General features: G+C 61.8%; 109 protein-coding genes, 1 tRNA gene and 1 other RNA gene. 60 read left to right on the top strand and 51 right to left on the bottom strand.

All coding sequences use genetic code 11. From position 1 onward, the window contains the following. Positions 1 to 64: 64 nt before the first annotated feature. On the bottom strand, positions 65 to 649 hold the full coding sequence (locus HFC70_RS12700) for a cytochrome c family protein (RefSeq protein ID WP_168473629.1): 585 nt from the start codon (positions 647 to 649) through the stop codon (positions 65 to 67). Between the two features lie 152 nt (positions 650 to 801). On the opposite strand from HFC70_RS12700, the gene HFC70_RS12695 reads away from it, so the two are divergent. Together HFC70_RS12695 and HFC70_RS12690 are read left to right on the top strand one after the other, a co-directional pair. Continuing rightward, positions 802 to 1,557: a 3-deoxy-manno-octulosonate cytidylyltransferase gene (locus tag HFC70_RS12695; protein ID WP_168473628.1), complete on the top strand. Its 756-nt coding sequence runs from the start codon at positions 802 to 804 to the stop codon at positions 1,555 to 1,557. 12 nt (positions 1,558 to 1,569) lie between these two features. Further along, positions 1,570 to 2,424 carry a prephenate dehydratase gene (locus tag HFC70_RS12690; protein WP_168473627.1) on the top strand — a complete coding sequence of 285 codons (855 nt, stop codon included), beginning with the start codon at positions 1,570 to 1,572 and terminating at the stop codon, positions 2,422 to 2,424. A gap of 10 nt (positions 2,425 to 2,434) precedes the next feature. On the opposite strand, the gene nudC is transcribed toward HFC70_RS12690, so the two are convergent. Continuing rightward, positions 2,435 to 3,397, bottom strand: a complete 963-nt coding sequence (nudC, locus tag HFC70_RS12685) for an NAD(+) diphosphatase (RefSeq protein ID WP_168473626.1) — start codon at positions 3,395 to 3,397, stop codon at positions 2,435 to 2,437. After that, a complete protein-coding gene (locus tag HFC70_RS12680) occupies positions 3,394 to 3,750 on the bottom strand; it encodes an HIT family protein (RefSeq protein WP_246735769.1) in 357 nt (118 codons plus the stop codon). The genes nudC and HFC70_RS12680 overlap by 4 nt, the downstream gene beginning before the upstream one ends. Before the next feature lie 139 nt (positions 3,751 to 3,889). On the opposite strand from HFC70_RS12680, the gene ffs reads away from it, so the two are divergent. The 3 genes from ffs to HFC70_RS12665 all read left to right on the top strand — a co-directional run bounded on the left by ffs (position 3,890) and on the right by HFC70_RS12665 (position 6,309). Next, positions 3,890 to 3,986, top strand: an RNA gene (gene ffs, locus HFC70_RS12675) — signal recognition particle sRNA small type. An 80-nt stretch (positions 3,987 to 4,066) separates the two neighbouring features. Continuing rightward, positions 4,067 to 5,941: a DNA polymerase III subunit gamma/tau gene (locus tag HFC70_RS12670; RefSeq protein ID WP_168473624.1), complete on the top strand. Its 1,875-nt coding sequence runs from the start codon at positions 4,067 to 4,069 to the stop codon at positions 5,939 to 5,941. 44 nt (positions 5,942 to 5,985) lie between these two features. Then, positions 5,986 to 6,309 carry a YbaB/EbfC family nucleoid-associated protein gene (locus tag HFC70_RS12665; RefSeq protein WP_168473623.1) on the top strand — a complete coding sequence of 108 codons (324 nt, stop codon included), beginning with the start codon at positions 5,986 to 5,988 and terminating at the stop codon, positions 6,307 to 6,309. A 6-nt stretch (positions 6,310 to 6,315) separates the two neighbouring features. On the opposite strand, the gene HFC70_RS12660 is transcribed toward HFC70_RS12665, so the two are convergent. After that, complete coding sequence (locus HFC70_RS12660; protein WP_168473622.1) at positions 6,316 to 7,203, bottom strand: alpha/beta fold hydrolase; 888 nt, start codon at positions 7,201 to 7,203, stop codon at positions 6,316 to 6,318. 82 nt (positions 7,204 to 7,285) lie between these two features. Between HFC70_RS12660 and HFC70_RS12655 the strand changes: the two genes are divergently transcribed. Continuing rightward, on the top strand, positions 7,286 to 7,879 hold the full coding sequence (locus tag HFC70_RS12655) for a TetR/AcrR family transcriptional regulator (RefSeq protein ID WP_168473621.1): 594 nt from the start codon (positions 7,286 to 7,288) through the stop codon (positions 7,877 to 7,879). Here HFC70_RS12655 and HFC70_RS12650 read toward each other — a convergent pair. Continuing rightward, positions 7,863 to 8,480 (bottom strand): MOSC domain-containing protein, encoded by a 618-nt coding sequence (locus HFC70_RS12650; RefSeq protein WP_168473779.1) that lies wholly within the window; start codon positions 8,478 to 8,480, stop codon positions 7,863 to 7,865. The genes HFC70_RS12655 and HFC70_RS12650 overlap by 17 nt on opposite strands. 56 nt (positions 8,481 to 8,536) lie before the next feature. Between HFC70_RS12650 and recR the strand changes: the two genes are divergently transcribed. From recR to HFC70_RS12635, 3 genes are all read left to right on the top strand, one after another. Then, positions 8,537 to 9,142 carry a recombination mediator RecR gene (recR, locus tag HFC70_RS12645; protein WP_168473620.1) on the top strand — a complete coding sequence of 202 codons (606 nt, stop codon included), beginning with the start codon at positions 8,537 to 8,539 and terminating at the stop codon, positions 9,140 to 9,142. A gap of 80 nt (positions 9,143 to 9,222) precedes the next feature. Next, positions 9,223 to 10,422, top strand: a complete 1,200-nt coding sequence (locus HFC70_RS12640) for a lytic murein transglycosylase (protein WP_246735768.1) — start codon at positions 9,223 to 9,225, stop codon at positions 10,420 to 10,422. A 174-nt stretch (positions 10,423 to 10,596) separates the two neighbouring features. Then, positions 10,597 to 11,781: an acyltransferase gene (locus HFC70_RS12635; RefSeq protein WP_168473618.1), complete on the top strand. Its 1,185-nt coding sequence runs from the start codon at positions 10,597 to 10,599 to the stop codon at positions 11,779 to 11,781. Between the two features lie 46 nt (positions 11,782 to 11,827). On the opposite strand, the gene HFC70_RS12630 is transcribed toward HFC70_RS12635, so the two are convergent. Continuing rightward, positions 11,828 to 13,456 carry an MFS transporter gene (locus tag HFC70_RS12630; protein WP_168473617.1) on the bottom strand — a complete coding sequence of 543 codons (1,629 nt, stop codon included), beginning with the start codon at positions 13,454 to 13,456 and terminating at the stop codon, positions 11,828 to 11,830. A gap of 251 nt (positions 13,457 to 13,707) precedes the next feature. Between HFC70_RS12630 and rimP the strand changes: the two genes are divergently transcribed. From rimP to HFC70_RS12575, 11 genes are all read left to right on the top strand, one after another. Continuing rightward, positions 13,708 to 14,313, top strand: a complete 606-nt coding sequence (gene rimP, locus HFC70_RS12625) for a ribosome maturation factor RimP (RefSeq protein ID WP_168473616.1) — start codon at positions 13,708 to 13,710, stop codon at positions 14,311 to 14,313. A gap of 60 nt (positions 14,314 to 14,373) precedes the next feature. Then, positions 14,374 to 15,981 (top strand): transcription termination factor NusA, encoded by a 1,608-nt coding sequence (nusA, locus tag HFC70_RS12620; protein WP_168473615.1) that lies wholly within the window; start codon positions 14,374 to 14,376, stop codon positions 15,979 to 15,981. Continuing rightward, entirely contained in the window at positions 15,978 to 16,667 is a 690-nt protein-coding gene (locus HFC70_RS12615; protein WP_168473614.1) for an RNA-binding protein, read from the top strand. The genes nusA and HFC70_RS12615 overlap by 4 nt, the downstream gene beginning before the upstream one ends. Positions 16,668 to 16,768: 101 nt before the next feature. Then, a complete protein-coding gene (gene infB / locus HFC70_RS12610) occupies positions 16,769 to 19,480 on the top strand; it encodes a translation initiation factor IF-2 (RefSeq protein ID WP_168473613.1) in 2,712 nt (903 codons plus the stop codon). A gap of 77 nt (positions 19,481 to 19,557) precedes the next feature. Further along, the gene (gene rbfA / locus HFC70_RS12605) at positions 19,558 to 19,968 is read left to right on the top strand and encodes a 30S ribosome-binding factor RbfA (RefSeq protein ID WP_168473612.1); all 411 of its coding nucleotides are present in this window, start codon (positions 19,558 to 19,560) and stop codon (positions 19,966 to 19,968) included. 6 nt (positions 19,969 to 19,974) lie between these two features. Beyond that, positions 19,975 to 20,907, top strand: a complete 933-nt coding sequence (gene truB, locus HFC70_RS12600) for a tRNA pseudouridine(55) synthase TruB (protein ID WP_168473611.1) — start codon at positions 19,975 to 19,977, stop codon at positions 20,905 to 20,907. A 152-nt stretch (positions 20,908 to 21,059) separates the two neighbouring features. Then, a complete protein-coding gene (rpsO, locus tag HFC70_RS12595; protein WP_168473610.1) occupies positions 21,060 to 21,329 on the top strand; it encodes a 30S ribosomal protein S15 in 270 nt (89 codons plus the stop codon). A gap of 391 nt (positions 21,330 to 21,720) precedes the next feature. Then, positions 21,721 to 23,862 (top strand): polyribonucleotide nucleotidyltransferase, encoded by a 2,142-nt coding sequence (gene pnp / locus HFC70_RS12590; RefSeq protein ID WP_168473609.1) that lies wholly within the window; start codon positions 21,721 to 21,723, stop codon positions 23,860 to 23,862. Between the two features lie 75 nt (positions 23,863 to 23,937). Continuing rightward, on the top strand, positions 23,938 to 24,954 hold the full coding sequence (locus HFC70_RS12585; RefSeq protein WP_168473608.1) for a class I SAM-dependent methyltransferase: 1,017 nt from the start codon (positions 23,938 to 23,940) through the stop codon (positions 24,952 to 24,954). A 196-nt stretch (positions 24,955 to 25,150) separates the two neighbouring features. Next, complete coding sequence (locus tag HFC70_RS12580; RefSeq protein ID WP_168473607.1) at positions 25,151 to 26,179, top strand: AraC family transcriptional regulator; 1,029 nt, start codon at positions 25,151 to 25,153, stop codon at positions 26,177 to 26,179. Between the two features lie 286 nt (positions 26,180 to 26,465). Next, positions 26,466 to 26,726 (top strand): LuxR family transcriptional regulator, encoded by a 261-nt coding sequence (locus HFC70_RS12575; protein ID WP_168473606.1) that lies wholly within the window; start codon positions 26,466 to 26,468, stop codon positions 26,724 to 26,726. A 78-nt stretch (positions 26,727 to 26,804) separates the two neighbouring features. On the opposite strand, the gene fabI is transcribed toward HFC70_RS12575, so the two are convergent. From fabI to fabA, 3 genes are read right to left on the bottom strand one after another with little or no spacing between them, the layout of a single operon-like run. Beyond that, positions 26,805 to 27,611, bottom strand: coding sequence for an enoyl-ACP reductase FabI (gene fabI / locus HFC70_RS12570; protein ID WP_168473778.1), 807 nt, complete (start codon positions 27,609 to 27,611; stop codon positions 26,805 to 26,807). Positions 27,612 to 27,630: 19 nt separating this feature from the next. Further along, entirely contained in the window at positions 27,631 to 28,854 is a 1,224-nt protein-coding gene (gene fabB / locus HFC70_RS12565; protein ID WP_168473605.1) for a beta-ketoacyl-ACP synthase I, read from the bottom strand. 42 nt (positions 28,855 to 28,896) lie between these two features. Next, positions 28,897 to 29,412, bottom strand: coding sequence for a 3-hydroxyacyl-[acyl-carrier-protein] dehydratase FabA (fabA, locus tag HFC70_RS12560; RefSeq protein WP_168473604.1), 516 nt, complete (start codon positions 29,410 to 29,412; stop codon positions 28,897 to 28,899). A 310-nt stretch (positions 29,413 to 29,722) separates the two neighbouring features. On the opposite strand from fabA, the gene irrA reads away from it, so the two are divergent. Both irrA and HFC70_RS12550 read left to right on the top strand, forming a co-directional pair. Next, positions 29,723 to 30,142 carry an iron response transcriptional regulator IrrA gene (gene irrA / locus HFC70_RS12555; RefSeq protein WP_168473777.1) on the top strand — a complete coding sequence of 140 codons (420 nt, stop codon included), beginning with the start codon at positions 29,723 to 29,725 and terminating at the stop codon, positions 30,140 to 30,142. Between the two features lie 107 nt (positions 30,143 to 30,249). After that, a complete protein-coding gene (locus HFC70_RS12550) occupies positions 30,250 to 30,720 on the top strand; it encodes a hypothetical protein (protein ID WP_168473603.1) in 471 nt (156 codons plus the stop codon). Positions 30,721 to 30,738: 18 nt separating this feature from the next. Here the strand turns inward: HFC70_RS12550 and HFC70_RS12545 are convergent, their stop codons facing one another. The 3 genes from HFC70_RS12545 to HFC70_RS12535 form a co-directional block, all read right to left on the bottom strand. Next, a complete protein-coding gene (locus HFC70_RS12545) occupies positions 30,739 to 31,530 on the bottom strand; it encodes a YdcF family protein (RefSeq protein WP_168473602.1) in 792 nt (263 codons plus the stop codon). A gap of 129 nt (positions 31,531 to 31,659) precedes the next feature. Continuing rightward, positions 31,660 to 31,735: transfer RNA gene (locus HFC70_RS12540), tRNA-Ala, on the bottom strand. 149 nt (positions 31,736 to 31,884) lie between these two features. Then, positions 31,885 to 32,271 (bottom strand): TIGR02300 family protein, encoded by a 387-nt coding sequence (locus HFC70_RS12535; RefSeq protein WP_168473601.1) that lies wholly within the window; start codon positions 32,269 to 32,271, stop codon positions 31,885 to 31,887. Between the two features lie 316 nt (positions 32,272 to 32,587). Between HFC70_RS12535 and cmk the strand changes: the two genes are divergently transcribed. Continuing rightward, entirely contained in the window at positions 32,588 to 33,217 is a 630-nt protein-coding gene (gene cmk / locus HFC70_RS12530) for a (d)CMP kinase (RefSeq protein ID WP_168473600.1), read from the top strand. 164 nt (positions 33,218 to 33,381) lie between these two features. Then, on the top strand, positions 33,382 to 35,085 hold the full coding sequence (rpsA, locus tag HFC70_RS12525; RefSeq protein WP_168473599.1) for a 30S ribosomal protein S1: 1,704 nt from the start codon (positions 33,382 to 33,384) through the stop codon (positions 35,083 to 35,085). Between the two features lie 103 nt (positions 35,086 to 35,188). Here the strand turns inward: rpsA and HFC70_RS12520 are convergent, their stop codons facing one another. From HFC70_RS12520 to HFC70_RS12510, 3 genes are all read right to left on the bottom strand, one after another. Next, the gene (locus HFC70_RS12520; RefSeq protein WP_168473598.1) at positions 35,189 to 36,616 is read right to left on the bottom strand and encodes a phosphomannomutase; all 1,428 of its coding nucleotides are present in this window, start codon (positions 36,614 to 36,616) and stop codon (positions 35,189 to 35,191) included. A gap of 122 nt (positions 36,617 to 36,738) precedes the next feature. After that, positions 36,739 to 37,239 (bottom strand): GNAT family N-acetyltransferase, encoded by a 501-nt coding sequence (locus HFC70_RS12515; protein ID WP_168473597.1) that lies wholly within the window; start codon positions 37,237 to 37,239, stop codon positions 36,739 to 36,741. A 156-nt stretch (positions 37,240 to 37,395) separates the two neighbouring features. After that, positions 37,396 to 38,304, bottom strand: coding sequence for a sterol desaturase family protein (locus HFC70_RS12510; protein ID WP_168473596.1), 909 nt, complete (start codon positions 38,302 to 38,304; stop codon positions 37,396 to 37,398). A gap of 187 nt (positions 38,305 to 38,491) precedes the next feature. On the opposite strand from HFC70_RS12510, the gene HFC70_RS12505 reads away from it, so the two are divergent. The 5 genes from HFC70_RS12505 (at position 38,492) to HFC70_RS12485 (ending at position 43,941) form a co-directional block, all read left to right on the top strand. After that, a complete protein-coding gene (locus tag HFC70_RS12505; protein WP_168473595.1) occupies positions 38,492 to 39,217 on the top strand; it encodes a response regulator in 726 nt (241 codons plus the stop codon). Then, positions 39,217 to 40,614, top strand: a complete 1,398-nt coding sequence (locus HFC70_RS12500) for a sensor histidine kinase KdpD (RefSeq protein ID WP_168473594.1) — start codon at positions 39,217 to 39,219, stop codon at positions 40,612 to 40,614. The genes HFC70_RS12505 and HFC70_RS12500 overlap by 1 nt, the downstream gene beginning before the upstream one ends. 506 nt (positions 40,615 to 41,120) lie before the next feature. Continuing rightward, positions 41,121 to 42,659: an alkaline phosphatase family protein gene (locus HFC70_RS12495; RefSeq protein ID WP_168473593.1), complete on the top strand. Its 1,539-nt coding sequence runs from the start codon at positions 41,121 to 41,123 to the stop codon at positions 42,657 to 42,659. A 107-nt stretch (positions 42,660 to 42,766) separates the two neighbouring features. After that, entirely contained in the window at positions 42,767 to 43,393 is a 627-nt protein-coding gene (locus tag HFC70_RS12490; protein WP_168473592.1) for a ribonuclease D, read from the top strand. Between the two features lie 176 nt (positions 43,394 to 43,569). Further along, complete coding sequence (locus HFC70_RS12485; protein WP_168473591.1) at positions 43,570 to 43,941, top strand: hypothetical protein; 372 nt, start codon at positions 43,570 to 43,572, stop codon at positions 43,939 to 43,941. A 12-nt stretch (positions 43,942 to 43,953) separates the two neighbouring features. Here HFC70_RS12485 and HFC70_RS12480 read toward each other — a convergent pair whose 3' ends face one another. After that, entirely contained in the window at positions 43,954 to 45,339 is a 1,386-nt protein-coding gene (locus HFC70_RS12480) for a nicotinate phosphoribosyltransferase (protein ID WP_168473590.1), read from the bottom strand. Between the two features lie 281 nt (positions 45,340 to 45,620). Here HFC70_RS12480 and HFC70_RS12475 point away from each other — a divergent pair, with 281 nt between their 5' ends. Further along, on the top strand, positions 45,621 to 47,525 hold the full coding sequence (locus tag HFC70_RS12475; protein WP_168473589.1) for a hypothetical protein: 1,905 nt from the start codon (positions 45,621 to 45,623) through the stop codon (positions 47,523 to 47,525). Between the two features lie 27 nt (positions 47,526 to 47,552). Here the strand turns inward: HFC70_RS12475 and HFC70_RS12470 are convergent, their stop codons facing one another. Beyond that, the gene (locus tag HFC70_RS12470) at positions 47,553 to 48,497 is read right to left on the bottom strand and encodes an AEC family transporter (protein WP_168473588.1); all 945 of its coding nucleotides are present in this window, start codon (positions 48,495 to 48,497) and stop codon (positions 47,553 to 47,555) included. A gap of 489 nt (positions 48,498 to 48,986) precedes the next feature. On the opposite strand from HFC70_RS12470, the gene HFC70_RS12465 reads away from it, so the two are divergent. Then, complete coding sequence (locus HFC70_RS12465) at positions 48,987 to 49,979, top strand: adenosine kinase (protein ID WP_168473587.1); 993 nt, start codon at positions 48,987 to 48,989, stop codon at positions 49,977 to 49,979. Here the strand turns inward: HFC70_RS12465 and HFC70_RS12460 are convergent. Next, entirely contained in the window at positions 49,972 to 50,511 is a 540-nt protein-coding gene (locus HFC70_RS12460; RefSeq protein WP_168473586.1) for an SH3 domain-containing protein, read from the bottom strand. The two genes, HFC70_RS12465 and HFC70_RS12460, sit on opposite strands and share 8 nt — an antisense overlap. Before the next feature lie 197 nt (positions 50,512 to 50,708). Between HFC70_RS12460 and HFC70_RS12455 the strand changes: the two genes are divergently transcribed. Beyond that, a complete protein-coding gene (locus tag HFC70_RS12455; protein ID WP_168473585.1) occupies positions 50,709 to 51,713 on the top strand; it encodes a D-glycerate dehydrogenase in 1,005 nt (334 codons plus the stop codon). A 6-nt stretch (positions 51,714 to 51,719) separates the two neighbouring features. On the opposite strand, the gene HFC70_RS12450 is transcribed toward HFC70_RS12455, so the two are convergent. Genes HFC70_RS12450 through recF form a run of 3 tightly spaced genes read right to left on the bottom strand, consistent with a single transcriptional unit; the run spans position 51,720 to position 54,112 of the window. Further along, entirely contained in the window at positions 51,720 to 52,196 is a 477-nt protein-coding gene (locus tag HFC70_RS12450; RefSeq protein WP_168473584.1) for an N-acetyltransferase, read from the bottom strand. Further along, positions 52,196 to 52,963, bottom strand: coding sequence for a molybdopterin-synthase adenylyltransferase MoeB (locus tag HFC70_RS12445; protein ID WP_168473776.1), 768 nt, complete (start codon positions 52,961 to 52,963; stop codon positions 52,196 to 52,198). The genes HFC70_RS12450 and HFC70_RS12445 overlap by 1 nt, the downstream gene beginning before the upstream one ends. 24 nt (positions 52,964 to 52,987) lie before the next feature. Continuing rightward, positions 52,988 to 54,112 (bottom strand): DNA replication/repair protein RecF, encoded by a 1,125-nt coding sequence (recF, locus tag HFC70_RS12440; protein WP_168473583.1) that lies wholly within the window; start codon positions 54,110 to 54,112, stop codon positions 52,988 to 52,990. A gap of 233 nt (positions 54,113 to 54,345) precedes the next feature. Here recF and HFC70_RS12435 point away from each other — a divergent pair, with 233 nt between their 5' ends. Together HFC70_RS12435 and HFC70_RS12430 are read left to right on the top strand one after the other, a co-directional pair. Then, positions 54,346 to 54,633: a hypothetical protein gene (locus tag HFC70_RS12435; protein WP_210259245.1), complete on the top strand. Its 288-nt coding sequence runs from the start codon at positions 54,346 to 54,348 to the stop codon at positions 54,631 to 54,633. Positions 54,634 to 54,744: 111 nt separating this feature from the next. After that, positions 54,745 to 54,954 carry a SlyX family protein gene (locus HFC70_RS12430; RefSeq protein WP_168473582.1) on the top strand — a complete coding sequence of 70 codons (210 nt, stop codon included), beginning with the start codon at positions 54,745 to 54,747 and terminating at the stop codon, positions 54,952 to 54,954. 3 nt (positions 54,955 to 54,957) lie between these two features. Here the strand turns inward: HFC70_RS12430 and HFC70_RS12425 are convergent, their stop codons facing one another. Continuing rightward, positions 54,958 to 55,572: a TetR/AcrR family transcriptional regulator gene (locus tag HFC70_RS12425; RefSeq protein ID WP_168473581.1), complete on the bottom strand. Its 615-nt coding sequence runs from the start codon at positions 55,570 to 55,572 to the stop codon at positions 54,958 to 54,960. 104 nt (positions 55,573 to 55,676) lie between these two features. Between HFC70_RS12425 and HFC70_RS12420 the strand changes: the two genes are divergently transcribed. Further along, positions 55,677 to 55,940, top strand: coding sequence for a hypothetical protein (locus tag HFC70_RS12420; RefSeq protein ID WP_168473580.1), 264 nt, complete (start codon positions 55,677 to 55,679; stop codon positions 55,938 to 55,940). Between the two features lie 108 nt (positions 55,941 to 56,048). Here HFC70_RS12420 and dnaJ read toward each other — a convergent pair whose 3' ends face one another. The 4 genes from dnaJ to HFC70_RS12400 all read right to left on the bottom strand — a co-directional run bounded on the left by dnaJ (position 56,049) and on the right by HFC70_RS12400 (position 62,080). Then, positions 56,049 to 57,179 carry a molecular chaperone DnaJ gene (gene dnaJ / locus HFC70_RS12415; protein WP_168473579.1) on the bottom strand — a complete coding sequence of 377 codons (1,131 nt, stop codon included), beginning with the start codon at positions 57,177 to 57,179 and terminating at the stop codon, positions 56,049 to 56,051. A 4-nt stretch (positions 57,180 to 57,183) separates the two neighbouring features. Next, a complete protein-coding gene (locus tag HFC70_RS12410) occupies positions 57,184 to 57,645 on the bottom strand; it encodes a hypothetical protein (protein WP_168473578.1) in 462 nt (153 codons plus the stop codon). Continuing rightward, entirely contained in the window at positions 57,645 to 59,561 is a 1,917-nt protein-coding gene (dnaK, locus tag HFC70_RS12405; RefSeq protein WP_168473577.1) for a molecular chaperone DnaK, read from the bottom strand. Before dnaK ends, HFC70_RS12410 begins: the two co-directional genes overlap by 1 nt. 326 nt (positions 59,562 to 59,887) lie before the next feature. Continuing rightward, the gene (locus tag HFC70_RS12400) at positions 59,888 to 62,080 is read right to left on the bottom strand and encodes a transglycosylase domain-containing protein (RefSeq protein ID WP_168473576.1); all 2,193 of its coding nucleotides are present in this window, start codon (positions 62,078 to 62,080) and stop codon (positions 59,888 to 59,890) included. 495 nt (positions 62,081 to 62,575) lie between these two features. Between HFC70_RS12400 and HFC70_RS12395 the strand changes: the two genes are divergently transcribed. From HFC70_RS12395 to HFC70_RS12385, 3 genes are all read left to right on the top strand, one after another. Further along, a complete protein-coding gene (locus HFC70_RS12395; RefSeq protein WP_168473575.1) occupies positions 62,576 to 62,728 on the top strand; it encodes a hypothetical protein in 153 nt (50 codons plus the stop codon). A 407-nt stretch (positions 62,729 to 63,135) separates the two neighbouring features. Next, complete coding sequence (locus tag HFC70_RS12390; protein ID WP_168473574.1) at positions 63,136 to 63,321, top strand: hypothetical protein; 186 nt, start codon at positions 63,136 to 63,138, stop codon at positions 63,319 to 63,321. 79 nt (positions 63,322 to 63,400) lie between these two features. Continuing rightward, on the top strand, positions 63,401 to 63,724 hold the full coding sequence (locus HFC70_RS12385; RefSeq protein WP_168473573.1) for a hypothetical protein: 324 nt from the start codon (positions 63,401 to 63,403) through the stop codon (positions 63,722 to 63,724). A gap of 86 nt (positions 63,725 to 63,810) precedes the next feature. On the opposite strand, the gene HFC70_RS12380 is transcribed toward HFC70_RS12385, so the two are convergent. The 3 genes from HFC70_RS12380 to HFC70_RS12370 form a co-directional block, all read right to left on the bottom strand. Next, positions 63,811 to 64,269, bottom strand: a complete 459-nt coding sequence (locus HFC70_RS12380; RefSeq protein WP_168473572.1) for a YbaK/EbsC family protein — start codon at positions 64,267 to 64,269, stop codon at positions 63,811 to 63,813. Between the two features lie 413 nt (positions 64,270 to 64,682). After that, positions 64,683 to 66,074, bottom strand: a complete 1,392-nt coding sequence (locus HFC70_RS12375) for a dipeptidase (protein WP_168473571.1) — start codon at positions 66,072 to 66,074, stop codon at positions 64,683 to 64,685. Positions 66,075 to 66,177: 103 nt separating this feature from the next. Further along, positions 66,178 to 66,609, bottom strand: coding sequence for a MarR family winged helix-turn-helix transcriptional regulator (locus HFC70_RS12370; RefSeq protein WP_168473570.1), 432 nt, complete (start codon positions 66,607 to 66,609; stop codon positions 66,178 to 66,180). 387 nt (positions 66,610 to 66,996) lie between these two features. On the opposite strand from HFC70_RS12370, the gene polA reads away from it, so the two are divergent. After that, positions 66,997 to 69,981 carry a DNA polymerase I gene (gene polA / locus HFC70_RS12365; protein WP_168473569.1) on the top strand — a complete coding sequence of 995 codons (2,985 nt, stop codon included), beginning with the start codon at positions 66,997 to 66,999 and terminating at the stop codon, positions 69,979 to 69,981. A gap of 12 nt (positions 69,982 to 69,993) precedes the next feature. On the opposite strand, the gene pcaQ is transcribed toward polA, so the two are convergent. Further along, positions 69,994 to 70,920: a pca operon transcription factor PcaQ gene (pcaQ, locus tag HFC70_RS12360; protein WP_168473774.1), complete on the bottom strand. Its 927-nt coding sequence runs from the start codon at positions 70,918 to 70,920 to the stop codon at positions 69,994 to 69,996. A gap of 91 nt (positions 70,921 to 71,011) precedes the next feature. On the opposite strand from pcaQ, the gene pcaD reads away from it, so the two are divergent. Genes pcaD through pcaG form a run of 4 tightly spaced genes read left to right on the top strand, consistent with a single transcriptional unit; the run spans position 71,012 to position 73,580 of the window. Continuing rightward, positions 71,012 to 71,800 carry a 3-oxoadipate enol-lactonase gene (gene pcaD / locus HFC70_RS12355; protein ID WP_168473568.1) on the top strand — a complete coding sequence of 263 codons (789 nt, stop codon included), beginning with the start codon at positions 71,012 to 71,014 and terminating at the stop codon, positions 71,798 to 71,800. 10 nt (positions 71,801 to 71,810) lie between these two features. Next, positions 71,811 to 72,224, top strand: a complete 414-nt coding sequence (pcaC, locus tag HFC70_RS12350) for a 4-carboxymuconolactone decarboxylase (protein WP_168473567.1) — start codon at positions 71,811 to 71,813, stop codon at positions 72,222 to 72,224. Beyond that, entirely contained in the window at positions 72,221 to 72,961 is a 741-nt protein-coding gene (pcaH, locus tag HFC70_RS12345) for a protocatechuate 3,4-dioxygenase subunit beta (protein ID WP_168473566.1), read from the top strand. Before pcaC ends, pcaH begins: the two co-directional genes overlap by 4 nt. 1 nt (position 72,962) lies before the next feature. Then, complete coding sequence (pcaG, locus tag HFC70_RS12340; protein WP_168473565.1) at positions 72,963 to 73,580, top strand: protocatechuate 3,4-dioxygenase subunit alpha; 618 nt, start codon at positions 72,963 to 72,965, stop codon at positions 73,578 to 73,580. A gap of 76 nt (positions 73,581 to 73,656) precedes the next feature. Here pcaG and HFC70_RS12335 read toward each other — a convergent pair whose 3' ends face one another. Next, positions 73,657 to 74,415 carry an IclR family transcriptional regulator C-terminal domain-containing protein gene (locus HFC70_RS12335; protein ID WP_168473564.1) on the bottom strand — a complete coding sequence of 253 codons (759 nt, stop codon included), beginning with the start codon at positions 74,413 to 74,415 and terminating at the stop codon, positions 73,657 to 73,659. A gap of 145 nt (positions 74,416 to 74,560) precedes the next feature. Between HFC70_RS12335 and HFC70_RS12330 the strand changes: the two genes are divergently transcribed. From HFC70_RS12330 to HFC70_RS12315, 4 genes are read left to right on the top strand one after another with little or no spacing between them, the layout of a single operon-like run. After that, a complete protein-coding gene (locus tag HFC70_RS12330; protein ID WP_168473563.1) occupies positions 74,561 to 75,283 on the top strand; it encodes a 3-oxoacid CoA-transferase subunit A in 723 nt (240 codons plus the stop codon). Beyond that, the gene (locus HFC70_RS12325; protein WP_168473562.1) at positions 75,280 to 75,969 is read left to right on the top strand and encodes a CoA transferase subunit B; all 690 of its coding nucleotides are present in this window, start codon (positions 75,280 to 75,282) and stop codon (positions 75,967 to 75,969) included. Before HFC70_RS12330 ends, HFC70_RS12325 begins: the two co-directional genes overlap by 4 nt. A gap of 9 nt (positions 75,970 to 75,978) precedes the next feature. Next, complete coding sequence (gene pcaF / locus HFC70_RS12320) at positions 75,979 to 77,184, top strand: 3-oxoadipyl-CoA thiolase (protein ID WP_168473561.1); 1,206 nt, start codon at positions 75,979 to 75,981, stop codon at positions 77,182 to 77,184. A gap of 3 nt (positions 77,185 to 77,187) precedes the next feature. Further along, positions 77,188 to 78,246, top strand: a complete 1,059-nt coding sequence (locus tag HFC70_RS12315; protein ID WP_168473560.1) for a 3-carboxy-cis,cis-muconate cycloisomerase — start codon at positions 77,188 to 77,190, stop codon at positions 78,244 to 78,246. Here HFC70_RS12315 and phnN read toward each other — a convergent pair. The 14 genes from phnN to phnG form a co-directional block, all read right to left on the bottom strand. Further along, the gene (phnN, locus tag HFC70_RS12310; protein ID WP_168473559.1) at positions 78,243 to 78,842 is read right to left on the bottom strand and encodes a phosphonate metabolism protein/1,5-bisphosphokinase (PRPP-forming) PhnN; all 600 of its coding nucleotides are present in this window, start codon (positions 78,840 to 78,842) and stop codon (positions 78,243 to 78,245) included. The two genes, HFC70_RS12315 and phnN, sit on opposite strands and share 4 nt — an antisense overlap. After that, positions 78,842 to 79,981 carry an alpha-D-ribose 1-methylphosphonate 5-triphosphate diphosphatase gene (locus HFC70_RS12305; protein ID WP_168473558.1) on the bottom strand — a complete coding sequence of 380 codons (1,140 nt, stop codon included), beginning with the start codon at positions 79,979 to 79,981 and terminating at the stop codon, positions 78,842 to 78,844. Before HFC70_RS12305 ends, phnN begins: the two co-directional genes overlap by 1 nt. A 24-nt stretch (positions 79,982 to 80,005) precedes the next feature. Continuing rightward, positions 80,006 to 80,746 (bottom strand): DUF1045 domain-containing protein, encoded by a 741-nt coding sequence (locus HFC70_RS12300; RefSeq protein ID WP_168473557.1) that lies wholly within the window; start codon positions 80,744 to 80,746, stop codon positions 80,006 to 80,008. Positions 80,747 to 80,824: 78 nt separating this feature from the next. Beyond that, a complete protein-coding gene (gene phnE / locus HFC70_RS12295; RefSeq protein WP_168473556.1) occupies positions 80,825 to 82,315 on the bottom strand; it encodes a phosphonate ABC transporter, permease protein PhnE in 1,491 nt (496 codons plus the stop codon). Between the two features lie 10 nt (positions 82,316 to 82,325). Continuing rightward, a complete protein-coding gene (gene phnE, locus HFC70_RS12290) occupies positions 82,326 to 83,288 on the bottom strand; it encodes a phosphonate ABC transporter, permease protein PhnE (protein WP_168473555.1) in 963 nt (320 codons plus the stop codon). 108 nt (positions 83,289 to 83,396) lie between these two features. Beyond that, a complete protein-coding gene (gene phnD, locus HFC70_RS12285; protein WP_168473554.1) occupies positions 83,397 to 84,302 on the bottom strand; it encodes a phosphonate ABC transporter substrate-binding protein in 906 nt (301 codons plus the stop codon). A gap of 86 nt (positions 84,303 to 84,388) precedes the next feature. Further along, on the bottom strand, positions 84,389 to 85,246 hold the full coding sequence (gene phnC / locus HFC70_RS12280) for a phosphonate ABC transporter ATP-binding protein (RefSeq protein ID WP_168473553.1): 858 nt from the start codon (positions 85,244 to 85,246) through the stop codon (positions 84,389 to 84,391). A gap of 121 nt (positions 85,247 to 85,367) precedes the next feature. Then, on the bottom strand, positions 85,368 to 85,982 hold the full coding sequence (locus HFC70_RS12275; RefSeq protein ID WP_168473552.1) for a DapH/DapD/GlmU-related protein: 615 nt from the start codon (positions 85,980 to 85,982) through the stop codon (positions 85,368 to 85,370). Continuing rightward, positions 85,979 to 86,686 carry a phosphonate C-P lyase system protein PhnL gene (phnL, locus tag HFC70_RS12270; RefSeq protein WP_168473551.1) on the bottom strand — a complete coding sequence of 236 codons (708 nt, stop codon included), beginning with the start codon at positions 86,684 to 86,686 and terminating at the stop codon, positions 85,979 to 85,981. Before phnL ends, HFC70_RS12275 begins: the two co-directional genes overlap by 4 nt. 31 nt (positions 86,687 to 86,717) lie before the next feature. Beyond that, a complete protein-coding gene (gene phnK / locus HFC70_RS12265) occupies positions 86,718 to 87,494 on the bottom strand; it encodes a phosphonate C-P lyase system protein PhnK (RefSeq protein WP_168473550.1) in 777 nt (258 codons plus the stop codon). After that, positions 87,491 to 88,393: an alpha-D-ribose 1-methylphosphonate 5-phosphate C-P-lyase PhnJ gene (locus HFC70_RS12260; protein ID WP_168473549.1), complete on the bottom strand. Its 903-nt coding sequence runs from the start codon at positions 88,391 to 88,393 to the stop codon at positions 87,491 to 87,493. Before HFC70_RS12260 ends, phnK begins: the two co-directional genes overlap by 4 nt. Before the next feature lie 142 nt (positions 88,394 to 88,535). Next, entirely contained in the window at positions 88,536 to 89,642 is a 1,107-nt protein-coding gene (locus HFC70_RS12255; RefSeq protein ID WP_168473548.1) for a carbon-phosphorus lyase complex subunit PhnI, read from the bottom strand. Positions 89,643 to 89,646: 4 nt separating this feature from the next. Then, on the bottom strand, positions 89,647 to 90,255 hold the full coding sequence (gene phnH / locus HFC70_RS12250) for a phosphonate C-P lyase system protein PhnH (protein ID WP_168473547.1): 609 nt from the start codon (positions 90,253 to 90,255) through the stop codon (positions 89,647 to 89,649). After that, positions 90,255 to 90,725: a phosphonate C-P lyase system protein PhnG gene (phnG, locus tag HFC70_RS12245; protein WP_168473546.1), complete on the bottom strand. Its 471-nt coding sequence runs from the start codon at positions 90,723 to 90,725 to the stop codon at positions 90,255 to 90,257. Before phnG ends, phnH begins: the two co-directional genes overlap by 1 nt. 108 nt (positions 90,726 to 90,833) lie before the next feature. Here phnG and phnF point away from each other — a divergent pair, with 108 nt between their 5' ends. Continuing rightward, the gene (gene phnF, locus HFC70_RS12240; protein WP_168473545.1) at positions 90,834 to 91,583 is read left to right on the top strand and encodes a phosphonate metabolism transcriptional regulator PhnF; all 750 of its coding nucleotides are present in this window, start codon (positions 90,834 to 90,836) and stop codon (positions 91,581 to 91,583) included. A 26-nt stretch (positions 91,584 to 91,609) separates the two neighbouring features. Here the strand turns inward: phnF and HFC70_RS12235 are convergent, their stop codons facing one another. The 6 genes from HFC70_RS12235 to mepA all read right to left on the bottom strand — a co-directional run bounded on the left by HFC70_RS12235 (position 91,610) and on the right by mepA (position 97,591). After that, positions 91,610 to 92,245, bottom strand: a complete 636-nt coding sequence (locus HFC70_RS12235) for a 2,3-bisphosphoglycerate-dependent phosphoglycerate mutase (protein ID WP_168473544.1) — start codon at positions 92,243 to 92,245, stop codon at positions 91,610 to 91,612. Between the two features lie 21 nt (positions 92,246 to 92,266). After that, positions 92,267 to 93,091 (bottom strand): 4-hydroxy-tetrahydrodipicolinate reductase, encoded by an 825-nt coding sequence (gene dapB / locus HFC70_RS12230; RefSeq protein ID WP_210259243.1) that lies wholly within the window; start codon positions 93,089 to 93,091, stop codon positions 92,267 to 92,269. 23 nt (positions 93,092 to 93,114) lie between these two features. Next, complete coding sequence (locus tag HFC70_RS12225; RefSeq protein ID WP_168473542.1) at positions 93,115 to 94,899, bottom strand: ABC transporter ATP-binding protein; 1,785 nt, start codon at positions 94,897 to 94,899, stop codon at positions 93,115 to 93,117. A gap of 118 nt (positions 94,900 to 95,017) precedes the next feature. Beyond that, complete coding sequence (locus HFC70_RS12220; RefSeq protein ID WP_168473541.1) at positions 95,018 to 96,040, bottom strand: glucokinase; 1,023 nt, start codon at positions 96,038 to 96,040, stop codon at positions 95,018 to 95,020. Positions 96,041 to 96,081: 41 nt separating this feature from the next. After that, a complete protein-coding gene (locus HFC70_RS12215) occupies positions 96,082 to 96,462 on the bottom strand; it encodes a methylglyoxal synthase (protein WP_168473540.1) in 381 nt (126 codons plus the stop codon). 94 nt (positions 96,463 to 96,556) lie between these two features. Continuing rightward, positions 96,557 to 97,591 (bottom strand): penicillin-insensitive murein endopeptidase, encoded by a 1,035-nt coding sequence (gene mepA / locus HFC70_RS12210; RefSeq protein ID WP_168473773.1) that lies wholly within the window; start codon positions 97,589 to 97,591, stop codon positions 96,557 to 96,559. 231 nt (positions 97,592 to 97,822) lie between these two features. Between mepA and HFC70_RS12205 the strand changes: the two genes are divergently transcribed. From HFC70_RS12205 to HFC70_RS12150, 12 genes are all read left to right on the top strand, one after another. Continuing rightward, positions 97,823 to 99,658, top strand: a complete 1,836-nt coding sequence (locus HFC70_RS12205) for an extracellular solute-binding protein (RefSeq protein WP_168473539.1) — start codon at positions 97,823 to 97,825, stop codon at positions 99,656 to 99,658. Positions 99,659 to 99,809: 151 nt separating this feature from the next. After that, positions 99,810 to 100,904, top strand: a complete 1,095-nt coding sequence (locus tag HFC70_RS12200; protein ID WP_168473538.1) for a microcin C ABC transporter permease YejB — start codon at positions 99,810 to 99,812, stop codon at positions 100,902 to 100,904. A 16-nt stretch (positions 100,905 to 100,920) separates the two neighbouring features. Beyond that, positions 100,921 to 102,054 (top strand): ABC transporter permease, encoded by a 1,134-nt coding sequence (locus tag HFC70_RS12195; protein ID WP_168473772.1) that lies wholly within the window; start codon positions 100,921 to 100,923, stop codon positions 102,052 to 102,054. Positions 102,055 to 102,121: 67 nt separating this feature from the next. Beyond that, a complete protein-coding gene (locus tag HFC70_RS12190) occupies positions 102,122 to 102,370 on the top strand; it encodes a hypothetical protein (RefSeq protein ID WP_168473537.1) in 249 nt (82 codons plus the stop codon). A gap of 3 nt (positions 102,371 to 102,373) precedes the next feature. Beyond that, positions 102,374 to 102,838, top strand: a complete 465-nt coding sequence (locus HFC70_RS12185; protein ID WP_168473536.1) for a PIN domain-containing protein — start codon at positions 102,374 to 102,376, stop codon at positions 102,836 to 102,838. Then, positions 102,835 to 104,463, top strand: coding sequence for an ABC transporter ATP-binding protein (locus HFC70_RS12180; RefSeq protein WP_168473535.1), 1,629 nt, complete (start codon positions 102,835 to 102,837; stop codon positions 104,461 to 104,463). Before HFC70_RS12185 ends, HFC70_RS12180 begins: the two co-directional genes overlap by 4 nt. Before the next feature lie 175 nt (positions 104,464 to 104,638). Then, on the top strand, positions 104,639 to 104,926 hold the full coding sequence (locus tag HFC70_RS12175) for a hypothetical protein (RefSeq protein ID WP_210259242.1): 288 nt from the start codon (positions 104,639 to 104,641) through the stop codon (positions 104,924 to 104,926). 137 nt (positions 104,927 to 105,063) lie between these two features. Continuing rightward, positions 105,064 to 106,368, top strand: coding sequence for a nicotinate phosphoribosyltransferase (gene pncB, locus HFC70_RS12170; RefSeq protein WP_168473534.1), 1,305 nt, complete (start codon positions 105,064 to 105,066; stop codon positions 106,366 to 106,368). A 90-nt stretch (positions 106,369 to 106,458) separates the two neighbouring features. Further along, the gene (locus tag HFC70_RS12165; protein WP_168473770.1) at positions 106,459 to 107,676 is read left to right on the top strand and encodes an MHYT domain-containing protein; all 1,218 of its coding nucleotides are present in this window, start codon (positions 106,459 to 106,461) and stop codon (positions 107,674 to 107,676) included. A gap of 163 nt (positions 107,677 to 107,839) precedes the next feature. Beyond that, a complete protein-coding gene (locus tag HFC70_RS12160) occupies positions 107,840 to 108,706 on the top strand; it encodes a xanthine dehydrogenase family protein subunit M (protein ID WP_168473533.1) in 867 nt (288 codons plus the stop codon). Between the two features lie 11 nt (positions 108,707 to 108,717). Beyond that, positions 108,718 to 109,218 carry a (2Fe-2S)-binding protein gene (locus HFC70_RS12155; RefSeq protein WP_168473532.1) on the top strand — a complete coding sequence of 167 codons (501 nt, stop codon included), beginning with the start codon at positions 108,718 to 108,720 and terminating at the stop codon, positions 109,216 to 109,218. Next, on the top strand, positions 109,215 to 111,635 hold the full coding sequence (locus HFC70_RS12150) for an aerobic carbon-monoxide dehydrogenase large subunit (RefSeq protein ID WP_168473531.1): 2,421 nt from the start codon (positions 109,215 to 109,217) through the stop codon (positions 111,633 to 111,635). The genes HFC70_RS12155 and HFC70_RS12150 overlap by 4 nt, the downstream gene beginning before the upstream one ends. The last annotated feature ends 53 nt before the right edge of the window (positions 111,636 to 111,688 follow it).

Below are 111,688 nucleotides of genomic sequence, written 5' to 3'. Positions count from 1 at the left end.
GCACAAACACAAATGCCCGGCTTTTGGCCGGGCATTATCGAATCTGAAAAGGCGTAGCCTGAACTCAGTTCGTGGCTGGTGCCGGTGCCGGGGCTGCGGCCGGATCGGGCAGGGCGACCGGCGTATCGGCCAAGGTGCGCAGATAGGCGATCAGGTTGGCGCGCTCGTCGTCCTTCTTGAGGCCGGCAAAGCCCATAGCCGTACCAGGGATGAACTTCTTCGGGGCCGTCAGGAAGTGGTTGAGGTTGTCAAAGGTCCAAGTGACCGTGCCGCCCTTGGAGAAATCCTTGATGGCAGCCGAATAGCCGAAACCTTCGTGAGTGGCGATCGGGCGCTCGACCAGGCCGAAAAGGTTGGGGCCGACCTTGTTGGCTCCACCCTTTTCGCCGGTGTGACAGCTCACACATTTCTTGAATATGGCTTCACCGGCGGTCGCATCGGCGCTGGCCAGCAGCACGGCGATCGGGGTTGCGGCAGCGGCCGTCTCAGCGCCGGCCTCGGCTTCGCCGGAGGCTTCGGCCACGATGGCAAAGCCTTCCTTTTCGGGAACTTCCGAATGGAAAATCCCTTCGGAGGCTATGGACACGGACATCAGGACGAAAACTGTGCCGAGCAAAGCACCGACGCCCATGTTCACATATGAATTCATCTACAGACGCTCCCTTGCAACCGGCGGATCACGGACCGGCAGACCTTGAAATCGCGCGGAACCTATGACTTTTGCTTGACAGTTGCAACACGATTGTGATCCCCAGACTGAGACTTTTTGACACTTTTCGTGTGGGAATAGAAGGGCCGTCGATGAATAATAGCCAATTTGACAAAGTGCTGGTGCTGATCCCGGCCAGAATGTCGTCCACTCGCCTGCCGGGCAAGCCGCTGGCGGAAATCGGCGGCCTGCCGATGATCGTTCAGGTGGCCCTGCGTGCCCGTGAAGCCGATGTCGGCCGAATCATTGTGGCCGTCGATGATCAGAGGATTGTCGATGCCGTGTCGGCCGCCGGCTTCGAGGTGGTCATGACCCGGTCGGACCACCAGTCCGGTTCCGATCGCATCTACGAGGCCCTGACAAAGGCCGACCCGCATGGTCGGTTCGAGACGATCATCAATGTGCAGGGCGACCTGCCGACGGTCGAGCCGGAGACCATTCGCGCCGCCTTGCGGCCGCTCGACAACCCGACGACCGACATTGCCACGCTCACGGTCGAGATCACCGACGAGCACGAAAAGACCAATCCCAATGTGGTCAAGGTGGTCGGCTCGCCGCTGTCCGACAGCCGCTTGCGGGCGCTCTATTTCACCCGCGCCACCGCGCCCCATGGCGCCGGCCCGCTCTATCACCACATCGGCCTCTATGCCTATCGCCGTGCAGCGCTCGAGCGATTCGTCGGCCTCTCGCCGTCCGTTCTGGAACGGCGCGAATCGCTGGAGCAGTTGCGGGCGCTGGAGGCGGGAATGCGAATCGACGTGGAAATCGTCAACTCCGTGCCGCTCGGTGTCGATACTCCGGACGATCTTGAGAAGGCTCGCCAGATCCTTGGCCGGAAATCCCAGTAACGGATGAAAATCATGACGAGCGTAACCAATAACATCGCCTTCCAGGGTGATTATGGCGCCAATTCGGACATGGCCTGCCGCGACATGTTCCCGGATATGGCGCCGCTTCCGTGTCCAACGTTTGAAGATGCCTTCGTTGCGGTTGAAAACGGCGATGCGGATCTGGCAATGATCCCGATCGAAAACACGATCGCCGGCCGCGTGGCGGATATCCATTATCTCCTGCCCGAATCGCATCTGCACATCATCGGCGAATATTTCATGCCGATCCGCTTTCAGCTGATGGTGCTGCCGGGCGTCAGGCGCGACGAGATCAAGACCGTGCACAGCCATATCCATGCGCTCGGCCAGTGCCGCAAGATCATCCGTGCCAGCGGTTGGAAGCCGGTGGTGGCCGGTGACACGGCAGGAGCCGCCAAGCTGGTGTCGGAAACCGGCGACCGGTCGATGGCAGCCCTGGCGCCGCGTCTGGCCGCTGATCTCTACGGCCTTGAGATCATTGCGGAGAATGTCGAGGATACGGAAAACAACGTGACCCGTTTCGTCGTGCTGTCACGTGAAGAAAAGCTGGCGGAGCGCGTGAGCCCCGACGAACTGTTCGTGACCACTTTCGTGTTCAATGTCCGCAACATTCCTGCCGCCCTCTACAAGGCCATGGGCGGCTTTGCCACCAACGGCATCAACATGACGAAGCTGGAGAGCTACCAGATCGGCGGCACTTTCGTGGCCACGCAGTTCTACGCGGACATCGAAGGTCATCCCGACGATGCGCCGGTCAGACAAGCTCTGGAAGAGCTGCGGTTCTTCTCCGAAAAGGTCCGCATCCTCGGCGTCTACAAGGGCCATCCCATGCGCGCCCAGCTCTGATCTGGAATCGTCAGGCCGGCCATTCCAGCCAGTCGGCCATCAGCCGGTTGGCGATCGTACCATCGATGGGAGCAGTGCGGCCGTCGGTCGAGCGCTGCTCCAGCATGGCGGCAACCTCGTTCCGGGTGAACCAGCGGCAATCCTCAAGCTCGGCTTCGTCGCGGATGACCTCGGTATTGAGGGCTTCCGCATAGCAGCCGATCATCAGCTGATGCGGCATCGGCCATGGTTGCGAGGCGTGATAGCGAACCCGGCCGATACTGATGCCGGATTCCTCCTGGGTCTCGCGGCGCACGGCATTTTCAATGGTTTCCCCAGGCTCGACGAAGCCGGCAAGGCAGGAATACATGCCTGCCGGAAAGCGGTGATTGCGGCCGAGCAGGCAGAGGTCACGCGCCGCGTCGATCGCCATCATGATAACCACCGGATCGGTGCGGGGAAAACTGGTGTGTTCGCAGGCGCTGCAGACGCGCTTGTAGCCGCCGACGCGGGCCTCGGTCCGGCTTCCACATTTGCCGCAGAAGCGATTGTCGGCATTCCAGTGCAGGAGACTGAGGCCTTGGGCGACTTCGCCCAGCAGTTCCTCGCCGATCAATCCGTCGCGAAACAGCGCCCGCCCGTCAGCGATCTTGTAGTCGTTGGCAAGCGTCTCTGCACTGGTTCTGACCGGTAGCGCGATCCGCGGCTCGCCGCTTGGTTGATAGCCGAGAAGAACCGCATTCTCGAGATCGGGATCAAGGCCCGGCAGTTCGTAAGGCGCAAAAAGCGGATCGAGCACCTGGCCGTCATGCTTGAGCACAAGCGCATTGCCGGTGAAGGCGAGAATATGCGCTCCTTCGACCGAAAAGGCCTTTTCCAGGCAGGTTTCGTCGCGATGCTCGGCATCCCGATCGAGACCGTTCTGGGAAAAGGCCGTCAGTGCGCTGGGTTCGGGATGCGGGGCGGAATTGTCGAAAATGGATGTTTTGATCATTGCAGGGCTTCGAGAAGTCTCGTTTTGAACGCTTGTTTTTCGCCGTCGTCGTAAGGAATGGTTGTGCCGTGGCCCCAGACCGGACCGGGCCAGTTGGCATCCCCTTCGTTGCGGGCGATCACATGAACATGGAGCTGGCGAACGATATTGCCAAGAGCGCCGACATTGATCTTTGTCGCACCCGTGGCGGTTTTGAGGGCAGCGGCGACGGTGATCTGTTCGAAGGTCAGCATGGCCTGATCGAGCGGCGTCAGCTCGAACAGTTCGGTGATATCGGGCCGCTGCGGCACCAGCAACAGCCAGGGCCAGCGCTTGTCCCCCATAAGACGCAGTTCACAAAGACCCATGCGCATCAACAGCTCGCTATCGCGCGCCAATCTTTCATCCAGCCTGAATGCTCCCACGGCAGTCCTCCCTGATTTTTCTCTTTCATAACAGTTTTTTGGAGGCTTGGCTTGCATTTGCTGTCGTTATTGCCGATATGTGCGCTTGGGAGGTTGGTGGTGGACGAGCCACTCGCCAACCGGGTCAGGTCCGGAAGGAAGCAGCCCTAACGAGCACGGCGCGGGTCATCGCGCCAGCCTCCCACCTTTCGTTCTTTCCGGCCGGCATTCAAAGCGGGGCCGGACCATGCCCACCCACCGGGCGGAGTAGAAGGCTGGCAGGGCGATGAGCGATTTGGAGCCGACAGCAGCAGGTGAGAAAAACGCCGGCGCCGGCTACCGGGTTCTCGCCCGCAAATACCGGCCGAAAGATTTCACGGACCTCATGGTCGGCCAGGAGCCGATGGTCCGAACCCTCACCAACGCCTTCGAGACGGGTCGCATTGCGCAGGCCTATATGCTGACCGGCGTGCGCGGCGTGGGCAAGACCACGACGGCGCGTATCCTGGCGCGGGCGCTGAACTACAAGACCCCCGAAATCGATCGGCCCACCATTGACTTGCGCGTGCCCGGCGAACACTGCCAGGCGATCATGGAAGGCCGGCATGTCGACGTCATCGAGATGGACGCCGCCTCGCATACCGGCATCGACGATATCCGCGAGATCATTGAGCAGGTGCGCTACCGGCCTGTCTCGGCACGCTACAAGGTCTATATCATCGACGAAGTGCACATGCTTTCGACCCAGGCCTTCAACGGCCTGCTGAAGACGCTCGAAGAGCCGCCGGAACATGTGAAATTCATCTTTGCCACCACGGAAATCCGCAAGGTTCCGATCACCGTCCTGTCGCGCTGCCAGCGTTTCGATCTCAGACGCATCAGCGCCGGCGACCTGGTCGGCCTGTTTTCGACCATTGCCTCGAAAGAGGGTATAGTGGCCGAAGAGGATGCCCTGGCGATGATCGCCCGCGCCGCCGAAGGCTCGGCCCGTGACGGTCTGTCGCTGCTCGATCAGGCCATCGCCCACGGCGTCGGCGAAGTGAAGGCGGATGCCGTGCGCGCCATGCTCGGCCTTGCCGATCGCGCCCGGATCGTCGATCTCTTTGCCCATATCGTCAACGGCGATGTCGCCGCGGCGCTGGAAGAGTTTGGCAGCCAGTACGAGGCGGGCGCCAACCCGACCGTGGTGCTCACCGATCTGGCCGATTTCACCCATCTGGTGACCCGCCTGAAATATATCCCCGGTGCGCTCAACGATCCGTCGCTCAGCGAGGTCGAACGGTTGCGCGGCGGCGAGTTCGCCGAGAGCGTGGCTGTGACGGCCCTGTCGCGTATCTGGCAGATGCTGCTGAAGGGCATTCCCGAGGCCGAGAATTCGTCGCGTCCGGCAGGGGCTGCCGAAATGGTGCTGATCCGCCTGACCCATGCCGCGCATCTCCCGTCGCCCGAAGACGCGGCCCGCCGGCTTCTCGAGATGAGCCAGGACGGTGGTGCCGTCGATCGCGCGCCATCGCCGCCGCGCGGCGGCGGCGGGGCTGCACCCCAGGCGTCCTATCGCACCCAGGCCGTTGCCCAGGCCGCGCCCGACCCGGCGCTGCGGCCTGCAAGTCCCGCGCCTGTCGCCCATCTGCAGGCCGTGCCGACCAGCCAGAATGCTCCGCAGCCTGCCGAAAGGCGCGACGTCCAGCCGGCCGAAGCCCCTGTTCCGAAGGTGCGGATCAATTCTCTCGACGATATCGCCGAGCTTTGCTCGAAAAACCGCGATCCGCGCCTGCGCGCCCTGCTCAGGAGTTTCGTGCGACTGGTCAAGCTAGAGCCCGGCCGGCTTGAGATCAACCTGCCGGCAGACGCGCCGCGCACCATTGTCAGCGATCTGCAGAAGCGGCTCGAGGAATGGACCGAGATCCGCTGGATGGTCATCCTCAGCCGTGAAGATGGCGATGCGACCCTTGCTGAAACCGAAACCTCGCAGCGCCAGGCGCGCCTGACCGATGCCATGCAGGATCCTGACGTGGCCGCCATCCTCGCCCGTTTTCCGGGCGCCAAGGTGACCGACGTTAGAATCCGTGCCGCGGCCGTCGAGGATGAGATGCCAAGCGTGCCGGCCGCCGCCGAATCGGACGAGGGCGACATTCTTCCGGGCGACGATATCGAGTTCTAAGCTCAGAAATCCTTTTCGACGATAAAACCCAAGGAGATATGACGATGCGCGACATCATGGGCATGATGGGCAAGGTCAAGGAAATGCAGGCCAAGATGGAGCAGATGCAGGCGGAGATCGCCGCGCTTGAAGTCCAGGGCCAGTCGGGCGGCGGCCTCGTCGTGGTCACCATGACCGGCAAGGGCGATCTGAAGGGTCTGAAGATCGACCCGTCATTGTTCAAGGAAGACGACGTCGAGATCCTCGAGGACCTGATCGTCGCTGCCCACAAGGATGCCAAGGACAAGGCCGAAGCCGTGATGGCGGAAAAGACCAAGGAAATGACCGCGGGCCTGCCGATCCCGCCCGGCATGAAGCTGCCGTTTTAGGGCCGGTCACTCATAAACCTTCAGCGGCCAGGGATTGATGCCGTCGCGCAGCCACAAAAGCGTATCGAGCCAGAAGCCGCCGGCATGACGATCGTGGAACAGGTCGAAATGGCCGACCTGTTCTTGCCCGAGATCCTGCGGCTCAAGCATGACCTTTTGCGGCTCCGCACCGCTGTAATAGTCGAGGCCGCGGGACACGGCTTCAGCTGTGGCGAAGGGATCATCCGACGTGCTGATCGCCAGGATCGGCGCCGTGACGGCGGCAAAGCTGGATAGCAGCCGCTCTCTTCTTGCCGGATCGAGATGCGCTTCGAGGCGCTTCCCGCGAAAGCCCCACTCGTAGGCGACCCCTGCCGGCAGATCTTCCAGCCAACCCAGCCGACGGCCCGGAAAATAGCCGAACAGCACGGTGAGCAACGGCATGGCCAGATGCCATTTCAAAAACAGCCCAAGACGATAGCCGGCTTTATAATCAGGCCAATAGGCATATTGAGCGCCGACCGTCAGCATCCGGTCTATGGCGGAGGCGCTCGCGGCATAGCCGGGCAGCACGCCGCCGATACTGTGGCCGACGACCGTGACACTCTCTCGCCCGGAGCGGTGCGTGGCAAATGCCAGCGCGGCCTCCACGTCCCGCTCGCCCCACTGGGTCCAGTCGAAGCCGCAGCCCGACAATCTTTCCGGCCGTGACAGCCCTATGCCGCGGTAGTCATAGGTCAGGACCTCGAAGCCGTGGTCGGCGAGAAATGCGGCGTACCGGTGGTAGTAGCGAGCGGCGACCCCGGTCGCCGGATTGATGACGACAATCTCACCGGCCTTCGACCGAGGCGACCACCAATGGCCGCGCAACGGGATGGCGTCGCCGCAGATGATCCGAACCGCTTCCTGCTCCATCGCCGTCCCTCCAGACCAGACGATCGGAGCATTCACCATTGCGGTGCTTGTGTATACTCACTGGTCAGTATACCTTTCCTCTATGGAAGAAACATCAACCCGAGAGCGGATCATTTCCGCCGCCAACCGGCTGTTCTACCGCGAAGGCATCAAGGCGGTCAGCGTTGATGCCGTGGCAGAGGCTGCCGGCATCACCAAGAAGTCTCTGTACTACCACTTCAGGAGCAAGGACGAACTGATCGCGGCCTATCTGTCCTATCGCGATCAGCCGAACCTGGAAGCCTATCGCCGCTGGTTCGACGCGGCCGAAGGCGATGTTGGCGATCGGGTCTCGGCGATCTTCGACCATCTCGCGATTGCGGCGGCGCGTGCGGACTGGAAGGGTTGCGGTTTCCTCAGAACCTCGGCCGAGCTTGCCAACCTGCCAGGCCATCCGGCGTTGCAGGTCGGACGAGCGCACAAGAAGGCCTTCGAAAGCTGGCTGACGCAGAAGCTTGAAGCGGCAGGAATTGCCGGTTCCGGCGATCTTGCCCGACAAATCATGCTGCTGCTGGACGGCTGCTTTTCGGTGGCGATGCTGCATCGCGACCCGAGTTATATGCGGTCCGCCGGCCTTGCCGCCAAATCGCTCATCCGCCATGCGCAGTCGTTGGCAGGAGCTACAGCTTCTCCGTAAAGAAAGTTCGGATTCGGATCGCAAGCGGCGCCGCCAGAAAACGGGCGATGTCGGTTTTTTCCAGCTTTCTGCCATAGGCCGCCAAGAGTTCGGGCATCGTCACACGGTCGCCGGCATAAAGTTCATGCCGTACTGCCTGCCCGGCCTCCACGAAGCCCGGTGCCAGGACCCGGCAATAGATGCCCGGCCGGCCCGACGCCGTATAGCGTTTGACGAACATCGAATCGTTCATGCGGCTGGCAAACGTTGCGCAGGGCGTGCGGGGTGCGGTCGCCTCCAGGATTAAAGGGCCGATCACGAACCGGTCGCCGACGGCAACATCGCGATTATCGAGATCGGACATCACCAGGTTTTCACCAAACATACCCGGCGCAAGCGGCTGGCCGAGTTCCACCGCCCACCAGTCGAGCGTCGCGCCACCCTCGATATAGACGGCCTGATCCGGCCCGCCATGGTGCTTGCGATTGCAGATCCTGTCGCCGAGCAGGCCTTCCCCATCGACCTGGACCGGCCCTGAAACCGGTATTTTAAGAATGCCTGTCTTGTACGACTTGCCCGTCAGGGTCTCTGCCGAACCCATGCAGACGGCGAGGATTTTCATCGAAGGCACTCCATTAGACGATTCCGCTTTGCCAAGATATGCGCTAGAAGCGGCCAATGGCAAAGCGAGTCACCGGCCCCGAAATCGAAAAACTGATCCAGCTTCTGGCAAAGGTGCCGGGCCTCGGGCCGCGCTCGGCGCGCCGCGCCGCGCTGCATCTGATCAAGAAGAAGGACCAGTTGCTGGGGCCTCTCGGTCACGCCATGGGCGAGGCCTATGACAAGGTCAAGATCTGTTCTCATTGCGGCAATGTTGATACGGTCGATCCCTGCACGGTCTGCACCGACGACCGTCGTGACCAGTCGGTGATCATCGTCGTCGAAGACGTTTCCGATCTCTGGGCGCTGGAGCGGGCAGGGGTGTTGAACGCTGCCTATCACGTTCTGGGCGGCACCCTGTCGCCGCTCGACGGTGTCGGGCCGGACGACCTCAACATCAAGGGGTTGATCGACCGCGTCGCCAAGGGCGGCATTCGCGAGATCATCATTGCGGTCAATGCCACCGTCGAAGGGCAAACCACAGCCCACTATATAACCGACCATCTGACCGGGCTGGACGTGCGCATCACGCGGCTCGCCCATGGCGTGCCGGTTGGCGGCGAACTCGATTATCTGGACGAGGGCACGCTGTCGGCTGCGATCCGCGCCCGGACGGTGATCTGATCTCTGGCCAAACTGAGGGGCACCGCATGAAGAGCTTTATCCACGGAGCGGTTTTCTCGGTCTTAAGCCTGTTGCTGTCCATGCCGTCTGCCTCAGTCCATGCCGCCTCCAAGGCAGAAGTCGAAGGGCAGTTCCGGTCCTGGCTGAACGCCGACCTCTGGCCGCAGGCGGAAAAATCCGGTGTCTCGCGCAAGGTGTTCGATGCGGCAACGGCCGACTTGTCGCTCAACTGGGACTTGCCGGATCTGGTGTCGCCTGGGTCGGCTCCCCCGAAGGATCGCAGCCAGAGCCAGGCCGAATTTTCGTCGCCCGGCGCCTATTTCAGTGAGAAGCGTCTGCAGGGCCTGGCCGGCACCGGCCGCAGCCTGGCCGCCAAACATGCAGGCACCCTGCGCCGCATCGAAGCGACCTATGGCGTACCGGGATCGGTGATCGTCGCCATCTGGGGCCGCGAATCCGGCTTCGGCCAGGCAAAACTGCCTCACCCGGCCATCGAGGTGCTGGCCACCAAGGCCTTCATGTCGACCCGCAAGGATCTTTTCACCCGTGAACTGATCTCCGCTTTGCATATCGTCGAAGGCGGCGATATTGCAGCCTCCAAGATGATGGGTTCCTGGGCCGGCGCGCTTGGCCAGCCGCAGTTCCTGCCGACCAGCTATCTGAAATATGCCGTCGACTTCGATGGCGACGGCCATCGCGACATCTGGAATTCCGTGCCCGATAGCCTTGCCTCGATCGCCAATTATCTGGCCAAGAGCGGCTGGCAGAGGGGCCGCGACTGGGGTTTCGAGGTAAGCATTCCCGCCGGCGTCAGCTGCACGCAGGAAGGGCCGGACAAGGCCCAGCCCCTATCGAAATGGGCCGCGACCGGCATCAAGCGCATTTCCGGCAAGGCCTTCCCGAAAGCGGAACTCGGCGAACGCACCATGATGCTCATGCCGGCCGGCACCCATGGTCCGGAATTCCTCGTCAGCCCGAATTTCTACGTCATCAAGGAATATAACAATTCCGACCTCTATGCCCTGTTCATCGGCAATCTGGCCGACCGTATCGCCCATGGCGGGGGCGCCTTTGCCGGCCCCTGGGGCGATGTCGGCAAGATGCTGCGCTCAGACGTGTTGGCCATGCAGAAGGCGCTGGTCGCCAAGGGCTACGATGTCGGCACCGTCGACGGCCTGCCTGGCTTCAAGACACGGCGCTCGCTGGGTGACTGGCAGCAGAAAAGCGGCATGGCACCGACCTGTTATCCCGATGCTTCCCTGAAGGCAAAGCTGCGATAGCAGCCGGAGCCATGCCGGCGGAGACGGGGTCGCGCCGAACGGTTCGTCTTGGCTCCAGCATTAACGTTACTTGGAACTTGTCCGCAAACAGGCGGTACTTTCATGGTAATGGCATTCCCCAACGTTTGGCGCGCGGGATTTTTCCGCTCTGCAAGGTGATTGAGGGGTCTTTCCATGAACAGGTCAGAGCTTGTGGGTGCACGAATACAGGCCGCCGGCGGATTTACCAGCGGTTTCGACTATATCCGCCTTGGCCTTTCCATGCTCGTCATGTTCTCCCACAGTTTCGCGGTCAGCGGAGATCTGGTGTCGGCCAGCGTCATGCCATGGGGCATCGACCGCATCGTCGGATATTCGATCCTGCCGGTGTTCTTTTGCCTGAGCGGCTTTCTCGTTGCTGCCAGCCTGATCCGCACCAGCAACCTGCTGACCTTCCTGACCCTGCGCGGCCTGCGCATCGTGCCGGCCCTGATGGTGGAAATCGTCCTGTCGGCCATGGTGCTTGGCCCCATGCTGACGACGGTCAGCTACAGGGAATATTTCACCGATCCCGATTTCTTCCGCTATTTCCTGAACATCATCGGATACATCCACTATCACCTGCCGGGTGTTTTCCTGGACAATCCGATCGAGCGTATGGTCAACGGTTCGCTGTGGACCGTTCCTTACGAAGCGGAGTGCTATCTGGTTCTGGCGGCAGTCTCCCTGATCGGGCTCGTCAAGCGGCCAAGCCTACTGATCGTCGGCTTCGTCGCGGTCTCGATCGCCCTGTTCGTCTGGACATTCGTGTCGGGCGATACCGGACCGGCAAGGGGTACGGCCACCGGCCGCCAGCTCATCCTTTTCTTCCTGGCAGGGGTCATCGTCTATCTCTGGCGCGATCGGATCCCCTATTCCGGCTGGATTGCCCTTGCCTCCGCCGTCCTGTCCGTGGCGCTGGTGTCGTCCCACGTCTACATCTATCTTCTGCCGCTGCCGGTTGCCTATCTGACCATGTATCTCGGATTGCAGACCCCGAAAAAACTGCCCCTGATCTTCAAGGGTGATTATTCCTATGGGATCTATCTCTATGCCTTCCCGATCCAGCAGGCGGTCGTCTATCTGCTGCCGAAAGGTCAGGCCTGGTACGTGAATTTTCTGGTGGCGCTGGTATTTGTCGGCCTGTTCGCCGCGTTTTCCTGGCACTGCATCGAAAAGCCGATGCTGCGGCTGAAGCGGTTCATCTTGAACCGATCGCAGAAGGGAACTGTCGGCACCCACGGCCTCATCAGCCCGGACAAGACAAAGACGGATATTGCCGAGGGCGGCGATGGCGAGCCCCGCTCCATTGCACCGGCAGGCACGCCGGCCCTGGGCTGAGGCTTGACCCAAGCCGTTTGAAACAAACGGCTTCACCGAATCGGTCTCAATGCGGATCGATATGCGCCTTGTGAAACACATCGTCGGCCGGCGGGATCGCCTGCCGTTCGATCATTCTGTGCACGCGCGGCGTGGAGTGCCCGCGATGCAGCGCCAGCAGCCGGTCGGTCGTCTCCGCGTCGGCCTTGGTGCGGCGGTGGTTGTGGCGGACATATTCCACCCAGGTCGGCGTATGATAGGTCTCGGTCCAGATATCGGGGTTTTCAAGGTCCCGCATCAGCGCCCAGTTGCGCGCGCCGTCGCGAATGCGGATGCGCCGCCGTTCGACCATCACGGCCAGAAACTCGGCCAGATCCTCATCGGCGATCTCGTAGTCGATCTGTATGACGATCGGACCGCTGCGCGGCCGGATATCCAGCCCGAGTGCCGGTTCGTTGAAGCGGTTGAGCGGGTCGAGATCGAGGGTGGCGAAAGCCGGCATGGCGAGCCAGAAGCCGATAGCAACGCCGAAGATCATCAATACGCTTGAAGCGAGCAGCGCATTGCCGACCCCGTAGTTTTCGGCAACCAGGCCCCAGAGCCAGCTTCCTGTCGCCATGCCGCCGAAGGTGGCGGTCTGGTAGAGCGACAGTGCCCGCCCGAGCACCCAGCGCGGCGTCGAAAGCTGGACCACGGTGTTGAACAGCGACAGCGCCAGCACCCAGCAGGCGCCGGCGACAAACAGCGCGGCGCTGGTGAGCAAGGCCGACGAACTGACCCCGGTGAGCGCCGATCCGACCGCAAAGCCGGCAAAGGCACAGCGCACGATATCCTCGCTCGACAGCCGCTCGCGAAGCCGCGCGCTCATCAGTGCCCCGGCGATGGCGCCGGCGCCGAACGCGCCGAGCAGCACGCCATAGGTCAACGGGCCGCCGCCGATCAGATCGCGGGCCACGATGGGCAGAAGCGCCAGCACCGCCGTTGCAGTCAAGCCGAAGATGAAACCCCGAAACAGCACCTTGCCGATATTCGGCGACATGGCGACATAGCGCAATCCCGCCGAAATGGCCTGGCCAAGCCCCTCGCGCGGCAGGGCGGTCTTGGGATAGTCTGGCTTCCAGCGCAGCAGCGCGTATATCAGGGCGAAATAGCTGAATGTGTTGACCGCAAAGGCGGCTGCAGCGCCCGCTGCCGCCACGATCGCGCCGCCGATGGCCGGGCCGACGCTGCGGGTGATGTTGAAGCCCATGCTGTTGAGCGACACGGCAGCCGGCAGATCGGCGCGCGGCACCATGTCGCCCACGGATGCCTGCCAGGAGGGATTGTTGAGCGCTGTGCCGCAGCCGATCAGAAAGGTGAAGGTCAGCAACAACCAGGGCGTCATCAGGCCGAGATAGGCCGAGATCGCCAGGGATGCCGAAACGGCGAGCATGAAGAACTGCGACGTCAGCATGACCCGGCGTCGGTCGAAGCCGTCGGCGATGGCGCCCGAAAGCAGGGAAAACAGCATGATCGGCAGGGTATTGGAGGCCTGTACCAGTGCCACCATATTCTCCGAGGTCGAAATGGAGGCCATCATCCACGCCGCGCCGACCCCCTGGATCAACCCTCCAAGATTGGAGGAGATGCTGGCAAACCATATGGTCCGGTAGAATTCATTTTTCAGCGGCGCCAAAGGCGATCTGCGATCCGGCACGTCCTGACACCCATTCCGCGATTCTCAACGGGTGGAGTATAGGCGGAAGGAACGTACATTGCCTACGGCCAAACACTCAAACCGCAAAAATGCCGGCGGATTGTCTACGGATCGCGAAAAGCTTGCAATTTCGGTAGGGCAAGCGTATATGACCCGTAAATTCTTGATCGGCAGATGAAGAGTGGGCCCGCAAGGACCCGCTCTTTTTTGTTGGATCGAGACCAGCACTGGATGTTCCAGGAGGAACACGATTGTCCGAAAATATCCCGACGCAGCCGGAATTAGAGCCGCGCCTTATCGTCGAAACCGGCCTTGATCGCCGCCTTGCCGACATCATCGAGCCGATTCTGGTCACGATGGGTTTCAAGCTCGTTCGCGTCCGGCTGATGAACCAGAATGGTCTGACCCTGCAGGTCATGGCCGAGCGCCTGGACGGCACCATGACCGTCGTCGACTGCGAAGAAGTGTCGATGGCGATTTCACCCGCTCTTGACGTTGAGGATCCGGTCGACAAGGCGTATCATCTGGAAGTGTCGTCGCCCGGCATCGACCGGCCGATGGTTCGCGTATCGGATTTTGTCCGCTGGCAGGGCCATATCGTCAAGTGCGAGACGTCCATTCTGGTCGACAATCGCAAGCGGTTCCGCGGCAAGATCGTGCACGTCGACGCCGAGGGTTTCACGCTTGAGCGTGACCAGGTCGCCTATGGCGAGGAACCGGTGACGGTCATTCCGTTCACTGCCCTGGCCGAAGCCAAGCTCATTCTGACGGACGATCTGATCCGCGACGCTTTGAAGGCCGACAAGCTGGCAAGAGCGGAAGCCGCCAATCAGAACGGCGAAGAAGACGAAGAATAATCGATAGACTAATCGCCTCGCGGGCACGGCGCCCCGGCAGGAAGACGGAGACTTAAGACAATGGCAGTCAGTGCTAACCGGCTTGAGCTTTTGCAGATCGCGGATGCGGTCGCACGCGAAAAGGTCATCGACCGCGAAATCGTGCTTGCCGCAATGGCCGACGCGATCCAGAAGGCGGCTCGGTCGCGGTATGGTACCGAAACCAACATTCGCGCCGACATCAACTCCAAGACCGGCGAAATCCGTCTCCAGCGTCTTCTTGAGGTCGTCGAGAAGGTTGAGGATTACTCCACCCAGATCGCCCTGGAACTGGCCCGCGACCGCAATGTCGACGCCAAGCTCGGCGACTTCATCGCCGATCCGCTGCCGCCGATGGATTTCGGCCGTATCGCTGCCCAGTCGGCCAAGCAGGTTATCGTGCAGAAAGTGCGCGAAGCCGAGCGTGACCGCCAGTTCGACGAGTTCAAGGATCGCGTCGGCGAAATCGTCAACGGCACCGTCAAGCGCGTCGAATACGGCAACGTCATCGTCGATCTCGGCCGCGGCGAAGGCATTATCCGTCGTGACGAGATGATCCCGCGCGAAGCCTTCCGCTACGGCGACCGCGTCCGTGCCTATGTCTACGACGTGCGCCGCGAACAGCGTGGCCCGCAGATCTTCCTATCGCGCACCCATCCGCAGTTCATGGTCAAGCTCTTCACCATGGAAGTGCCTGAGATCTACGACGGCATCATTCAGATCAAGTCGGTCGCCCGTGACCCGGGTTCGCGCGCCAAGATCGCCGTCATTTCGAACGATAGCTCGATCGATCCGGTCGGTGCATGCGTCGGTATGCGCGGCAGCCGCGTTCAGGCCGTCGTCGGCGAGCTTCAGGGCGAGAAGATCGACATCATTCCGTGGAGCCAGGATCCGGCCTCCTTCATCGTCAACGCCCTGCAGCCGGCCGAAGTGGCCAAGGTCGTTCTCGACGAAGATGCAGAGCGTATCGAGGTCGTGGTTCCGGACGAACAGCTGTCGCTGGCCATCGGCCGTCGCGGCCAGAACGTGCGGCTCGCCTCGCAGCTGACCGGCTGGGACATCGACATCATGACGGAAGCCGAGGAATCGGAGCGCCGCCAGAAGGAATTCAACGAGCGCACCAACCTGTTCATGGATGCTCTCGACGTCGACGAAATGGTCGGCCAGGTTCTGGCCTCCGAAGGCTTTGCGGCCGTCGAAGAGCTGGCTTATGTCGAGCTTGACGAAATTGCCTCGATCGACGGTTTCGACGAGGATACGGCGGAAGAAATCCAGACCCGTGCCCGCGAATATCTCGAGAAGATCGAGGCGGAAATGGATGCCAAGCGCAAGGAACTCGGTGTTGCCGATGAATTGCGGTCGATCGACGGCATGACCTCGCAGATGATGGTCGCGCTCGGCCAGGACGGCATCAAGACGATCGAGGACTTCGCCGGCTGCGCCGCTGACGATCTCGTCGGCTGGAGCGAACGCAAGGACGGCGAGACCAAGAAGTTCGAAGGTCTGTTCGGCAAGTTTGACGTATCGCGCACCGAGGCCGAGAACATGATCGTTCAGGCCCGTCTGGCGGCCGGCTGGATCACGCAGGAAGACCTGGCGGTTGAAGAACCGGTCGCGGCCGAAGGCGAAGAAGTCGAACGGAGCGAATGATGACCGCCGGTGCGGCTGACGAGATCTCGGACGACGCCGATATCAGCGGTGACGACGTGAACGGTCGGATGTGTATTGTGACGCGGCAGAGCGGCACGCCGGAGACCTTGATCCGCTTCGTGGCGGCGCCTGACGGAAGTATCGTGCCGGATATCAAGCGGCAGCTTCCGGGCAGGGGGTGCTGGGTGTCGGTCAGCCGCGACGCGGTCGACAAGGCAGTGGCAAAGAAGCTCTTTGCCCGCGCCCTGAAGGCGGATGTCAAGGCGGATCCGGACCTCGGCGCTGCCGTGGATCGGCTGCTGGTCGCGCAGCTGGCCGGAATGATGAACCTGGCGCGCAAGGCGGGCCAGTTGGTAACGGGATCGGCCAAGGTCGATCTCGCCATCCGCAGCGGCGACGCGATCGCCGTCTTCCATTCGAAGGAAGCGGCGGCGGACGGGGTGCGAAAAATCGACCAGGCTCGCAAGGCCTGGCACCTTGGAATGGAAACGGCGGCGGAGATTCCAGCCTTCCATCTGTTCTCGGGGAGCGAAATGGACGAGCTGATGGGGCAGAATGCGTTTATCCATGCCGCAGCGCTTGCAGGGCAGGCGGGTGAAGGTGTAGTGAAACGCGCAAACCTGCTCGAGACGTATCGTGGCGGTGAGCTGCGGCCGAAGGCCGGCTCTGGCCCGAAAACACTATGACGCGGTCACCGGCATCTGCCGGCTGCTGCGGTTTGGAACAGGAATTGAACGGCGTGGTCTGATGGATGTCATCCGGCCCCGCTCGAAGGAACGGGAACGGAATGACCGACAACAAAGACGACAAGACCATCGGCGTGAAGAAGACGCTCACCCTGAAGCCATCGGGGATGAGCCAGGGCACCGTACGCCAGGACATGGGGCGCGGCCGCACGAAGTCGGTCGTCGTCGAGACAGTGAAGCGGCGCCCGACGCGTCCGCAGGACGAAAAGCCGCCGATCACCCCCGTTCGCGCGCCTGAGCCAGTCGCTCCGGTCGCCGCTGCACCGGCACCGCGTCCGGCAGCATCTGCGCCCACGCCTGCTCCGCGCGCGCAGCAGCCCGCTCCGGCGCCGCGCGTCCAGCAGATGAATCACAATCAGCATCATCAGCCGCGTCCCCCGCAGCCGCAGCAGCCCGTTCGCCAGGAGCGTCCGCGTGGTGCCGTGCTGCACGATCTGTCGGCCGGTGAAATGGAAGCCCGCCGCCGGGCGCTCCAGGAAGCCCAGGCTCGCGACATCGAGGAAGCCAAGCAGCGCGTCATCGACGATGCGCGGCGCAAGGTCGAAGAGGCCGAGCGTCAGCGGCTTGCCGAGGAAGAAGCGATCCGCAAGGCGGCCGAGCCGGCCCCGGTAGAACCGGTTGCAGCACCCGAGCCGGCGCCTGCCGAAATCGTTAGCGCGCCGGCCCTCGGCGTTGCGCCTGCTGCGACGCTCAAGCCAGGTGTTCCTGCCGCGGCTCCCGGCTTCGCGCGCGGTCGCAAGACGGCTGCCGAGGAAGAGGGAGAACGCACTGCACCCCGTGGCGGTGTGCCTGTCCGTGGCAAGGTCGTTCGTCCCGAACCCGCCAAGGCTCCGGCCCGTCCGAAGACCGAGGAAGAGCGCCGTCGCGGCAAGCTGACCATCACTACGGCCAATGTCGACGACGACGGCAATGCCCGCGGACGGTCGCTGTCGGCCATGCGTCGCCGGCAGGAGAAGTTCCGCCGCAGCCAGATGCAGGAAACCCGCGAAAAGGTCATGCGCGAGGTTATCCTTCCGGAAACCATCACCATCCAGGAATTGTCGCAGCGTATGTCCGAACGGGCTGTCGATGTCATCAAATACCTGATGAAGGAAGGCCAGATGATGAAGCCGGGCGACGTCATCGACGCCGATCTGGCGGAACTCATCGCTGGCGAATTCGGCCATACCGTCAAGCGCGTCTCGGAATCCGACGTTGAAGAAGGGATCTTCAACGTGGCTGACGATGCGGGCGAAATGGTGTCGCGTCCGCCTGTTGTCACCATCATGGGTCACGTCGACCACGGCAAGACCTCCCTGCTCGATGCCATCCGCAAGACCAGCGTCGTCTCGGGCGAAGCCGGCGGCATCACCCAGCATATCGGTGCCTACCAGGTCGAGCAGAACGGTCACAAGATCACCTTCATCGATACCCCCGGCCACGCCGCCTTCACGGCCATGCGTGCCCGTGGTGCCCAGGCTACCGACATCGCCATCCTGGTGGTTGCCGCCGACGACGCCGTCATGCCGCAGACGATCGAATCGATCAATCATGCCAAGGCGGCCGGCGTGCCGATCATCGTGGCGATCAACAAGATCGACAAGCATGAAGCCAATCCGGACAAGGTGCGCCAGCAACTGCTGCAGCATGAAGTCTTCGTGGAATCCATGGGCGGTGAAGTGCTCGACGTCGAAGTGTCGGCCAAGAACAAGCTGAACCTCGACAAGCTCCTGGAAGCCGTCCTTCTGCAGGCCGAAATCCTCGACCTGAAGGCAGATCCGAGCCGGACGGCCGAAGGCATCGTCATCGAAGCCCAGCTCGACCGCGGTCGCGGTTCAGTGGCAACGGTTCTGGTCCAGAAGGGCACGCTTCGCCCGGGCCAGATCATCGTGGCCGGCGACCAGTGGGGCCGCGTTCGTGCGTTGGTCAACGACCAGGGCGCCCATGTCAAGGAAGCAGGGCCTGCAATGCCGGTCGAGATTCTCGGCCTGTCGGGCACGCCCGCTGCCGGGGACCGGTTCGCCGTCGTCGAAAACGAAGCCCGCGCTCGCGAGATTTCCGAATATCGTCAGCGTCTAGCCCGCGACAAGGCCGCTGCCCGTCAGTCCGGTCAGCGCGGTTCGCTCGAACAAATGATGACCCAGCTGCAGAATACCGGCTTCAAGGAATTCCCGCTGGTCATCAAGGGCGACGTGCAGGGCTCGATCGAAGCCATCATCGGCGCCCTCGACAAGCTTGGAACGGACGAGGTCCGGGCCCGCATCGTGCATTCGGGCGCCGGTGGTATCACCGAGTCCGATATCGCGCTTGCCGAAGCATCCGACGCCGCCATCATCGGCTTCAACGTTCGTGCCAATGCCCAGGCGCGCACCGCGGCCGAACGGGCCGGCACCGAGATCCGCTACTACAACATCATCTACGATCTGGTGGATGACGTGAAGGCGGCCATGTCGGGCCTGCTCTCTCCGGAACGTCGCGAAACCTTCCTCGGCAATGCCGAAATCCTGGAAGTGTTCAACATTACCAAGACCGGCAAGGTCGCGGGTTGCCGCGTTATCGAAGGCAAGGTCGAACGGGGTGCCGGCGTCCGCCTGGTGCGCGACAATGTCGTCATCCACGAAGGCAAGCTCAAGACGCTCAAGCGCTTCAAGGACGAAGTGGCCGAAGTGCCGATGGGTCAGGAATGCGGTATGGCCTTCGAGAATTACGAAGACATCCGCGCCGGCGACACGATCGAGTGCTTCCGCGTCGAACACATCACGCGTACGCTCTAAGGTTGGCGTTTCATCGCATCGAAATTGTTGCGGGCGCCGGAAAATCCGGCGCTCGCTTTTTTTAAGGCTGAACGACCATGACCAAACCATCATCCTCTGCGCCCAACCAGCGCATGCTGCGTGTCGGCGAACAGGTGCGTGCTGCGATCACCCAGGTCCTGCAGCGCGGCGAAGTGCGTGACGAGTTGATCGAGAAGACCGTGATCTCGATTTCCGAAGTGCGCATGTCGACCGATCTGAAGGTCGCCACGGCCTATGTGGCGCCGCTTGGCGTCAGCGACCATACGAGCATCATCGAGGCGCTGAACCGCAACGCCCGCTACATCCGCGGTCGCATCGGCCCGCAGCTGCGCCAGATGAAATACATGCCGGAAGTCCGCTTCCGCGACGACACCAGTTTCGACAACTACCAGAAAATCGATGCGCTTCTGCGGTCTCCCGAAGTGGCCCGCGATCTCGGGCAGGTTGAAGACGACAAGCAAGAATAGAACATTATGTCCAAACCGAGAAAACCAAAGGGCCGTGCCATCTCCGGCTGGCTGATCCTCGACAAGCCGGTGGATTTCGGCTCGACCGAGGCCGTCTCCAAGATCAAATGGCTGTTCAATGCCCAGAAGGCCGGTCATGCCGGCACACTCGATCCGCTGGCATCGGGCATGCTGCCGATCGCGCTCGGCGATGCCACCAAGACGGTTCCCTATGTCATGGACGGCCGCAAGATCTACGAATTCACCGTGACCTGGGGCGAAGAGCGCTCGACCGATGACCTGGAAGGCGAAGCGACGCAAACCTCGCAGGCCCGTCCGAGCGAAGAGGCGATCCGGGCATTGCTGCCGAATTATAGCGGCGTCATCAACCAGGTGCCGCCGCAGTTTTCCGCCATCAAGATTGCCGGCGAGCGTGCCTATGACCTGGCGCGCGAAGGCGAGATCGTCGAGATTCCGTCCCGCGAGGTCGAGATTTTCCGGCTGACGCTGCTCGGCTGCCCGGACGCCAACACCGCCTGTTTCGAGGTCGAATGTGGCAAGGGTACTTATGTGCGCTCGCTGGCCCGGGATTTTGGACGCGACCTCGGCTGCTTCGGCCATGTGTCGTCGCTCCGGCGCACCTATGTGGCGCCGTTCCCGGAAGACGCCATGGTGCCGCTGGCCGACTTGGTGGCATTGGAGGCCATCGAAGACCGCGATGAACGCCTGGCGGCCCTGGATGCGTTCCTGGTCGATACCGGCGAGGCCCTGTCGGCTTTGCCGCAGATCAAGATCAGCGATGACCAGGCCCATCGCCTGCGCATGGGCAACCCGATCTTGCTGCGTGGCCGCGATGCGCCGGTTGCGGAAGAAGATGCCTTCGCCACGGCGGGCGGCAAGCTGGTGGCGATCGGCGAGATTGCGGCTGGCGAGTTCCGCCCCAAACGCGTTTTCAACTGATCCGGAGCGGATTCCATTCGGCTCTTCCAATTCAAGGCGGGATAAGCTATAGGCACGCCAGCATGGCGGTCTTCCGTTTGCTTTCACGGCCGATGCTGGACGACATCCCGGCATATGGCGACTTGTTTTTCCTGTTACAGAAAGGTTACCCGATGTCGATTACTGCAGAGCGCAAGGCTGCGCTGATCAAGGAATACGCAACGGTTGAAGGCGACACCGGTTCGCCGGAAGTTCAGGTCGCAATCCTGACCGAACGGATCAACAACCTGACCGAACATTTCAAGGGCCACAAGAAGGACAACCACTCCCGCCGTGGTCTCCTGACGATGGTTTCGACCCGTCGTTCGCTTCTCGATTACGTCAAGAAGAAGAATGTCGATCGTTACACCAAGCTGATCACCAGCCTCGGCATCCGCCGCTAATAGAATTCGGCGGGCTTTTCGTTTCGGAAAGCCCGCCGGTTTGCTTTCGGGGTCGATGATCCCGGATAGACTGCCAGGGCATAAGAGCCCTTGAGAATTTAAGGAAAGGCAGACCGGATGGGCCGGAGCTGCCAAAGACAACCGATGACCTGTCATGGGGCAGGATTGCCGGATGCTTTAGCCGAAGAAATTCGGCGCGCAGACATAAGGATGGCCGGATGGCCGCCTGATTTGCGAAAGATCGTTGCCGCGGCGCCAGAACGGATGCCGAGAGCCACCTCAACAAAGCCTCCCGCTGTCTTGCCCGTGATGCGTCAGCAATGTCGCAGCCGATGGGAAGCTCCTTGCACAAAGGATAGCGCCTGCAGGCCGCCGACGAAGGACAAGATATATGTTTGATACCCATAGCGTTGAAATCGAGTGGGCAGGCCGCCCGCTCAAGCTTGAAACCGGCAAGATTGCCCGTCAGGCTGACGGCGCCGTTCTCGCCACCTACGGCGAGACCGTCGTTCTGGCCACCGTCGTTTCGGCCAAATCGCCGAAGCCGGGCCAGGATTTCTTCCCGCTGACCGTCAACTACCAGGAAAAGACCTATGCCGCTGGCAAGATCCCGGGCGGCTATTTCAAGCGCGAAGGTCGCCCAAGCGAAAAGGAAACGCTGGTTTCCCGTCTGATCGACCGTCCGATCCGCCCGCTCTTCCCGGAAGGCTACAAGAACGACACCCAGGTCGTCGTCACTGTCGTTCAGCACGACCTTGAAAACGATCCGGACGTCCTGTCGATGGTTGCCGCTTCGGCAGCATTGACGCTCTCCGGCGTTCCCTTCATGGGACCGGTCGGCGGCGCGCGCGTCGGCTATATCAACGGCGAATACGTTCTAAACCCCCATCTCGACGAGATGGACGAGTCGGTTCTCGACCTCGTCGTTGCCGGTACCCAGGACGCCGTCCTGATGGTGGAATCCGAAGCCAAGGAACTCAACGAAGAGATCATGCTCGGCGCCGTCATGTTCGGCCACAAGGGCTTCCAGCCGGTTATCGACGCGATCATCAAGCTCGCTGAAGTGGCCGCCAAGGAACCGCGCGATTTCACGCCGGAAGATCATTCCGAGCTCGAAGCCGAAATGCTGCAGCATTTCGAAGCCGAACTTCGCGAAGGCTACAAGATCACCCAGAAGGCTGAACGCTATGCGGCCGTCGACGCCGTGAAGGCGAAGGTAAAGGCCCACTTCTTCCCCGAAGGTGCCGAGCCGAAGTACAGTGCCGAAGTGATCGGCGCTGTCTTCAAGCACCTGCAGGCCAAGATCGTTCGTTGGAACATCCTCGACACCAAGAGCCGTATCGACGGTCGCGACCTGTCGACCGTTCGCCCGATCGTCTCGGAAGTCGGCATCCTGCCGCGCACCCACGGTTCGGCCCTCTTCACCCGCGGCGAGACCCAGGCGATCGTTGTCGCCACGCTCGGCACCGGCGAAGACGAGCAGTATGTTGACAGCCTGACCGGCATGTACAAGGAGCGCTTCCTGCTCCATTACAACTTCCCTCCCTACTCGGTTGGCGAAACCGGCCGTATGGGCTCCCCGGGCCGCCGCGAAATCGGCCATGGCAAGCTCGCATGGCGCGCCATTCGTCCGATGCTGCCGACACCTGAGCAGTTCCCCTACACGCTGCGCGTCGTCTCCGAGATCACCGAGTCGAACGGCTCGTCCTCGATGGCAACGGTTTGCGGCACCTCGCTGGCTCTGATGGACGCCGGCGTTCCTCTGGCAAAGCCGGTCGCCGGTATCGCCATGGGCCTGATCCTCGAAGGTGAACGTTTCGCCGTTCTCTCCGACATTCTCGGCGACGAAGACCATCTCGGCGACATGGACTTCAAGGTGGCTGGTACTGCCGACGGCATCACCTCGCTGCAGATGGACATCAAGATCGCCGGCATCACCGAAGAGATCATGAAGGTCGCGCTCGGCCAGGCTCAGGGCGGCCGCAAACACATCCTCAGTGAAATGGCCAATGCCATCACCGAGAGCCGTGGCCAGCTTGGCGAATTCGCACCGCGCATCGAAGTCATGAACATCCCGGTCGACAAGATCCGTGAAGTCATCGGTTCGGGCGGCAAGGTCATCCGCGAAATCGTTGAAAAGACCGGTGCCAAGATCAACATCGAAGACGACGGCACCGTCAAGATCGCCTCGTCCTCCGGCAAGGAGATCGAAGCGGCCCGCAAGTGGATCCATTCGATCGTTGCCGAGCCGGAAATCGGCGTCGTCTACGAAGGCACCGTTGTGAAGACCGCCGATTTCGGCGCCTTCGTCAACTTCTTCGGCTCGCGTGACGGCCTGGTGCACATCTCGCAGCTCGCCTCCGAGCGCGTTGCCAAGACCTCGGACGTCGTCAAGGAAGGCGACAAGGTCTGGGTCAAGCTGATGGGCTTCGACGAACGCGGCAAGGTTCGCCTCTCCATGAAGGCCGTCGACCAGACGACCGGCAAGGAAATCGTCGAGAAGAAGAACGAAGGTGGCGAAGCCGCTGAATAAGCGCTTCCCCTTCTGCTACAGAGGCGCGGATGGTTTTCCGCGCCTTTTTTGTTCCCCTTGGAAAGGCTGAGGCCCATGAGCCGCGACACCCTGAAGACTCTCTTTCATCCCTTCGCTTCCGCAACGGTGCCCGCCACCGAAGCCGGAGAGCGTTATCTGTTCCTGGGGGCTGAAGCGGGATCGGCGCGTCCGGAGGAATTTGCGGCCACGCTTGTGCCGGTCCAGGGGTTTCGCCCGGAGTACCGCCGCCTGCAGGCGGCGGGTCTCGAGCCGCAATCGGTGGTCGAAGGCGATGATTTCGATGGTGCCCTGATCCTCTGCGGCAAGCATCGCGGCGTCAACGAGAACCGGGTCGCCGAAGCCCTGAAGCGGGTGAAGGCCGGTGGCTTGGTGGTGATCGCCGGCGGCAAGGAAGACGGTATCCAGTCGCTGCGCAAGGCGCTCGGAAAGCTCGGTCTGGAGACCGAATCCATGCCGAAATATCACGGCGTCGCCTTGTGGTTCCACCGCCCCGACGATATCGAGGCTCTGGTCGCCAAGCTGGAGGCCCAGCGCGTGGTAATCGATGCCCGCTTCGAGACTGCGCCGGGTCAGTTTTCCCACAATCATGTCGATCCCGGTTCGGAACTGCTGGCCTCGCGCCTGCCGGCGGAGTTCAACGGCAATGCCGCCGATTTCGGCGCGGGCTGGGGCTATCTCTCGGTCATGCTGGCCGAGAAGGCACCGCGCGTGAATCGTATCGATCTGTTCGAAGCCGATTTCGAGGCGCTGGAATCCGCCAGGAAGAACCTTGCCCGCAATTGCCCCGATCTGACGGCACGCTTCTTCTGGCAGGATCTCGCCCAGGAACCGGCCAAGGAAAAATACGACCTGGTGATCATGAACCCGCCCTTCCATGAAGGCCATGCGACAGAACCGGGCCTTGGCGAAGCGATGATCAAGGCGGCAGCCGATGCTATTCGCAGCGGCGGCGAACTGTTGATGGTGGCCAATCGCGGCCTGTCCTACGAGCCGGTGCTTGCCACCCTCTTCAAGAGCCACGGCGAGACGTGCCGCAACTCGCGCTTCAAGGTCCTTTGGGCCAAGAAGTAACGCCTCGCCACGTCCATATACAGACTCTAGGAACGCCTGGCCGGCATGCGAGCAGGTGCACATCGTGCCTGGCCGCCGGCCCCTGGGGAAGTCTTTGCGCGTCATGAGGGCGCATGTGACGCAACGCACTCGACATTGGCTCTGCTCGAGCTTATCTTCTGGCGACAGTTAATTTACATTAGGCGCCACATGATCAATGTCTAATAAAAGTGTAACTGACGAACTCACCACGGTCGCGGGAATTGCATCGGCTGTTGCCCAGCACGCGATGACCTACGGTATCGACATCCAGCCGATCTGCAAGGCGCTGGAGATCGATCCCGAGATTTTCCAGACGCTCACCGGTCGCATCAGCATCGACCGCCTGTGCAGGCTGCTGGAAGCCTGCGCGCTGCTGTCCAATGACGATGCCTTCGGTCTGAAATGTGCCGGGCGGTTCGTCGCCGGTTCGACGGGCCCGTTCGGCTACGGTCTGATGGCGGCCCCTACCGTGCGCCATTTCCTGCAATTCCTGGAGGAGCACGTCCAGTACGCCACCTTCACCAGTTACTTTCACCACGAGGTCGATGCCCGCGGTGCCAAGCTCACCTGGACCTTTGCGCCGATCATCGTCAAGCGGGACCAGTATGTGGATATGTCTGTGGCGCTCGTGCTGCAGCGCCTCCGGGATATCGTCGGTCTGCTGGCGGACCAGATCGAGATCGAGCTGGAACGGCCGAAACCGCGCCAGCCGACGGTCTTCCGCGACTTGCTGTCGAGAAGGGTCACGTTCGGGTGCAGGATGAATTCGATCCGCGTTCCGTTGTCGATGCTGGATATGCCCAATCCCAAGGGGGATATCAGGCTGTTTGATCTGATGGACATGCAGTGCCGGACGATGCGGCCCGCCACTGCGTCACCCGACGCGGATTTCGTTGATCAGGTCCGTAGATATCTCACCCTGCGAATTGCCGAGCCGAATTTTGCATTGGCCGAGATCGCACCGTATTTCGGTGTCTCGGAGCGCACCTTCCAGCGGCGTCTGGCCGAACACGATACCAGCCTGAACGCACTTCGCGACGATGTCCGGCGTGATTTGAGTCTCAATCTCCTGACCGAAAGTGATCTCTCCATATCGGAGATCTGCTACCGCCTGGGCTATTCCGCGCCGAGTGCATTCACCCGTTCCGTGACGCGCTGGTTCGGCGAAACGCCACGCAATCTTCGCGATCGCAAGAGCGCCTGATTTCGGGCAGCACCCGGCGTCCGGACCCGCTGGCCAATATCCACGTCTTGACAAGGCAGGCCGAATTGCCAATGAATGGGGACCATCAACCCCTTCGCACGGATGGCGCCGCGGCGGATACCAGTTGCCGGTAAACTTATTGGCGCGCCTCGTGAACTACCTCTGCTCAAATACGTCGTATACGGCCATCACCTGTTGACGGAAGCGGTCCGGCATTGTTGGCGTGCGACCGGCGGAAGCCCCTGCGTTCAGCGGCTTGTGCTTCCGGAACGATTTGAGAGTTTACATGCAGAGCAGATTTAGACCCGCGGCGGCAGGCGTCTGTCCGCCAACGCTTGATGAGTCCGAGACGATATGCCTGCGCCTGACGGCCAATGGCAAAGGTTTGTTGGATATCGCCGCAGCGCTTGACGTGCCTGTGCCCCATGCCGAGGTGATCCTGCTGCGCGCCGAAGAGAAGCTCGGGGCGAACAATAGGCTGCACGCGGTCAGTCTCGCGATGCGCTACGGAATCCTCGACAGCGGAGCAACCCTTAAACCGGAGTAAGCGGGGTCTTGACCCCCGGTTGGCGGACCACTCCGAGTTTATGCCTGGTGCGACATGATCGTCGCGCCAGGCTTTTATTTATTCCGAATCGGCTTTGGCCAGAACATCGAGCACGGGCATCGATGTGATATTGTAGCCGGAGTCCACATAATGGATCTCGCCGGTCACGCCGCGCGACATGTCGGAGAGAAGATAGAGGGCAGAATTGCCCACATCCTCGATCGACACGGTGCGCCGCAGCGGCGAATTCTTCTGCTGCCATGACAGCATCGCCCGGGCATCAGAGATGCCAGCGCCGGCCAGCGTGCGGATCGGGCCGGCAGAGATGGCATTTACGCGAATGCCGCGCGGGCCGTAATCGGAGGCCAGATAGCGCACCGATGCTTCCAGCGCCGCCTTGGCCACGCCCATGACATTGTAGTTCGGCATGATGCGCACCGAGCCGCCATAGGTCAGCGTCAGCATGGCGCCGCCGTCGTTCATCAGCGATGCTGCCCGCTTGGCAATCTCGGTGAAGGAGAAACAGGAGATCACCATGGTGCGGGTGAAATTGTCCCGTGTCGTGTCGGCGTAGAGGCCCTTCAGCTCGTTCTTGTCGGAAAAGCCGATAGCGTGGACGATAAAGTCCAATCCGCCCCAGCGCGCCTTCAGGGCCTCGACCACGGCGTCGACCGAGGCAATGTCCTCGACATCGCAGGGCAGGAGGAAGTCCGAGCCGACTTCTGCGGCCAGCGGCTTGACGCGCTTGCCCAGTGCCTCGCCCTGGTAGGTGAAGGCAAGCTCAGCGCCGGCGCCGGCCAGCGCCTTGGCAATGCCCCAGGCGATCGAGTGATTGTTGGCCACGCCCATGATGAGGCCGCGCTTGCCCTGCATGATGCCGCCCACGATGTTTGCCCCCGCGATCTCAACCATTGTGGCGCTGGAACACCAGGGTTGCGTTCGTTCCGCCGAAGCCGAAGGAATTGGAGAGCACAGTATCCATCTTGGCGTTGTCGATGCGGCTGCGCACGATCGGTACGCCGTCGAATTCGGGGTCGAGTTCCGTGATATGCGCGCTCTCGCCGATAAAGCGTTCCTGCATCATCAGCAGCCCGTAGATCGATTCCTGGACACCGGCAGCGCCGAGCGAATGGCCGGTCAACGACTTCGTCGATTGGATCGGCGGGATATTGGCGCCGAACACTTCGCGGATGGCGCCGATTTCCTTGCTGTCGCCAACCGGCGTCGAGGTGCCGTGCGTGTTGATGTAGTCCACCTCGCCCCTGACGGTCGACAGGGCCTGCCGCATGCAGCGGATGGCGCCTTCGCCCGACGGAGCGACCATGTCGTAGCCATCCGAGGTCGCGCCGTAGCCGACGATTTCGGCGTAGATCTTGGCGCCGCGTGCCTTGGCGTGCTCAAGCTCTTCCAGAACCAGGACGCCGGCACCCCCGGCAATGACGAAACCGTCCCGGTTTGCATCATAGGCGCGCGAAGCGGTTTCCGGCGTGTCGTTGAATTTCGAGGACATGGCGCCCATCGCGTCGAACAGGTTCGACATGGTCCAGTCGAGATCTTCATGGCCGCCGGCAAACATCACGTCCTGCTTGCCCCACTGGATCATTTCCGCCGCGTTGCCGATGCAATGGGCCGAGGTCGAGCAGGCCGACGAGATCGAATAGTTGACGCCGTGGATCTTGAACCAGGTCGCAAGCGTCGCCGATGCCGTCGACGACATCGCCTTCGGGACGGCAAACGGACCGATGCGCTTCGGGCTCATGTTCTTGCGCGTGATATCGGCGGCTTCGATCAGCGTGCGGGTCGAAGGTCCGCCGGAGCCCATGATGATGCCGGTGCGCTCGTTCTCGCCGATATCCTTGTCTTCAAGGCCCGAATCGGCAATCGCCTGCTTCATCGCGACATGGTTCCACGCACCGCCCTGCGACAGGAAGCGCATGGCGCGGCGATCGACCAGATCGGTTGGATCAAGCGCCGGCTTGCCCCACACCTGGCAGCGGAAGCCGTATTCGGCGAAATCGGGGGAGAAGGAAATTCCGGACTTCGCATCGCGCAGCGAGGAGGTGACTTCGGCCGCATCGCTTCCGATGGAGGACACGATGCCCAGACCCGTAACAACTACCCGTCTCATATGATCAGACCTTTTTTAGCTTTGAATAGGGAGCACGGCCTCTCAGGCCGCCTTTTGCTGGAAAAGGCCGACCTTCAGATCCGTCGCCTTGTAGATGACTTCGCCATCGGCCTTCATCCATCCATCGGCGATCCCCAGCACGAGACGGCCGCGCATTACCCGTTTGAAATCGATCCCGTATTCCACGAGTTTCGTCTCGGGTGTCACCATGCCGGTGAATTTGACTTCGCCGGTCGAGATCGCACGGCCCTTGCCGGGCTCGCCCAGCCAGCCGAGGAAAAATCCGGTCAACTGCCACATCGCATCCAGACCGAGGCAGCCGGGCATGACGGGGTCGCCCTGAAAATGACAGGGAAAGAACCAGAGATCAGGCGTGATATCGAATTCGGCGCGCACGAAACCCTTGTCGTTCGGGCCGCCGGTCTCGGAAATCTCCGTGATGCGGTTGAACATCAGCATGGGGGGCAGGGGCAATTGCGCATTGCCGGGCCCGAACATCTCGCCGCGGCCGCAGGTAAGGATTTCGTCGTAGTTGTAACTGGACTGTCGTGTTTCCATTGTAATTCTTCTTCCCCCCTTCAGGCTTTTTCAGTCGTCGGAGATTTAGAGCAAGATAGGGATAAAATGAAGCCCATGTAAGACCCCTAACTCGCGGGCGCACTTTTCCCGGCCAGCTTTCGTCTGCTGTTGGTTGCCGTCGCATACAGGAACCGATCCGCAACGGCCAGAGGCAAATGCACGAAAATCAGCATCTTCTGGCCCTTTGTGACCGATGGTTCTGTGGATACTATTGAAAGCCAAGCGCTTAAAAGATATATGGCTCAACAATGATATGGAATTTCCAGAAGGCGAACCGGAGGTCGTCACGATGATGGCTGAAGCCAACAGGGATACGGAAGCGAAATTGCGCCGGTCTGGCCTGCGCCCGACGCGACAACGTATCGCGCTTGCAGCCCTGCTTTTCGCCAAGGGTGATCGCCATCTGACGGTCGAGGAACTGCACGAGGAAGCTGTGGCGGCCCGTGTGCCGGTATCGCTTGCCACTGTCTACAACACGCTGCACCAGTTCACCGAGGCCGGCCTGATCCGGGTTCTTGCCGTCGAAAGCGCCAAGACCTATTTCGACACCAATGTCTCCGACCACCATCATTTCTTCGTCGAGGGCCGCAACGAGGTGCTCGACATTCCGGTCAGCAATATCGAGATCGGCAATCTGCCGGAACCACCCGAAGGCATGGTCATCTCCCATGTCGACGTGGTCATCCGTCTGAGGCCCGCTGTCGAATAAGCGGCGATAGGCTCCGAACGTCCGGACTTCGTTAAGGGACGCGCAACACGGTTGCGCTATGCTCCGAAAACAGGTGTTTCAGACACCGGGTGATGGAGAGCCGTGCCTTGAAAACCGTGATCGTCCTGTTGTGCAATATCCTGCTTTTGCTCGCAGCGCCCATGGCGCTCGCCCAGCAGCAATTGCTGAGCGACCCGGAGATCTACGAGAAGGATCATTTTCGTGAGCGCTGCAAGGCCGTCGAATTTGACGCCGAATTCGTCAACCGCCTCGACATCAATAATGATGGCATCATCGACGCGGTGGTCAACGAAGGTGCCATGGCCTGTGACGGCAAGCGTGGGCCCGATTGTGGCGAGGACGGTTGCCCGCACAATTTTTACCTGCAGGTCAAGGAGGGCGGCTATTTCATGATCGCCACCGCGCAGATCTACAGCTACGATTTCATCCAGCGTTTCGGCAACATGGTATTCGTCCTGAAGATGCACCCGCGTTTCTGTGATCGCACGGATGAGGCTCCCTGCGAAATGACCGTGCGGGTGCGCGGCGCCAAATTTACGACGATCTCGAGAAAATAGACCGGATGTGACCCGCCATTACGGCGCTGGAAACAATGCGGTCGTGCGTCCGCTTGCAAAATAGGATGCCAGGCCGATCCATTCGCGCACTGCTGTTGCCGTCTGCTGGGCGTTGAGCGTCGGTTGGGTGAAATCAAGCCCGAGGCGAACCTTGCCGCTGGTGCGGTAATCCGTCGGCCAGGGTATGACGGCAATGCCGGCCTTGCGCATCAGCCCCACGGAGCGCGGCATATGGAAAGCCGAGGTGATCAGCAGGCAATTGTCGAGGCCGGCGGTCTCCAGCAGGTTCTTGCTGTTCTGCACATTCTCGAACGTCGTGCGCGAAGTCGTCTCGCGCACCAGACGCTCGATCGGAATGCCGAAGGCTGAAAAGAACCGCTGCGCCGCCGCGGCATCGCCCTCATAGGTGCCGCTTAACGAGCCATCGCCGCCCGATACCAGGATCGGCGCGTCGGGAAATGCCCGCGCCAGCCTCAGAGCCTCGACGAACCGGTCGGCGGACTGGTTGAGCTCGATGCCGCCGCGCGCGGTCGTCACCTCGGTCTCGAACGCGCCACCCAGAACGATCATGCAGGACACTGACGCCGGATCGGTCTGGGCCCGGGGAAACCGGTCTTCAAGCGGCTGCAGAAAAAACGAACCCGCCGTTGTGAAAAGCGTGACGAACAGCACGGTGGCGCCGAGGCTAGAGAAGACCAACCCGACCCGGCGCCAGCTGAGCAGGGCGGCGCCGAGGCTGATCAAGATGGCAAAGAAGGCCAGCGACAGCGGCTGTGCGACGATCCAGAACAGTTTGGACAGGGTGAACATGGGCTGGTCGATCTCCAGGTCGCGACAGCGAATCGCCGCATCGCTGTAGATCGCCCGACATCACCAAGGATACAAGGCACAACAGCCAAACAGCTTGCAATTCGTCTCAATGTTTCAAAGGAAGAAATTTGGTGGAGCTAAGCGGGATCGAACCGCTGACCTCTTGCATGCCATGCAAGCGCTCTCCCAGCTGAGCTATAGCCCCAAACCATGGGTCCGGCAGTGCCGGTTCCGGGAAGCCGTCGGAGCGTTTCAGCTCGTCGGGTGGCGGCTTATTACTTCCCTGTTTGGAAGATTACAAGCCGAAAAGTGCAGGCCCGGAAAACTTTTCGCTCTCCGGACCGCAATGTTCGCTTAAACGTCGTCGTCGTCACCGGTCACGCCGATGATGCCCGACATGTCGTCGTCCTCATCGTCTTCGTCGGCTTCGAGGAAGGTGTCGTCTTCATCATCGTCGATCTCGACATCGTCGTCGCCGATATCCGGAATATCGTCAGCACCGCCGTTGTCATCCGCGTCTTCGAGCGACACGAGTTCGACTTCCGTGTTTTCGGTATCGACTTCCGCTACATCCTCTTCCTCAGCCTTTTCCATGATCGCGGCCACGGAGGTCTCCTCGAAATAAGAGAGCGGCCAGGATTTGTTGGTATAGGGAGAGACGATCGGATCCTTGTTCAGATCGTAGAATTTCTTGCCCGTATCGGGGCAGGTACGTTTGGTTCCAAGTCCTGCTTTTGCCACAGTCAAAGCCTCTTGAAGTGCCGAGTAATATCGGGATTTGCCGTTGATCCGGCACTGGCCGGTTGAATGGATAGCCGGTCCCCTTAATCGTTGCCATGTCTCCTGTCAAAGGCAAACTTGCGAAGAGGCCCTGCCACCTGCCCGATTGGAGGGGGGTCCAGCGGGTCTGGCGGACCATATCGCCGCTCCTGCCAGCGCATCGCTGACGGAATGGGCCCGTCTGCCTAGGGATGCCGGCCTGGCGGCACTTTGCAGCCCGTACCGTTTTCCGCTAACAGTGCCGCAGCATGAAGTTGAAGAGACGGCAGGACAATTGATGATCATCGCCATTGACGGGCCCGCAGCGGCCGGCAAGGGAACCCTTTCTCGGTTGATCGCCGAGCATTACGGATTTCACCACCTGGATACCGGACTGACCTATCGCGCCGCGGCCAAGGCGCTGATCGACGCCGGTCTGCCGTTGAACGATGAGGACGTTGCGCAGAAGGTGGCAGGCGAGGTCGAACTGGCCGATCTGGACCGCACTGTCCTGTCGAAACACGAGATCGGCGAGGCAGCCTCGAAGATCGCCGTGATGCCGGCGGTTCGCCGCGCGCTGGTCGAGGCGCAGCGGTCCTTTTCGAAGCGGTCGCCTGGAACGGTTCTGGACGGGCGCGATATCGGCACCGTGGTCTGCCCGGATGCCCCGGTAAAATTCTATGTGACGGCTTCCACCGAGGTCCGCGCCAGGCGGCGCTACGACGAGATCGTCGCAGGCGGCGCGCCGGCCGAGTATGATGCGATCTTTGCCGACGTGAAAAAGCGCGACGAGCGCGATATGGGCCGCGACGACAGCCCTTTGAAACCTGCGGACGATGCGCACTTGCTTGACACGTCGGAAATGAGTATAGAGGCGGCGTTTCGGGCAGCGCGCGATATCATCGATGCTGCCTTGAAAAAAGAATAAAGGACAGGAACTCGGTTCGCCGGTTTTCCGTTCTGATGAAATCGCCGACACAATCATCCCCGCGCCGGATAGCCTCTTTGTGAAGAGGCGGATGAGTGTATGGCCTGTGCAACTCGAACCACCGGCGCAGACCCGCGTTTCAAGAAACGCGATTAGGAGTCTTAATGTCAGTAGCTACCCCAACCCGGGAGGACTTTGCGGCCCTCCTCGAAGAATCCTTCGCAACCAACGACTTGGCCGAAGGCTATGTTGCCAAGGGCATCATCACGGCCATCGAGAAGGACGTCGCAATCGTTGACGTCGGCCTCAAGGTCGAAGGCCGCATCGCGCTGAAGGAATTCGGTGCCCGTGCCAAGGACGGCACGCTGAAGGTCGGCGACGAAGTCGAAGTCTATGTCGAACGCATCGAAAATGCCCTCGGCGAAGCTGTTCTGTCGCGCGAAAAGGCCCGCCGCGAAGAAAGCTGGATCAAGCTTGAAGCCAAGTTCGAAGCCGGCGAGCGCGTCGAAGGCGTCATCTTCAACCAGGTCAAGGGTGGTTTCACCGTCGATCTGGATGGTGCCGTTGCCTTCCTGCCGCGCAGCCAGGTCGACATCCGCCCGATCCGCGACGTTACCCCGCTGATGCACAACCCGCAGCCCTTCGAAATCCTCAAGATGGACAAGCGTCGCGGCAACATCGTCGTTTCGCGTCGTACCGTTCTTGAAGAATCCCGCGCTGAACAGCGTTCGGAAATCGTCCAGAACCTCGAAGAAGGTCAGGTTGTCGACGGCGTCGTCAAGAACATCACCGATTACGGTGCGTTCGTCGACCTCGGCGGCATCGACGGCCTGCTGCATGTCACCGACATGGCATGGCGTCGCGTCAACCATCCGTCCGAGATCCTGACGATCGGTCAGCAGGTCAAGGTTCAGATCATCCGCATCAACCAGGAAACCCACCGCATCTCGCTCGGCATGAAGCAGCTCGAGTCGGATCCGTGGGATGGCATCGCTGCCAAGTACCCGGTTGGCAAGAAGATCTCCGGTACCGTTACCAACATCACCGACTACGGTGCATTCGTCGAGCTGGAGCCGGGCATCGAAGGCCTCATCCACATCTCGGAAATGTCCTGGACCAAGAAGAACGTGCATCCCGGCAAGATCCTGTCCACTACGCAGGATGTTGACGTCGTCGTTCTCGAAGTCGATCCGTCCAAGCGTCGTATTTCGCTCGGCCTCAAGCAGACGCTCGAAAATCCGTGGCAGGCATTTGCCTACGGTCATCCGGCCGGCACTGAAGTCGAAGGCGAAGTTAAGAACAAGACCGAATTCGGCCTGTTCATCGGCCTCGACGGCGACGTTGACGGCATGGTTCACCTCTCCGACCTCGACTGGAACCGTCCGGGCGAGCAGGTCATCGAGGAATACAACAAGGGCGACATGGTCAAGGCCGTCGTTCTCGATGTAGACGTCGACAAGGAACGCATCTCGCTCGGCATCAAGCAGCTTGGCAAGGACGCCGTCGGCGAAGCCGCTTCGTCCGGCGATCTGCGCAAGAACGCTGTCGTTTCCTGCGAAGTTCTGGCCGTCAACGAAGGTGGCATCGAAGTGAAGCTCGTCAACCACGAGGACATCACGTCGTTCATCCGTCGCAACGACCTGTCGCGCGACCGTGACGAGCAGCGCCCTGAGCGTTTCTCGGTCGGTCAGATCGTCGATGCCCGCGTGATCAACTTCTCCAAGAAGGATCGCAAGGTCATGCTGTCGATCAAGGCGCTGGAAATCGCCGAAGAGAAGGAAGCCGTTGCTCAGTTCGGTTCGTCCGACAGTGGCGCTTCGCTCGGCGACATCCTGGGTGCTGCGCTCAAGAACCGCAACAACGACTAAGTCACCGCTGCAAGGCATGAATGGAGAACCCGCCGGACAGATCGTCCGGCGGGTTCTTTCGTTTCAGGAGTGCTTGTTCCGGTCGAAGAGGATGTGACTGTGATCAGGCCGGCTGCCAGCCGTCCAGCAGCGCCAGTCCCTTGCCCATCAGGGTATCGGCGGCCTCGGAAGAGCTGGCCTCGACATAGCAGCGCATCTCCGGCGCATTGCCAGAGGGACGGAAATGGATGACGCTGTCGTCGTCGAGCGTGACGCGCAGGCCGTCGATATCGGTGGTCGACTTGACAGTGCCGATCGGCGCCAGGAAGGTGGCGAGGTTGGCAGGTATCGCCCTCAGGAAGGCCATCAGCGCGCCGCTCTTGTCCAGCGGATAGTTCTCGATCCGGTCGCTGAGCGCGATCGGCAGGGAAAAGCCCGCGGCAACCCCTGACAGCGGCGCCTTGGCGCTGGCGGAAGCATAAAGCGTCGCCAGCAGCGGCAGGATGCAGTCGCGGGTTGGCAGCGCGGAAAGTGTTCGGCCCTCGACCGTAAAGTCCGAGCCGAGCATCAACCCGCCATTGGCCTCGAAGCCCATCACGCCGGTTTTGCCCTGGACAAGCGCTTCGTTCATCGCGGCGATCACATAGGGAGAGCCGACCCGTGTCCGCTTCACAATGCCGCCGCAGGCCACCTCGATCCCGGAATTGGAGGTAACAGGCGTCACCAGAACTCCGGCCTTCAGGAAGCGTGCGGTAATGAGGCCGAGCAGGTCGCCGCGCAAGGGTGCCCCATGCTCGTCCGCCACCAGCGGCCGGTCGGCATCGCCATCGGTCGAGACGATGGCATCCAGTCGGTGTTCGGCCGACCAGGCTGCAAGCTTCTGCAATGTCTCCTCGGAGACGGCTTCGGTATCGACCGGTATGAAGATGTCGGAACGGCCGAGCGGCACCACATCGGCGCCATAGCCCTCAAGCAGCGTCACCATCATGTCGCGCGCCACGCTGCTGTGCTGGTAGACGCCGATCTTGAGGCCCGTGAGGCTGCCGGCCGGCAGGATCTGCTGGTTGCGCTCCATGAACAGCTGCGCCGCGCGCTCAGCGTGGTCCGGGCCGCTGCCGACCTCCACCAGATTGGCTGAGGGGTCACCAGCAAGCTCTCCGGCCTTGCCGGTGATCGCGGTCTCGTCATCCTTGTCGATTTCCCCGTCGGGCCGATAGAACTTGATGCCGTTGCGGTCGGCTGGAATATGCGAGCCGGTAATCATCAGCGACCCGGCCTGGAGCTTCATGCCGTAAAGGGCAAGCGCCGGTGTCGGCAACTCGCCGCAATCGATGGGTTCAAGCCCGGCCCGGCGCAAAGCGGCCATCGCGGTGGCCGAAATCTCCGGGCTGGACGGGCGAAAATCCCGGCCGACCAGAACCGGGCTTCCAGGCTTTGCCATCCCTTTCGACAGCAGAACATGGGCGAAGGCCGTTGCATAGAGGGCGGAGACGCTGCCCACCAGTTCCGTGGACAATCCACGCAAACCGCTCGTTCCGAACTTGGGTGCCATGGTCGCGTTTCTCCTTGAAGCGATTGAAAACTCGGGCTTGCGGAGACTTATATAGCCAAATCGACAGTGGCCTCAAGAATTCGGCCGGGCATGACCAATTTGCCGGCGGGGGCAGCCGCCTTTCAGGAACGCTTCTGTAGGGTATCGGCGAATGCGTGGAAAGCGCTGCCGCTGATCATGTGGATCTGTTCATCCAGGCACTGGGCGAGGCCCAGCCGGTTGTAGAAGGCCTGGGCGCCGCTGTTTGCGACATCGACCGACAGGCGCATATGCGTCGCACCCCTGGAAGAGCCGCGGGCGGCGGCCGCCCTGAGAAGGGCTTCGCCGGTCCTCTGCCCACGGAAAGCCTTTTCGACATAAAGATCCTGGACATAGATGCCGATCTCGCCGCGCCAGGTGGAAAAGCTCTGAAAGGTGATGCACATGCCGGCAAATTGTCCGGAAATTTCCGCGATCAGCGCTTCGAAGGCCGGATTGTCCCTGAAACCGTGCATCAGCAGGTCGTCCGGCGTGCTGCGCAGCTGCAGGGCCGATCCGGTGTCTTTGGCGAGCGCAACCAGGCACTGGTGCAGCAAGCCGACATCGCTGGCCTGCGCATTGCGGATCATCACACGTTCGGACATTGGCATTTCAATCCTGTTTCAGACGGCCGCCATCGTTGGCCCGCCCTGCCGCACGCCCCTGATGGACAAGGCCGCGTCGGCAAGGGCGGATGATCTCTGCCATGAATGGCGGCTCGGGAAAAGGCCCGATGCGATGCCCGGCGCCCCGGTCGAGGATCAGTGTCGGGATTGGCCGTCTGCACCGTCGCGCTGCGGTTTGGCCCGAGCCACCGGCCTGGTCGCACCCGGCGGAGAATAGAGGATGCGCGCTTTCTCCCTCAGCGTTTCGGCCCGCATGACGTCCCGCGCCATGGCGATCCATTCCCGCGACACGATCTTCAGCGGATTGACAAGCCGTTCGCCGCCGACCAACCCGTAGCGCAGGGGCTCGTTGGCGGGTGCCGTGGCGAATGTTCCGAACAGCCGGTCGAACAGGATCAGCACGCCGCCATAGTTCCGGTCGAGGCAGGAGGCGTTTGAGGCATGATGCACTCGATGATGGGTCGGCGTGTTCAGCACCCATTCGAGCGGTCCGAGCCGTGGCGAAAATTCCGTATGGACGAAGAATTGGTAGAAGAGATTGAGCCCCAGCATCGAGACGATGGCGAAAGGGTGAAAGCCGATATAGGCGAGCGGCAGATAGAAGACAAAATGACCCGAGATCGCACTCGTCCAGCCAAGCCTGACGCCGGAGGTCAGATTGAGCTTTGTCGGGGAATGATGGACGGAATGGGTCGCCCACAGCCAGCGGATCCGATGCGAAGCCCGGTGGTGCCAATAGTAGGCGAATTCCACCGCCAGAAAGAGCGCAATGAGCGCAGGCGCCGACCGTGCCGAAAAGTCGAACAGCCGATGCGAATAAGCATAGACGAAGGGCACGGAGATGATGGCTGCGTCCAGTGCCTTGAAAACTGCGCGTCCCGCGGCAATCCCCAGGGTGGCGGCCGTTTCGGCCAGATCGTGCGTCTCGTCGTCGTGATGGGCAAGCCGACTCAGCAGATATTCGAGCAGCATGAAGCCCAACGCGATGGCCGGCAGCATCAGCTTCGTCTCCGTGCCCAGCATTCCGGCAAGATCAGCGTACATTTACCTATACCTCCTGCAACACCGGGACATAGGGAGCACCGGCGATCCTTTGACGATCACGCGCCGGCGTGTCGATCGTATCGCCCAGCAAAGACGGTTTTCGTCGAAACGTGGTTGCCATGTAACCGATTGTAATAACTGGCCCGAATGACTTGCGCCGCGCCGCGGTTTGGTCAAAACTCTGAAAATGGCCGCAATTGGGGAAACAGTTCTGGTGGTTGAGGACGATCCGGAGATCAGCCGGCTCGTCGGCGATTTCATGCGTCGTGAAGGCTTCATCGTCGAAGTGGCGATGGATGGCCCGTCAATGGATGGAGCGCTGCAGCGGCTGCGGCCCGACATCATCATTCTCGATCTGATGCTGCCGGGCGAAGACGGTCTGTCGATCTGCCGGCGGCTGCGGCGCACCGACGACATCCCGATCCTCATGCTGACGGCGAAAAGCGACGAGATCGATCGGGTCGTCGGCCTTGAAATGGGCGCCGACGACTATCTGGCCAAACCCTTCGGATCACGCGAACTTCTGGCGCGCGTTCGGGCCGTGCTGCGGCGCTCCAAGGGCCGCAACCTGGCGCAGGATACCCGCCGCCGCTTTGCCTTCGATCAGTTCCTCATCGATATCGACGCCCGTAGCCTCGAGCGTCTGGAGCCGGAAGGTGCGACGATTGCCTTGACCAGTGCAGAATTCGATTTGCTGGCCTGCTTCGTACAGCGGCCGCGCCGGGTCTTGAGCCGCGATCAGATCCTCGACTGGACCCGTGGTCGCTCTGCCGATCCCTATGATCGCACCGTCGACATGCTGATATCGCGGCTGCGAAAGAAGCTGGAAGCGGCCAATCCCTCGGCCCAAATGATCACCACCGTGCGAAACGGCGGCTATCTCTTCACTGCCCCGGTGCGGCAGGTTCAATGATGCTGCGTCTGACCCTGGCCACGCGGATCACGCTGCTTGTCTGCGTGGCTCTGGCGGCGGTTTGGATTGCCGCGTTCTCGCTCTATCTGCGCTCCCATGCCGATCAGTTCCTGGAGTTGCGGCCGGCGCCGCTTCGGGTTGCGGCGATCGTCGAGCTGTTCGAGACGATGCCGGCCCGGGACGCCGGCTTGCTGACGGCCGCTCTTGCCTCCGACCGGTTCGAACTGGCGGTGGCGCTTGGCGACAGCACCTTGAAAGGTGCCGCCGGTGCACCGGCCGCCCCTGAGGTTGCCGCTCAGTATCAGACGGCGCTGGGCGACCGCTCGATTGCCGTGACCACGATCCCCCTTGAGGGCTTTGCCAGCCGATTGTCGCGCTTTTCCTCCAACCATGCACCGGGCTACGAATTCCGCATCGGCCTGCGAACTGGCGACACCTTGATCCTCAAGGCGCCCAATCCGTTCATCTTCACGCGATTCGGTTTTCCGATCGGCTTTGGCGCCGGCCTGTTCGGAACCGTTGTGGCCTTCATCGCCATTCTGGTCATGCAGCGTGAAACGCGGCCTCTCAGCCAATTGGCCGCGGCCGTCGACAATGTCGATTTTTCGTCCGATCCCATTCCCTTGCCCAAGGCCCTCAACGGTGCCCCGGAGATTCGCGCGGTGATTCTGGCCTTCAACCGCCTGCAGGAACGTCTGACCGTGGTGCTGAAGGCGCGCATGGCGCTGATTGGCGGCATTTCCCATGATGTCAGAACCTTCGCCACCCGCTTGCGGCTGCGCATCGACGGGATCGAGGACGATGCCGAACGTCAAAAGGCAGAGGCCGATATCGCCGACATGATTAGTCTGCTCGACGATGCGCTCCTGTCGAGCCGCGCCGGTGCCGGTGAATTGTCCGAGGAGCTGGTCGAGTTCTGGCCGCTGGTGGTCGCCGAAGTGGAGGACCGCAAGGCGCAGGGCGCGCGCATCGATCTCGTGGCCGATGACGACTGCCGGGATGCCACCGTTCTCGGCGATCGACTGGCCTTGCGGCGGATCGTCGCCAACATCACCGACAATGCCTTGAAATACGGCCATGCGGCCCATCTCCGCCTAATGATACGGGATGGCTTCATCGTGCTAGTCGTGGATGATGAAGGGCCGGGGATCGCTGAGGATCAGCGTGACATCATGATGGAGCCCTTCAGCCGACTGGAACAGTCGCGCAATCGCCGCACCGGCGGCGCCGGCCTGGGGCTGGCGATCGTGCGCGCATTGCTGATTGCCCATCAAGGATCGGTGCAGATCGGCAATGGCCCGCTCGCTGGAGCGCGCGTGACCGTCCGCCTGCCGCTCTTCGTTCAAAAGCCAGCAAACGATGAGCCGGGCCGCAAGGCAAAAGGACGAGGGGTCTAAAAATGGAAAGAGCCCGGCGCGGGAGGAGGTGCGCCAGGCTCTTAAACTTGATCGGCAATTGGGAGGAGGAGTATTGCCGATCCAATCTAACGGCACTGGGAGGAGGAGTGCGCCGCTTCGATATTTGTAAATATATCGGCGTCGCTTGAAATGAACAGTCCCGTTGCTGCAACGCAGCAGTGCGATTTATGCATGGCTCAGCACGGTCTCGGAGGCGACTTGGTAAAAAGCAAAATGAACATGCCCTGCATCTCCGGTCCGACCCTACTAAGAGTGGTCAAATTCGCGGCATAGAGCGCCTTGTCACATGCCCACGCGCATAGCTTGGACGTAGTTGATCAAGTTGACGGACGGACATTTTGAGGCTCGGTCTGGTCAGGGCGGCCACTTTTCTGTTGCCAGTGGCACGATGCCGGACCAATCTGATCCAAGTGCTGGCCGCGCCTGTCCCATGGGCGACGGAGGGCGTGCCCGTCCGAAATTTGTCCCAACCCGATCGCTGTGACATGCCTCCCAATATTTTGCTGATAACTGCCGATCAGTGGCGCGGTGACTGCTTGTCGGTCGTCGGTCATCCCGTGGTGCGGACGCCGAATGTCGACAGGCTGGCCGGAGAAGGCCTGGTGTTCCGGCGTCACTATGCCGGTGCTGCCCCCTGTTCGCCGGCCCGGGCCTCGATCTATACCGGCCTCTACCAGATGAACCACCGCGTCTGCCGCAACGGTTCGCCCTTGGATGGTCGGTTCGACACCATCGCCCTTGCCGCGCGGAGGGCCGGCTATGATCCCACCCTGTTCGGCTATACCGACGTATCGCCCGATCCGCGCCGGTTGCATGAAAACGATCCGCATTTGAAAAGCTATGAGGGCGTGCTCCCGGGCTTCACGGTCGGGCAGATCCTGCTTGAGGACGAGCGGCAATGGTTGAGCTGGCTGCGTAACAAAGGCCATGCAACGGCGTTGAGCCGTGATATTCACCGGACAGGCCCGGCAGGCGCGACCGATGCCGATGTCCTGCCGCCGGCCTATGGCCGCGACGAGACCCAGACCGCCTTCCTCACCGATGCCTTCCTGCGCTGGCACGGCGAGCAGAGCCGTTCCTGGTTTGCCCATCTCTCGTTCCTGCGCCCGCATCCGCCGTTCTGCGTGCCGGCGCCGTTCAACACCATGTTCCAGCCGGAGGATGGCCCGCCGATGGCGCGCGCCGCCAGCCGCGATCTCGAGGCAGCAGTCCATCCCTATATTGCCTACGATCTGTCGCGGCAGATGAAATCGAGTTTCGTGCATGGCGCGGTAGGCAGGGTCGACGACTGGCGGGAGCAGGATTTCGATACGATCAGGGCGGTCTATTTCGGAATGATCGCCGAGGTCGACTATCAGCTGGGACGCATCATCGATGCGCTGAAGGAGCGCGGCGAATGGGAAAACACCATTATCGTCTTCACTTCCGATCACGGCGAGATGATGGGAGACCATTGGTCGCTCGGCAAGGGCGGCTTTTTCGATGCAAGCTATCATCTGCCGCTGGTGATCCGCGATCCGGTCAGCGCCGGTGCGGTAGGTCGCCATGTCGAGGCCTTCACCTCAGCGGCAGACCTGATGCCAACGCTGTGTGAGCGCATGGGGGTGGCGGCGGGAAATCATCAGGACGGTCGGTCGTTGCTGCCGTTTCTGGACGGGGTCGCGCCGGACGATTGGCGCGACTGCGCCTTCTGGGAGTTCGATTTCCGCGATGTCGTCACCGGCGATGCGGAGCGGCATTTCGGCCTGCGCTCCAACCAGTGCAATCTGGCGGTGCTGCGCGACGAGGCGTATAAATATGTGCATTTCGCCGGCCTGCCGCCGCTGCTCTTCGATCTGCAGGCTGATCCGGGCGAATTGCGCAATGTTGCGCAGAATGTCGATTATGCCGCCGTCAGGCTGCGCTATGCGGAGCGTCTTCTGTCGCTGCGCGCCGCCCATCTCGACCAGACGCTTGCCTATACGGCGCTGACGGAGGAGGGGCCGATCATGCGTCGCAACGGTTTTGGTGCTGCGGACGGTTAGGTTCCGGACTGCAAACGGCCCGAATCGCCGCAAATGCCGTATCGCCGGGCGCTGCTTTCGGTTATAGCCCCGCCCAAGATCTGGAATTGGCTGACTTGGAGACACTGATGGCTTCCACCATTCGCTACCACGAAGGGGATATTTCGGTGGTCGATGCCGAGCGTTATACCGGCGCGATCGCCATCGACACGGAAACGCTCGGCCTGGTCCCCCGGCGTGATCGCCTCTGCGTGGTGCAATTGTCCCCCGGCGACGGCACGGCAGACGTCATCCGCATTGCCGCCGGCCAGACGCAAGCACCCCATCTTGTGGCCATGCTGGCCGATCCGGCACGCCAGAAGATCTTCCATTACGGCCGCTTCGACATTGCCGTCCTGTTCCACACCTTCGGTGTGACCTGCGGTACGGTTTTCTGCACGAAGATCGCCTCGCGGCTCTGCCGGACCTATACCGATCGCCATGGCCTGAAGGACAACCTCAAGGAACTGCTGGAGGTGGATATCTCCAAGGCGCAGCAATCGTCGGACTGGGCGGCTGAAAAGCTCTCCCCGGCCCAGCTCGAATATGCGGCCTCCGATGTGCTTTATCTGCATGCTTTGCGTGACCGATTGACCGAGCGGCTGGTGCGCGATGGCCGCATGGATCACGCCAAGGCCTGCTTCGAATTCCTGCCCACCCGTGCCAAGCTCGATCTGCTCGGCTGGGAGGAAACGGACATCTTTGCCCATAGCTGATACCAAGTCTCGATAATAGAAACCTATAGGCTCCTATCATCGATATTTGGTATGAGGCGCGCGACAGGTCCGCTCATGTCGGTAGAATCCTCGCCAAATCGGTGAGGGTTCTTTAACGGCTGTCGGTTACATTAGCGTTTGACAAAATGTAACCGGCGACGGCTGGCGCAACCCTGTTGCGTCTCGTCGAAGACAGACCGAATGCGACCATGATGGATGCAGCTACGAAGCCGATGAACGGGGTGTCTCCAACTTCGGCTGGGCACCGCGGCAACCGCGATTCCAGCCAAAGCGACGAGGCCGATCTGTTCGACATGTTTCTGTCGCCGGCGGCCGCACCGTTGGGCCAGGGCTCGTCTGCTTGGGACGAATCGGATCAGAGTGATGACGCCGATGCATCGGGAGCCGGCCGACGTGTCGCCGCCACATGGCTCGATGCCATGCCTGCGGAAAAATACGATCGCACCAAACCTGTCAAAGGGGAAATTTCGGCCGTCAATTCGGATGACAACGGTCTTTATCGGATGTTCCGCAACCTGTCGCCTTAAGGCTTGGGGCCATCAGCCCCTTGCCCGCGCGCGGATCTCTTCGAATGTCCAGTCCCGCAGCAGCTTGCCGTTCTCCCAGACTGTTACCAGTTGATCCTGACGACCGCCCAGTTCATCCCGGTGGACAGCCACAAGGTCGCGGTCCTCGACGATGACCGATTGGCGCCCGGCGCGTGGCAGCTTGTCATGCATATTGGTCGGGCGGCGCGACATGTCGTGCCAGGACCCGTCGGCATCCTGCCGGGCGCTGCATTTCATCGTGAAGGAATAGGTGTCGCGACTGACTTTCTGCAATTGCGACGCGCCGATGCCGAAGGCGATGTTTTCCGCCGAAAAGCCCATGCTTTCCAGCCGGCCAAGGATCATCGTCATATCCTGCAGGGACAGTCCATCAGCCTGCAGAACCCGAACGGCATCGTCGAGCACTTTGTAACCCTTGCCGTTCAGCCGGGTGCCGAACGCATAGGCCAGTTGCGCCACGACCTGCACGGAGGTATCGATCGGGTCGCCGCTGTCGGGGCGGACAATCAGCGTACCGCCTGCTGCCCGGACCTTAGTCTGCAGCTGTTTGCCCCAGACCTCTGCCACCGCATTCTGGATATCGTAGCTGTCCGACACCACCGAATAGGCCGGATAGTGCCCGAACTGGTCGATCATGTTGGAATAGGCGTCGGTTTCGCGTGGCTGCCCCCAGGCAACCATTGTTGTGTGTTCGGATGCAGGCACGGACAGGCCGGCCATCTCGGCACCATAATATTTGCGGGCATAGAGAACGGCGGGCAGGGTGTCGGTATTGCGGAACTGCAGGAGATGCGCCGCGCCGCCGATGCCGGATTGCTCAAGGCTGGTCGTGCCGCGCGCCCCGAAATCGCTGAGCCTGGTTGGCAGTATCAGGTCCGGCTGATCGCAGCTGCGCTCCAGGAAGGGAAGAAGCGTCTCGCGGATGCGCCGCACCGTGCTGGCAACGCTGGAGGGGTACCAGACGGCCCGTAGCAGCGCCGTTTCCATGTAGGAGGTCAGCCATGGCACCCGCGGGTCCGTATTCACCACCTGGACCATGGGGGTGTCGCGCCTCACGATGCTGCCTTCGGCAAGCGCCTCGATGCGCAGCGGCAGCAGGCCGCCATGGGTCGTCACGATATGTTCCCATCCGGCGCGATCAAAAGGCTGGCCATGCAGCGTCGCAACCTCCTCCGCCTCATCGATGTCGGCTGCGGTGATTGCGCGGGACAGATATTCCTTCAGGAACATCTGCAGGCCGAAGAACACCACTTCGGGTTTCGGCGAAGCGCCACGCGTGGTGATGTAGCCGCTGATGGCGCTGGTGCCAGCCGGGTATTGCAGAAAATGCCCGAGCTTGTAGCTGTCCGTGTTCAAGATGGGGTTCAGGATATTCATGGGGGCATCCACCGGACCGCCACAGACGGCTGAGTTCGAGTGATTCTTCAGTGAGACGTCAAACCTATGTAGGCGAGCCTTCCATGGCCGGCAAGCTGCTGCCTTTGGTTTATGGTTAGCGATTTGTTAACAAATTTGGTCCAATATCGGTTTTGATATCGACAAGCCGACACGATTTGGTCGGAACATTTGCGCAAGTTCCCGTAGGAACGGCGCCGGTCGCATGAGTGACCTGTTTCATGATCCTGCCTGTTTAGCCATCAACGATAAAGGGGTGAGCGATGCTGCCTCCGGTTCAAACAGTCTCGAGTACCTCGATCGCCTTTCAGGACCATCGCCCGGATATCCTGCCGGCGAAAGGCACCGACGTGCAGGTTCAAGCCGCCAATCCGGTTGTCATGAGCGGCCAGGACCTCAATCCGGCGATTGCCGGAAGGCTGAACATTCTGATGCTGAGCGGCCACGAGCAGATGGCCGGAAATGTCGCTTTCCTCGCCGACATGGTGGGTCAGGCCATTGGGGTGGTTCGCAAGAGCGGCGAGACCAATGGCGCCTTTGCACAGCGATTCGTCGAGGCATTGGCCAAGCTGACACCACAGGATCGGCTCGTTCTGGAGCGGTTGCTGTCCCAGGCCATGACCGGCATCAAGCTGCGGATGCTGACCGACGCCTTCCGCAATCCGGCTGGCCCGGAAGCGGCAAAGCTTGCCGTCTACCTCGAAATTGCCCGCCACAAGGAACGCGACCTCGCTACACGCACGGTGGTGACCTCCTATCGCCAGAATAGCGGCGAGCCGAGATCTGTGGCTCCGGGCCAGCAGATTCAGCCGGCTCAAACCCAGCCGGCTCAAACCCAGCCGGCCAGTGCGATGCCGCCAGCCGCCAGCCGGTCGGAACAGCCCCGCCTGCCCGCAGATCCAGCGTCACTTACCGAGGTACACGTCGATGCCGCACCCGCTTCGGCCGATGGAAGGCCTGCGGACGATGGAATTGCTGATGTGACATCGAACACGGCCGGGCGGGAAGCCGAGCATGCCGCGGGCGCTTCCGATGCCGGATCCGATACGGCCGGAGGCGTAAACTCATCCCCTCGGATGCTGGCAGCAACAGTTGAGCCTGCCAGCGGTCACGACGCCACGACAGCGGAATCGGTGTCGACCGACGGTTCGCCGCCTCTGGCGAATGACCCGAATGTCGAAACCGCTGTTGCTGATGAACCCGAGGCAGCGTCGCACGACAGCGGCGCGCCGGTGCCGTTGGAAAAGGGCGCGCGAGCCTTGCAGGAGCGGCTGCGTCAGACCTTCGAGGCCGGAGCGCGATCGGCTGCCCCCGAACAGGCTCGCATGGCCCCTGATGGTGCTGCACCTGGCACGCGCGGTGCTGCCGTGTCCCCATCTGCACCTGATGCCCACTTGCCGGATACCGCCGCCTCGGTTCGCCAGGATGAAGCGTCACCGAATCATGCCACGCAACGTGCTGCATCCGGTACTCTGGATGAGCGGATAGACCGGTCGCCGCGGACGTCCGAGCCGGTGCAGACGATGTTCGTGCTCAAGGGCTGGAAGGAAGTGATCAGTTCCACTGCTGCTGCCATCGAGGCCGCCCTCAGCGATCATGCCGCGGCACGTGCCGAGGCGCCGGAGACCAAAACAGAGCCGCAGCGATCGACCTCTGCCGCAAGCGTCGATGTGGCCGCTGATCTCCCATCGGCCGATGTGTCGGAGGATATGGCGACTCGCACGGCGGCCCAGGCGACGGCACCGTCCACGAGCGAAGCAGATACCGAGGAGGATGCCCGCGCCGTTGCGGACGAGGGCATGGACCATCAAGGCCCGGTTGGCTCCACCTCGTCGCGCGACGAGGAACTCGCCGCCTTCCGGACCGCCATGCCGCGCGACGGTATTCCGCTGCCCATCGTCAACTATCTGGCCATGCAGGAATTCGAGGAGCCGACCGAGCCGACCGGATCGAAGCAGAAGTCCGATGAGGACGACGGTGCCGAAGAGGAAGCCGCCGAGCAGCAGATGGCCGACGATGGCACCATGTCCGACGAGGGCGACGATGCCGAAGAGCAAGCCTTGCGCGCTGCCGCCGGCGAACCGGCCGATGACGAGGCTCCGGTCCAGGAAAATGCCGAGGCCGATCGTGCCAACGATCTCTATTGGCGCATGGCCGGCTGGTCGTAAGCGGGTCAGCGTAACGCCGTCCGGGCGTCAGCCCACAAGCCAGGCCCAGAACGTCACCGAAAACACCCCGGCCGCAGTCGTCAGCGTAATGGTCGAGGCGGCCAGCCCGTGTCCGACGCCGAAGCGGTTGGCGATCAGCCAGGCGTTGATCCCGGTCGGCACGGCCGATGTCAGAACCATGGCACTCGTCCATTGCGAGCTCAGCCCGAGCAACTGGCAGGCCGCCCAGACACAGGCCGGAAGCACGAAGAGCTTGAGCACAGAGGTGGCTGTCGCTATCCCCAGATTGCCGGAAATGCCGTATTTGTTGAGCGCCATGCCGAGCGAGATCAGCGCCGCCGGCGCGGCGATGCCTGCGATCTGCGCAACGACACCTGAGACCACCTGCGGCAGCGGCAGGCCGGAAACATGCACCGCCAGGCCTGCGGCAAGGCCGATGATCAGCGGGTTCTTGATGAGGTTTGCGGCAATCTGGCGCAGGATCGTGCCGAGGCCGCGCGAGGGACCGCCGCCGACCTTTCGCTCCGCATTTTCCATCAGCACCGTGCCGATCACCATCATCAGCGGCAGATGCACGGCAAGCAGGATGGAGAGCGCGACGATACCGTCTTCGCCGACCGTGCGGCCGACCAGAGGTAGGCCAATGAACACGTTGTTGGCAAAGGCGGAGGACACGCCGGCCAGAACGCCGACACGGGCGTCCCGTCCGAAGAAGGTCGTGGCGATCAGGTGTCCCAGGGTCCAGGTGATGGCGACGCCGGAAAAATAGGCGATCCACAGGCGAAAGGGCGAGGCGCCGTGAAAATCGGCTTGGTAGATCGTATTGAACAACAGGAAAGGCACGGCGATCTTGAAGACGAATTCACCGAGCGCGTCGCCCACATCCGCTTTCAGCACGCCGGTCTTGACGATCATCCAACCCAGCAGGATCAGGATGAAGATCGGAAAGACGTTCAGGGCAATGGCGGACATGGAGGGCTGGCTTTCATCAATCGCGGCGCGCCCGTCCGTTTAACAGCCTATCGCAAGGTCTGGCAATCGCTTTGCCAGGTACCTTCGGTACGATCCGATCGATGGGGACCAACAAAAAAAGCGGGGCAATCCCCGCTTTCCTGTGCCCGGCAAAACCGGGACTTGAGACGCTGCCGCCAGTCCATCCGTGGTCGGCATACGTCCCGCAATATTGAACCGATCATGGCTCCTCGCGCCACCGGGACAATCGCGTGTCCCCACCGTGGCATCTTGTGAGATGCTTCATAGCCAACGAAAGTGACAACGGCATGACGCGAACGCCATCATGGCGGCGCGCGCCGACCGTTTCGCCATTGGACGGTATTTTGGCCGTCGTTATCGGTCCGTTTATTGGTCTGCAGTATGGCTTTCCGGATGGTTTGTTCTTCCAAAGTGTTGAAAAACCGGTATGACCGAACACGGACTTCTAACGGCAAGGATCCGGCCTTTATGACGAAATTCGACGTGCTCACCATTGGCAATGCTATTGTCGATATCATTTCCCGTTGTGAGGACCAGTTCCTGATCGACAATGCCATTACCAAAGGTGCGATGAACCTCATCGATGCGGAGCGGGCCGAAAAGCTCTATGCCCTGATGGGCCCGGCCGTTGAGGCCTCGGGCGGCAGCGCCGGCAACACGGCGGCCGGTATCGCCAACCTGGGCGGCAAGGCTGCCTATTTCGGCAAGGTTGCCGACGACCAGCTTGGCGAGATCTTCATTCATGACATCCGCGCGCAAGGCGTGCATTACGAGACCAAGCCCAAGGGCAAACAGCCTCCGACTGCCCGCAGCATGATCTTCGTGACCGAAGACGGCGAGCGGTCGATGAACACCTATCTCGGCGCCTGCGTCGAACTGGGCCCGGAAGATGTCGAGCCGGAAGTGGTCGCTCAGTCGAAGGTCACCTATTTCGAGGGATATCTGTGGGATCCGCCGCGTGCCAAGCAGGCCATTCTCGATTGTGCCCGCATCGCCCATGACAATGGCCGGGAGACATCGATGACCCTGTCCGACAGCTTCTGCGTTGATCGTTATCGCGATGAGTTCCTCGATCTGATGCGGTCCGGCACGGTCGACATCGTCTTCGCCAACCGGCAGGAGGCCCTGGCGCTTTACCAGACGGATGATTTCGAAGAGGCGCTTTCACTGATTGCCAAGGACTGCAAGCTTGCGGCCGTGACGATGAGTGAGGAGGGCGCCATTATCCTGCGCGGCGATGAGCGTGTCCGCGTGCAGGCGACCCGGGTGGACAATCTGGTCGATACGACAGGGGCAGGCGACCTCTTTGCCGCCGGCTTCCTGTTCGGCTACACGCAAGGTCGGTCGCTGTTCGATTGCGGACAGCTCGGCTGCCTGTCGGCCGGCATCGTCATCCAGCAGATCGGCCCGCGTCCGTCCGGTTCGCTGGAAAAGGCGGCCAAGAAGGCCGGTCTTATTTGAAGGCTTCGCCGGGATAGGCCCCCCAAATTTCGGCCTGGGCGACCCAACCTTCCATGCCGTCCGTCTCGGCCCGGCACCAGTTGCCGTTGCACTCGTCGAGTTTCAGCACGACACCGGGCTGAAGCTTGGCGATGATGGCTGCCGTCGATTGCGAATCGCGACGCATGTTGACGTAGACGTCCTCGCCCTTGGCTTTCATCCACGGAGCGGCGACCGCGGTGCGCTCTCCCGACAGAAGGGTCTGGCTGACCCAGCCTTCCGTGCCGTCGGCGTCGCGAACACGGCGCCAGTTTTCGTATTCCTGGATGATCTCTACCGGAAGCCCCGATTTCAGGTAGAGCCACGACACGGCATAATCGGTGCTGGGGCCGATCCGCAGGTTGACCCTGGCAGCTTTGAGGCTGACGAATCGCGGCAGCGGCAGCCCGCTCGAACCCTTCGATACACCCTGCGCCGACGCAGGTTCCGTGCCGGACAAGCCGCAAAGCGCCAGACAGAAGACGAGACAATAGCGAATGAGAGTGCTAGGCATGGCTGTTCCGTTAGTGATCGATTTCAGCGGCTTGTTCCGATCGCTCGCCACCGGCCAATTCCGCGGAGATGAATCCGCCCGCCGAGGTGCGAGATTTGTTTGTCTTCGCCTGCGGGTTTGGTAGAAAAAAGGCCCTGAACGGGTAAATTATCGCCCGTCCTGGTTAAGGACCTCTGAATAAGGCGCCGAAAGTCCCCATGACGAACAGGAAAAAACCCAAGGTCTATATCACCCGCAAACTGCCTGATGCGGTGGAAACGCGCATGCGCGAGCTTTTCGATGCCGAGTTGAACATCGACGACAGCCCCCGCACACAGCCGGAGCTGGTGGCGGCGGTCAAGTCGGCCGATGTCCTGGTCCCCACCGTGACGGACCGCATCGATGCGGCGCTGATCGAGCAGGCCGGCCCGCAACTGAAGCTGATCGCCAGCTTTTCCAACGGCTTCGACCATATCGACGTCGATGCCGCTGCCAAGAAGGGCATCACCGTTACCAATACGCCGAACGTGCTGACGGAAGACACGGCCGACATGACCATGGCCCTCATCCTGGCCGTGCCGCGGCGGCTTGCGGAGGGATCGCGCATCCTTACCGACAAGCCGGGAGAATGGCCGGGCTGGTCGCCAACCTGGATGCTCGGACGGCGAATCTGGGGCAAGCGCATCGGCATCGTCGGCATGGGCCGGATCGGCACGGCGGTCGCCCGCCGCGCCAAGGCCTTCGGCCTGTCGATCCACTATCACAACCGCAAGAAAGTGAACCCCGCCACCGAGGACGAGCTTGAGGCGACCTACTGGGACAGCCTCGACCAGATGCTGGCCCGCGTCGATATCGTCTCGGTCAACTGCCCCTCGACGCCGGCGACCTTTCATCTGCTGTCCGCCCGTCGGCTGGCGCTGATGCAGCCAACCAGCTACATCGTCAACACGGCCCGCGGCGATATCATCGACGAAACAGCGCTCATCCAGTGTTTGCGCGACGGCCGGATTGCCGGCGCCGGGCTGGACGTTTTCGAGAACGAACCGGCCGTCAATCCCAAGCTCCTGAAGCTTGCCGAGGCCGGCAAGGCCGTTCTGCTGCCGCATATGGGCTCGGCCACGATGGAGGGGCGGATCGACATGGGCGAGAAGGTCATCGTCAACATCCGCACATTCTTCGACGGCCACCGGCCGCCCAACCGCGTGCTGCCGGGCCGTACCTGACATTCGTCAGGACAGCGGCTTGGCCATCTCGATAAAGGTCACCCGGTCGTAACCGGGATGACAGCGGTCGGCGGTTTTCTCAAAGCCCCAGCTTTGGAAGGTCCGGTGATTTCCGGTAAGCTCGATCCGGGTCTCGAGCCGCAGCTTTTTAAGTCCTTCGTTGCGGGCCAGCACCTCGGCGTGCGCCAGCATGGCGCGGCCGATGCCGTTACCCTGTGCTACCGGAGCGACCGCGAGCTTGCCGATATAGAGGCCGTCGGGTGGCTCCAGCCGGCAGAAAAGGCAGCCGAGCAAAATGCCATCCTGCACGGCCATGTAGGCGATCTCGTCTGCGGCTTTGTTCTTCAGCGATTGCGGTGTCAACGCCAGAGCCGAGGATGGCGGATCGATGACCCCGTTCATCGACGCAAAGGCTGTGGTGATCAGCATCAGGAGATCGTCCCAGCGCTCAAAAGTGCCCGTTATCGGCAGGATATCGACCATCAGCCCGTCTTCTCCGTGGCGCGACGTTTGTATTTCACGGTGTCAAAGCGTGCCGAGAGCGAATCATAGAGCAGCAACCGTCCGACCAGCGGCTCACCGATGCCGGTCAGCAGCTTGATCGCTTCCATGGCCATCAGTGTTCCGATGACGCCGGTCAGCGCTCCGACGATGCCCGCCTCGGCGCAGGATGGAATGAGGCCCGGTGGCGGGGCTGCTGGAAAAAGATCCCGGTAGCGCGGCAAGGGCTTTCCATCGGCGCCGGTCTCGTAAGGCTTCAATACGGTGAGCGATCCGTCGAAACGGCCGACCGCCCCGGTCACCAGCGGCAGGCGCGCGATTTCGGCCGCGTCTGCGGCGGCATAGCGCGTGTCGAAATTGTCCGAGCCGTCGATCAGCAGATCGAAGCGCGGCAGGTGGAGCGCGGCCATCTCGGCCGAAAAACGCTCCTCGAAACGCACCACCCGCACATGCGGATTGAGCCTTGCGATCGCATCCGCAGCACTTTGCGTCTTCATCTCGCCGATCGTGCCGCTGTCGTGGATCACCTGGCGCTGGAGATTGGACAGCGACACATGGTCATCGTCTGATATCCCCAGCGTGCCGACGCCGGCGGCTGCCAGATACTGGAGAACGGGCGATCCGAGGCCGCCGGCGCCGATGACCAGCACGCGCGAATGCTTGAGCTTCTGCTGGCCCGCCCCTCCGATCTCGGGAAGCAGGATATGGCGCTGATAGCGCGCAATTTCGTCTTGGCTGAGTGGATCCATGATTGCCATGTTGGCATGCCTCTCTCAGAAAGAAAACCGGCCGTCTTCGACCGTGACGAACTGGGCGCGATCCTGAAGGGCTGCAAACATGGATCGGTCCGTGCCGGTCATGAAAGCCTGGCCGCCCAGCGCATCGATCCGGTCGAAAAGGGCGGCCCGCCGTCCCTCATCGAGATGCGCGGCGATTTCGTCGAGCAACAGGATCGGTGCGTGGCCCGTCATATTGGCCACCAGCCGCGCATGGGCGAGGATCAGTCCGACCAGAAGTGCCTTCTGTTCGCCCGTCGAACAGCGCTCGGCCTCCATGTTCTTGTCGACATGGCGTACCAGCAGATCGCTGCGATGCGGCCCGTCAAGGGTGCGACCGGCGGCGGCGTCCCGTGGTCGACTCTGTGCCAGCATGGCAGCATAGCGATCTTCGAGATCAATCGCCGGATGATGCAACTCGTCGTCGAGAAAGCCGGAAAGGGCAAGGGAGGCGGCCGGAAAGACGGATTCGTCGCGCTGCTGCTCGATCAGGCTGATCAGAAGGGCCATGATCTCCTGGCGGGCCAGCGCCATAGCTATTCCGAGCGCTGCCATCTGCTGCTCGATGCCCGAAAGCCAGGCCGGATCGAAGCGCCCTTCGCTCAAAAGCCGGTTGCGGCTGCGCATGGCACGCTCGAAATCGCTGGCCCGACGGCCATGCTCCGGATCGAGCGACAGCACCAGGCGGTCGAGAAAGCGGCGCCGATCGGAGGAGGAGCCGGTAAAAAGGCCATCCATGGCCGGCGTCAGCCACAGGACACGCAGATGGTCGGTGAGCTCGTCCACTGTGCGCGCCGGCGTGCCGTTGATCCGAAGCCGCCTGACCTGCCCGTCCTCCACCATCTCCGTCCCGGTGCCGATCTCCACTGGCCCTTCCATGCCGTCCAGCTCTGCAAAGACCGAAAAGCCGCCGGGCGCCCCCGCTCTGACGACATCGGCAAGCACGGCCCGCCGGAGACCGCGCCCCGGCGACAGGAAGGACACGGCCTCCATCAGATTGGTCTTGCCTGCGCCGTTCTCGCCCGTCAGCACGATGTGACGCTCGCTTAAGCCCAGGGATGCCGTGGCATAGTTGCGAAAATCGGTAAGCTTCAGCCTGCTGAGAAAAACCTTGTGCGTCATTTCCGTCCGGTTCGAGTGCCTTGCCCAAGGAGCTGCGGTTCGCCGGCAGTGTCGGCGCAACGGCTATGTTGCGCTAAGGCCTAGGCCGGAAGATCGGCCAAGGCAAGCCAGAGCATCATTTTTCCAGTTCCCGGCGCGGCGGGCCGCGGTCCGGAACCGCTGTCATGGACGCTTGATGGCTGCGGGTGTAGACTTATCAGGGTAGTAGCCGTTGTGAAAAGAGAAGTTCCCCGATGGATCCAGAGCGTGACGAACTGACCCCTGAGGAGGCACGCCAGGATCATTGGGACATGCTGCGCTTTTTGGCCATGAACGCCGGGTTTGGCGTCGGTCTCGGCCTTCTGGTGGCGGTTCTGCTGATCTGGCTCGATATCGGCGGCCTCGGAACCCATCTGGGGCGGGCCCAGAATTCCATCCTCCCGGCCATCCTGATCGCCGTGCCGCTCGCCCTGACCTTTGGTGCGGCGGTTGCGGCATCCGCGATCATGCTCATGCCCTATAAAAAGAAGAAGCAGCGCTAAGCGGAAGCCACTGAATAGCATCGATCGTTTTTTGGGTTTGCGGCAGTTGACTTGCCGCGACCGGAGGCGGATGGAGCAGCTGTAGCAGGCAGGGCGCCGATGGAGAGCATAATGGCCGAGGCTGACGATCGTATCACCCGTCTTGAAGAAACGGTGGCGCATCAGGGGCGTATCATCGATGAACTGTCCGATCAGCTGACCGAGCAATGGCGTGTGGTCGAGCAAACCAGGGCCAAGCTCGATCGGCTGACCGAGCGCTTTATGGCGATTGAAGAACAATCCGGCGAAGCACCGCCCAACACTCGGCCGCCCCACTATTGAGACTCAATCCGGGCGCGAGACGCAGATACCGCTTGTGACCATATCGACAAGGCTCTGGATCTCTTCGGGGCTCGTTTCGAGGCGATCGGTGAGCAGCCGGTTCCAGGCAAAGCTCGAGAGCATCTCGGCGACCAGCTCGGGATCGATATCTAGTCGAACCTCACTTCTGATCTGGGCATTGCGGATCATCTGGCCGCTGGCGCGGCGCCGCTCCGCAGCATAGTCCGACAGCGCCTTCGACGCTGCGGTATCATTCTGTGCTTCTGCGATGATCGAGCGGAACACCGCGCCGCCGCTGCCCTCTTTCCAGAAGGCCAGCAGGCCGGTGATGAACTCTGCCAGATCGGTTCGTATCTCGCCGTTGTCTGGATGCGGGATCATGTGTTTTTGGTGATGGTAGACATCGAGCAGCAGCGCTGCCTTGGACGGCCACCATCGATAGATCGTCGGCTTGCCCGCTTTGGCGCGCTTGGCAACCGCCTCGATCGAGAAATTGCCAAGGCCATTTTCGATGAGCACAGCTTCCGCCGCAGCAAGGATGGCCTCTGCGCTGGCTGGATTGCGTTGCGAGCCGATCGACGCGCGGCGCTTCGCAGCTGGGGCCTTTGTCGGGGGCATGCTTCTCTCCCTTTGCAGTTTTCGTCTTTCATAGCACAATTTCGCTTGAACGGAACGTATCGTTTTGATATATACGAAACGTATCGTTTCATTAGAGAGAAATCATGACCACTGCATCCGACGGCAATTCGATACGCCCGAATCCATCCAAAGTCCGGCTGGCGGCCCTGATGCTGGCCGCCGTCTATCCGCTTGTGACCGGGCTTCTCTATATCCTCATGCCGCTGACCGAAGGTTGGCCGCTCTGGGCACGCACGCTGATCCTGGCGCCTATCATGGTGCTGAGCATCGTCTACTTCGTCGCGCCGTTCATTCACCGGCGCTTCGGCTGGTTCGTGGCCAGAATGCCTCGTCCCCGCACCATCTGATCCCGAGCGCTCCTCAAAGGTACAAAGGCCGGAAACGCGATGTTTCCGGCCTTTGTGTCATTAAACCGTGCACGCCTCAGGCGTCGCTGTGATTTTGATGCCTACGTTTCAGCCCTCGAAAAACTCTTTCATCCGCGCGAAGAAGCCTGTCGATTCGGGATTGTTGTCCTTGGACGACAGCTGGTCGAACTCCTGGAGCAGCTCGCGCTGGCGCTTGGTCAGCTTCTGCGGCGTTTCGATCTGGATCTGGATGTAGAGATCGCCTGTCTGCGCGGAGCGCAGCACCGGCATGCCCTTGCCCTTCAACCGGAACTGCTTGCCCGGCTGGGTGCCTTCCGGAACGGTGACACGGGATTTGGTGCCGTCCAGCGTCCCGACATCGAACGTGCCGCCAAGGGCCGCTGTCGTCATCGAGATCGGCACAGAACAGAACAGATCGGCGCCCTCCCGCTGGAAGAATTCATGTGGCTTCACGGACAGGAAGATATAGAGGTCGCCGGAAGGCCCGCCCCGCAGGCCTGCCTCGCCTTCACCCTGCAGGCGGATGCGGGTGCCGTCCTCGATGCCGGACGGAATGCTGACCGATAGAGAACGCTCCTCGGTGACGCGGCCCTGGCCGTGGCACTTTCCGCACGGATCGGCAATCGTCTGGCCGCGCCCATGGCAGGTCGGGCAGGTCCGCTCGATCGAAAAGAAACCCTGTGCCGCACGGATACGGCCACTTCCCTGACAGGTCGCGCAGGTCGTCGGCTTGGTGCCGGGCTTGGCGCCGGAACCGGTGCAGACTTCGCAGGTGATCGAGGTCGGAACCCGGATCTGCGCGGTCTTGCCGGTAAAGGATTCCTCCAGCGAGATTTCCATGTTGTAGCGCAGGTCCGCGCCGCGCTCGCGACCATTGGTCGAACGGGCCCGTCCGCCGGCGCGTCCGCCCCCCATCATCTCGCCGAAAATATCCTCGAAAATGTCGGAGAAGCCGCCGCCGGCAAAACCGCCGCCACCGCCCATGCCGCCCTGCTCGAAAGCCGCATGACCGAAACGGTCGTAGGCGGCCCGTTTCTGCGGGTCCTTTAGGGTCTCGTAGGCTTCGTTCAGTTCCTTGAACTTCACCTCTGCCGCAGCATCACCGGGATTTTTATCAGGATGGTATTTCATGGCCATCTTGCGGAAGGCGCTTTTCAGCTCCTTCTCGTCGGCCGTTTTGCTAACCCCGAGGGTCTCGTAGTAATCTGCTTTTGCCATGGTCTTACAAAGCTCTCAAAGCTTTCTCCACACTGGTGTGGCTACCCATCTTCTGGCCGGACTGCTTGTCGCAGGCCTGCATGTCCTTGGCGAAATCGGCCGCGGCGGCTTTTGCGTCATCCAGCAGCAGGCGCTTTGCTTCGCCGCTATTGGCAAGGCCTTCGCTGGCCGAGGCCGCGACAAAGGCCAGCGAATGCGCCGCCATATCGCAAGCGGTGGCGCCCTGGCCGCTCTGGTGCCGCTTGAGCGCGTCCTCGATCAGCTTGCCGAGCGACGCCGTCGTGCGGCCGAGTGCCTTGGCGTCACGGGCCGTAAGCGCCTTGACGACGCCGGCCTCTGCGGCAACGACGGTCCGATAGACATCGCCGGCTCCGCTTGCTGCGGTCGCCACGCCCAAGGCCAACACAAATGTGGCTGGCCCGAAGGCCAGCCCCTTGAAGATGACGTTACGGTTCGACAACCGCATTAAGCCGACTTCTTCGTGTCTTCGTCCTTGACCTCTTCGTAGTCGGCGTCAACGACATCATCGTCGGAATCCTTGCTAGACGCGGCGTCTTCACCTGCCTCGGCCTGCTGGGCTTCGTAGATCGCCTGGCCCAGCTTCATGGACACTTCCATGAGGGTCTGGGTCTTGGCCTGGATGTCGTCGGCGTCGGGCTCGGATGCTTCGACGGCGGTCTTCAGGGCCGCGATGGCGTCTTCGATCGCCTTGCGGTCGGTCTCGGAAACCTTGTCGCCATATTCCTTCAGCGACTTTTCCGTCGAGTGGATCAGGCTTTCGCCATGGTTGCGGGCTTCCACGCCGGCACGACGCTTCTTGTCTTCATCGGCATGGGCTTCGGCATCCTTGACCATCTTCTCGATGTCGGCATCCGACAGACCGCCAGATGCCTGGATACGGATCTGCTGTTCCTTGCCGGTGCCCTTGTCCTTGGCCGAAACCTGGACGATGCCGTTGGCGTCGATGTCGAAGGTGACTTCGATCTGCGGAACGCCACGCGGTGCCGGCGGCAGGCCGACGAGGTCGAACTGGCCGAGCAGCTTGTTGTCCGCCGCCATTTCGCGCTCGCCCTGGCTGACGCGGATGGTCACGGCCGACTGGCTGTCTTCCGCGGTCGAGAAGGTCTGGCTCTTCTTGGTCGGGATCGTCGTGTTGCGGTCGATCAGGCGGGTGAAGACACCGCCGAGCGTCTCGATGCCGAGCGACAGCGGGGTCACGTCGAGCAGCAGGACGTCCTTGACGTCACCCTGCAGAACGCCGGCCTGAATGGCGGCGCCCATGGCAACCACTTCATCCGGGTTCACGCCCTTGTGAGGCTCCTTGCCGAACAGCTGCTTGACGATTTCCTGCACCTTCGGCATGCGGCTCATGCCGCCGACCAGAACCACTTCCTCGATTTCCGATGCGGTAACGCCGGCATCCTTGAGGGCGGCCTTGCAAGGCGCAACGGTGCGCTGCACCAGATCGTCGACCAGGCTTTCGAACTTGGCGCGGGTCAGCTTCATCGTCAGGTGCTTCGGACCGGACGCATCCGCCGTGATGAACGGCAGGTTGATTTCGGTCTGCTGCGACGAGGACAGTTCGATCTTGGCCTTTTCGGAGGCCTCCTTCAGGCGCTGCAGAGCGAGCTTGTCGTTCTTCAGGTCGATACCGTTGTCCTTCTTGAACTCGTTGGCGAGATATTCGACCAGACGCATGTCGAAGTCTTCACCGCCGAGGAAGGTGTCGCCATTGGTCGACTTCACTTCGAAGACGCCGTCGCCGATTTCCAGGATCGAGATATCGAAAGTACCGCCACCCAAGTCGTAGACGGCAATGGTCTTGCCTTCCTTCTTGTCGAGACCGTAGGCAAGCGCTGCCGCCGTCGGCTCGTTGATGATGCGCAGAACTTCGAGACCGGCAATGCGGCCGGCATCCTTGGTGGCCTGACGCTGGGCGTCGTTGAAATAGGCCGGAACGGTAATGACCGCCTTTTCGACCTTTTCGCCGAGATAGGCTTCGGCCGTTTCCTTCATCTTCTGAAGAATCATGGCCGAGATCTGTGCGGGAGAATAACCCTTGCCCTGGGCTTCGACCCATGCGTCGCCATTATCGCCCTTGACGATATTGAACGGCACGAGGCCCTTGTCCTTTTCCACGGTCGGATCTTCGTAGCGGCGGCCGATCAGGCGCTTCACGGCGAAGAGCGTGTTGGTCGGGTTGGTGACGGCCTGACGTTTGGCCGGCTGGCCGACGAGGCGTTCGCCATCGTCGGAAAATGCCACCATCGACGGCGTGGTGCGCGCGCCTTCGGAATTCTCGATGACCTTGGCATCCTTGCCGTCCATGACGGACACGCAGGAATTGGTCGTTCCAAGGTCGATACCGATTACTTTTGCCATGTTATTCTCTCCTTGAAGCAGGCCGTCGGAACCCCTGACAGGCATTCCACTGACAGCCCCTCGACATAGATGGTCTTACGGGTTCGCGCAGCTGTGCTGCTGTTATGTGGCGTATATAAGAAGGGCTATTTCCGACTGCAAGGCATGAAATCCACCGAAATCCCGTAAAACGAAGAGATTGCAGCGGGATGGCAGGACCGGCAGCGGACGCGAAAACCCTTGTTTGGTGTTTCGCCCTAGCAGTCCATCCTTGTGCCGGGCATGCAGGGGGAATGCAAGGGCATTCGCGCCCCGCCAACGGGTTTGAAAAGTTGCCTGAACACGCTTCAATTGCCCATGATGATGTCGAGCAAAGTCGTGCCGCGTCGCCCTTGGGCCGGCGGTGCCGGGCCGCCGACATCGGCGGGCGGAATGGGTGCCGTAGACCCCGTTTGCTGGTAGTCAGTGCCCGGCGCCTCGGGAGCCGGCGGATAGGCCTGGTTGCTGGAGAAGACGCCGGTGATGATGTCGCCGATCGACGGTGATGCAGGTTCGGGGGGAATGGTATCGCCGATCAAAGGTGCCGGTTTCAGGCCGGCATGGGCGGCGGTCATGAAGGTCTGCCAGGTCTTGGCCGGCAGGCCGCCGCCGGTCACCTTTTTCATCGAGCGGCCGTCGTCATTGCCGAACCAGACGCCGGTCGTCAGGTTACTGGTATAGCCGACGAACAGGGCGTCGCGGAAGGATTGCGTCGTGCCGGTCTTGCCGGCCGCCGGCCAGCCGGCCAGGTGCGCCTTCTTGCCCGTCCCCTCGGTGATCACCTTTTCCATCATCAGGTTCATGCTGGCGGATACCTGTTCGCTGAGCACCCGCGGCGGGTTCTCATAGGCATTTTCATAAAGCAGTTCGCCTTTGGCTGTCGAAACCCGCCGGATGACATGCGAGGTCGCCTTGTAGCCACCGTTCATGAAGGGCGCATAAGCCGATGTCAGCTCCAGCAGCGACACCTCCGCCGTGCCGAGTGCGATCGAGGCATTACTTTGCAATTCCGATTCGATCCCGAGACGATGGGCAAGCTTGATCACCTGATCGGGTCCCACTTCCATGACCAGTTGGGCGGCGATGGTGTTGAGCGACTGGGCGAGCGCCGAGGCAAGCGTCACGTCGCCACGATATTTCTCGTCGTAGTTTTCCGGCGTCCACTTGCCGATCCGCACCGGTCCATCATGGCGGATCGAGGAGGGGCGGTTGCCGATTTCGAGCGCTGCGGCATAGACGAACGGCTTGAAGGCCGAACCCGGCTGCCGCTTTGCCTTCACGGCGCGGTTGAATTGGCTGGTCGCGTAGTCGCCGCCGCCGACCAGGGCGCGGATGGCGCCGGTCCCGTCTATGGCGACCAGGGCTGCCTGAGAGGCGTCGAGCTTGACGCCGTCGGTGGCGAGTGCCTCGGCAATGGCGGTCTCGGCCTGTTTTTCGAGTTTCATGTCGATGGTCGTCTCGACCACCAGGTCCTCGGTGACGGTACCGAGCATGCTTTTCAGGTCGTCCATGACCATGTCGGCGACATATTGCCCGGCGCCTGACCAGTAGCTGCGTGCACGCGTCGGCGATTGCGACATGGCGGTGGTGATATCGTTGTCCGAAATGAAGCCGACATCGCGCATGGAAGTGAGCACCACCTGAGCGCGGGCTTCGGCCGCTTCGGGATCGCGGGCCGGCGAAAGCCGCGACGGCGCCTTCAGCAGGCCGGCGAGAAGCGCCGCTTCCCCAAGGTTCACGTCACGTGCCGATTTGTTGAAATAGCGCCTCGACGCCGCCTCGACGCCATAGGCGTTCGAACCGAAATAGACCCGGTTCAGATACATGGCGAGGATCTGGTCCTTGTTGAACCGGTGCTCCAGCCAGAACGCCAGCAGCACCTCCTGCACCTTGCGCTCCAGCGTGCGGTCAGGAGAAAGGAACAGGTTCTTCGCCAGCTGCTGGGTCAAGGTCGAGCCGCCCTGAAGTGCCTGGCCTGTCAGATTATTGAGAACCGCCCTGGCAAGTCCGAACGGATCGACGCCGAAATGCGAATAGAAGCGACGGTCCTCGATGGCGATCACCGCCTCGGGAATGAAGGGCGACATGTCTTCCAATGACAGGGCCTCGCCGCCCGTGGCACCGCGATTGGCGATAACCGAACCGTCGAGAGCCGTGATCTTGACGTTGGGCGGGCGTTCCGGAATGGTCCAGCTGCTGGCACTCGGCATGCGGGCGCCATAATAGAGCACGATGCCGGCAACGGCGATGCCGCCCCACAGGCCGAAGACCAGGCACCAGTAGAACAGGCCGCGGATCAAGCCCGTCAGGCCACCGGATCGCTGTCTTTTGCGTGATTTCGAAGAGCCGCGTTTTGCAGGGCTGGCCTTGGCCTTGGTACGCTTGGCACCGCCGCCGTTGCCGCTGACCCGATCGCTGGCATCCAGCCGCAGATCGCCATGCCCGCGAGAAGTCTCGAAAGTCGGCTCGACCCGCTGTCCTGGTTTGCCTTTGCCTGCCATCGTGGAGCGGTCGAACTCTCTTCCAATATGCGGCAGCCTGCGACCAATGAGGTCGGTGCCGAAGCTAAAAACAAGCCAGAGTGAAGGCCGCGGTCCGGTCCAAAACATCCGCCGGTGACATTAAGTTTAAATGCGGCGATTTAAGGGGGGGTTAAAGGCCACGAATGCCTTTCGTCATGGTCTTCAACGTGTTGCGCACTCACAAGCGCGCCCTCGCTGAACTGAGCGACAGACGTTCGATTCTTGGAGCATCTATTTGTTCGTCCGGCCAAGATTGGGGCCGTGAAAGCCAAACAGATTGCGGCCGACTTAGGGGGTGGCGGGGTCATATTTTGCAGATGTGTTTGTTCTCGACCCCGACCGGCATGCGATCCGGCAGCCTCCTGAAGACGGAGGTGCCCGCCTAAGACTGGTAATTCGCGCTCATGGTTCCCATATGATATCGGCTGGCAAGGCGTGTCGATGCGCGCGCAGCCGGAAACCCAGGAGACACAGATGACAGATGAAAAGCCGGTATCGGCTCCAAAAGACGTGAAATCCTTTGCGAACAAACACCGTATTGAAATTGAAGATGCGCAGAAGATCCTTGCGGAATTCGGTGACGATCGCAAGGCCGCCGACAAGGCTGCACGCCGCGTTGCGGCTTGATCGGCGAGCCTGAAAGGGGAACCAATCACTTTGCTGTGCGTTTAAAAGCGTTCAGATTGAAAGGAACCCGTCTATGAATAATATTATTTACATCGTTGGACTGGTAGTGGTCGTCATTGCGGTCCTTTCCTTTTTCGGCCTCCGTTGAGCTGCGACAACCGAATAAAAAGCCATTCCGTTTTGCGGGGTGGCTTTTCTCGTTAGTCGCCATGTCTTTGAAGATCTCGCCGACAAGACCCGGCAACATCATACATGATCCGGTGCAGACCAAATCAACGCTTGAGATTAAGGGGGCGTGAGAGGCTTCTTGCGCCGGTATTGCTGCCCCCACAAATCGCTCCCGCCTTCGGAACTTTTCCGTCTGCCGTCCGTTCTTGCATGCAAGATCAAATGTCGGGAGGCGCGTCATGCAGACGGTGGAACAGCAGAAAATCGAAGCGCAGCAGAATGTCCGGGTCTGGGCCGTTGCCGAATTTTGCCGGCGTTACCGTCTCGACAAGGTAGAGGAAAGCCGGCTGCGCAAGCTGCTGGGTGATTTTGCGCGCGAACACGAACTCCTGATGAACGCGCATCGCCAGCCGGCATTTCGCTGAGGCCGGCATCGGGGACCTCGAGACGGAACCATTCCGCGCCTCGCCCGTTCTCTGATCAACGAAACCGAAAGGAGCTGTCATGGCTGAGAATTCTATGCAGGCAGAAGTAAGAGAGCTGCAGAACCAGATTGCCAACCTGAAGGACCTGCTCGCCAAGCAGGGCCACGATGTGGCCGACCAGGTTCGCGAAGGCACGTCTGTCGCCCTCAATGGCGCATCGCGCCGTGTCGGCCAGGCGGCCAACTATGCCAAGAACGAAGCCGCGTCCGTGGCCGGTATCGTGCGCGAGCATCCGACTGCGACTTCCACCGCGCTTTTGACCATTGGTCTGCTCGGCGGACTGGTTGGCTATTTCCTTGCATCGTCCGCACAGACCGAAACGCAGCGCCGTCGCTGGTACTGAGTTGACCGGCCGATAAACCAATACAAATACAGTATGAGATCAATGGCATCCCGGCGACGGGGTGCCATTTTTCGTAGAGCCTTCGCCTATTGGCAGACGTCCACCCATGTGGCCGAAACCAGAGCCGCCATGCGCTTGGGCGCGATCCTCACCGCGGCATTGGTGGCGCCGGCCGCGGGAACCACCTCATCGAAGCTCTTCAGCGAGACGTCGCAATAGACCGGCAGAGCGGTGGCAAGGCCAAACGGGCAGACGCCGCCGACGGGATGGCTGGTCAGTTCGAGAACTTCCTCTGCCGCCAGCATGCGCGGCTTGGCGCCGAACTGATCCTTGAATTTGCGGTTGTCGAGCCGCTTGGTGCCGGCCGCCACCACCAGCACCGCCGTGTCGCCGATGCGAAGACAAATGGTCTTGGCGATCTGGTCGGGTTCCACACCGTGGGCAGCGGCCGCCAAAGGCACGGTCGCGGAACTGGCTTCAGTTTCGATAACGCTGATATCGGCAGCGTGGGCGGCGAAAAAGGCTTTGACGGATAAGAGGCTCATGGCGGCAATCTAGGACAAGGAACGACGAGGCGACAACAGTCTTTTTTCGCAATCCGACCCCTGGCTCTTGAAACGGGCAAGCAGCTACCCCATCTTCAACTCAACCGAGGCGGCGTTCGCGCTGCCCAGATCAGGGCAAAATGCCGCAATCAGGGGGAGTGCTTTGTGATTAACGTTATGTTAAACACTTAAGTACATCCTGATGAAACGGCAGACGACAAGGTCTCTATGAAGAGAACTTGGCCAAGCCTGAAGCAATCGGAATTCTTGTTTCCGTCTTTGACCACGGATGTACTGGCATTGACGTTGAAACGAGGTTGGAAAGGTCGGGTCACCCCGGCCTTTTTGCTTTTCTGGGTCCATCATCCGACAAAGCCTGAAGGATTGCGACCTGAGCCGGCCGTGGCCGCTCTTTAAGAGGCGGCCAGAGCGTCGAGAATGCGGACCCAGGAACGAATGCCTTTGTGGAACGAATTCAGGTCGTATTTCTCATTGGGCGAATGGATGCGGTCGTCCGTCAGGCCGAAGCCGACCAGCAGCGAATCCATGCCGAGCATTTTCTGGAAATCGCCGACGATCGGGATCGAGCCCCCCATGCCGATCACCACGGCCGGCTTCGGCCATTCGTCGGACAGCGCGTTCTTCGCCTTGGTCAGCACCGGCGAATCATAGGAGAGCTGGATGGCCGGCGAGCCGCCATGCTCGTGGAAATCGACCTTGCAGTCGGCCGGAATTTTCGAAGCCACATAGGCCCGGAAACTGGCGCGGATCTTGGAGGGATCCTGGTCGCCGACCAGCCGGAACGACACCTTGGCCGAGGCCTGGGCGGCAATCACCGTCTTGAAGCCTTCGCCGGTATAGCCGCCGGTAATGCCGTTCACTTCGGCGGTCGGTCGGGCCCAAGTCAGTTCCAGCACGGAGCGGCCCTTTTCGCCCGACGGGATCGACAGGCCCACTTCGCCGAGGAAGCTTTCGGCCGTGCGGCCCAGCGTTTCCCAGGAGGCCTTGATATTGGCCGGTGTTTCTTCCACGCCGTCGTAGAAGCCGGGCAGCGTGATGCGGCCGGTCTCGTCATGGAGCCCGGCAAGGATCTCGACCAGGATATGGATCGGATTGGCAGCAGCCCCGCCGAACAATCCGGAATGCAGGTCGCGATCGGCCGCCGTAATGGTGATCTCTTCGCCGACCAGGCCGCGCAGGGCGGCAGCAATCGCCGGCGTTTCCGTGTTCCACATGCTGGTGTCGCAGACCAGCGCGTAGTCGGCTTTCAACTCGTCCGCATTGGCGGCCAGGAAGGGCTTCAGCGATGGCGAGCCGGATTCCTCTTCGCCCTCGAACAGGATGGTGATGCTGACCGGCAGGCCGCCATGCACGGCCTTGTAGGCGCGGCAGGCCTCCACGAAGGTCAGCAGCTGGCCCTTGTCGTCGGAGGTGCCGCGACCCGTGATGACCTTTCGTCCGCCGTCCAGTTCCTTGATCGCCGGCTCGAAGGGATCGTTTTCCCAAAGGTTCAGTGGATCGACCGGCTGCACGTCGTAATGGCCGTAGAACAGCACATGCGGTGCACCGGCTTTGGCGGCGGCGTGATGGGCAACCACCATCGGGTGGCCGGGCGTGTCGCGCACCGAGGCCGTAAACCCAAGGCCCGTCAGTTCCTTGACCAGCCATTCGGCCGCCTTGCGGCATTCCGCCTTGAACGCCGGGTCGGTCGAGATCGACTGGATGCGCACCAGGTCGAACAATCGGTCGAGGCTTTGGGGAAGAGTCTTGTCGGCGCTGTCGAGCACGGCGGCGATATCGGTCATGGTACTGTCCTTGCGGCTATTTCAAATCGCCGGGACGATAGACCAACAGATTGGCCGTTGCGAGGTCGCGCCGAAAATTTTGTGAAGAGAAAATACAGGCCGCTCAGAGCTTGCGGGAATTGTCGATCGCCCAGCGGATATATTCGAGCATCAGTTCCTTCTCGAAGCGGCGAAAGCCCGCAAAGAGTTCGTCGTCAGCGGCCGAGGCTGCAGCCAGGGCATCCTCTTTCATGGCGCGTGCCTTGTCGGTCAGGAACACCAGTTGGGCGCGCTTGTCGGAGGGATGCGGTCGCCGCTCGATCAGCCCGTCGCGCTCCATGCGGGACAAGGTATTGGCCATGGTTGCCTGCTCGATGTCGATCTTTTCCAGAAGCCGGGTCTGGGTCAGGCCTTCTTCGTCCCAGAGCTCGAGAAGGATCGGAAACTGGCCGGCTGAAAAGCCGAGTTTCGCCGCCCGCAGCTGCAGGGCTCGGGAAAAGCCTCGGGCCAATTGGCTGGCGAGATAGGTCGGCGAATCCGTTCGGTTGAACCTCATGGCCAATGGTTAGGCCTGTTTGCGGCCTCCGACAATATTGAATTGCAGGCGATGCATCGGCAGACGCGGCTTTTTCAGGACCTGGGGCGGCGGCCAGGCACGAAAAAGCCGCCATGGCGTGGAGGCGGGCCATGGCGGCTTTCCAAATGAGGGACAAAGGCCCGGAGAGGGGGGATAAGGCCTTTGTCCAAGCCCGAAGCGGCGGGGGACGAGCCGGCTTTCAGACTGCGGCGTGATCAAGCGCCGGTGACATTGAGATGAGAGGCGGAATGTGGTTTTTCAAGGGAAGCCCGGATTACAAATTCGTAACGTTGTCGTGAGCTGGAAACGGTGGGTCGGGGCAAGTTCCTGTGGACGATGCCCATCCCTCGCGCTATCCATGCTGCCATGAAAAAAGGCGATCATCTCTTTCTCGTCGACGGCTCCGGATTCATTTTCCGGGCCTTCCACGCCCTTCCGGCGCTGACCCGTAAATCGGACGGCTTGCCGATCGGTGCCGTATCTGGCTTCTGCAACATGCTGTGGAAGCTGCTGCGCGATGCCCGCAACACCGATGTCGGGGTGACGCCGACCCATTTCGCGGTGATTTTCGACTATTCGTCTAAGACCTTCCGCAAGGAATTGTATGATGCCTATAAGGCCAACCGGTCTGCGCCGCCGGAGGATCTGGTGCCGCAGTTCGGCCTGATCCGCGAGGCGACCCGTGCCTTCAATCTGCCGTGCATCGAAACGGAAGGTTTCGAAGCCGACGATATCATCGCAACCTACGCCCGCGCGGCCGAGGCGATCGGCGCCGATGTCACGATCATCTCGTCCGACAAGGACCTGATGCAGCTGGTAAGCCAGAACGTCCACATGTACGACGCCATGAAGGACAAGCAGATCGGTATCCCCGATGTCATCGAGAAATGGGGCGTGCCGCCGGAAAAGATGATCGACCTGCAATCGCTGACCGGCGACAGCACCGACAACATTCCCGGCATCCCGGGCATCGGCCCGAAAACGGCGGCCCAGTTGCTGGAAGAATATGGTGACCTCGATACGCTGCTGGCCCGTGCCGGCGAAATCAAGCAGGTCAAGCGCCGTGAAAGCATCGTCGCCAATGCCGATCTCGCCCGCCTGTCGAAACAGCTGGTAACGCTGCGCACCGATGTGCCGATCGACATGCCGCTCGATGCGCTAGGGCTGGAGCCGCAGGACGGACCGAGGCTGATCAGTTTCCTGAAGGCCATGGAATTCACCTCGCTGACCCGTCGCGTGGCCGAAATCTGCGATTGCGATGCCGGCGCCATCGAGCCCGCCTTCGTCAAGGTCGAATGGGGCGTTGCCGCCCACGGCCCGGACCTCGATGCCGGCGAGACTGCGAGCGAGCGCGCCGAGGAGCCGGGTTCGGCTGGTTCGGCACCCGCGACACCTACCATGACGGACGGCTTCACCCCGGAAGATCTGGTCAAGTCGCGTGCGCAAGCCTTCCATGGCCAGCCGATCGACACGACAGGCTACCAGACCATTGGCGATATCGAGACCTTGCGGCTCTGGATCGCGGCGGCCCGCGAGACCGGCACCGTCGCCTTCGATACCGAAACCACGTCGCTGGATCCGATGCAGGCCGAACTGGTCGGCTTTTCCCTGGCGATCGCCGATAATACCAAGGAGCCCGGCTCCCCGCAGATCCGCGCCGCCTATGTGCCGCTCGGCCACCGAACGGGTGGCGAAGACCTGTTCAGCGACGGGCTGAAGCTTGCGGAAAACCAGATCCCGATGGCTGAGGCGCTGGCCACGCTGAAAGACCTTCTGGAGGACACATCCGTCCTCAAGATCGCGCAAAATCTCAAATACGACTACCTGCTGATGAAGCGCCACGGCATCGTCATCGAGAATTTCGACGATACTATGCTGATGTCCTATGCGCTCGATGCGGGTGCCGGCAATCACGGCATGGATGGCCTGTCGGAGCGCTGGCTCGGCCACACCCCGATCGCCTACAAGGACGTTGCAGGTTCCGGCAAGTCGTCTGTGACCTTCGACCGCGTCGATATCGGCAAGGCCACGGCCTATGCGGCGGAAGACGCCGATGTCACGCTGCGCCTGTGGATGGTGCTGAAGCCAAGGCTCGCCGCCAATCGCCTGACCACGGTCTATGAGCGGCTGGAGCGGCCGCTGGTGCCGGTTCTCGCCCGCATGGAAGAGCGCGGCATCACCGTCGACCGGCAGATCCTGTCGCGCCTGTCGGGCGAACTCGCCCAGAAGGCGGCCGCCTTCGAGGACGAGATCTACGAACTGGCCGGCGAGCGCTTCAATATCGGTTCGCCCAAGCAGTTGGGCGATATCCTGTTCGGAAGGATGGGTCTTCCGGGAGGCTCCAAGACCAAGACGGGCCAATGGTCGACCTCGGCCCAGGTTCTGGAGGACCTGGCCGCCGAAGGTGCGCCGCTGCCGCGCAAGATCGTCGACTGGCGCCAGCTGACCAAGCTGAAATCGACCTACACCGACGCCTTGCCCGGCTATGTCCATCCCGAAACCAAGCGGGTGCATACGTCCTATTCGCTGGCCTCGACCACGACAGGACGCCTGTCCTCGTCCGAACCTAACCTGCAGAACATTCCGGTGCGTACCGCAGAAGGCCGCAAGATCCGCACGGCTTTCATCTCGACGCCCGGCCACAAGCTTCTCTCGGCCGACTATAGCCAGATCGAGCTTCGGGTGCTGGCCCATGTCGCCGACATTCCACAGTTGCGCCAGGCCTTCGCCGATGGCGTCGACATCCACGCGATGACGGCGTCCGAAATGTTCGGCGTTCCTGTCGAGGGCATGCCCTCCGAGGTTCGCCGCCGCGCCAAGGCGATCAATTTTGGCATCATCTACGGCATCTCCGCCTTCGGGCTCGCCAACCAGCTGTCGATCGAACGCTCTGAGGCCGGCGAATACATCAAGAAGTATTTCGAGCGCTTCCCGGGCATCAAGGACTATATGGAGCAGACCAAGGCCTTTGCCCGCGAGCATGGCTATGTCGAAACCATCTTCGGCCGTCGCGCCCATTACCCCGAAATCAAATCGTCCAATCCGTCGATGCGCGCCTTCAACGAGCGGGCCGCCATCAACGCGCCGATCCAGGGCTCGGCTGCCGACATCATCCGCCGCGCCATGATCAAGATCGAACCGGCGCTCGTGGCAGCCGGCCTGTCGGAGAAGGCCCGCATGCTGCTACAGGTGCATGACGAACTGATCTTCGAGGTGGAAGACGAGGCGATCGAGGCGACACTTCCGGTGGTGGTCAATGTCATGGAGCATGCCGCGATGCCGGCCATTGCCATGCGCGTGCCGCTGAAGGTCGATGCCCGCGCCGCGCACAACTGGGACGAGGCGCATTGATCCTTGCCGCGATCAGAACCGCCCGGCTCGGGCGTTCACATGGTCGCGGATCGTCTGCTTCATCAGGGACAGTGCCGCATTCGGCTCGACGCCCGCCTGGGTGGTCAGACCGACGGCGCCGCGTGTTTCGCTCATGTCGATCTTCAGCTCGGCAAACCGGCCGCTGGCAATGTCGTTTGACACGATGCCGCGCGAAATGATCCAGACGGCGTCATGCCGGGCGATATAGGCCCGGCCGAACGAGTCCGAAACGGTCTCGATGGTGTTCGGCAATTCGGCGATGCCGTTGGTGAGAAGCAACCGGTCGACGAGCGGCCGGATCACCGAGCCGCGCGTTGGCATCAGAACCGTAAAGGGGGCGAGTTCGTTGAGGGTAAAGCTCTTGCGTGCCAGAAGCGGATGGGACGCGCCGACGACGATCGCCACTTCCTCGCTATAGAGCGGTTCGAAAAACAGCCCCGTCATCAGGTCCGCGGCGCCAAGCCGTCCAACGACCAGATCCAGCGCCCCCAGCCGCAGCGAATCGAGCAGCGCCCGGTTTTCGCCCGAGACGATGGTCACCGCGCTGCCCGTTCCGCTGGCCAGAAATTGCGCCACGGCGTCCGGCATGAAAGTGGCCGATGCCGTCGGCAACGTACCGATGCGCACCGGCGGCCCTTCCGACTTGCGGGCCTGGGCAAGCGACGCCATGCCGCGCTGCACGGCGGCAAGGCTTTCTCCGGCATGTTTCAGGAACACCTCGCCGAAATGGGTGATGCGGATGCCGCGTCCGTCCTTCTCGAAAAGCGCCACGTCGAGCACTTCCTCCAGCTCCCGGATGGTCCGGGTCACGGCCGGCTGGGTAATCGAAAGCGCATCGGCCGCCTTGCCGACGCTCCGTTGCCGTGCCACCTCTAGAAAGGTCTGCAAATGGCGAAACTTGATCCGGGCATCCATGATTCATGCTCATATGGTTATGAATAATGCCCAAAATATCATTTTACCCATAGAAAATCATCGCTTAATTTCTCAACACGGTGAGGAGAACCCCATGGCATTTGCCACCATCAACGGCATTACGGTCCACCATGAGCTGATCGGCGATGCCGACGCGCGCAACCTGATTGTCTTTTCCAATTCGCTTGGAACCGATTTCCGTATCTGGCTGCCGGTCTTCGACGAACTCGGCGAGGACGTTTCCGTGCTTCTCTACGATTCGCGCGGTCATGGCCTTTCCGGCGGCGCGGACAGCCCCTTCGGTATGGATACGCTGGTCGACGATCTGGAAGCGCTGGTCGATCATCTCGAGATCAAGAAGGCCACGTTCTGCGGCCTGTCGGTCGGCGGTATCATTGTCCAGGGCCTGTGGAAGAAGCGGCCCGACCTATTCCGCAGGATGATGCTCTGCGACACGGCACCGAAGATCGGCACGCCGGAGATCTGGAACGCCCGCATCGATGCCATCAAGGCTGGCGGCCTGTCGAGCATCTCAGGCAATGTCATGGAGCGCTGGTTCACGCCGGATTTCCACGAGCAACGCGCCGATGAATTGGGCGGCTACCGCCTGATGATGGAGCGCCAGTCGCCGGAGGGATACATCCGCACCTGTGAGGCCATTCGCGATACGGATTTCACCGCCATCCTGCCGACCGTCACGGTGCCGGCCCTGCTGGTCGTCGGCGACCAGGACGGCTCGACCCCGCCGGATCTGGTGCGTGCCGCGGCAGACATGATCCCCGGTGCCCGCTTCGAACTGATCGAAGGCTGCGGCCACATTCCCTGCGTCGAGCAGCGGGAAGAGTTGGCGAGCCTCCTGCAATCCTTCTTGAAGAAAGCGTGAAAGAGCAGACATGACCGCACCCCAGGACAAATCATCCCGTTATCATCAGGGCATGGCCACGCGGCGCAGCGTCCTGGGGGGCTCCTATGTCGATCAGGCCGAATTGGCCAAGACTCCGTTTGATGAGCCGTTCCAGGACCTGATCACCGAAGCGGCCTGGGGGCATGTCTGGTCGCGGCCGAACTGGACGAAGCGCGAGCGGTCGATCGTGACCATCGCGCTCCTGGCCGCCCTCGGTCACGACGAAGAGGTCGCAATGCATGTTCGTGCGACGGCCAATACAGGCGCGACGAAAGAGGATCTGATGGAGGCGATGCTCCATGTGGCCATCTATGCCGGCGTGCCGGCGGCAAATCACGCCATCAAGATTGCCAAGGACGCATTGAAGGATCGGGAAGAGACCCAAGCGGAGGAGACACAATGAAGAATACCATGCCGGAGACAGGCGCGTTCTTCGCGCGCGACCGCAGCATTCACCCGCCGGCCTATGCGCCGGGCTATAAGACCTCCGTTCTGCGCTCGCCGCAGCGCGCGCTCATTTCGCTTGACGGTACACGCAGCGAGATCAACGGCCCGGTCTTCGGCCACGGCATGCTCAACGAATTCGACAATGACCTGATCGCCAACTATGCCAAGCCCGGCGAAAGCCCGATCGGCCAGCGCATCCTCGTGCACGGCCGCGTCCTGGACGAGCGTGGGCGTGGCGTCGATGGCGCACTGGTGGAATTCTGGCAGGCCAATGCCGGCGGTCGTTACCGCCACAAGAAGGAAACCTATCTGGCCGCCATCGACCCCAATTTCGGTGGCGTCGGCCGCACCATCACCGACGAGGACGGCTATTACTGGTTCAAGACCATCAAGCCCGGCGCCTATCCCTGGCCGAACGGCGTCAACGACTGGCGGCCGGCCCATATTCATTTCTCGGTGTTCGGCCACGGTTTTGCCCAGCGCCTGATCACCCAGATGTATTTCGAAGGCGACCCGCTCATCTGGATTTGTCCGATCGTCAGGACGATTCCCGACGAAGACGCCATCAAGCAGCTGATCGCGCCGCTTGATATGAATGCCACGGTTCCCATGGATATGCGCGCCTACAAGTTCGACATCGTGTTGCGCGGTCGCCGCTCGACGCTGTTCGAAAATCGCAAGGAAGGCAACTGACATGGTGCAATCGCTCGGCTACCTCAAGGAATCTCCGTCCCAGACGGCAGGACCCTATGTGCATATCGGCTGCACGCCGAATTTCACCGGCATCCATGGAATTTTCGAGCAGGATCTCGGCTCCGGACCACTGACCAACGACAAGACCAAGGGTGAAAGAATCACCATTCGCGGCCATGTGATCGACGGTGCCGGCATGGTGCTGAAAGATGCGCTGGTCGAGATCTGGCAGGCCGATGCCGACGGGCTTTACAGCAGCCCCTCGGAAACCCGCGGCATATCCGATCCGAACTTCTTCGGTTGGGGCCGCTGCCCCGGCGACATGGCGACCGGCGAATTCGTCTTCGAGACGATCAAGCCGGGCCGTGTTCCCTATAATGACGGCCGCCTGATGGCGCCGCACATCACCTTCTGGATCGTTGCGCGCGGCATTAATATCGGCCTTCAGACCCGCATGTATTTCGGCGACGAGGAACAGGCCAATGCCGAAGACCCGGTGCTTGCCCGCATCGAACACAAGACGCGCGTGCCGACCCTGATCGCCAAACGAGATGGCGATACCTACACGTTCGACATCGTTTTGCAGGGCGAAAACGAGACGGTGTTCTTCGACATCTAATGGGTAGAACCGGATTGGCGGCCAGCTCGAAGAGGGCGGTCGCCAATCTTTTTTTAGGGCCTCCCGACTGCCGTGATCAGACGAGGATCTGTTGAAGCTCGGCTTTCACCCTTTGCAGGGCTGGCAGATAACGCTCGACCAGCGCCGACATCGGCTCGGGGCCGGCGGCCAGGCCGACATTGAGGGCTCCCACGGTCTGGCCGCGGACCGTCACCAGCGGTACGGCCAGGGAGCGCAGGCCGATTTCGACCTCCTGGTCGATAAGCGCAAAGCCCTGTGCTCTCGTTTCCTCGAGTATGCTCATTAACGCATCGATGTCCGTCACGGTGCGGTCGGTGCGCGCGGCAAGAGCCGAGCGTTCGAGCACGGCCCTGGCCTCGGCGGGATCAAGCGCTGCCAGCAGGATACGTCCCATCGAGGTGCAATAGGCGGGAAGGCGCGACCCCGGCATAAGCGCAATCGACATGACGCGACGCTGCGCCGCCCGAGCCACATAGACGATTTCTGTTTCGTCGAGGATCGACACGGACGTGCTCTCGCCGATCTCCAGCGACAGCCGATCGATGACCGGTTGCACGATGCGCGGCAAGGGCATGGCGGCCAGGCACCCCGTTCCCAGACGCAGGACGCGGGGCGTCAGTGTGAAGAACTTTCCGTCATAGGCGGCATAGCCCATTTCCGACAGCGTCAGCAGGCAGCGCCGCGTCGTCGCGCGGTCAAGACCAGCCGCCGCCGCCGCCTCGGCAATCGACAGCCGCGGTCGGTCGGCGCTGAAGGCTTCGATGACTGTCAGGCCTTTCATCAGGCCGCCCATGATGTCGCGCTCTCCGACCATCGCCTGCCTCCATTATTCAAAAATGTGCGATATACGAACAAAAATCATATAACGCACAAATGGATTGCCGTCGAGCCGGTGTTGACCTAGTTTTCGGTGAGACATCGTCGGCCAGGCCGTTTCCTGGGCCGAAGGGAGGAATTTCATGGACAAGACAATCGCAAATGCGGCCACGGCCGTCGCCGGTATCGGCGATGGCGCTGTCGTAATGATCGGCGGCTTTGGCGGATCGGGCGCACCGATCGAGTTGATCCACGCGCTGATCGACAAGGGACCGAAGAACCTGACGGTCATCAACAACAATGCCGGCAACGGCCGCATCGGCATCGCCGCCATGATCGACGCCGGCATGGTCAGGAAGATGATCTGTTCCTTCCCCAAATCGTCCGATCCGCGCGCGTTCACCGACCGCTATCTGGCGGGTGAAATCGAACTGGAACTGGTGCCGCAGGGCACGCTGGCCGAGCGCATCCGCGCCGGCGGCGCGGGCATTCCGGCCTTCTACACGCCCACCGCCTACGGCACCGAACTTGCCGACGGCAAGGTGATTGCCGAGTTCGATGGGCGACCTTACGTGCAGGAGCGCTGGCTGAAGGCCGATTTCGCCATCGTCAAGGCGCATCTGGGCGACGTTCATGGCAACCTGACCTACAACAAGGCCGGCCGGAATTTCAATCCGCTGATGTGCATGGCAGGAGCCACCACCATTGCCCAGGTATCGAAGCTCGTGCCGGCCGGCGGCATCGATCCCGAACACGTCGTCACGCCGGGCATCTTCGTGAACGGCGTCGTGGAAATTGCCGATCCGAAACAGGAAGAAGATCTCATTCGAGCCGGGGTGGTCTATGCCCCAGGAGTCCAGGCATGACCGTCAATACGCGCGACGACATCAAGCTGTCCAACGCCCAGATCGCCTGGCGTGCCGCCCAGGACATCAAGGACGGCGCCTATGTTAATCTCGGCATCGGCTTCCCGGAAATGGTCGCCCGTTACCAGCCGGAGGGCCGCGAGGCGATCTTCCACACGGAAAACGGCATCCTGAATTTCGGTGAAGCGCCTGCCGCTGGTGAAGAGGACTGGGACCTCATCAATGCCGGCAAGAAGGCGGTGACGCTGAAGCCGGGGGCTGCCTTCTTCCACCACGCCGACAGTTTTGCCATGGTGCGCGGCGGCCATCTCGATGTCGCCATCCTCGGCGCGCTCCAGGTCGCCCAAAACGGCGACCTCGCCAACTGGCGCGTCGGCACCAAGGGCGTTCCGGCCGTCGGCGGTGCGATGGATCTGGTGCATGGTGCCAAGCAGGTCTGCGTCATCACCGAACACGTCACCAAAACGGGTGAACCGAAATTAGTTGAAGCTTGTACCTTTCCGCTGACCGGCGTTGGCTGTATCACGCGTATCTATACGAGCCATGCCGTCATCGATATCGTCGACAAGCGTTTCGTGCTGCGCGAGAAGCTTGGCCTCATGTCGATGGAGGAACTCCAGGCGATGACCGGCGCGCCGCTGCATACCGATGGCCCCGTGGTCGATCTCGTGGTGCCAACACTGTAGGGAAATCCGATGACCGAAGCTTTTATCTGCGATTATATCCGCACCCCGATCGGCCGTTTTGGCGGATCGCTGTCCTCGGTCCGCGCCGACGATCTCGGCGCCATTCCGTTGAAGGCCCTGATGGCCCGCAATACAGGCGTCGACTGGGCCGCCGTCGAGGACGTGATCTTCGGCTGCGCTAACCAGGCCGGCGAGGACAATCGCAATGTCGCCCGCATGTCGTTGCTGTTGGCCGGTCTGCCGGACGCTGTCACGGGCACGACCATCAATCGTCTCTGCGGCTCCGGCATGGATGCCGTCATCATGGCAGCCCGCTCGATCAAGGCGGGCGAGACCGAACTGATGATCACCGGCGGCGTCGAAAGCATGAGCCGGGCACCGTTCGTGATGCCCAAGGCCGAGACCGCCTTTTCCCGCCATGCCGAAATCCACGACACCACCATCGGCTGGCGCTTCGTCAACCCGCTGATGAAGAAGCAGTACGGCGTCGATTCCATGCCGGAGACCGGCGAGAATGTCGCCGAGGACTACAAGGTCAGCCGCGAGGATCAGGACGCATTCGCCGTGCGCTCCCAGGCCAAGGCCGCTGCCGCCCAGGAAAACGGTCGGTTGGGCAAGGAGATCACCGACGTGGTGATCCCGCAGCGCAAGGGCGATCCTGTCGTTGTCTCCAGGGATGAGCATCCGCGGGCCACATCGATGGAAGCGCTGGCAAAGCTCGGCACCCCCTTCAAGAAGGAAGGCGGCACGGTCACCGCCGGCAACGCCTCCGGCGTCAATGACGGGGCCGCCGCACTCATCATCGCTTCGGAGGCTGCGGCGAAGAAATACGGCCTGACCCCGATCGCCCGCATTCTCGGCGGTGCCACGGCCGGCGTGCCGCCGCGCGTCATGGGCATCGGCCCGGCGCCGGCATCGCAGAAGCTGATGGCCCGCCTCGGCATGACCCAGGATCAGTTCGATGTGATCGAGCTCAACGAGGCCTTTGCATCCCAAGGCCTCGCCACGCTGCGTATGCTCGGCATTGCCGACGACGATCCGCGCGTCAACAAAAACGGCGGCGCCATCGCGCTCGGTCATCCGCTGGGGATGTCCGGCGCCCGCATCACCGGAACGGCGGCGCTGGAACTGTCGTTGACCGGTGGCCGCTATTCGCTCTCCACCATGTGCATCGGTGTTGGCCAGGGCATTGCCATCGCGCTGGAGCGCGTCTGAACCATGGCTTTGACCGGTCAGCCTTATTTCCATGCCCTGTTGGGTGACGCCGAAGTCGCGGCCCTGCTCGGCCGCAAGGCGGACATCGCCGCTCTGCTGCGTTTCGAGGCGGCGCTGGCGAAGGCCCAAGCCGAAGCGGGCATGATCACGGCGGCAGACGCTGCCACGATCCGCGCTGCACTCGATGCCTTCGAGCCGGACATGGAGCGGCTGACCGCCTCGACGCTGAAAGACGGCGTGCCGGTTCCAGGCCTCGTGCAACAGTTGCGCGAGCACGTCGGCGGCGAGGCGGCCAAGGCGTTGCATCTCGGCGCCACCAGCCAGGATGTTGTCGATACGGCACTGGCTTTGAAGCTGAAGACGGTTTTCGATTGCTTCGAAAGCCGGCTAATGATCCTAGCACATTCGTTTGACGCCCTCCTGGAGCGTTTCGGCTCGGCACCCCTGATGGGTCGCTCGCGCATGCAGGCCGCGATCGCCATGACGGCCGGAGACCGCATTACGGTCTGGCGCGATGCCGTGGCAAACGCCGGTGCCGCGCTGGCAGCACAAAAGCCGCACAGCCTGATCGTCAGTCTTGCCGGTGCGGTCGGAACTTCGGAAAAATTCGGAGATGCGATCACCAGCATTCGCCACAGCATGGCGACTGAGCTTGGCCTTGCCGTTCCCGCCTATGTTCCCCATGCCGATCGCGGCCGTATCGCCGATCTCGGCAATGCCCTGTCGCGCATCACAGGGGCGCTTGGCAAACTCGGCCAGGACGTGGCCCTGATGGCGCAGAACGGTATCGGCACGATCACGCTATCGGGCGGCGGCGGCTCCTCGGCCATGCCGCACAAGCAGAACCCGGTGCGCGCTGAAGTGTTGGTGGCGCTGGCCCACTTTAATGCCGTGCAGCTCTCGGCCCTGCATCAGTCCCTGATCCATGAGCAGGAGCGCTCCGGTGCCGCCTGGACGCTGGAATGGCTTGTTCTGCCGCAGATGCTGGAAGCGACCGGGGCCGCGCTCACGCATGCCATCTTCCTGCTCGATCATGTCGAGCGGATCGGCGATCCGGCTTAAGTCTCGACGGTGGCGGGCAGCAATCCTGCAAGGGTTCGGATAAATTGCTGGCCCGCATCCTCCAGGGCGCCGCTATTGTCGATGGTCACGACGTCGTAGTCGCCACGGATTTCCAGCGAACTGCGCGCCAGCCGGCGCAGGATCTCCTCACGGCTCTCGCGGCCGCGCGCTTCCAGCCGGGTCGCCAGCACATCCGGGCTCGCCGTCACATTGACCACCAGCAAGGGTGAAAAGGCCTTGGCAAAACGCGGCAGTGTCGAGCGCGAGCCATTGGCGACCACCACATGGCCAAGCGCCAGCTTCTCGTGGACCGCTGCGGGAATGCCGTAGCGCAGGCCATGGGCATCCCAGTCGACGGCAAAGCCGCCGGCCTGCCTTTGTGTCTCGAAGTCACTCTCGCTGACGCAGACGTGGTCCTCGCCGCCGGCATCGGCCGGCCGAGTGATCACCCGCTGGACGAAATGCACCTGCGGCACACCGAGAAAATGCCGGGCGGCAATGGCCATCAGGCTGTCCTTGCCGGCGCCGCTCGGACCGACCACCGCAACAAGCGTTCCGGCTGCGTCGATCCGCCTGCAATCGGCCTGCGCTTCCATCAGGCCACCCTTCTGCCCTGCCGCCACACGCCGCGCACCACAGGCACACCATCATGCCGGCGCACCCGCACCAGGTCGGCGCGAAGGCCGGCAGCAATCCGGCCGCGATCCTCTAGCCCGACCGTGCGGGCCGGGGTTGACGTCACCATGGCCAGTGCCTGTGGCAGGCTCATGCCGTCGATCTCTTCTGCCAACACGAAGGGCGCATGCAGCAGGCTGAGTGGAACGTAATCCGAAGAAAGAACGTCCAGCACGCCCCGCTGCGCCAGGTCCTTGGCGGCGATGTTGCCGGAATGGGACGCGCCGCGCACGACGTTCGGGGCACCCATCAAGACGCTCATGCCGGCCTGGTGCGAGGCATCGGCGGCGTCTAGGCTTGTCGGGAATTCGGCAAGCTTCACGCCGTGTCCCTTGGCCTCTTCCACATGCTCCAGCGTCGCGTCGTCATGGCTTGCAACGGTGATGCCGCGCGCTGCACAGATCTTGGCCAGCACATCGCGATGTTGTGCGGAATTGCGCGCCGAAGCCTCCAGACGGCGGGCGACGAAATGGGCAAAGGCCTCGTCCGACAGGCCGCGCTTGGTTTTGTAATAGAGCGTGTACTGGTCCATGGTCTGGAACTGGCGCTGGCCGGGTGCGTGATCCATCAGCGAGACGAGGCGCACATAGGGGTCGCTCTCGAAATCGGCAAAATGCTCCAGCACGTCGCCGGCCGAGACTTCGCAGCGCAGGTGCAGCAGGTGCTCGGCACGCAGCCGGTCGTCTTTTTCGGCCGCCTGGATGGCATCGGCCATGGCGCGCATTTCGCCCATCTTGAAGCCGTCATCCTCGTCGGCGCCCATGCGCAGGCAGTCGAATACAGTTGTGATGCCCGATGCCGCCACCTGCGCATCATGGGCCTGAATGGCCGATGTCTTGTTCCAGCGCACGCCCGGCCGTGGCGAATAATGGGATTCGAGATGATCGGTGTGCAGTTCGACCAGCCCGGCGATCAGATAATCGCCTTCGACATCCTCGCCGACTTGGCTGTTTCCCTCATAGATCTCGGCAATGCGCCCGTCGCGGATGACGAGCGAGCCGGAGATGATGCTGTCCTCAAGGACGATGCGGGCATTGGAAAAGACAGTTTCGGCGGACATGGGTCTTTGTGCTTTCGGTTTGGTTCAGGCGCCGCGGAGCGGCAGCCAGGATTTGACGGTAAAGGGCGCACCCCGGCTCTCTTCCACGAACAGGCCAAGGCCGGACACGGTCAGCGGCCGGTTGACGAAATCGGCAAAGCGCTGGTTCAGCACATCGCTGAGGATGGGCGCAATACCCGGATCAGCTGGACCGGTCAGGGTCATATGGAAGCGGAAATCGTCCATGACATGGTGATAGCCCCAGCGCATCAGGTTGGCCCGCTGGCTGTCGCTCAGCCGCTCGGGCCGGCGCCTAGCAATATCGGCCTCGCTCAGCGGCGCTCGGAAGGGCTCGAACTCCTCCACAACCGAGGCGGCGAAGGTTTGCAGAACGGGATAGATCCGATCCGGTATGATCGCGAAGAACGGCCCCAATTGGCCGACCACGACCTTGGGAATGTCGAAGGCTTCCGTCCTGCTGCAAAAGGCCTCGAATGCAGAGAGAAGATGAGCTTCGCTTGCTCCCTCCGCCAGTTCGAACGGCGCCTTGATCGTCGCATGAAACCCGTAGCGCCGCGGATCGGCGAGCAGGTCCTGCAAGTCGCCGTCCGGCAGTCCGTCCACCGGATCGTGGGCAATTTGATGGTCGGAAAACGCATCGCGGCCGAGCCACCGGGCCGCCGCCTGGGTCAAAGAGTCCTCTTCGGGCGGCGTGAAATAAAGCGCGTAACGCAAATGGAAGGTCCTGGAATCGGTGATCGAAGCGGCCACAATGGTCCGGTTCATTGCCTAAAGGCAAGCTGGACCTGCGCTATCGCAGCTTCGTTACAAAATGATGATGATCGGCGTTGCTGAACGCCGATATCAGTGCCTTTTCCCCATCAACCGAGAGCGCAGCGCATTGGAAATCGAGTCGAAGATGAAGACGACGATCAGGATCAGGACGACCATGTAGGCGACGTTTTCCCAGTCCGAATGGGTGCGCATCGCTTCCCAGAGTTTCAGGCCGATACCGCCGGCGCCGACTGCGCCGATGATCGTGGCCGAGCGGGTGTTGGACTCCCAGAAATAGAGCGCCTGGGAGGCAAACAGCGGCATGACCTGCGGCAACACACCGAAGCGCTGCACCGCGACCGGCGAAGCGCCGACCGATTTCACGCCTTCGCGCTGCTTGTCGTCGATATTCTCCAGCGCCTCGGCGTAAAGCTTGCCGAGCGTGCCGGTATCGGTGAAGAAGATCGCCGAAATGCCGGCCAGTGGCCCGGGGCCGAAGGCGCGGGTAAAGAACAGCGCCCAGATGAACATGTCCACCGACCGCTGGAAATCGAAGAAGCGCTTGACCAGCTGGTTGACCGGCCGATTGCGAACAATGTTGCGCGCCGCCAGGAAGGACAGCGGAAAGGCGATGATCATGGCAAACAGTGTGCCGATGAAGGCCATCACGATGGTCTGCAGCATCTTGGTCCAGACGTCGAGATGCTGCCAGGACGGATTGTAGAGGATATCGTTCCAGGCCAGTGACAGATTGCTCCGCGCCGGGTCGAGCCGCTCTCCACTCCAGATCAATGAGCTGACTTCGGAGACCGACTTACCGAAGAAGCGGGAATCGGTGTCGAAGATAAAGTTGGCCCAGCCAAGGAAGCGCTTGTGGATCTTCACCACGTCGTCGCGGACTTCCGCCCAGCCAGAAAAGCCGAAAGACAGGACGATCTTGTCGCCGGGGTTACGCTGCTCCGCCCAGACAGGAAGCGGCTTGTCGGCGTTGACCTCGTTTCCAACGCCTACCGTGATGGAAATCGTGTCGTCACCCCGTGTGACGTCGACGCGATCCGGCATGACCACGATCCGGTCGGCGGCGTTCATCGTCACGGCTGCCCGGGTCACGACCTCCTCGGTCCTTTGCTCGGTGCGGGCCTGCGTTGCGCTGTCGGGTGTTGCGTTTGGCGCCATGAAGGAAAAGGAGGAGCTGGCCTTCGGCGCAGATCCCTGGCCGCCGGCCGGCACCTCGATGGTGCGCGCGATCGTGGCGCGTTCGGCGATAAGCCATTGCGGGTTGGGATTGGGACCAATCGGGTCGAATCGCGGGTACACGATCTGCATGCTGCCGTCCGCTTCGATTTCGATATCGGGGCGGATTTCATAGGAGACCCAATCGGCCAGATAGGTGCCGGCCATTCCCCAATTGGCTGTTCCCAGCACCTGCCCGATGGCAAAGAACCACCAGCAGAACAGGAAATAGAGAATGACGGAACCGCCAATCAGAAGGAAGCGGAAGCGCATCCAGAAGGACGGCTGCAGCAGATGGCCGTGTCGGTGGGCAACGGCATCCATGTCGGCGGCGCTGAGCGTTTTCATAGCGGGTCCCTCACATCACAGCCTGGAAGGCCTGATCGCCCACCAGCTTGCGCCTCAGCCAGGCCGATAATTGATCGACGGCGATGATGGTTGCAAACAGCAGCAGAACGATCGCTAGCGTCTTTGCCTCGTGGCCGCGGCTGATGGAGAGCCGCAATTGCTCGCCGATGCCGCCGCCGCCGACTGCGCCGATAATGGTCGAGGCGCGCACGTTGATCTCCAGCCGCAGCAGGAAGTAACTCACGAAATTGGGCAGGACCTGCGGCACCATGCCGAACCATGCGCGCTCCACCCAACTGGCACCAACGGCCTTCAGCCCCTCGTCGGGCTTCATGTCGGCATTCTCGATAACCTCGAAGAAGAGCTTTCCGAGCGCGCCGATCGTGTGGATCGAGACGGCGATGATGGCCGGGATGGGACCGAGCGACAGGATGGCCAGAAAGAAGCCGGCCAGCACGATTTCCGGAAAGGCACGCAGGATTTCCATGAAGCGGCGAACCGCAGCCCGCAACAGCGGATTGCGGGTCATGTTCTTCGCCGCGAAGAACGACAGCACGCCTCCGAAAATGAAACCGATCAACGTCGAGAGGATGGCGATGTTCACCGTCTCCGCCATTTTGTAAAAATACTCGGGAATGTAGAAATTATCGGTGAGGTAGTAGCGTCCTTCCGGATACTCGTACTGCAGGCTGCCATCGTAATAGGGCGACGGAAGATCGAACATGGCCCGCACGATTTCCATGCCGTCGCGCGGAACCAGATCGCCGACGAAATCGAAGATATGCGGGATACGATCGAAGAACTTGCCCGAATTCGTCTCGTTGGCAAACCACAGAGAGCCGCTGACCACCACCAACAGCAGTCCGATCCCGATGGCCGAATAGAGACGCCGTTTGGCCGCCAGTTCCTGCCAATGCCGTTCGACCTGCATTCCCCCATCGCCCAAGGGATGCCGCGCCATCGAGAGTGTCATGACCCAAGTCCTTTTTCAGGAAGTATCCGTTTGCGGCGCATCTCATATCCGCCGTAAAAAACCGCCGGACGCTGCCGTCCGGCGGTTTCGCTTGTCGTCAGGCTGGGATCAGCCGCCGATGGTTGCCTTGCGGGCGTCGATGATCGGCTTGTAGAAATCGACATTGACTTCCGTGAAGCCCTTGAAGTCGCCGCCCTGGATGGCCGAGAAGCAGGCCGCATCGGTCTTCGGCAGGTCCATCATGAAGGTCTTGAACTTGGACTTCATGTCTTCGTTCATCGACGTGCGAACCACGACCGGACCGTTCGGGATCAGCGGGGACTTCCACAGTTCGACCAGGTCGTCCATGTTGAGGATGCCCTTGTCGACCATCTTCTTCAGGTTGCCCGATGTGTAGCCGTCCTTGAATTCGCCAACGCCGGAACCGAAGGTCGTGCCGGCATCGAACGTGCCCTTCAGAACTTCGAGGACGAGGTTCTCATGGCCGCCGCCAAAGCCGGTTTCTGCCACATAGCCCTTGACCGGTGCGCCGAGGGATTCCGGCAGGGTGACCGTCGGGATCAGGTAACCGGACGTGGAATCCGGGTCGGCGAAGCCGAGCTTCTTGCCCTTGATATCGGTGACCTTGGTCATGCCGCTATCCTTGCGGGCGACCATGATCGAGTAATAGCCCATCGAACCGTCGGTCTGAACGGTCGTCAGGATCGGCTCGACGGCCTTTGCATCGGCCAGATAGATCTTGGCAAAGCCCGATGCGCCGAGTTCGGCGTAATCGAGCGTGCCGCCGAGCAGGCCCTGGATGACGCCGTCATAGTCGGCGGCCGGGAAGAGCGAAACCTTTTCGACGCCGAGAACGGTCTTGAGCTTGTCGGTCATGCACTGGTAGTTGCGCAGACGGTCGGCTTCGTTTTCGCCGCCCAGAATGCCGATGCGGAATTCCTTGAGGTCTTCGGCGTGAACCACACCGGCCAGCGATACGAGGGCGGCGGTGGCAAGAAGGATCTTCTTCAACATGCGTTCATCTCCTGTTGTCCCGGATGTCCGGAATGCGTCATGGATAATGGGGTGCCCTTTACGCGGGCGACGATCGATGCGGGCAATCAGGCCTCGGCGGCTGCCAGGGACTGATGACCGACGGATTGCATGGCGGCGGCCTTGGCCTTGACGCCTGGAATGTTGATGCTGGTCGAGGTCATGCTCTCGTCGATCCCGGCGCCATGGCTGTCGGAACCGTAGATCTCCTGCACGGCTTCGGCAGTCAGCTCATGTGGGGTGCCGTCGAAGACGACGCGGCCCTTGGCCATGCCGACAATGCGTTCGCAATAGGCGCGGGCGGTGTCCAGCGTGTGCAGGTTGGTGATGACGGTGATGCCTTCGCGCTCGTTGATGTCCTTCAGTGCGTCCATGACGATCTTGGCATTCAAGGGATCCAGCGAGGCAATCGGCTCGTCAGCCAGAACCATTTTCGGCGCCTGCATCAGGGCGCGGGCAATCGCCACGCGCTGCTGCTGGCCGCCCGACAGGGTCCCGGCCGGTTGCAGCGCCGTCTGTTCGATGCCGAGGCGCTCCAGCGCGGCAATCGCCATGATGCGCTCTTCTCGGGTGAACATGTTGAGAATGCTCGACACCGTCGAGCGATGGTTGAGCCGGCCGAGCAGGACATTGGTCAGCACGTCGAGACGCGGCACCAGGTTGAACTGCTGGAAGATCATCGCACAGTCGCGCTGCCAGTTGCGCAGGGCAGAACCGCGCAGGGACGAGACTTCCGTATCGCCGAAATGGATGGAGCCGGACGTCGGGTCCGCCAACCGGTTGATCATGCGCAGCAGGGTGGACTTGCCGGCGCCCGACCGGCCGATGACGCCGACCATCTGGCCTTGCGGAATAGCGATCGTCACGTTGTCGACGGCCATGTTCTGGCCAAAGCGCCGGGTCACGTTTGTCAGCTGAAAGTTCATTTTCGCTATTCCTAGAAGACGACCAAATTCGTCTCTGGCTTTAGTCATCCTTCATGAAACGCTAATGTCAGTTTTGTGTCGGGACGATTACAATTGATAAGCGTTTGAGAAGAAACGATAATCAGCTGTATTTCGCGACAAAGTCCTCCGCCGGCAGATGGCGGAAATCGGCAAGCGCGGCATGCAGCCGGTCATGACCCCAGTCCCACCAGGAAAGGGCATCCATCTGCTCGCCGAGTGCGGCTGTAAAACGCTCGCGAATGAGTTTGGCCGGGACGCCGCCGACGATCGTGTAGGGCACCACGTCCTTGGAGACGACGGCGCCGGCGCCGATCACTGCACCATTGCCGACGGTGACGCCGGGCAGCACCGTGGCGCCATGGCCGATCCACACGTCGTGGCCGATGCTGATGCGGTTCTGCCGCCGCCAGGCGAAGAAATCCTCGTCGAGATCGGCATCCTCCCAGTAATTGGGGGCGCGATAGGTGAAATGATGCAGGGTCGCCCGCCACATCGGATGGTTGGTGGCGTTGATACGCACGCTGGCGGCGATGTTGACGAACTTGCCGATCGTCGCGCACCAGATCGAGCCATCGCGCTCGATGTAGGAATAGTCGCCGAACTCCACCTCGTCGATGCGGCAGCGCTCCGCCACCTCGGTGTAGCGCCCGAGCGTCGATGCGTTGACGGTGGCGGTCGGGTGGATTGTCGGCTCGGGCGTAAGCTTGCGGCTCATGCGGCAATCTTTCGTGGTGAGAATGCTGAGACGTCGAGAATATCGTCGGCCACGGCCTCGCGCACCTCAGCGTCGTGGAAGATGCCGAGCAGCGCCACGCCGGCCTTTTTCTTGGCGCGGATCAGGTCGACCACCACGGCGCGGTTGACGGCGTCGAGCGAGGCTGTCGGCTCGTCCAGAAGAAGGATGCGATGGTCGGTGATGAAGCCGCGGGCGATGTTGACGCGCTGCTGCTCGCCGCCCGAAAAGGTCGCTGGCGGCAATTGCCACAGCTCCTTGGGAAGGTTCAGCATAGCCAGCAAGTCTCCGGCCGCAGCCCTCGCGGCATCCGTCGGCGTGCCACGGGCCACCAGCGGCTCGGCCACCACGTCGATCGCGGCGACGCGCGGCACGGTCCGCAGGAACTGGCTGACATAGCCGATCGTATCGCGCCGGACTTCCAGCACGCTGCGCGGGTCGGCGCTGGCGATATCGATGATGCGACCCTTGTGATCGACCAGGATCTGGCCGCAGTCGACGGCGTAATTGCCATAGAGCATCTTCAGGATCGAGCTCTTGCCGATGCCGGACGGGCCGCCGAGAACGACACACTGGCCGCCGGCCACGGAAAAGGAGACATTGGCGACGACCGGCAGCTTGAGGCCGCCGCGCAGATGCATGGTGAAGCTCTTGAAAACTTCGGAAACGACGAGGGGCGTGGTCATCGGTAACCTTCCTGGTGCCAGACCTGCGGGCTCAGACCTGCAGGATCGAGGAGACAAGCAATTGCGTGTAGGGCTGCTGCGGATCGTCCAGCACCCGGTCGGTCAGGCCGTGTTCGACCACCAGCCCGTCCTTCATCACCATCATGCGATGGGAGAGAAGTCGGGCCACTGCCAGATCGTGGGTGACAACGATGGCCGCCAGGCCCAGATCGTTGACGAGACCGCGCACCAGATCGAGCAGACGGGCCTGCACCGAAACGTCGAGGCCACCCGTCGGTTCGTCCATGAACACCAGCCGCGGGCCGGTCACCAGGTTGCGGGCGATCTGCAGGCGCTGGCGCATGCCGCCGGAAAAGGCGCGCGGCTGGTCGTCGATGCGGTCCGTGCTGATTTCCACCCGTTCCAGCCAGTCGCTGGCGGTGGCCCGGATCTTTCCATAGTGCCGGTCGCCGACCGCCATCAGGCGCTCGCCGACATTGGCCCCGGCCGACACCGTCATACGCAGGCCGTCCGCCGGATTCTGGTGCACGAAGCCCCAGTCGGTGCGCATCAGAAAACGCCGCTCAGCCTCGCTCATGTGATAGAGGTCGCGATAGCCACCGTCGCGCATGTGATATTCGACACTGCCGGTCGTCGGCATCAGCCGCGTCGACAGGCAGTTGAGCAGCGTCGTCTTTCCCGATCCGCTTTCGCCGACAATGGCCAGCACTTCGCCGGGCCAGAGATCGAAGGACACATTTGTGCAGCCGATCCGGCTGCCATAGAATTTCGAGACATCCCGAACCTTGAGCAGCGGCGTATCGCTCATTCGGCGGCCTCCTTGTTGGTGGCCAGCAGATGGCCGGCATGGCCGTGCTCGCGGCGGTCTTCGCAATTGTCGGTATCGGAACAGACGAACATGCGGCCGCCCTTGTCGTCGAGAACGACTTCGTCAAGATAGACGTTCTCCGCGCCGCAAAGCGCGCAGGGCTTGTCGAAATGCTGGATCTCGAAGGGATGGTCCTCGAAGTCGAGGCTGACCACATCGGTGTAAGGTGGCACGGCATAGATCCGTTTTTCGCGCCCGGCGCCGAACAGCTGCAGCGCTTCCGACATATGCATTTTCGGATTATCGAATTTCGGGGTCGGCGAGGGGTCCATGACATAGCGGCCGGCGACCTTGACCGGATAGGCATAGGTCGTGGCAATGCGACCGTTGCGGGCGATGTCTTCGTAGAGCTTCACATGCATCAGGCCGTATTCTTCCAGCGCATGCATCTTGCGCGTCTCGGTCTCGCGCGGCTCGAGAAAGCGCAAGGGCTCGGGAATCGGCACCTGGTAGACCAGCACCTGACCCTCCCGCAGCTTTTCTTCCGGGATGCGGTGGCGGGTCTGGATGACGGTGGCGTCCTTCGTATGGGTGGTCACCGCCACATTGGCGACCTTCTGGAAGAAGGCGCGGATGGAGACGGCATTGGTGGTGTCGTCCGCCCCCTGGTCGATCACCTTCAGCACGTCTTGGGGGCCCAGAATGGCCGCCGTCACCTGAACGCCGCCAGTGCCCCAGCCATAGGGCATCGGCATTTCGCGCGATGCGAACGGTACCTGGTAGCCGGGGATGGCAATCGCCTTGAGGATGGCGCGGCGGATCATCCGCTTGGTCTGTTCGTCCAGATAGGCAAAGTTGTAGGTGGCCAGATCTGCCTTGGGTGAAACTTCTGCGTTCATCAGGCGTTATCCCGTCTCAATAGGAGATTTCGGATATGGATATCGGTACAATCTTGATTGTCTTCGTTTCGGTCCTGGTCACCATGACCGTGCTGTCGGCCTACTGGTATGCCGAGCAGCCGCGCGACTGAACGAACGCTGTTCATTCGGCCGCCTCGCTGAGGTCGAAACCGCTCTCCCGCGCCTTGTCATGATCGGCCCGCATGCGTCGCACCAGATCGAGTTCGGCCTGGAAGTCCACGTAATGCGGCAGTTTCAGATGTTCGACGAAACCCGTTGCCTGGACATTGTCGCAATGGGAAATGACGAATTCCTCGTCCTGCGCCGGCGCCACGACGTCCTCGCCTAATTCCTCGGCTCTAAGCGCCCGGTCGACCAGCGCCATCGCCATCGCCTTGCGCTCGCTCTGTCCGAACACCAGGCCGTAGCCGCGCGTGAACTGTGGCGGTGCCTTGGCGGATCCCTTGAACTGGTTGACCATCTGGCATTCGGTCACCCGCACCCGACCGAGCGACACCGCAAAACCCAGTTCCGCCACCTCCAACTCTACCTCGACTTCGCCAATCCGAATTTCGCCGGCAAACGGATGGGTTCGTCCATAGCCGCGTTGCGTGGAATAGCCGAGAGCTAGAAGAAAGCCCTCGTCGCCGCGGGCAAGCGCCTGTAGCCGCAGGTCCCGGGTCATCGGATAATCGATCGGTTCCCGGGTAATGTCGCCGGCTACGTGATCCTCCGGCATCTCGCCATCGGCCTCGATCAGCCCTTCCTCTTTGAGGATTTCAGAAACCCGCATGGCCCGCTCGCTGCCGCTCGCCTTGCGGGCCGGCTCCTCGACCGGCGTCTCTTCAAGAAGAGAAGGGTCCAGCAGCCGATGCGTGTAGTCAAAGGTCGGGCCGAGCAACTGGCCGCCGGGCAGATCCTTGTAGGTGGCCGATATGCGCCGTTCGATCCGCATGTCCGCGGTATCGATCGGCTGGGAAGCGCCAAAGCGCGGCAAGGTGGTGCGATAGGCGCGCAGCAGAAAAATCGCTTCGATCATGTCGCCGCGCGACTGACGCACGGCCAGCGCCGCAAGCGCCCGATCATAGAGCGAGGCTTCGGCCATCACCCGGTCCACGGCCAGCCCAAGCTGCTGTACGACCTGTTCGATGGTGACGGAGGGCAGCGACCGGTCGCCACGGCGTCGATCAGCGAGCAGGCGATGCGCGTTGTCGATCGCCGCTTCGCCGCCTTTCACGGCAACATACATCTCTTCAAATCTCCCTGGCCATGATCTGGCATGTTCTGGGCAGGCAGAGCATCTGCCGCCCCGAGGTCAGCACCAAGTCGATGCCGCGTGGAAAAAGACTGCGGTTCTCCGCCCATTGCCGAAGGAAGGTCTCAGGAAGCCCCAGCGGCGCGATGGTCGCACGATCCTTGATGCCTGGGCCGGTCAGCGTCAGCGCCCGCCCCTTGTCGAGGGCGGCGACTTCAAGGATCAGGGTCGTGGAGCGATCCGGATATTCCTGGGTGCCGGTGGAAAACAGGCCGAAGGACGAAAGCGGCGCATTGGCTTCGGCAAAGGCAAATCGCGCCTCGGCTTTTTCCCGCGTCAGCGGCGCGCCGGTGTGAAAGCGCAGCCACTCGCCGACCGCGGATTTGGCGAGGCCCGGCGTCATCCAGACCGGCGTGTCATGGTCGCAAAGCGTCAGAGCCAGGGCGCCCGCCGCCATTCCGAGCGGCGCCGGGGGCTCGACTTCCGGCAGGATGCTGCTCACCGTCCCCGGCCGCGCCATGCCGTCCATCAGCATCCTGAACACGCTCTGGGCGTGAAATACCGGTTCGGCGAAGCCGCCGGTCAGGGCATCGGTCTTCGGGTCCATCAGTCCTCTCCCCGCACCATTGTGAAGAAATCCACCCGCGTCGCAGCTGTCTCCTCGGCCGACTGGCGGTCGGCGGCGGTGACACGATGCTCGATGGGCGCAAGCAGGCGCGTCTCGACGAAGTGCTGTGTCTCTTCGTCCTGCCAAAGCGCGTCGAAGATCGCCGCAAGCCGGGCTTTTTCCTTATGGGTCCCGAGCGCATGGGCATGTCCGACGGCGCCACTGGAAAGGCGAACCGTGGCGCGGCAGACAGTGGCCTCGCCGAGATTGAACGGCGCGCCGCCGCCGCCGATCCTGCCGCGGATCATGACCAGCCCGGTTTCCGGCCCGCGCAGGAACTGCGCTTGCGGCTTGACCTCAAGGGCGTCCCAAGCGTCCGCCAGCTCCTGCGGCAGCGCCTGTGCCAGCAGATCGGCAACACGCTTGCGCGGAGGGATCTTTTCGTCGGAGATACGGGGTGCTGTCGCCATTGCCAAATCCAAATTTGTCTAATAATATAGACAACCATACAAGTTACTGTATATTTATCGAATGGGCATGACAAGCGTATGACATGTCAGAGGGATCAGGGCGCTGTAATGGGGCAGGTGAAGACGGTCCAACGGCAAAACGGCGTGGCTCTGTGGCGGCAGATTGCCGACCGCATCCGCATGTCCATTACCGAGGGTGACTATGATGGAACGGGCATGGTGCCGCCGGAAACGGTGCTGGCCGAACAGTTCGGCGTCAATCGCCATACCGTGAGAAGTGCCCTGGCGGCCCTGGGGCAGGAGGGCATCGTCCGCTCCATCCAGGGGCGGGGAACGCTGATCGAGCGTCGCGACCGGTTGAACTTTCCGATCTCGCGGCGTACCCGCTTCACCGCGGGCATTGGCGCGCAGGCGCGGGATGTGGAAGGGCTGTTGCTGTCATCGCAGCGGGAAGCGGCAAGCACGGATATCGCCGGTCATCTTCGGCTGAAGCCGGGCGAGGAGGTGATCCGGTTGGAGGCGCTGCGCAAGGCCGACCAGCGTGCGGTGTCGGTCTCGACAAGCTGGTTCCCAGCTGTTCGTTTCGCCGGCATCGACGAGGCCTATCGGAAGAGCGGGTCGATTACCCAGGCGTTCGCGGCCTGCGGCCTGGCGGATTACCTGCGGGTGCGCACCGAGGTGAGCGCCGTCCATGCCGAGCCCGAGGACGTGCAGCGGCTGGAACTCTCACCGGGCGCTATCGTCCTTGTCACCAAGGCGCTGAATACGGATCCGGAGGGCATGCCGGTGCAATATGCCGTCACGCGTTTTCCGGCCGATCGGGTGCAGTTCACCATCAGCGATGTCGACGGCGAGTAGGTTGCTCGCCGTCTTGTTTGTTGTGGTCAGTGGGCGCCGGACATGTCGCCGAGCACGTCCTTGGTCGCAACGGTCGAATCGGCATTGAGCTTGTAGACCATCGGCACGCCGGTCGCGAGGTTGAGCTCCAGGATCTCTGCCTTGGTCAGCCGATCGAGAACCATCACCAGGGCGCGCAGCGAATTGCCGTGGGCGGCAACAAGCACCTTTTCGCCCCGCAGCACGCGCGGCAGGATCTCCGTCATGTAATAGGGCCAGACGCGGGCGCCCGTGTCGCGCAGGCTCTCGCCGCCAGGCGGCGGAACGTCGTAGGAGCGGCGCCAGACATGCACCTGCTCTTCACCCCACTTGGCGCGGGCATCATCCTTGTTAAGGCCGGAAAGGTCACCGTAATCGCGCTCGTTGAGGGCCTCGTCACGGATGGTTTCAAGCGTCGGCTGGCCGACATTCTGCAGCACGATCTCGCAGGTGCGCTGGGCGCGCGACAGGGCCGAGGTAAAGGCGATGTCGAATTTTATTCCGTAGTCGGCCAGCGCCTTGCCGCCGGCATTGGCTTCCTGAACGCCAAGCTCGGTCAGGCCCGGATCCCGCCAGCCGGTGAACAGGTTCTTGAGGTTCCATTCGCTCTGGCCATGGCGAACAAGCACGAGGGTACCGGTCATCGTAAATCCTCCGGGTGACGGTCAATTGTGGGAAGAAAGCCCGAGAACATCGAGCATGGAATAGAGGCCCGGCTTGGCCGAGCGCGCCCAGAGTGCCGCCTTGACGGCGCCACGGGCAAAGATGGTGCGATCGCCTGCACTATGGGACAGGGTGATGATTTCGCCCTCGCCGGCGAGGATGACGGAATGTTCGCCGATTACCGAGCCGCCGCGCAGCGTCGCAAAGCCGATCGAGCCCGGTTCGCGCGGGCCGGTATGGCCATCGCGCACCCTGACCGAATTCTCGGTGAGATCGATGCCGCGTCCGCGGGCGGCGGCATCGCCGAGCAGGAGTGCTGTGCCGGACGGCGCGTCGACCTTGTGCTTGTGGTGCATTTCCAGCACCTCGATGTCCCAGCCGGAGGCTTCAAGCGCCCGCGCCGCCTGTTCGACCAGCACGCTGAGCAGATTGACCCCTAGGCTCATATTGCCCGATTTGACGATCCGCGCATGGCGCGCTGCCGCCTCGATGCGGGCTTCGTCGGCCGGCGAGCAGCCGGTCGTGCCAATGACATGCACGATGCGCGCCTGCGCGGCGAGTCCTGCAAATTCAACGGACGTTGCCGGCGAGGTGAAATCGATCACGCCATCGGCATGAAGGAAGGCGGCGAGCGGATCGTCGGTGATCGTCACGCCGATCGGGCCAAGACCGGCCAATTCGCCGGCATCCTTGCCGAGCGCAGCCGAGCCGGGGCGGACGATCGCCCCATGCAGCACGGCGCCTTCGGTGGCGGCGATGATACGGATCAGGGCCTGGCCCATCCGCCCGCCCGCTCCGGCAACAACAAGCTTCATGCGATCCGTCATCAAATCCCGGTCCCTGCCGAAAATCAGTCTTTTGGCGTTGTTGTCTGCAGATTGTTCAGTCGAGCGTAAAGACCGTCCGCGCGCTGTGCAAGCGCCTCGTGCGTGCCTTCCTCGGCAATGATGCCGTCCTGCATGACGATGATCTTGTCGGCCTTTACGACCGTCGAAAGACGATGCGCGATGACGACGACCGTCCGTCCGCTCATGGCCTGTTCCAAAGCCAACTGCACCGCTGCCTCGGACTCCGTATCGAGCGCAGACGTTGCCTCATCGAGCAGCAGGATCGGCGCATTGCGGACCAGGGCGCGGGCGATCGACAGCCGCTGGCGTTGTCCGCCGGACAGCGTCAGCCCGTTTTCACCGACCGGCGTGTCGTAGCCGAACGGTTGCGTCAGAATGAAGTCGTGGGCATGAGCCAGTCGGGCGGCACCCTCGACCTCTTCGTCCGTCGCTTCCGGGCGACCGTAGCGGATGTTGTCGCGGATCGTGCCTTCGAACAGATACGGCTGCTGCGAAACATAAGCGATATGCTTGCGCAGCGACGACTTGGTAACCTCGGCGATATCCTGTCCGTCGATCAGGATCTGGCCTTCCAACGGATCGTAGAACCGCGGGATCAGGCTGATCACGGTCGATTTGCCCGCGCCGGACGGCCCGACAAGCGCTGTCGTCTTGCCGCCGTCGGCCACGAGACTGATCCCTTTCAGGATATCTGCACTGGTGCCATAGGCGAAGCGCACGTTGCGGAACTCGATCTTTGCTTCGCTGACGACGAGATCGCGGGCCGCGTCGGTGTCGCGCTGGTGCGGCTGAGTGTCGAGGATTTCATAGATCATCCGCGCGTTGACCGCGGCGCGTTCCATCTGCACCTGAAGCTTGGCCAGCCGCTTGGCCGGCTCATAGGCCATCAGCAGAGCGGCCACAAAGGAGAAAAACGCGCCGGGCAGAACATCGCCGTAGATGCTGCGGAAGGCGGCATAGGCAATCACGCTCGAAATCGCCAGGCCGGCAAAGGTCTCGGTGATCGGCGAGGTGCGCTCGCTCAAGCGGGCGATGCGGTTGGCGCGATTCTCGGCGGCATCGATGATGCTTTCGATCTTGCGGTTCAACTCGCCTTCCATGGTGAAGGCCTTGACGATGGCAATGCCCTGCACGGTTTCCTGCATGGCGCCGAGAACGCGGCTGTTGAGAACGATGGACTCGGTCGTCGCTTTGCGCAGCCGCTTGGATATATAACGCAGGGCAATGAGCACGGGCGGCGCCACGAAGAAGACAATCAGCGTCAGCAGCCAATCCTTCGCCACCATCACGCCGATCAGGGCAATCAGCGTCAGTAGATCCCGCGCGGTGGAGGTTACGGTCAGGTTCAGCACGTCGCGCACGCCGTTGACGTTCTGGCTGATCTGGGCCGCCAGATGCGCCGAGCGTGCTTCGCTGAAATAGCCGAGTGACAGGGACATCAAATGGGAAAACAGCCGCCGCTGGTAGCGCGCCACGATATTGTTGCCGATCTTCGACAGCGTCACGGCCTGGCCGTAAGTCGCAAGGCCGCGTAGCGTGAAGGCCAGGAAGATCGAACCGCAGATCAGCCAGACGATGTCGGCGCGCCGGTTGGCGAAGGCCTCGTTGACGACGGCTTCCATGATCCAGGCGGTAAACGCCGTGGTGAGCGCCACGGTGGCCAGGCAGAGGATCGCGAATGCATAGCCGCGCACATGATCCCGGCCGTTCTCCGCGATGATGCGTTTGAGGATCGCGGTGATGCTCTCTGAACTGACCGGCAGTGCTATTGTCCTTTTGGCGTCCAAAAGCGGATATCCCGATAAAGCGGCTGGATGCGCCCGCCTTCGAGCGCCGATATGCCGGCTCTATAGCCATTTGCACAGGGTTTGGCCATAGCACAATACGCTGCGGCGTAATCCGGCGTTATGCCCGCCAGCGGCGCCCTTCGGTGGCGACGCCGTAATTTGTCGGGGTGCGGGCATAGGCGGCAAGGCCCGACAGCGCTGCCAGCGGATGGGTGACGACGAAGGTCGGGATCGTCCGCATCAGTGCCGAATGCGGCGCCTTGTCCTCGAAAGCCAGCCGGAATTTCGAGGTCTTGAGGGCCGGCAGGATTTTCTGGGAAATCCCGCCCGACAGGAAAACCCCACCCCGTGCCATGAATATCAGTGCAAGGTCGCCGGCCAGCCGGCCGAGATAGGTGGAAAACAACGATATCGTCTCGATGGCTGCCGGATCCGTGCCGGCCAGTGCATGGGAGGTGACATCGGCCGGGTCGCTCCACTCAGCGGCAATGCCGTCCGCCGCACAAACGGCCCGGTAGATGTTGACGATGCCGCGCCCGCATAGCAGCTGTTCGGCGGAGATCCGTCCCTCGATCGGCGTCAGATGGGGAAAAATATCGAAGTCGCGCGCGCTGCGCGGCCCGACATCGACATGCCCGCCTTCGCCCGGCACCGGGAACCAGGCATGCTGGGCATGGATCAAGCCTGCAACGCCGAGTCCGGTGCCAGGTCCAAGAACAACGCGGGATGCGATCGTGGTCTGGCTCAGCGGACCGATTGGCTCGCGATTGTCCTCAGACAGGGACGCCACCGCCAGCGCCTGCGCCTCGAAATCGTTGACGACCAGGACATCGATGAAGCCGAGATCGGCGATCATGGTCCGCGGACGTACCACCCAGGCGCAATTGGTCAGCGGAATTTCGTCGCTCTTGATCGGGCCGGCCACCGCCAGGATCGCGGAGCGCGGTTGAACCGAGGTCTTGTCGAGAACGCCTTTCTGGATCGCCTCATCGATCGTCTCGAAGTCGGCGGTGTGCACATTCGGAAACTGCTTCGGCTCCCCATAGGCATCGGTCAGGATCGAGAACCGCGCATTGGTTCCGCCAATGTCGCCGATCAGGATCGGGAAGGTGAGCTGATCGTGTTCAAGGGTCTTGGGCATGGCGGTTTCCGTTGTGAGCCGAGGCGTCGCGGGTCTATCGTTCACTGCAATTGGGCCTGCAACACGATTTCAGCAGTCGCCCGGTTGAGCGCCATCGGCGTGTCATAGACGATCGCCAGGCGCATCAGAGCCTTTACATCGACATCATGCGGCATGGATGTCAAAGGGTCGACGAAGAAGATCAGGATGGCGATCTCTTCCTGGGCAATCATCGCGCCGATCTGCTGGTCGCCGCCAAGCGGTCCGCTCTTCAATCGGGTGACGTCGAGTCCCGGACAGGCCTCCTGCACGCGCCCGCCCGTCGTGCCGGTCGCCACGATCCGCCACTGAGACAGAACCGCCTGATGCCGGCGGGTGAAGGCCGCCATCTCGTCCTTCATCTGGTCGTGGGCGATCAGCGCGATGGTTTTTCTCTCGGGCATCCCTGGCCATCCCTAGGGTTTAAATCGATTTGAATTCCCTTACACCATCATCCATGACGCTGAAAAGTCACCGACGCCATCCGCCCGCGACTTTTCAGTTGCCGGCCGGCCGCGGGAGTGGAACAGGGATGGTATCCGGCGTAACGCCCGGCTGTGCCGCGATCAGCGCTTCGACGCTGGCCGGTGGTTGCGCGGTCGGCTGGAGGGCCGAGACCGGGGCAGCACCGCCGCCATAGGTGACGACCTGTTCGTTGGCCGGGCCGGGGGCCTTCAGAACAGCCGTGCAGGCCTTCGGCATGTCGGACAGCTGCATCTCGCGCGGCGGCTTGGGCGGCGGGGCATTCGGATCTTTCTTCGGCTTGGCCCAGGGCTCGTCCGTGAACCACCAGGCCAGCGACTTGTCGCAGCCGTCGCCCGCCGTCACGGCCGCCTGCGGCTTGCAGTCGGTGGCGCCTTTCGGGCATTTGATGCGGATATGGAAATGCGCATCATGCCCGTAGATCGGCCGGACCTTGCCCAGAGCCGAGCGGTCGCCCTTCCAGGTTTCGCAAAGCTTTTTCTTGATGGCAGGATTGACGAAAACCCGCTCGACCTGCGGATAGCTCGCGGCCAGCATCACCAGCTGTGCATGGTTGGGCGTCCAGCGCTTCGGATCGACGGTCAGGAACTTGTCCTTCTGCAGCATTGAGGTGAATGGCAGATCTTCGCGCTCCTTGGCGGTCAACTGCCGGCCGGGCATCGGCGTGAACCAGATATCCGCATCGAGCCCGATCTGGTGGGAGGCATGGCCGTTCAGCATCGGTCCGCCACGCGGCTGCGAGATGTCCCCCAGCAGCAGACCCGGCCAGCCGATCTTGGTGGCATCCTGCGAAAATTGTTCGATCAGGCTGATCATCTGCGGATGGCCCCAGCGCCGGTTGCGCGACAGGCGCATCGCCTGCCAGGTCGGACCATCGGTCGGAATGGCAACGCCGCCGGCCAGGCAGCCCTTGGAATAAAATCCGACGGCGCCGGGCTCGGCCCTGGTCGGCAGGGTCACGCCCCCGAACAGCTGCTTGGCGGCCTCAGTCGCAGCACTCGTCTCGACGGCTGCTCCCAACAGAAGGCTGGCGGCAAGCGCAGTGGCCATGGTCTTCAGAAATTTCGGCAAACTCACATCCCCGTACGACCCGGACGCAATGCCGGTGATTTGCTGTCGAGCATATCGTGAAACGAGATTTTGGTGAATCCGTGTTTTTGCAGCGAGAGAGTTACTCTCGATGTCGTGACATCAGGCAATCGGCTTTTGCCTTGCTGGCGCCTGTCTTTTTTGCTGCATTTGCCTATTCTTGATGTCAACAAGACAAGAAGGGTGATTTGGATGGATTTGGCACGTGTTGGATTTGCTGCTGTTGCACTGTTGCTTTCGGTCGCCGCGCCACTTGAGCTTTCGGCCAGCGAACCGCAATGGCGCCATGCGATCGCGGTTTTGGGCCAGCCCGAGTTGCCGCCGGACTTTAAGCATCTTCCTTACGTGAACGTCGAGGCGCCGAAGGGTGGTGAGCTGCGCCTGTCGGATGAAGGCACGTTCGACAGTTTCAACCCGATCATCGACAAGGGCAGCCCCGCGGCCGGCATCGCCGCCGTTTTCGACACGCTGATGGCGCAATCGGAAGACGAAGTCTCCGTCACATACGGTTTGCTGGCAGAAGCACTGTCCTATCCGGACGATCTCTCATCGGTCACGTTCAGGCTGCGACCGGAAGCCAAATGGGCCGATGGCCAGCCCGTGTCGCCGGAGGATGTCATCTTCAGCTTCAACAGCGCGAAAGAGCATAGCACGCTCCACGCCAGCTATTACCGTCATGTGATCGCTGCTGAGAAGACCGGGGAGCGCGAGGTCACCTTCCGCTTTGACGAAAAGAACAATCGCGAATTGCCATCCATCGTTGGTGACTTTTCAATCCTGCCGAAGCACTGGTGGGAGGGCAAGGATGCGCAGGGTAATCAGCGCGACATCTCGCGCACCACCCTCGAACCGTTGATGGGCTCCGGCCCCTACAAGATCGCCGCCTTCCAGGCCGGCTCGACGATCCGCTACGAGTTGCGGGATGACTATTGGGGCAAGGATCTGCCGATCAACCGCGGCCAGAACAATTTCAAGGTGATCACCCACACCTATTTCACCGATTCCGACGTCGAGTTCGAAGCCTTCCGCGCCGGCACGCTCGACTATTACCAGGAGCAAAGCTCCAGCCGCTGGGCCACCCGCTACGACTTTTCCGCCGTCAAAGATGGCCAGGTGATCCGCGAGGCGCTGCCCAATCCGTTCCGGGCCACCGGCATTATGCAAGCCATGGTGCCGAACATGCGCCGCGATATCTTCAAGGATGCCCGAGTGCGTGAGGCTTTGAACTACGCTTTCGACTTCGAGGACTTGAACAAGAACCTGGCCTATGGCGGATTGAAGCGGGTCGACAGCTATTTCTGGGGCACGGAACTGGCATCCTCCGGCCTGCCTCAGGGCCGCGAGCTGGAGATCCTTGAAGGGTTGAAGGATAAGGTGCCGCCAGCCGTGTTCACCACGCCCTATACCAACCCTGTTGGTGGCGATCCGCAGAAGGTCCGGGACAATTTCCGCAAGGCCATTGCCTTGTTCAAGGAAGCCGGATGGGAGCTCAAGGGCAATCGTATGGTCAATGGCCAGACCGGCCAGCCGATGAGCTTCGAGATCCTGCTGAGCAGCGCCTCGTTCGAGCGTTCGGTCCTGCCCTATGTCGCGAGCCTCAAGAAAATCGGCATCGAAGCTCGCGTCCGCACGGTCGATTCGTCCCAGTACATCAACCGTATCCGCAGCTTCGACTACGACATGATCTGGGCCGTCTGGGCCCAAACCATGAACCCCGGCAATGAACAGGCTAACTACTGGGGCTCGCAGTCGGTGGATGTCGCCGGCTCCCGCAACTATGCCGGCATTTCCGATCCGGCCATCGATCAGCTGATCGCGATGATCAACACGGCCCCCAGCCGTGACGAACAGGTGGCGGCGGTCAAGGCGCTCGATCGTATTCTCCTCGCCAATCATTTTGTCGTGCCGCTGTTTTACGCCGGTGAGGCCAAGATCGCCTATTGGAACAGGATCGCCCATCCGGCCGAACTGCCAACCTATGGCATCGGCTTCCCGAACATATGGTGGTCCAAATCTGTAGCCAAATAGCAGGGGCCTTGCGTCTCTCCATCGAGCCGCTACCAATGGAAACCACGAATCAGCGCATCTGGACCGCGCGTGCGGATAAACAAGGAGAAAACGGCTTGGGCAGCAGGGTAATGAACGATATTCGCAGCCTATTGAGCGGAGTTCATTGCTGATGGGCGCCTATATCCTGCGCCGCCTTCTGCTGATGATCCCGACGATTGTCGGCATCATGGGCATTTCCTTCCTCGTGATCCAGTTTGCGCCCGGCGGCCCGGTCGAGCAGGTTATCGCCCAACTGTCCGGCCAGGGCGACAGCGCCGACCAGCGTCTGTCGGGTGGCGGCGGCGATATGCTGAGCCAGGCCGGCGCCGACGAGATGAACTCGCGCTATCGCGGCGCGCAGGGGCTGGATCCGGAGCTGATCGCCAAGCTCGAAAAACAGTTCGGCTTCGACAAGCCGCCGCTGACCCGCTTCGGCGAAATGATGTGGAATTATATCCGTTTCGATTTCGGCGAGAGCTTCTTCCGCAACACCTCCGTCATCGATCTGATCGTCGAGAAGATGCCGGTGTCCATTTCGCTGGGCGTCTGGGTGCTGTTGCTGTCCTACGCCATTTCCATTCCGCTCGGCATCCGCAAGGCCGTGCAGGACGGTTCGACCTTCGATGTCTGGACTTCCGGCGTCATCGTCGTCGGCTATGCGGTTCCGAGTTTCCTGTTTGGCATCCTGCTGATCGTGCTTTTTGCCGGCGGGTCCTTCTTCGACTGGTTCCCCTTGCGCGGGCTGACCTCGGACAATTTCGCCGAATTGTCCTGGTGGCAGAAGATCCTCGACTATTTCTGGCACCTGACCTTGCCGCTGACGGCACTTCTCCTGTCGGCCTTTGCGACCACCACGCTGCTCACCAAGAATTCCTTCATCGACGAGATCAAGAAACAATATGTGGTGACGGCCCGCGCCAAGGGCCTCGGCGAGCGCCAGGTTCTCTACGGCCACGTGTTCCGCAATGCCATGCTGATCGTCATTGCCGGCATTCCCGGCGCCTTCATTTCCGCCTTCTTCACCGGTTCGCTGCTGATCGAGAACATCTTCTCGTTGGATGGCCTTGGCCGGCTCGGCTATCTCTCGATCGTCAACCGCGACTATCCGATCGTCTTTGCCACCCTCTACATCTTCTCACTGATGGGACTGGTGGTCGGATTGCTGTCGGACCTCATCTACACCTGGATCGACCCGCGCATCGATTTCGACCGGAGGGATGTCTGACATGGCCTCGCCCGATATGGTCGACACACGTGCTGCAAACGTCGAGGTCAAAAGACCCTGGCTGACGCCCACCAACCGCCGGCGCCTTGAAAACTTCAAGGCCAACAAGCGCGGCTACTGGTCCTTCTGGATCTTCATGCTGCTCTTCGTCCTCAGCCTCTGTGCCGAGCTGATTGCTAATGACCGGCCGCTGGTCGCCTCCTATAAGGGCGAGATCCTGTTCCCTGTCCTGGTCGACTATCCCGAGGAAAAATTCGGCGGCTTCCTGGCGGTGACGGACTATCGGTCTTCCTTCATCGACGAGGAGATCAAGGCCAACGGCTGGGTGCTCTGGCCGCCGATCCGTTATTCCTACAGCACGGTCAATTCCAACATTCCCCATTCTGCCCCCACGGCGCCGTTCTGGCTGATGGACAAGGAGGAGCGCTGCTCGGCCTATCCGCTCGGAACGGAGGATCCCGGCTGCGTGCTTGGCAATCTCAACTGGCTCGGCACCGACGATCAGGCGCGCGATGTCATGGCGCGGATGATCTATGGCTTCCGCATCTCCGTGCTGTTCGGCCTGGCCCTGACGATCGTCTCGGCGCTGATCGGCGTGACGGCCGGCGCCATCCAGGGCTATTTCGGCGGCTGGACTGATCTCCTGATGCAAAGGCTTATCGAGATCTGGTCGTCCATGCCTGTGCTTTACGTGTTGCTGATCATTTCCTCGATCCTGCCGCCCGGCTTCTTCATTCTGCTCGGTATCATGCTGCTGTTTTCATGGGTCAGTTTCGTCGGCATTGTCCGTGCCGAATTCCTGCGCGCCCGCAATTTCGAATATGTGAATGCGGCCCGCGCGCTCGGCGTCGGCAATTGGACGATCATGTATCGCCACCTCCTGCCCAATGCCATGGTGGCGACGCTGACCTTCCTGCCCTTCATCCTGTCGGGATCGATCACCACCCTGACCTCGCTCGATTTCCTCGGCCTCGGCATGCCGCCGGGCTCGCCGTCGCTCGGCGAACTGATCGCGCAAGGCAAGCGCAACCTGCAGGCCCCTTGGCTCGGCCTCACCGCCTTCTTCACCATGTCGATCATGCTGTCGCTGCTGATCTTCGTCGGCGAGGCGGTGCGCGATGCCTTCGATCCGCGAAAGACGTTCAGATGAGCGGCGCCTCGTCTTGCTCGCCGTTTTGCGGTAATGTCTCTCGACCGGTTCCGACGAGGGGGCAGTGATGAACAAGATCGTGAGAGACCATTATCCGGTTGAGAATCTGCCTGCCGACCTGCGAGGCGGGCTGGACAATCATGCAACGGTCCGGGTCGTCATCGAAGTGGAAAGCGAACCGCCTCAGACCAAGCCGCTGACGGTCGAGCAGGCGCTTGAGATGATCAGGAAGTACAAGGCCGAGGGACATCCGTCCGTCAGCGCCGAAGAGGCGGTGGCGCGAATTCGCGAATTGCGCGACGAGTGGGACGACTGAGGCGTGCGGATCTATCTGGATACCAACATCTTTATCGCCGCCTTTGAGCGAAGGGATGGATTGAGCGACCTACTTGGAAGCGTGTTTGCAGCCGGTGCAAGGCGCGGTGGCGAGACGTTTCTCACAAGCGAATTGACGATCTCCGAGTTGCTTGTCGTGCCTCTGCGTGAAGGCAAGATAGCGTTGGCCGGTTATTATACCGACGTGCTTTCGCAGAATGAATGGCTGCAGGTTTCTCCCGTTGCCAGGTCGGTTCTGCTTTCTGCTGCGGAACTCCGGGCCAATCGGCGTGGTCTGAGGCTGCCGGATGCGATCCATCTGGCAACAGCATTGGCCGCTGGTTGTAGTCACTTCCTGACTGACGACAGCGCCCTGGCGAGCAACGGTTCAGCGACGGTGTCTGCCGTTCGAATGCTGCGCCCCGACGAGCCCACCCTGACCTCCCTCCTGCAAAGTCTGGCCGCATGACCGAACCGCTTCTCTCCGTCCGGGATCTCTCCGTCGTCTTCCATCAGGGTGACAAGGAAACCCTTGCCGTCGACCGGATCTCCTTCGACATCGCGCGCGGCGAGGTGGTGGCGCTGGTCGGCGAATCCGGTTCCGGCAAGTCGGTCTCGGCCGCCTCCGTGCTGAAGCTGCTGCCTTATCCTTCGGCCAGTCACCCATCGGGCCAGATCCTGTTCGATGGCCAGGATCTGATGAGGCTACCGGAGCAGGCTCTGCGCGCCGTGCGCGGCAATGAGATCACCATGATCTTCCAGGAGCCGATGACCTCGCTCAATCCGCTGCACACGATCGAGAAGCAGATCGGCGAGATCCTCGCTTTGCACCAGGCGATCGGCGGTCCGTCGGCCCACGCCAAGACGCTGGAACTGCTCAACCAGGTTGGCATCCGCGACCCGGAAAAACGGCTGACGGCCTATCCCCATGAATTGTCGGGCGGCCAGCGCCAGCGCGTCATGATCGCCATGGCGCTCGCCAACCGGCCGAAACTGCTGATTGCCGACGAGCCGACCACGGCACTCGATGTCACCGTGCAGGCGCAGATCCTCGAATTGCTGCGCAGCCTGAAGAACGATCACGGCATGTCCATGCTGTTCATCACCCACGATCTCGGCATCGTACGCAAATTTGCCGATCGCGTCTGCGTGATGACCAAGGGCCGCATCGTCGAGAGCGGCCCGGTCGAGGAGATCTTCTCCAATCCGCAGCACGCCTATACCCGTCATCTCCTAGCCTCGGAGCCGCGTGGCGAGCCGCCGCTGTCGGATCTCGACAAACCGATCGTCATGCAGGGGCAGGACGTCAAGGTCTGGTTCCCGATCAAGGCGGGCTTCCTGCGCAAGGTGGTCGATCATCTGAAGGCGGTCGATGGCGTCGATCTGACGTTGCGGGCCGGCCAGACGCTCGGTGTCGTCGGCGAATCCGGGTCCGGCAAGACCACGCTCGGTCTGGCGCTTGCCCGGCTGATTTCGTCGACAGGCCGTATCAGCTTTATCGGCTCTGAGATCGGGGGATTCAGCTACCGGCAGATGCTACCTCTGCGGGATCGCCTGCAGATCGTGTTCCAGGATCCGTTCGGTTCGCTGAGCCCCCGCATGTCGGTGGGTGACATTGTCGCCGAAGGGCTGCGGGTGCATGAGCGAGGGCTGTCGGCCGATCAGCGCGATGCCCGCGTCTGCTGGGCGCTGGACGAGGTCGGGCTCGACACGGCAACCCGCTGGCGTTATCCGCACGAGTTTTCCGGTGGCCAGCGCCAGCGCATCGCCATTGCCCGCGCCATGGTGCTCAAGCCCCGCTTCGTCATGCTCGACGAGCCGACCTCGGCCCTCGACATGAGCGTGCAGGCCCAGGTGGTTGATCTGTTGCGCGACCTGCAGAAGAAGCACGACCTTGCCTATCTGTTCATCAGCCACGACCTGCGCGTGGTGAAGGCGCTTGCCAATGACGTCATCGTGATGCGCATGGGCAAGGTGGTGGAGCAGGGGCCGGCGGTCGAGATTTTCAAGGCGCCGAAGGCCGACTACACCCGTGCCCTGATGGCCGCCGCCTTCGACCTGAAGGCGGTCGACATCGCCGGCATCCATCAGTAGCGAGACGAGTTGACCGGCAATCCATTAAATGAACCGACGCTTGTTGCTTCGGGTTATGGGCTTCCGCAGCAATGGGCCGCGATTTCGGAACCTTTGCGGCGTACCATTCGTTCACTCCCCAAGTGATGCCTGTCCGGCCTCCGCCGTCGGCGACAAAATCCTCAAGGAGAAGCCCATGACGACCCCCAATGGTTCCAATCAGCAAACCATTCGCCCCGCAAACACGGACGTCCATGAGGAGCCCTTGCCAGCGACGGATGCGCGGCAGGGCTTTCCGGGCCGGCCGGTTCTGGTGGTGCTGCTGGCCGGGTTACTGCTGGCCATGGTCGTGTGGATTCCGGTCGAGTGGTGGGGCAATGGCATGGCGCCCGAACAGCCGGCCAGCGAGCAGATCACGCCCGCCCCGAGCCCGGCAGAAAATACCAATGGCAAGACCGGCGCACAGCCCAGTTCCACCCCGTAAGCTTGCCACGTCCGCTCCTGCCTATGGACTTTAGGCGGATATTTTTCGATAAGGTTGCTGTCGAAGCAGTTGCCCCCATGGGATGACCGACAGCAGCCGGCCGAAATCGGGCCGGGTTCAAGGCGCGGCGAGGACCGATGACGAAAACCGATATTGCCACCCGCGTCTTCAACCATGCCTGGAAGCTCGATCCGATCATTCGCAGCCTGATCGATACGGATTTCTACAAGCTGCTGATGCTGCAGATGATCTGGAAGCTCTATCCGGACGTCAACGCGACCTTTACCCTGATCAACCGCACCAAGTCCGTTCGTCTCGCCGATGAGATCGACGAAGGCGAATTGCGTGCGCAACTGGATCATGTCCGCACGCTGAAGCTCTCCAAGAAGGAAATGATCTGGCTGGCCGGTAATACCTTCTATGGTAGGGCGCAGATCTTCGAGCCGGAATTCCTGGCCTGGCTCGCCAATCTGCAACTCCCCGAATACGAGCTGTCGAAAAAGGACGGCCAGTATGAGCTGACCTTCTACGGTTCCTGGATGGAAACGACCCTTTGGGAAATTCCGGCCCTTGCCATCATCAACGAGCTTCGCACCCGCCGCGCCATGCGCAATCTCGGCTATTTTACGCTGGACGTTCTCTACGCCCGGGCGAAGGCCAAGATGTGGGCCAAGGTCGAGCGCCTGCGTGAATTGGAGGGTCTGCGCATTTCCGATTTCGGTACGCGCCGCCGTCACAGCTTTCTCTGGCAACGCTGGTGCGTCGAAGCCTTGAAGGAAGGTGTCGGCCCGGCCTTCACCGGCACCAGCAATGTCCTACTCGCCATGGATTCCGATCTTGAGGCTGTCGGCACCAATGCCCATGAATTGCCGATGGTGGCGGCTGCCCTTGCCAATACGGATGCCGAACTGGCCGCGGCCCCCTACAAGGTCTTGCGGGATTGGAACCGTCTCTACGGCGGCAACCTGCTGATCGTCCTGCCCGATGCCTTCGGTACGGCGGCCTTCCTGCGCGACGCGCCGGAATGGGTGGCCGACTGGACGGGTTTTCGCCCCGACAGCGCGCCGCCGATCGAAGGCGGCGAGAAGATCATCGCCTGGTGGAAAAAGATGGGCCGTGACCCCCGGCAGAAGCTGCTGATCTTCTCCGACGGGCTGGATGTCGATGCGATCATCGACACCTACCGCCATTTCGAGGGCAAGGTGCGCATGAGCTTCGGCTGGGGCACCAACCTCACCAATGACTTCGCCGGCTGCGCGCCGCAGGAGATCGCCGGCCTGATGCCGATTTCCATCGTCTGCAAGGTCAACGACGCCAACGGCCGCCCGGCCGTGAAGCTCTCGGACAACCCGAAAAAGGCGACCGGTGATGCCGCCGAGGTCGAGCGCTACCTGAAATTCTTCGGCTCGGAAGACCGTGTCGAACAGGCGGTGCGGGTCTAGAACCCTTCTTGTCAAAGGCCTGTCACGGCCTGTAGTGTCTCCAATGAGGAGATGGTCGTGGCCAGTGGAGGGATTACGGCCGACGACAAGATGTTCGCAGGCCATGATCCCTATCTGGTGGCCCTTTCGGTCATCGTGGCAATTCTGGGCGGCTATACCGGTTTCGGCCTTGCAGCCCGGATCCGGGGGACGCCTGGACTTGCGCGCCGCCTTCTGCTGGCCGGTGCGGCCGGCTTCCTGGCGGTCGGTATCTGGACGATGCATTTCGTCGGCATGCTGGCCGCCCCCATTCCGCCGGCGGCGGCCTATCTGGTCCTGCCCACCATCATTTCCTTCCTGATCTGTGCCCTGGTGGTCGGCATCTCGCTGTTCTTCGTGAGCATCGGCGATCCGTCCCGCCAGCGGGTGATCGCCTCCGCCCTCCTGCTCGGCGCCGGCATCGTGTCCATGCACTATGTCGGGGTGCATGCGGTAAGCGGGCCGTTCCACATTGTCCATCGCCCTGGCATGATCCTGCTGTCGAGCCTGATCGCCGTGCTGTCGGCCTATGGCGGGTTGCGGATCTATCTTGCCCGGCAGGGTGGCCTGCGCCTGGTACTAAGCGCCGTTGCCTTTGGCATCGCCGTCTCCGGCATGCATTACACCGCCATGCATGGCATGACATTTTCGACCATGCCGCTCGACATGGTGCCGATGTCCGACGGTCTTGTCGCCTCGGCCCAGGTCCTGTCGCTGGTCGTCGCCCTTCTCTGTTTTGTGATTGCCGCCGGTTTTCTGCTCTTCCTGGTGCCCGAGCCGCGCCCGAGACCGCTGGCCGGTTTTCCCGGCGGTTTCTACCCTGCTTCGGAGGCGCCCGGCCCGGTATCGGAAGGCCTGCAGACTGCGTCGCGTTCCGATCGGTCGGTCATGACAACAGCGCCGCTCGGCGGCATCGGCCAGCCACGTCAGCTGCCCGTGCAGCGCATTCCCGTCGAAGCGGCGGATGGCACCCGTCTTGTCGATGTCACGGAGATCAGGGCCATCCGCGCCGATGCCCATTACACCATGGTGCACGACGGCCAGCGCGAGCGCATGTGTTCGTGGTCGATTTCCGAGGCCGAGACGAAGCTTGATCCGGCCGTCTTTATCCGGGTCCATCGCAGCCATATCGTCTCTTTGCCGCATGTCGCTTTCCTGCGAAAGGAGGGCGATGGCGCCATCGTCGAGCTGGATGGGCCGCAGCCGACCATCGTGCCGGTCAGCCGTGCGAAGATCGCCGAGATCCGGGCGCGGCTGGGTTTGACCAAGACGGTGCCGCCGCGCCACTGAGACAGTTTCTCTGACGCAGTTCATGCAATCCGGGCCGCATTTCGTGCGAAATCACGCGGTTCGTGCTGCGGGACGGATGGCTCTCTTGCCCCTCTCCTGAACCCTCGTCACCCTTTCCCCATCGTCGGTTCCAAACCGCCAGTCCGACGAATGGGAGGAAACCATGATACCAGGCGAATTCGAATACCACCGGCCGGCGACCCTTGCCGATGCCGTCAAGCTCTTGGGCGAACTGGGCGAAGAGGCGCGGCCCCTGGCCGGTGGCCACAGCCTCATTCCGATGATGAAACTGCGTTTCGCGACGCCCGAGCACCTGGTCGATCTAGGCGCCATCGCCGGCTTGAAGGGAATCCGTCGTGACGGCGATCGGATCCTGATCGGTGCGATGACCACCCAGCACGACATTCTCTGTTCCGCCGACATTGCGGCCGCCCTGCCGCTGTTGCGGGAAACGGCGCTGATGATCGCTGATCCGCAGGTGCGCTACATGGGCACGATCGGCGGCAATGTCGCCAATGGCGATCCGGGCAATGACCTGCCGGCGGTGATGATGGCTCTGGGCGCCAGCTACCGGCTCGAAGGCCTGGATGGCTTGCGCGAGGTGGAGGCGGTCGATTTCTACCAGGGGGCCTATTTCACGGCGCTGGAACCGGGCGAGATCCTGTCCGAAATTTCCATCCCCGTGCCGCCCGCCGGCCACGGCTATGCCTATGAAAAGCTGAAGCGCAAGGTCGGCGATTACGCCACGGCTGCGGCCGCCGTGCTTCTCACCCTGTCGGGTGGCAAGATCGTGACCTGCTCCATCGCGCTCACCAACCTGTCCGAAACGCCGCTTCTGGCAACGGATGCGGCAACAGCCGTCATCGGCACGAGCCTTGACGAGGCGAGCCTGAAGCACGCCGCAGATGCGGCCCGCGCCATCATGAACCCGGCGACCGACGCCCGCGGCACGGCCGAATACCGCACCCATGTCGGTGGCATCATGGTCATGCGCGCCTTGCAGCGCGCCATGCAAAAAGCAGCGGCCTGAGGAGGACGACAATGGCAAAAACCCACATCCAGTTGACGGTCAACGGTGCGCAGATCGACGGGCTGGTCGAACCGCGCACCCTTCTCATCCACTTCATCCGTGAAAACCTCATGCTGACGGGTGCCCATATCGGCTGCGAGACCAGCCATTGCGGCGCCTGCACGGTCGATATCGACGGCAAGTCGGTGAAGAGCTGCACGGTCTTTGCGATCCAGGCCAATGGCGCGGATATCACCACGATCGAGGGCATCGCCAATGCCGACGGAACCCTGTCGGCCCTGCAGGAAGGCTTCCGGCAGATGCACGGGTTGCAATGTGGCTTCTGCACGCCCGGCATGATCGTTCGCGCCCATCGCCTGCTACAGGAAAACCCCGATCCGACCGAGGAGGAGATCCGCTTCGGAATTGCCGGCAATCTCTGTCGCTGCACCGGTTACCAGAACATCGTCAAGGCCATTCAATATGCCGCGGCCAAGATCAATGGCACGCAATTCCAGGAGGCAGCGGAATGAACGACATGACTCCGACCCGCGAACAGCGGGAAGCGCGCCTTGAAGGCATGGGCTGCAAGCGCAAGCGCGTCGAGGACGTACGCTTCACCCAGGGCAAGGGCAACTATGTCGACGACGTAAAGCTGCCCGGCATGCTGCATGGCGATTTCGTCCGCTCGTCCCATGCCCATGCCCGCATCGTCTCGATCAACAAGGAGGCAGCCCTGAAGGTGCCCGGCGTCCTGGCGGTGTTGACGGCCGAGGACCTCCACGGCGTCAACCTCGCCTGGATGCCGACATTGGCCGGCGACGTGCAGATGGTTCTGGCCGACGGCAAGGTTCTGTTCCAGAACCAGGAAGTGGCCTTCGTCGTTGCCATCGACCGCTATGCCGCCGATGACGGGATTGCTGCCGTCGAGGTCGAATACGAAGCCTTGCCGGTGGTGATCGATCCCTTCACGGCGATGAATGCGGATGCCCCCGTGCTGCGGGAGGATCTGGCCGGCAAGATGGAGGGCGCCCACGGGCCCCGCAAGCATCACAACCACATCTTCGAATGGACGGTCGGCGATCGCGAACTGACCGATATCGCCTTCGACAAGGCCGAGGTGAAGATCAAGGAACTGATCTCCTATCATCGCACCCATCCGTCGCCGCTGGAAACCTGCCAGTGCGTCTGCTCCTTCGACAAGATCAAGGGTGAACTCACCATCTACGGCACCTTCCAGGCGCCGCATGTCATCCGCACCGTGGTGGCGCTGATCTCCAAGATCCCCGAGCACAAGATCCATGTGATCGCGCCCGATATCGGCGGCGGCTTCGGCAACAAGGTCGGCGCCTATCCCGGTTATATCTGCGCCGCCGCCGCCTCCATCGTCACCGGCAAGCCGGTCAAATGGGTCGAGGACCGCATGGAGAACCTCACCACCACCTCGTTTGCCCGTGATTACCACATGACGACGGAAATCGCCGCCACGAAAGAAGGCGAGGTCACCGGGCTGCGGGTCCATGTTCTGGCCGATCACGGCGCCTTCGATGCCTGTGCCGACCCCTCCAAATGGCCGGCCGGCTTCATGAATATCGTTACCGGGTCCTATGATTTCCCGGTCGCTCATCTCAGCGTTGATGGCATCTACACCAACAAGGCACCGGGCGGCGTTGCCTATCGCTGTTCGTTCCGCGTGACGGAAGCGGCCTACTGTATCGAGCGCGGCATGGATATTCTCGCCCAGAAGCTCGGTATGGATCCCGCCGAACTCCGGCTGAAGAACTTCATCAAGGCAGAGCAGTTCCCCTACCATTCGGCGCTCGGCTGGGAATATGACAGCGGCGACTACAAGACCGCCATGGTCAAGGCGATGGAGACCATCGACTATGCCGGTCTGCGCCGCGAACAGGCGGAACAGCGCGAGGCCTTCAGGCGCGGCGAAACCCGCGAGATCATGGGCATCGGCACCTCGTTCTTCACCGAGATCGTCGGTGCCGGACCGTCGAAGAATTGCGACATTCTCGGCATCGCCATGTTCGACAGCTGCGAGATCCGCCTGCACCCGACCGGCTCTGGCATTGCCCGCGTCGGTACCAAGAGCCAGGGCCAGGGGCATGAAACCACCTGGGCTCAGATCATCGCCACCGAGATCGGTATTCCCGCCGACGACATCATGGTCGAGGAAGGCAATACCGATACGGCGCCTTACGGTCTCGGCACCTACGGGTCGCGCTCTACGCCGGTGGCTGGTGCAGCCATTGCGCTGGCCGCTAGAAAGATCCGCGCCAAGGCGCAGATGATCGCCGCCTATCTGCTGGAAGTACACGAAGGCGACCTCGAATGGGATGTCGACGGCTTTAGGGTCAAGGGCCTGCCGGAACGGGTCAAGTCGATGAAGGACATCTGCTGGGCGGCCTACAATGCCGTGCCGCCCGGCATGGAGCCGGGGCTCGAGGCGGTCAGCTATTACGACCCGCCGAACATGACCTATCCCTTCGGCGCCTATTTCTGTGTGATGACCATCGATGTCGATACCGGTGTCTACAAGGTCAAGCGTTTCTATGCGCTCGACGATTGCGGAACCCGCATCAACCCGATGATCATCGAGGGCCAGGTGCATGGTGGGCTGACCGAGGGCTTTGCCATCGCCATGGGCCAGGAGATCCGTTACGATGCCACCGGCAATGTCATGGGCGGCTCGTTCATGGATTTCTTCATTCCGACGGCCGTCGAGACGCCCCATTGGGAAACCGATTTCACGGTCACGCCGTCGCCGCATCATCCGATCGGCGCCAAGGGCGTCGGCGAAAGCCCGAATGTCGGCAGCGTCCCGGCCTTTTCCAATGCCGTCAACGATGCCTTCTCGTTCCTGGGCTCGACCCATATCCAGATGCCGCACGACTCCTGGCGCAACTGGGAAGCCGCCAAGGCGCTCGGCGTGACGGGGTGAAGGATGCAGTGAGAAAAGGCCCTCTCTGGCCCGCCGGCCATCTCCCCCTTGTG

The organism is Agrobacterium sp. a22-2, from assembly GCF_012276985.1.
Lineage (GTDB): Bacteria > Pseudomonadota > Alphaproteobacteria > Rhizobiales > Rhizobiaceae > Allorhizobium.
Note: the sequence above shows the minus strand (reverse complement) of the source record. Positions and strands in the feature narration are given on the sequence as shown.

What these genes read in the sequence shown, in the direction of transcription:
- truB (WP_168473611.1), top strand. Translation starts at nt 19,975, where the DNA reads ATGTCCAAACCGAGAAAACCAAAGGGCCGTGCCATCTCCGGCTGGCTG.
- phnH (WP_168473547.1), bottom strand. Translation starts at nt 90,255, where the DNA reads ATGGACCCGAAGACCGATGCCCTGACCGGCGGCTTCGCCGAACCGGTA.
- HFC70_RS12175 (WP_210259242.1), top strand. Translation starts at nt 104,639, where the DNA reads ATGACGACCCCCAATGGTTCCAATCAGCAAACCATTCGCCCCGCAAAC.
- pcaC (WP_168473567.1), top strand. Translation starts at nt 71,811, where the DNA reads ATGACCGCACCCCAGGACAAATCATCCCGTTATCATCAGGGCATGGCC.
- HFC70_RS12385 (WP_168473573.1), top strand. Translation starts at nt 63,401, where the DNA reads ATGGCTGAGAATTCTATGCAGGCAGAAGTAAGAGAGCTGCAGAACCAG.
- phnE (WP_168473555.1), bottom strand. Translation starts at nt 83,288, where the DNA reads ATGACACTCTCGATGGCGCGGCATCCCTTGGGCGATGGGGGAATGCAG.
- phnC (WP_168473553.1), bottom strand. Translation starts at nt 85,246, where the DNA reads ATGAACTTTCAGCTGACAAACGTGACCCGGCGCTTTGGCCAGAACATG.
- HFC70_RS12315 (WP_168473560.1), top strand. Translation starts at nt 77,188, where the DNA reads ATGGCTTTGACCGGTCAGCCTTATTTCCATGCCCTGTTGGGTGACGCC.
- HFC70_RS12695 (WP_168473628.1), top strand. Translation starts at nt 802, where the DNA reads ATGAATAATAGCCAATTTGACAAAGTGCTGGTGCTGATCCCGGCCAGA.
- HFC70_RS12195 (WP_168473772.1), top strand. Translation starts at nt 100,921, where the DNA reads ATGGTCGACACACGTGCTGCAAACGTCGAGGTCAAAAGACCCTGGCTG.
- HFC70_RS12515 (WP_168473597.1), bottom strand. Translation starts at nt 37,239, where the DNA reads ATGTCCGAACGTGTGATGATCCGCAATGCGCAGGCCAGCGATGTCGGC.
- HFC70_RS12455 (WP_168473585.1), top strand. Translation starts at nt 50,709, where the DNA reads ATGACGAACAGGAAAAAACCCAAGGTCTATATCACCCGCAAACTGCCT.
- HFC70_RS12430 (WP_168473582.1), top strand. Translation starts at nt 54,745, where the DNA reads ATGGCCGAGGCTGACGATCGTATCACCCGTCTTGAAGAAACGGTGGCG.
- HFC70_RS12520 (WP_168473598.1), bottom strand. Translation starts at nt 36,616, where the DNA reads ATGGCACCCAAGTTCGGAACGAGCGGTTTGCGTGGATTGTCCACGGAA.
- HFC70_RS12335 (WP_168473564.1), bottom strand. Translation starts at nt 74,415, where the DNA reads ATGGTCGGAGAGCGCGACATCATGGGCGGCCTGATGAAAGGCCTGACA.
- HFC70_RS12660 (WP_168473622.1), bottom strand. Translation starts at nt 7,203, where the DNA reads ATGGAGCAGGAAGCGGTTCGGATCATCTGCGGCGACGCCATCCCGTTG.
- irrA (WP_168473777.1), top strand. Translation starts at nt 29,723, where the DNA reads ATGATGGCTGAAGCCAACAGGGATACGGAAGCGAAATTGCGCCGGTCT.
- HFC70_RS12300 (WP_168473557.1), bottom strand. Translation starts at nt 80,746, where the DNA reads ATGAACCGGACCATTGTGGCCGCTTCGATCACCGATTCCAGGACCTTC.
- HFC70_RS12680 (WP_246735769.1), bottom strand. Translation starts at nt 3,750, where the DNA reads ATGCGCATGGGTCTTTGTGAACTGCGTCTTATGGGGGACAAGCGCTGG.
- HFC70_RS12450 (WP_168473584.1), bottom strand. Translation starts at nt 52,196, where the DNA reads ATGGTCGATATCCTGCCGATAACGGGCACTTTTGAGCGCTGGGACGAT.
- fabA (WP_168473604.1), bottom strand. Translation starts at nt 29,412, where the DNA reads ATGGAAACACGACAGTCCAGTTACAACTACGACGAAATCCTTACCTGC.
- HFC70_RS12420 (WP_168473580.1), top strand. Translation starts at nt 55,677, where the DNA reads ATGACCACTGCATCCGACGGCAATTCGATACGCCCGAATCCATCCAAA.
- HFC70_RS12390 (WP_168473574.1), top strand. Translation starts at nt 63,136, where the DNA reads ATGCAGACGGTGGAACAGCAGAAAATCGAAGCGCAGCAGAATGTCCGG.
- HFC70_RS12635 (WP_168473618.1), top strand. Translation starts at nt 10,597, where the DNA reads ATGAACAGGTCAGAGCTTGTGGGTGCACGAATACAGGCCGCCGGCGGA.
- HFC70_RS12255 (WP_168473548.1), bottom strand. Translation starts at nt 89,642, where the DNA reads ATGTATGTTGCCGTGAAAGGCGGCGAAGCGGCGATCGACAACGCGCAT.
- pncB (WP_168473534.1), top strand. Translation starts at nt 105,064, where the DNA reads ATGACGAAAACCGATATTGCCACCCGCGTCTTCAACCATGCCTGGAAG.
- HFC70_RS12160 (WP_168473533.1), top strand. Translation starts at nt 107,840, where the DNA reads ATGATACCAGGCGAATTCGAATACCACCGGCCGGCGACCCTTGCCGAT.
- HFC70_RS12640 (WP_246735768.1), top strand. Translation starts at nt 9,223, where the DNA reads ATGCCGTCTGCCTCAGTCCATGCCGCCTCCAAGGCAGAAGTCGAAGGG.
- HFC70_RS12670 (WP_168473624.1), top strand. Translation starts at nt 4,067, where the DNA reads ATGAGCGATTTGGAGCCGACAGCAGCAGGTGAGAAAAACGCCGGCGCC.
- HFC70_RS12480 (WP_168473590.1), bottom strand. Translation starts at nt 45,339, where the DNA reads ATGAATATCCTGAACCCCATCTTGAACACGGACAGCTACAAGCTCGGG.
- HFC70_RS12215 (WP_168473540.1), bottom strand. Translation starts at nt 96,462, where the DNA reads ATGCCCGAGAGAAAAACCATCGCGCTGATCGCCCACGACCAGATGAAG.
- HFC70_RS12410 (WP_168473578.1), bottom strand. Translation starts at nt 57,645, where the DNA reads ATGCGGTTGTCGAACCGTAACGTCATCTTCAAGGGGCTGGCCTTCGGG.
- HFC70_RS12475 (WP_168473589.1), top strand. Translation starts at nt 45,621, where the DNA reads ATGCTGCCTCCGGTTCAAACAGTCTCGAGTACCTCGATCGCCTTTCAG.
- phnE (WP_168473556.1), bottom strand. Translation starts at nt 82,315, where the DNA reads ATGAAAACGCTCAGCGCCGCCGACATGGATGCCGTTGCCCACCGACAC.
- phnN (WP_168473559.1), bottom strand. Translation starts at nt 78,842, where the DNA reads ATGGAAGCGCAGGCCGATTGCAGGCGGATCGACGCAGCCGGAACGCTT.
- dnaJ (WP_168473579.1), bottom strand. Translation starts at nt 57,179, where the DNA reads ATGGCAAAAGCAGATTACTACGAGACCCTCGGGGTTAGCAAAACGGCC.
- HFC70_RS12445 (WP_168473776.1), bottom strand. Translation starts at nt 52,963, where the DNA reads ATGGATCCACTCAGCCAAGACGAAATTGCGCGCTATCAGCGCCATATC.
- HFC70_RS12495 (WP_168473593.1), top strand. Translation starts at nt 41,121, where the DNA reads ATGCCTCCCAATATTTTGCTGATAACTGCCGATCAGTGGCGCGGTGAC.
- HFC70_RS12400 (WP_168473576.1), bottom strand. Translation starts at nt 62,080, where the DNA reads ATGGCAGGCAAAGGCAAACCAGGACAGCGGGTCGAGCCGACTTTCGAG.
- phnL (WP_168473551.1), bottom strand. Translation starts at nt 86,686, where the DNA reads ATGACCACGCCCCTCGTCGTTTCCGAAGTTTTCAAGAGCTTCACCATG.
- HFC70_RS12460 (WP_168473586.1), bottom strand. Translation starts at nt 50,511, where the DNA reads ATGCCTAGCACTCTCATTCGCTATTGTCTCGTCTTCTGTCTGGCGCTT.
- HFC70_RS12180 (WP_168473535.1), top strand. Translation starts at nt 102,835, where the DNA reads ATGACCGAACCGCTTCTCTCCGTCCGGGATCTCTCCGTCGTCTTCCAT.
- HFC70_RS12330 (WP_168473563.1), top strand. Translation starts at nt 74,561, where the DNA reads ATGGACAAGACAATCGCAAATGCGGCCACGGCCGTCGCCGGTATCGGC.
- HFC70_RS12500 (WP_168473594.1), top strand. Translation starts at nt 39,217, where the DNA reads ATGCTGCGTCTGACCCTGGCCACGCGGATCACGCTGCTTGTCTGCGTG.
- HFC70_RS12690 (WP_168473627.1), top strand. Translation starts at nt 1,570, where the DNA reads ATGACGAGCGTAACCAATAACATCGCCTTCCAGGGTGATTATGGCGCC.
- mepA (WP_168473773.1), bottom strand. Translation starts at nt 97,591, where the DNA reads ATGGCCACTGCGCTTGCCGCCAGCCTTCTGTTGGGAGCAGCCGTCGAG.
- infB (WP_168473613.1), top strand. Translation starts at nt 16,769, where the DNA reads ATGACCGACAACAAAGACGACAAGACCATCGGCGTGAAGAAGACGCTC.
- HFC70_RS12275 (WP_168473552.1), bottom strand. Translation starts at nt 85,982, where the DNA reads ATGAGCCGCAAGCTTACGCCCGAGCCGACAATCCACCCGACCGCCACC.
- HFC70_RS12545 (WP_168473602.1), bottom strand. Translation starts at nt 31,530, where the DNA reads ATGTTCACCCTGTCCAAACTGTTCTGGATCGTCGCACAGCCGCTGTCG.
- HFC70_RS12375 (WP_168473571.1), bottom strand. Translation starts at nt 66,074, where the DNA reads ATGACCGATATCGCCGCCGTGCTCGACAGCGCCGACAAGACTCTTCCC.
- dnaK (WP_168473577.1), bottom strand. Translation starts at nt 59,561, where the DNA reads ATGGCAAAAGTAATCGGTATCGACCTTGGAACGACCAATTCCTGCGTG.
- HFC70_RS12260 (WP_168473549.1), bottom strand. Translation starts at nt 88,393, where the DNA reads ATGAACGCAGAAGTTTCACCCAAGGCAGATCTGGCCACCTACAACTTT.
- HFC70_RS12700 (WP_168473629.1), bottom strand. Translation starts at nt 649, where the DNA reads ATGAATTCATATGTGAACATGGGCGTCGGTGCTTTGCTCGGCACAGTT.
- HFC70_RS12165 (WP_168473770.1), top strand. Translation starts at nt 106,459, where the DNA reads ATGTTCGCAGGCCATGATCCCTATCTGGTGGCCCTTTCGGTCATCGTG.
- rpsA (WP_168473599.1), top strand. Translation starts at nt 33,382, where the DNA reads ATGTCAGTAGCTACCCCAACCCGGGAGGACTTTGCGGCCCTCCTCGAA.
- HFC70_RS12465 (WP_168473587.1), top strand. Translation starts at nt 48,987, where the DNA reads ATGACGAAATTCGACGTGCTCACCATTGGCAATGCTATTGTCGATATC.
- HFC70_RS12580 (WP_168473607.1), top strand. Translation starts at nt 25,151, where the DNA reads ATGTCTAATAAAAGTGTAACTGACGAACTCACCACGGTCGCGGGAATT.
- recF (WP_168473583.1), bottom strand. Translation starts at nt 54,112, where the DNA reads ATGACGCACAAGGTTTTTCTCAGCAGGCTGAAGCTTACCGATTTTCGC.
- HFC70_RS12155 (WP_168473532.1), top strand. Translation starts at nt 108,718, where the DNA reads ATGGCAAAAACCCACATCCAGTTGACGGTCAACGGTGCGCAGATCGAC.
- HFC70_RS12205 (WP_168473539.1), top strand. Translation starts at nt 97,823, where the DNA reads ATGGATTTGGCACGTGTTGGATTTGCTGCTGTTGCACTGTTGCTTTCG.
- cmk (WP_168473600.1), top strand. Translation starts at nt 32,588, where the DNA reads ATGATCATCGCCATTGACGGGCCCGCAGCGGCCGGCAAGGGAACCCTT.
- rpsO (WP_168473610.1), top strand. Translation starts at nt 21,060, where the DNA reads ATGTCGATTACTGCAGAGCGCAAGGCTGCGCTGATCAAGGAATACGCA.
- HFC70_RS12425 (WP_168473581.1), bottom strand. Translation starts at nt 55,572, where the DNA reads ATGCCCCCGACAAAGGCCCCAGCTGCGAAGCGCCGCGCGTCGATCGGC.
- HFC70_RS12370 (WP_168473570.1), bottom strand. Translation starts at nt 66,609, where the DNA reads ATGAGGTTCAACCGAACGGATTCGCCGACCTATCTCGCCAGCCAATTG.
- polA (WP_168473569.1), top strand. Translation starts at nt 66,997, where the DNA reads ATGAAAAAAGGCGATCATCTCTTTCTCGTCGACGGCTCCGGATTCATT.
- HFC70_RS12380 (WP_168473572.1), bottom strand. Translation starts at nt 64,269, where the DNA reads ATGAGCCTCTTATCCGTCAAAGCCTTTTTCGCCGCCCACGCTGCCGAT.
- fabB (WP_168473605.1), bottom strand. Translation starts at nt 28,854, where the DNA reads ATGAGACGGGTAGTTGTTACGGGTCTGGGCATCGTGTCCTCCATCGGA.
- phnD (WP_168473554.1), bottom strand. Translation starts at nt 84,302, where the DNA reads ATGTTGAAGAAGATCCTTCTTGCCACCGCCGCCCTCGTATCGCTGGCC.
- pcaH (WP_168473566.1), top strand. Translation starts at nt 72,221, where the DNA reads ATGAAGAATACCATGCCGGAGACAGGCGCGTTCTTCGCGCGCGACCGC.
- pcaD (WP_168473568.1), top strand. Translation starts at nt 71,012, where the DNA reads ATGGCATTTGCCACCATCAACGGCATTACGGTCCACCATGAGCTGATC.
- HFC70_RS12150 (WP_168473531.1), top strand. Translation starts at nt 109,215, where the DNA reads ATGAACGACATGACTCCGACCCGCGAACAGCGGGAAGCGCGCCTTGAA.
- nudC (WP_168473626.1), bottom strand. Translation starts at nt 3,397, where the DNA reads ATGATCAAAACATCCATTTTCGACAATTCCGCCCCGCATCCCGAACCC.
- phnG (WP_168473546.1), bottom strand. Translation starts at nt 90,725, where the DNA reads ATGGCGACAGCACCCCGTATCTCCGACGAAAAGATCCCTCCGCGCAAG.
- phnF (WP_168473545.1), top strand. Translation starts at nt 90,834, where the DNA reads ATGGGGCAGGTGAAGACGGTCCAACGGCAAAACGGCGTGGCTCTGTGG.
- HFC70_RS12665 (WP_168473623.1), top strand. Translation starts at nt 5,986, where the DNA reads ATGCGCGACATCATGGGCATGATGGGCAAGGTCAAGGAAATGCAGGCC.
- HFC70_RS12585 (WP_168473608.1), top strand. Translation starts at nt 23,938, where the DNA reads ATGAGCCGCGACACCCTGAAGACTCTCTTTCATCCCTTCGCTTCCGCA.
- HFC70_RS12510 (WP_168473596.1), bottom strand. Translation starts at nt 38,304, where the DNA reads ATGTACGCTGATCTTGCCGGAATGCTGGGCACGGAGACGAAGCTGATG.
- nusA (WP_168473615.1), top strand. Translation starts at nt 14,374, where the DNA reads ATGGCAGTCAGTGCTAACCGGCTTGAGCTTTTGCAGATCGCGGATGCG.
- HFC70_RS12655 (WP_168473621.1), top strand. Translation starts at nt 7,286, where the DNA reads ATGGAAGAAACATCAACCCGAGAGCGGATCATTTCCGCCGCCAACCGG.
- HFC70_RS12220 (WP_168473541.1), bottom strand. Translation starts at nt 96,040, where the DNA reads ATGCCCAAGACCCTTGAACACGATCAGCTCACCTTCCCGATCCTGATC.
- HFC70_RS12650 (WP_168473779.1), bottom strand. Translation starts at nt 8,480, where the DNA reads ATGAAAATCCTCGCCGTCTGCATGGGTTCGGCAGAGACCCTGACGGGC.
- HFC70_RS12615 (WP_168473614.1), top strand. Translation starts at nt 15,978, where the DNA reads ATGATGACCGCCGGTGCGGCTGACGAGATCTCGGACGACGCCGATATC.
- pcaG (WP_168473565.1), top strand. Translation starts at nt 72,963, where the DNA reads ATGGTGCAATCGCTCGGCTACCTCAAGGAATCTCCGTCCCAGACGGCA.
- HFC70_RS12200 (WP_168473538.1), top strand. Translation starts at nt 99,810, where the DNA reads ATGGGCGCCTATATCCTGCGCCGCCTTCTGCTGATGATCCCGACGATT.
- HFC70_RS12435 (WP_210259245.1), top strand. Translation starts at nt 54,346, where the DNA reads ATGGATCCAGAGCGTGACGAACTGACCCCTGAGGAGGCACGCCAGGAT.
- HFC70_RS12190 (WP_168473537.1), top strand. Translation starts at nt 102,122, where the DNA reads ATGAACAAGATCGTGAGAGACCATTATCCGGTTGAGAATCTGCCTGCC.
- dapB (WP_210259243.1), bottom strand. Translation starts at nt 93,091, where the DNA reads ATGACGGATCGCATGAAGCTTGTTGTTGCCGGAGCGGGCGGGCGGATG.
- phnK (WP_168473550.1), bottom strand. Translation starts at nt 87,494, where the DNA reads ATGAGCGATACGCCGCTGCTCAAGGTTCGGGATGTCTCGAAATTCTAT.
- pnp (WP_168473609.1), top strand. Translation starts at nt 21,721, where the DNA reads ATGTTTGATACCCATAGCGTTGAAATCGAGTGGGCAGGCCGCCCGCTC.
- HFC70_RS12395 (WP_168473575.1), top strand. Translation starts at nt 62,576, where the DNA reads ATGACAGATGAAAAGCCGGTATCGGCTCCAAAAGACGTGAAATCCTTT.
- pcaF (WP_168473561.1), top strand. Translation starts at nt 75,979, where the DNA reads ATGACCGAAGCTTTTATCTGCGATTATATCCGCACCCCGATCGGCCGT.
- HFC70_RS12490 (WP_168473592.1), top strand. Translation starts at nt 42,767, where the DNA reads ATGGCTTCCACCATTCGCTACCACGAAGGGGATATTTCGGTGGTCGAT.
- HFC70_RS12575 (WP_168473606.1), top strand. Translation starts at nt 26,466, where the DNA reads ATGCAGAGCAGATTTAGACCCGCGGCGGCAGGCGTCTGTCCGCCAACG.
- HFC70_RS12235 (WP_168473544.1), bottom strand. Translation starts at nt 92,245, where the DNA reads ATGACCGGTACCCTCGTGCTTGTTCGCCATGGCCAGAGCGAATGGAAC.
- HFC70_RS12305 (WP_168473558.1), bottom strand. Translation starts at nt 79,981, where the DNA reads ATGTCCGCCGAAACTGTCTTTTCCAATGCCCGCATCGTCCTTGAGGAC.
- HFC70_RS12325 (WP_168473562.1), top strand. Translation starts at nt 75,280, where the DNA reads ATGACCGTCAATACGCGCGACGACATCAAGCTGTCCAACGCCCAGATC.
- HFC70_RS12470 (WP_168473588.1), bottom strand. Translation starts at nt 48,497, where the DNA reads ATGTCCGCCATTGCCCTGAACGTCTTTCCGATCTTCATCCTGATCCTG.
- recR (WP_168473620.1), top strand. Translation starts at nt 8,537, where the DNA reads ATGGCAAAGCGAGTCACCGGCCCCGAAATCGAAAAACTGATCCAGCTT.
- rbfA (WP_168473612.1), top strand. Translation starts at nt 19,558, where the DNA reads ATGACCAAACCATCATCCTCTGCGCCCAACCAGCGCATGCTGCGTGTC.
- HFC70_RS12505 (WP_168473595.1), top strand. Translation starts at nt 38,492, where the DNA reads ATGGCCGCAATTGGGGAAACAGTTCTGGTGGTTGAGGACGATCCGGAG.